We start from the raw sequence: 111,968 nt of genomic DNA on the forward strand, positions 1-111,968 counted from the left end.
GGGTGATCGACAACGTCGCGACGGTGCCGGTCCTCAAGGGTGAGTCGCGGCGGACAGCCCGCAAGGCGGCCTACGAGGTTCTGGAGCGAGTGGGCCTGGATCCCAAACTGGGGGACCGCTATCCGGCGCAATTGTCCGGCGGTCAGCAGCAACGCGTCGGTGTCGCCCGCGCGTTGGCCGCCGATCCACCTGTGCTGCTGATGGACGAGCCGTTCTCGGCGGTCGATCCGGTGGTGCGCGATGAGCTGCAAGCCGAAATCCTGCGTCTGCAAGGCGAATTGCACAAGACCATCGTCTTCGTCACCCACGACATCGACGAAGCGATCAAACTCGGTGACCGGGTCGCGGTGTTCGGCCCCGGCGGCACCCTGCAGCAGTACGACGCCCCGGCACGGTTGTTGTCCAATCCCGCCAACGAATTCGTGTCGGGTTTTATCGGCGCTGACCGCGGTTACCGCGGCCTGCAGTTCCGGCAGGCAGAAGGGTTGCCGCTACACGATATTCAGACGGTCAAAGAGGGCGAGATCGACGCGCTGACGCTGGCACCCGGCGACTGGCGGCTGGTGACCCGCGACGACGGCCGCCCGTACGCGTGGCTCAATGCCGAGGGCGTCGAGCTGCATCGGGGCGGTAAATCGTTGTACGACAGCACCATCGCGGGCGGATCGCTGTTCGAGCCGGGCGGCACGCTGCGGCTCGCTCTCGATGCGGCGCTGTCCTCGCCGGCCGGCTTCGGGGTGGCCGTCGACGACGCGGGTCAGGTGATCGGCGGGGTGCGGGCCGACGATGTGGTGGAAGCGCTGGAAAAGCAGCGGGACCCGGCGGGGCAGGAGCGAAGCGACTCGGGGGGTGGCTGAGCATGAATTATCTGCTGACCCATCTCGACAAAGCGTGGGCGCTGACCCTCATCCACCTTCGGCTGTCGCTGGTTCCGGTGGTCATTGGTTTGGTGATCGCGGTGCCGCTGGGTGCCTACGTCTGGCGGACCACCGCGCTGCGCCGGCTGACCACCGTGACGGCGAGCATCATCTTCACCATCCCGTCGCTGGCGCTGTTCGTGGTGCTACCGCTGATCATCCCGACCCGCATCCTCGACGAGACCAACGTCATCGTCGCACTCACGCTCTACACGACCGCGCTGCTGGTGCGGGCCGTGCCCGAGGCGCTCGACGCGGTACCCGCCCAGGTGCGTGATGCCGCCACCGCCGTCGGCTACACAAAACTGACCAGGATGCTGAAAGTCGATCTGCCACTGTCGATTCCGGTTCTCATCGCCGGGCTGCGGGTGGTTGCAGTGACGAACATATCGATGGTGTCGGTGGGCTCGGTCATCGGGATCGGCGGCCTGGGAACCTGGTTCACCGAGGGTTATCAGGCCGACAAGAGCGACCAGATCGTCGCCGGCATCATCGCGATCTTCCTGTTGGCGATCGTCGTCGACGTGCTGATCCTGCTGACCGGCCGGCTCATCACGCCCTGGGCGCGGGTCAAGGTGTCGTCATGAACTTCCTGCACCAGGCGCTCGCCTACATCTTCACCTCCGCCAACTGGGAGGGGAAAGCCGGTCTCGGGGTGCGCATCCTCGAGCACCTGCAGTACACCGCGGTGGCCGTCGTCTTCTCCGCGCTGATCGCCATCCCGATCGGGATGCTGATCGGCCACACCGGGCGCGGCACCTTTCTGGTTGTGACCGGGGTCAACGCGCTGCGCGCACTGCCCACCCTCGGTGTGCTGCTGCTCGGCGTGCTGCTGTGGGGGTTGGGTCTGCTGCCTCCGACCGTCGCGCTCATGCTGCTGGGCATCCCGCCGCTACTGGCGGGCACCTATGCCGGGATCGCCAACGTCGACCCGGCGGTCATCGACGCCGCCCGGTCGATGGGGATGACCGAGACTCGGGTTTTGCTGCGCGTCGAAGTGCCCAATGCGCTGCCGCTCATTTTGGGTGGGCTGCGCACCGCGACCCTGCAGGTGGTTGCCACGGCGACGGTGGCCGCCTACGCCAGCCTGGGCGGGCTCGGACGCTATCTGATCGACGGGATCAAGGTCCGCCAGTTCTATCTGGCCTTGGTGGGTGCGCTGCTGGTGACGGTGTTGGCGCTGGTGCTCGACGGGCTGCTGGCGCTGGCGGTGTGGTCCTCGGTGCCCGGCACCGGGCGATTCCGGCGGATGCCGCAACCACTGCTTGACGACGAGGTGAGTTTCGATGCGCAAGGACCTGCGTCACGGAAGGGCCGCAGTTCGCGACCTGGTTACGAACGGAGCGGCCCGTCGCATACGGTAGACGGGTGAGTGCAGCCAACGACGCGACAGAAAGCGCCTGGCCGGCCATCCTGACCTGGCGCGCGCACGACGATTCGCGGATGGAATCGGCCCGAGTCCAGCTATCGGGCAATCGGATCAAGGCCTACGGCCGCATCGTGGCCTCCGCCGCGGCAACCAATCCCGCCTTCAGCGCGTCCTACGACCTGGTGACCGACGAATCCGGCGCGACCAAGCGGCTGTCGCTGAGCGTGACCCTCGCCGAGCGGGATCGCCAGCTGTCGATCGCCCGCGACGAGGAAAACATGTGGCTCATCACCGACCACCAGGGCCAGACGCGGGCCTCCTACGAAGGCGCCCTCGACGTCGACGTCGTGTTCAGCCCGTTCTTCAACGCGCTGCCGATCCGGCGCACTGGTCTGTACCGGCGAACCGATTCGGTGACCTTGCCCGTGGTGTACGTGAGTTTGCCCGACCTGACCGTCAAGCAGGCCGCGATCAGCTACAACAGCCTTGGCCCGGACAGCGGGGAAGGCATCAAGCTGCACTCGCCGGTCGCAGAGACCACCATCACCGTCGACAACGACGGATTCATCCTCGACTACCCAGGACTGGCAGCGCGGATCTGATCACCCCGCCGGCACGACCGGCGGCGGCCAGTTCTTCACGCCAGTTCTCCTCGCCGATGGCGATGGTCACGATCTGCGGGCGCGAGAAGCTGTCGTAGCGGATGCGGGCGGCGTGGCCGGCCTCGACCAGCTCGGCCACCGAACTCTTGGAAGCCAACGATTCACGGGCCTGATTGAGCAGCTCCAGCGCGCGATCCAGAGCCGGCAGCAGTTGGTCGGTGTTGGCTTCGCACATCGCGCGCACCAGGTCGGGGGCGGTGGCCGCGACCCGGGTGCCGTCGCGGAACGAGCCGGCCGCCAGGGCAAAGGCCAGCGGTACTTCGGCGGCCGTGATGGCGAGTGCTTCGGCAAGCAGGTGCGGCAGGTGCGAAATGCTCGCCGCCGCCGCATCGTGCTCGTCGGATTTGGCGGGGACGACGACGGCGTGGCAATCCAAGGCCACCTCCATCACCTGCGCCCACACCCGTGCGTCGACGTGCTCGTCGACGCTGAGAACCCATGGCGCACCGGCGAACAACCGCGCGTCGCCGGCGGTCCAGCCCGAGTGTGCGGTGCCTGCCATCGGGTGGCCGCCGACGTAGCGGTCCAGCAGACCGGCCTTGCGCACCTCGGCGAGAACGGCGCCTTTGACGCTGATGACGTCGGTCAGCGGGCAGTCTCCGGCGACGTCCTTGACGTGGCCGAGCAGCAGCGACACCGCCGGCATCGGGACGGCGAGCACGATCAGTGCGTCACGGTCGGCGGCCCAGTGCAGGGCCTCGGTGAGGTCGGTGGTGGCGGCGAAGCCGTCGAACCGGGCGCCCTGGGCACCCTCGACGGATCGGTTGTAGCCGAACGTCTCACGGCCGGCGGCCACCGCCGCGCGCACGAGCGACCCGCCGATCAGCCCGAGGCCGAGGACGCACACGGGTGTCTTCGTCACCTGTCCAGGTTGGCACATCAACGCGCCACGACCGATGGGTACCTGGTCAAAAGGCCTGATCAGCGACTACCGTATGCGCCCATGGAGGCACAGCGAGCGCAGAACAGCCCGGGGTCGGACACCCCGGATGGCTTCGCGATAGCTGTAGTTCGCGAGGACGGCAAGTGGCGTTGCTCGCTGATGAGTCCGACGGTGCTGACCAGCCTGAGTGCCGCGGAGACGGAGTTGCGAGAATTGCGCAGCGCCGGCGCGGTGTTCGGGCTGTTGGACATCGATGACGAGTTTTTTCTGATCGTGCGGCCCGCTCCGTCGGGCACTCGGCTGCTGCTGTCGGACGCGACGGCAGCCCTCGATTACGACATTGCCGCCGAGGCGCTGGAGACGTTGGACGCCGATATTTCAGCCGAAGACCTCGAGGATGCCGACCCCTTCGAAGAGGGCGACGTGGGCCTACTGGCCGACATCGGGCTGCCCGAGCCGGTGCTGAGCGTGATCCTCGATGAGACCGATCTCTACGCCGACGAACAGCTCGGCCGGATCGCGCGCGAGATGGGTTTCGCCGACGAGCTGGCAGCAGTGCTCGACCGCCTCGATCGGTGAGTCACTCGCAGGATGAGCGCTTCGTTCGCTTGGCGATCGATGCTGCCGGTCTAGCCGGACCCGAGGACGTGCCGATCGGTGCGGTGGTCTTCGGGCCAGACGGCACCGAGCTGGCCCGTGCGGCCAATGCCCGCGAACAGCTGGGCGACCCGACTGCCCACGCCGAGATTCTGGCGCTACGGGCGGCGGCCCAGGTCTACGGCGACGGGTGGCGGCTGGAAGGGGCGACGCTGGCGGTGACCGTCGAGCCGTGCACCATGTGCGCGGGCGCACTGGTGATGGCGCGGGTAGCGCGGGTGGTGTTCGGGGCGTGGGAGCCCAAAACCGGTGCGGCAGGCTCACTTTGGGATGTGGTGCGAGACCGGCGGCTGACGCATCGGCCCGAGGTGCGCGGCGGCGTGCTGGCCGACGAATGCGCGACGCTGCTCGAGGGGTTTTTCGCTCGTCATCGCGATTTGGGTTAGCCCGGCCGCGGCACGTAAGCTCGTCGGCGGTGGCGTGTCCGAGCGGCCTAAGGAGCACGCCTCGAAAGCGTGTGACGGGTAACCCCCGTCCGAGGGTTCAAATCCCTCCGCCACCGCCATAGCCCTCCAGAGCATCTGCGCTGGTAGGTGCGTCCCTTCAGATAACTCTGGGACCAGGCTTTCAAGCTTGGCTGTTGGACCCAACAAGTGACCCGGGCACCCGCCGGAAGATACGCACCGATCGGCGCGTGCGAAGAACGTAGTGCTTGCGATCAACGCGGCGGTTATTCGCGAATCAATGCGCCGAGCCCCCTCCGAGTCTCTAACGTGAGATTCGAGGTCGATCTGTCAGGTTTCGGGGGAAGCTTTGTCGTCCATACGCGCAGATGTCATTGTTCTAGGAGCGGGAGTCAGCGGCCTAACGGCGGCTCATGACTTGATTGAATCAGGATACGGCGTTCTTCTGATAGATGACTACGCCGATCCAGGGGGAAATCACATATCGCGCGACTATGGTCCCTATACCTTCGACATCGGATCAATCTTTTTCTGGACGAATAGCCTCCTTCCAGCCATGTTTGAAGGCATCGCCCATGGATGGGTGCCGGCGAAGTTCGACGCGTGTCGCATTACTCCTACGGGACGTGTATTGCGTTACCCGTTCGATGTGAAGGAAGAATTACTCACGCAGTCGCCTATGTTTATTGCGAAAGCGCTTCTAGACATCCTGCGAGCACGCATTTTTGAACGAAAAAGGCGCTCCGCACTAGACTTCTCGAGACATTATCTCGGGGATTCCCTGCTGCAAACCAGTGGTCTGGCAAACTATATGCGCCGTTTCTATGGAATTCCCCTTGAAGAGATCAGTTACGAATTTGCACGGCGACGGATGGGTTGGATTGCAAGCAACGGCAGCCTGCGTGGTCAACTCAAAAAGGGCCTGCCAGGCCTGAAGCGTCGCCGTGCTTCGGAGCAGGCGGAAATTAGCTGCCATGTCCGGCCCCGCAAAGGCTTCGCACCTATGTATCGCACGGCGGTGGATCAATTAAGGGCAGCTGGTCTCATCGTGCGCTTGGACGCGGGTCTTACGAGCATTGTGAAGGACGGGCCGGGGTTCCGCGTAGCTGCCGGGGATGAGGTGTTTCTTGCTCCCCGGCTGGTCAACACCATGCCACTTTCAAAAATTGCTGCGCTGCTGGATTGCTCCACAGACGACCCGCCGGAATCCAGTGCCTTGGTCACCCTCTGTTGCCGCTTCCGTGGTGAGCGACGGTTCGAGGGGAATGTCCTCTACAACTTCCGCGACGACGGACGGTGGAAGCGGCTGACGATGCACTCCGACCACTACGGGATCGTCGACGGCTGGCAGTTTTTCGCCGTAGAGGTGATCACGCGGCGGGCCCGCGAATGCGCGGCCGAATTGTTCTCCGATTTCCGGCGTTCCACCGCGAAGGTAGGGCTGTTCGCTGGCGACCTGGATCTTGTCGGCGATTTCCGGACGGAGTTCGCCTACCCGGTCTTCGACCACGAAGCCGCGGCAAAGAAGGCGAACGTGATGCGGAGGGTCAAGAAACTGGGCGTCGAATCAATAGGCCGGCAGGGCGACTTCGACTACATCCCCAGCGCAAACGAAGCGATCGCCCTCGCGCGCAATAAAGTCGCCGCGGGCGGCCGTTCCGCGGCGACTGGCAGGGACTAGGTAGCGATTGTGCCGATGCCGGTCGTCTAGTCCTGAGCCTCAAGCAGATTGGCCAGCCCCCGATCCTGCGATACCGCTGTGAATCATCGGCGATGCAGCGCGGTTCCCAGCAACCTGACCTACCCTGGCGATTTGGAGACGTGGCCCGCAGGCAGACGTCATAGCGAAACCGCTTGGGGGTTTGTGATCATGACGACCGCTTCAACCAGTACTCGACGGTTGCTTTATGCCGCAATCGGATTGGTGATCGCGGCGGCCCCGGCGGCCGCCGCCTTCGCCGGCGTCGGAACCCCTGCCCCGCGGATGGCCGCGCAGTGCCAGGACACCGACACCGAGGACAGCTTCTCGGAGAACTGCGCCCCGACGGTCATCCCCGATACCAGCGACCAGCTCACCGAGGCCGAAGTGGCCGAGCCCGGCTTCAACTCCCATCCCGGCGGTGGCGGCGGTGGTGGGGGCGGCGGCGGCCACCGCTGATCCCTACTGTCGCGCGGATTGGTCCGCGACGGTCCACGCTGTGTGGTGAGCCGGTGTAATGGGCACCCGGGGTGAAACCAACGCGGAGGTCCTCAATGGAGCTGATTTCGCCGACTGATTCGATGTTCTTGCTGGCCGAGTCGCGCGAACACCCCATGCACGTCGGCGGCTTGCAAGTGTTCGAGCCACCCGAAGGTGCCGGCCCGGATTTCCTGGCCGACATCTACGCCGAGATGCTCGCCCAGGACGACGTGCAGCCGACGTTCCGCAAGCATCCCGGTGAGCTATTCGGCGGCATCGCGAACCTCACCTGGTCCTTCGACCGGGACATCGACCTCGAATACCACCTGCGCCGCTCGGCCCTTCCCTCACCCGGGCGGGTCCGAGAACTGCTCGAGCTCACCTCGCGGCTACACGGCAGCCTCCTGGACCGGCACCGCCCGCTGTGGGAGACCCACCTTGTCGAGGGGCTCAACGACGGGCGGGTCGGGGTCTATACCAAGGTCCACCACTCGCTGCTCGACGGTGTGTCGGCGATGAAGCTGATGCGCCGCTCGCTCTCGACGGATCCGCAAGACACCGAGGTGCGGGCGCCGTACAGCCTCGCCCCGCGGCAGCGCACCAAAGAGAAGCGCGGATCATCGCCGCTTGGCGAGCTGAAGAAGTTGGCCGGATCGGTCGCCGGCCTGGGCCCCTCGGCATTGACCGTGACCCGTGCCGCCCTGCTGGAACAGCAGCTGACGTTGCCGTTCGGGGCGCCCAAGACGATGTTCAACGTGGCCATCGGCGGGGCCCGCCGGGTGGCGGCGCAGTCGTGGCCGATCAAACGCATTGTCGCCATCAAGGACGCTGCCGGCGTCACCGTCAACGACGTGATCCTGGCGATGTGCGCCGGCGCGCTACGGGCCTACCTGATCGAGCACGACGCGCTGCCCGACAAGCCGCTGATCGCGATGGTCCCGGTCAACCTGCGCTCCGAGAACGACCACTCCAGCGGCGGCAATCAGGTCGGCAGCATCCTGTGCAGCCTGGCCACCGACCTCAGCGATCCTGAGCAACGTCTGGCCACCATCCATGCGTCGATCAGCGGCAACAAGGAAGTGTTCTCGCAGCTGCCCAGGATGCAGCAGCTGGCCCTTTCGGCGTTCAACGTCGCACCGTTGGCGCTGACCCTGCTGCCGGCGCTGGCGGCCGCGACCCAGCCGCCGTTCAACATCGTGATCTCCAATGTGCCGGGTGCCCGCGAGCCGTTGTACTGGCGCGGAGCGCGGCTCGACGGGAACTACCCGCTATCGATCGCGCTGGACGGTCAGGCGCTCAACATCACGCTGTCCAACAACGCCGACAACCTCGACTTCGGGCTGGTCGGCTGCCGGCGCAGCATCCCGCACCTGCAGCGGCTGCTGGGTCATCTCGAGGACTCGCTGGCCGGGCTCGAAGAGGCCGTCGGGGTGTAGCAAAACGAAGAAGCGGCGGTGACCCCTCAGGGCACCGCCGCTCCGTCTGGCCCCCCGCTACGGGCAGGTGACCTGGATTTCGAAGGGCTTGGTCACCGGCTGCATCGGGTTGGCCATGTCCACACCCGTCGCAGTTCCGCTGATCTTGTACGTGTTGCCGTCCTTGGTGGCGGTCGCGCTGGCCCCACCGGGCACACCGGCCGTGTAGCCGAGCGTCACGCCGTTGACGTTGCCGAGCCCGACAGACGTCACGCTGGAGCCGTCCGCGGACAGCACCGCCGCGATACCCGTCATCGCCTCGCCGATCGCGATGTTCATATTGCCGCCTGCTGCCGCGCAGACGACCGAACCCTGGATGTTCTGCGCCTGGCCGTCGATCGTGACCTTGGTGCTGCCGGCACCGGCGGTCGCGGTTGCCGTCCCCGCCGCGCTCGATGAGGCCGCTGCCGACGTCGTAACTTTCGCGGTCGTCGTCGACGTTGATTTGTTGTCGCTCTTGGAACACCCGGCCAGACCCGCCACCACGATTGCGGCGCCGGCTACGGTCACCACTAATCCACGCTTCACCGATGTCTCCTTAAGTAGGCGTGATCCGTCGCCATTGGCGGATCATCGAGTGAAGTATGTGTCGCGAATTCCCGCTGGTGGCAGGAATGAACGAAATATTTGCCTGACAGCCGACTCGCAGAAAATGTCTCGCGTATCGGGCAAATCCGCAACGGCGCAAGAAAAGTCGGTATCTTCACCGCCATGCAGACGTTGCGCACACCTGACGAGCGATTTGCTGAAATCCCCAATTTCCCTTATTCGCCACGCTATTCGGAGCTCGACGACGACGAAGGCGGTCGCGTCAGGGTGGCCTGGATCGAGGACGGACCAGCTGAAGCCGACCCGATCCTGCTGTTGCATGGCGAACCGTCGTGGTCGTTTCTGTACCGCACGATGATTCCGGTTCTGGTCGCCGCCGGACATCGCGTTGTCTGCCCGGATCTGGTCGGCTTCGGCCGTTCTGACAAACCCACCCGCCGTGACGATCACACCTACGCCCGGCACGTCGAGTGGATGCGCGCGCTGGCGTTCGACGTCCTCGATCTGCAGCGGGTGACGCTGTTCGGTCAGGACTGGGGCGGGCTGATCGGGCTTCGGCTGGCGGCCGAGAATCCGGACCGGTTTGCCCGCATCGTCGTCGCCAACACCGGGCTGCCGACCGGCGACTTCAACATGCCCGAGGTGTGGTGGCGATTCCGCGAGGCCATCCAGACCTCCCCGAGCATCGACGTGGGTCGGTTCGTCGAGTCGGGCTGCCAGCGGCCGATGGCCGACGACGTGCGCGAGGCCTATAACGCGCCGTTCCCCGACGACAGCTTCTGCGCGGGCCCGCGGGCCATGCCGGGGCTGGTGCCGACCACCCCGGACGATCCCGCGTCCGAGGCCAACCGGAGTGCGTGGGCCGCCTTGTCCGCGGGGTCGACCCCGATGCTGGTGGCATTCAGCGACGGCGACCCCATCACCGGCGCGATGGCCCCGATCTTCCAGCAGATGCGAGGGGCCCAGGGCGGCGAGCACCCGACGATTCACGGCGCCGGGCACTTCCTCCAGGAGGATGCTGGCGAGGAGCTCGCGGGCCACATCGTGCGGGTCCTCGGGCGGGGCGCTGGTTAGATACCCCCGTGCCGTTTTTCACCGTCGACGCCGAGCTGCCCGGCCGTCGTGGGCGCACCGGCGTGATCCACACGCCGCACGGCGATATCCACACCCCGGCGTTCATCGCGGTGGGCACCAAGGCCACGGTCAAGGCGGTGCTGCCCGAAACGATGCGTGAGCTCGGTGCGCAGGCCGTGCTCGCCAACGCCTACCACCTCTACCTGCAGCCCGGCTCCGACATCGTCGACGAGGCGGGCGGCCTGGGCGCGTTCATGAACTGGCCGGGGCCGACGTTCACCGACAGCGGCGGCTTCCAGGTGCTCTCACTCGGCGCGGGGTTCCGCAAGGTGCTGTCGATGGATGCCAACCGGGTGCAGGCCGACGACGTGATCGCCGAGGGCAAGCAGCGCCTGGCCCGTGTCGACGACGACGGGGTGACGTTCATCTCGCACCTCGACGGCTCGACGCATCGGTTCACCCCCGAGGTGTCAATGCAGATTCAGCACAAGATTGGCGCCGACATCATCTTCGCGTTCGATGAGCTGACGACGTTGGTGAATACCCGTGGCTACCAAGAGGAATCGGTGGCCCGCACGCAAGCGTGGGCGGTGCGCTGCCTGACCGAACACCGCCGGCTCACCGCCGCGCGTCCGGAGCGACCCAGTCAGGCGCTGTTCGGTGTGGTGCAGGGCGCGCAGTACGAGGACCTTCGCCGCCAGGCGTCCCGGGATCTGGCGGGCATCGTCGACGCCGAGGGGCGCGGCTTCGACGGGTACGGCATCGGGGGAGCGCTGGAGAAGCAGAACCTGGCCACGATCGTCGGGTGGTGCATCGACGAGCTGCCCGACGACAAGCCACGGCACCTGCTCGGGATCAGTGAGCCCGACGATCTGTTCGCCGCGGTCGCCGCCGGCGCCGACACCTTCGACTGTGTGTCGCCGTCGCGGGTGGCGCGCAATGCGGCGATCTACTCGCCGACGGGCCGGTTCAACATCACCGGCGCGCGCTACCGCCGCGATTTCACCCCGATCGACGCCGACTGCGACTGCTACACCTGCGCCCACTACACCCGGGCCTACCTGCACCATCTGTTCAAGGCCAAGGAGATCCTGTCCGCGACCCTGTGCACGATCCACAATGAGCGGTTCATCATCCGGCTCGTTGATCGGATTCGGGCCGCGATCGTCGCGGGCGAGTTCGATGAACTGCGCGATCACGTTCTCGGGCAGTACTACGGACATTCAACGCGTGCACAATAGGTAGATGACTGCACCCGCCGAGCCACAAGCGCTGCTGATCAAACTGCTCGACCCGGCGATCCGCGCCGACCCGTACCCGGTGTACCGCGAGATCCTCGACGGCGGCCCGATGCAGATGCCCGAGTCCACGCTGCACGTCTTGTCCAGCTTCGCCGACTGCGACCAGGTGTTGCGGCACCCGGACTCGTGCAGCGACCGGATGAAGTCCACCGCCGCACAGCAGGCCGCCGCCGCGGGCGAAACGGTCCGGCCGTTCGGCACCCCCGGATTCCTGTTCCTCGACCCGCCGGACCACACCCGGCTGCGCAAACTGGTCAGCAAGGCGTTCTCGCCCAAGGTGGTCAAGGGGCTGGAGTCCGATATAACCGGACTGGTCGACGACCTGCTCGACAAGGTCGACGGGACAGGTCAATTCGACGTCATCGACAGCTTGGCCCACCCGCTTCCGGTGGCGGTGATCTGCCGGCTGCTGGGCGTGCCGATCGAAGACGAGCCGCAATTCAGCTCGGCCTCAACGCTTCTGGCCCAGGGGCTGGACCCGTTCGTCACCTTCTCTGGCGAGACGCAGGGTCTCGAGGAACGGATGCAGGCCGGGCTGTGGTTGCGCGGCTACCTGCGCGAGCTGCTCGAGCGACGGCGCTCGCAGCCGGCCAACGATCTAATGTCGGCGCTGATCTCCGTCGAGGAATCCGGCGATCAGCTGACCGAGGACGAGATCGTCGCCACCTGCAACCTGCTGCTGATCGCGGGTCACGAGACGACGGTGAACCTGATCGCCAACGGGATCCTGGCAATGCTGCGCAACCGGGAGTACTGGACGGCGTTGAGTGCCGACTCCGACCGGGCCTCCGCCATCATCGAGGAGACGCTGCGCTTTGACCCGCCGGTGCAGTTGGCCAGCCGGGTCGCGGGTGCCGACATGGAGATCGGGGATATCGCAGTTCCCAAGGGGGACATCATGATGGTGCTGCTGGCCGCGGCACATCGCGATCCCGCGGTCTTTGAACGCCCCGACGAGTTCAACCCGAACCGCAGCTCAATTCGCCATCTGGCGTTCGGGCATGGCCCGCACTTCTGCCTCGGCGCCCCGCTGGCGCGGATGGAGGCCGCGGTGGCGCTGTCCGCGGTGACACGGCGTTTCCCGGATGCGCGGCTGACCGGCGAACCGGACTACAAGCCGCACGTCACACTGCGTGGCATGGCCCGCCTCGACGTCGCTGTGGGCTAGCCGAACAGCTGGGCCAGCCGGTTGCGGTCGACGGATCCCTTGGCGGTCACCGGCAGTTCATCCACCGGCGAAATCTGTTCCGGCACTTCGAACCGCGCCAGCCGCGACGCGCAAAACGCCTGCAGCGCCTCATCGTCGACCGTTGCTTCGGCCCTCAAGACCACCACCGCGGCCACCTGCTCGCCGTACTTGTCGTTGGGCACCGGGAACACCGCCGCCTGCACAACGTCGGGATGGGCCAGCAGCACATCCTCGACCCGCTCGGGTGAGATCTTCTCCCCACCCCGGTTGATGATGTTCTTGATGCGCCCCTGAAGTGTCAGCACGCCAACATCATTCACCGATCCAAGGTCACCGGTGCGCAGCCAGCCGTCGGCGAACGTGGCTGCGGTGGCCGCCGCGTCGTTGAGGTAGCCGCGCGCGACGGCGGGCCCGCGCAACCAGACCTCACCGGTATCGGCGATGCGGAGTTCGGCGCCCACGGGCGCCCCGACCGTCTGCAGGCGGGTGTCGGTGTCGGCGGTCGCGGGCACCGCGCAGGCCTGGTGAGTTGCCTCCGTCATTCCGTAGGCCGGCAGCACCGGTGCCCCGAACGCCGTCTCCAGCCGCCCGGCCACCGCGGGAGGTAGTGGGGCGCTGCAACTGCGCAGAAACCGCAACTGCGCACCCGCCGCAGCACCGGCGGGTGCGACATCCAGTAGGACCTGGTAGATCGTCGGCACCGCGGTGACCCACGTAGCTCGCGTGGTGGCCAGCTCGTCGAAGAACGTGTGGGGCGAAAAGCGCGCCTTCTCAGGCAGTCCCAGCGTTCCGCCGCTGGACAAGGTCGCCAGGAGTCCGGCCACCAGCCCATGACCGTGGAACATCGGCATCACCGCGACGGTGGCGTCCTCGGCGCGGAGCCCGTAAGCGGAGACGACGTTGTTCATCGCCGCCGCGAGCGCGTCATGGGTCCACGGCACCATTTTCGGCTTGCCGGTGGTGCCCGAGGTGAACATCACCATGGCGTCGTCGGCAGTGAGGCCGATCGCCGACGGATCGCCACCGGCGGCCGGGGCGCCGCTGATGGTGCACTGCGATCCGTCGATGCCGACGGCGATTTCGGGCGCGCCGTCCAGTGCGGCGGCCGGGGTGTCGGTCAGCACGGCACGCGCGCCCAGCCGTTGCATGCGGTCCTGCTGCTCGGCGGGTGGCAGTGCCGGGTCCAGCGGAGCGATCACCAGCCCGGCGCGGGCGGCACCGAGCAGTCCAACGATGTAGGCGACGGTGTTCGCCGCGCGCAGCCCGACGACATCACCGCCGGCCAACCCGATGCCCGCCAGTGCGTTTGCGGCCTGCTCGATCAGATCGGCCAGCTCCGGGTAGGTGATGGAACGGTTCTCGGCGGTGATGACCAGCGCAACCGCTCCCGGGGTGGTCGCGGCGGTACGCGCGACCAGGTCACCCAGCTTCATAATCGTTCTCCCGTCAGATGACGCGTGCGGTTTTCAGGTTCTCGATCTGGTCTGCGGTGTAGCCGAGGTCGCTGAGCACATCGATTGTGTGCTCTCCCAGCAGTGGCGCGCCGGTGATTTCCGGGGTGAAGTCGGAGAACTTCACCGGGCTGCCGACGGTCAGGTACTTGCCGCGGCCCTCCTGCTCGACTTCGACCACGGTGCCGCTGGCCCGCAATGCCGGGTCGTAGGCGATCTCCTTCATGCTCAGCACCGGTGCGCACGGCACGTCGTACTTGCGCAGGATGTCGACGGCCTCGTACTTCGTCTTGTCGGCAAGCCACTTCTCGATGTCGGCGAAGATGTCGAAGACGTGCGGCTGACGGGCCTCGGCGGTGCTGTACGCAGGGTCATCCACCCATTCCGGCTTGCCGAGCGCTTCGCAGGTCTTCGCCCAGTTCTGCTCCTGGATGGTGAAGTAGATGTAGGCATTGGGATCGTCTTGCCAGCCTTTGCATTTGAGCACCCAGCCGGGCTGGCCGCCACCGCCGGCGTTGCCACCGCGCGGCACCGTGTCACCGAACGGGGTGTTGGGGTACTGGGGGTACTCCTCCAGATAGCCGACCGCCTCGAGGCGTTCCTGGTCGCGCAGCTTCACCCGGCACAGGTTGAGCACCGCGTCCTGCATGGACACCGAGACCTTCTGTCCCACACCGGTCTTCTCACGGGCCAACAGCGCGGTGAGGATCCCGATCAGCAGGTGCATGCCGGTGTTGCTGTCACCGAGCGCCGCGGAGCTCACGGTCGGCGGACCGTCCCAGAACCCGGTGGTCGACAGCGCACCGCCCGCGGCCTGCGCCACGTTCTCGTAGACCTTGAGGTCCTTCCACGGTGACTCCTCGTTGAAGCCCTTCACCGAGCCGAAGATCAGCTTCGGGTTCAGTTCGTGGATGTGCTCCCAGGACAAGCCCATTCGGTCGAGAGCACCAGGGGCGAAGTTCTCCACCAGCACGTCGGCCTCACGGATCAGCTTCTCCATCACCGCCAACCCCTCCGGGGTTTTGGTGTTGATGGCCAGCGAGCGCTTGTTGCTGTTGAGCATGGTGAAGTACAGGGCGTCGTGATTGGGGATGTCGCGCAGCTGGTGGCGGGTGACGTCACCGCCGTCGAGGCGCTCGACCTTCAGGACGTCGGCGCCGAACCACGCCATCATCTGGGTGCAGGCTGGCCCGGCTTGGACGCCGGTGAAGTCGATCACCTTGACGCCGGAAAGAGGTTGTGGTGCTGGAGTATTCATCGGTCGTCCGTTTCGGTCAGGCTTGAGTGGGCTGCAGTGCGCTACGCGGATTGAGGTTGGTCAGGTGGCCGCTCTCGGTGCCGGCCGACGGATCCAGCTCGCAGTCGATGAGTGCGGGCCGCCGTGACGCGACCGCGGCGGCCAGGGCGGCGGCCAGGGCATCGGGAGTGTCGACGTGGTAGCCCGCGCCGCCGAACGCTTCGATCAGCCGTTCGTGATGGGCGCGCGGTGCCAGCACCGTGGGCTCCGGGTCGGTGCCGTAGGGGTCGATACCGTCACCGCGGTAGACCCCGCCGTTGTTGAGGATGACGACGGTGATGGGAAGGCCGTAGCGGCAGATGGTTTCGATTTCCATCCCGCTGAACCCGAAGGCGCTGTCGCCTTCGATGGCGATGACGGGCTGGCCGGTCTCGACGGCAGCCGCGATGGCGTAGCCCATGCCGATGCCCATGACGCCCCAGGTGCCGCAGTCCAGACGGTGCCGCGGCACCTGCATGTCGACGACGTTGCGGGTGATGTCCAGTGCGTTGGCGCCTTCGTTGACCAGATACACCTCGGGGTGGTCGCGGACGAAGTCCCGGATCGGGCGCAGCGCGTTGTAGAAACGCATCGGCTGAGGGTCTTCGGCCAGCCGGCCGGCCATGGCGGCGGCGTTGTGCGCGCGCTTCTCGGCGAGTTCGGCCGGCCACTGGTCCGGGCACGTCACCGGGTGGTGTTGCAGCCCCGCGTTGAGCGCGGTGATGACCGATGTGATGTCGCCGGCTAACGGGACCGTCGTCGGTTGATTGCTGTCGAACTCGGTCGGGTCGATGTCGATCTGGATGAACTTGGTGTCGGCGGACCAGTGCGGGGCCTCACCGTGTTGCAGCAGCCAGTTCAGCCGTGCGCCGACGAGCACCACGACGTCGGCGCGTGCCATCGCCAGTGACCGTGCGGCCGCGGCTGAGAGCTCGTGGTCGTCGGGAATCAGGCCCTTCGCCATCGACATCGGCAGGAACGGAATGCCGGTGGTTTCGACGAACGAGCGGATCTGCTCGTCGGCCTGGGCGTAGGCGGCGCCCTTGCCCAGCACGATCAGCGGGCGCTGCGCGCCGGCCAACAACTCCAACGCCCGCACCACCGCGTCGTGCGAGGGGGATTGGCCGGGAGCGGGATCGGCGATCTTCCACAGGGTCGCCGCGCCGGCGGACGCGTCGATGGTCTGGGCCAGAACGTCACCAGGGATGTCGAGGTACACCCCGCCAGGCCGGCCCGACACCGCGGTGCGGAACGCCCGGGCGATGCCGCGCCCGATGTCCTCCACGCGGTCGATGCGATAGCTGGCCTTGGCAAGGGGTTTGGCGATGGCCATCTGATCGAGTTCTTCGTAATCGCCGCGCTGCAGGTCGACAATGGCTCGGGTGCTCGATCCGGCGATGTGGACCATGGGGAAGCAGTTCACCGTCGCGTTGGCCAGCGCCACCATTCCATTGAGGAACCCGGGGCCCGAAACCGTCAGGCAGACACCCGGTTTGCCGGTCAGGAAGCCGGCCGCGGCGGCGGCGTGGCCGGCGTCGGACTCGTGCCGGAAGCCGATGTAGCGGATGCCTGAGGCCTGCGCGAGACGGGCGAGGTCGGTGATCGGGATGCCGACCACGCCATAGATGGTGGCAACGTCGTTGAGTTTGAGCGCGTCGACCACGAGGTGGAACCCGTCGGTCAGTGGACCGTTCTGCACGTCAGGCGAAGTCATGGTTGAAGTGTGCTCGGCACGGGCGGCCGGGGCTAGAGCGCTAGCCGGACATTTGGCGGTAGGGCTAGCCCCCAGTGGGCAGCGGGATCGTCACGCTGATCGTCGTGCCTGCGCCGTCCTCGCTCACGATGCCGAGGCGGCCGGACAGCGCCTCGACGCGGTCCTTGAGGCCGATCAAGCCCGACCCGTCGCCGGCACCGGCGCCGCCGATGCCGTCGTCGGCGATGCGCAGCGTCAGCTCAGCCTTGGCCGCGCGCGCCCACACGGTGACTTCGTCGGCCTTGGCGTGTTTGGCGGCGTTGGTGAGCGCCTCGGCGACCACGTAGTAGGCGGCCACCTCCACGGATTCGGGCAGCCGCCGGTCGACGTCGAGGTCCAGGCTGACCGGGACCGCGGAGCGCCGGGCCAGGGTCTTGATCGCCGGCCCCAGCCCGCCCCTGGACAGGATCGCCGGGTGAATGCCCCGCGACAGCTCCTGCAGGTCGGTGTGCAGCTCGCCCAGTCCGTCGATGATCGCGGCGAGCTGCTCGCGGATCTCGGTCGACTCCTCGGGTACGGACGCCTCGAGCGCGCGCAGTTCCAGCCCCAGCGACACGATGCGCTGCTGGGCGCCGTCGTGCAGGTCGCGCTCGAATCCGCGGCGGGCCTGATCGGCGGCGGTGACGATGCGCGCCCGCGACGCCTGCAGCTCGAGGCTGATCCGGATGGCTTCGGCCGCACGTAGCCGGGCCTGGCCGACGAGGACGTTGGTCAGCAGCGCCAAGGTCAGGAACACCACGACCGCGGGCACCAGGCTGCCGCTGCCCTCGTTGACGTGGAACCACACGTAGGCCATGGCACTGGCCAGCGAGGTGGCCACTGCCAGACCGAAGCCCCAGCCGGCCGAGACCACCAGCACGCCCAGCAGGAAAATCGCCCCGAAGGCGTTGTCGGGGGCCACGCGTTTGAGCACGTGCACGATCGCCGTCTCCGCGGCGATGAACGAGAGCGCGGTGAGCACACCCCACACCAGTGCAGGCGGGGTGGGTCGGATCAGCAACGCCAGCAGGCGATCACGCAGCGGCGCGGCGGGGCGGGTATCTGCAGCTGAGGAGGGTGTCATGGTTTGGAAACGATGGTAAGGGGCACACGCCGATCAGGTACCTGCAAGGCGAGGTTTACCGCTAGCAGCAATGCCAAGTCCCGACCGGTTCTGCCATCCTCGAGATATGTTCGGCTTCGGAGGTTCGTGATGCGCTGCTTGATCGTCGATGACAGCGCTCAGTTCCGGACCACCGCCAGCACGATTCTGCAGCGCGGCGGGATCGCTGTGGTCGGCATGGCGACGAACACCGCTGATGCCCTGCGGCGTTACCAGGAACTGCGGCCCGACGTGACCCTCGTTGACGTCGACCTCGGTGTCGAAAGCGGATTCGACGTCGTCCGAGCACTCCACGAGGTCGGGGCGCCGGCGTCCGGGATGATCCTGATCTCCACGCATGCCGAATCCGACCTCACCGACCTGATCGCCGTCAGCCCGGTATCGGGGTTCCTGCAGAAGTTCGCGTTTTCCACGGCCGCGGTGCGGGAGCTAGTCGGCGACGGGTAACTGACTGCCGCTCAGAGTGATTCGAGATAGACGATCACCGCGCGCACCCGGCGATGGTCGTGATTGGTCTCTGGCAGGTCCAGTTTCGTCAGGATGCTGCGGACGTGTTTTTCCACGGTGCCTTCGGTGACGAAGATCCGCCGGCCGATACCGCCGTTGGACAGCCCTTCGGCCATCAGCGCCAGTACTTCTCGTTCGCGACTGCTCAGCGCTTCCAGCGGGTCGTTACGCCGGCGGGCCGAGACCAGTTCGGTCACCAGTGCCGGGTCGATCACCGACGCACCGTTGACGACGCGGCCGACGGTGTCGAGGAAATCGTTGACGTCGGTGACACGGCTCTTCAACAGGTAGCCGATCGCGTGGCCGCCCGACAACAACTCCAGGGCATGGTCGACGTCGACGTGAGCCGACAACACCAGGATCGCGGTCTTCGGTGCTTCTTCACGAATCAGCCGGGCCGCGTCGAGACCTTCGGTGCTGTGCGTGGGTGGCATCCGGATATCGGTGACCACCAGGTCAGGGTGCTCCCTGCGCACCACGTCGAGCAGCTCCGTGCCGTCGCCGGCCTGCCCGACGACCTCCAGACCCGAGCGACTGAGCAGGCTGGCCAGCCCCTCTCTCAGCAGCACATCGTCATCGGCCACGACCACGCGTGTGCCTGCCATTCGCCCTCCCGACCCGTAATTGGCCTTCAGTGTCTCATCCGCGGACCACGGGCATTACCGCTAGCCGGTAGGTCGAAATGGCGGTCAGCGTTGACGACATCGACGTGTCGATTCGACAAAGTAACCCTAGGCATAGCGCTTCATGAGCCAAGGAGACCGGCAATGCACATCTCGGGCAACACCATCTTCATCCCCGGATCCACCAGCGGCATCGGACTGGCGCTGGCCCTGGCGCTTGCGGCCAAGGGCAACACCGTCATCGTGGGTGGCCGCCGCACCGACCAACTGGATGCGATCACCGCGCAACACCCGGAGTTGGGTGCCGTGCATATCGATGTCGCCGACCCGGCCAGCATCAAGAAAGCAGCCGATCGAGTGCTCGCCGACTATCCCGCGCTCAATGTGGTGATCGCGATGGCCGGCATCATGAAGATCGAGGACTGGCATCAGCCGGCGTCCTTCCTCGACTCGGCGGAGGCCACCGTCACCACCAACGTGCTCGGGCCGATCCGGTTGATCGCGGCGTTCATCGAACATCTTCAGCAGCAACCGGATTCGACGATCATGACCGTGTCGTCGGGGCTGGGGTTCGCGCCACTGCGAGTGACGCCCAGCTACAACGCCGCCAAAGCCGCGATCCACATGCTCAGCGAGTCGGTGCGACTGCAGCTCGCAGACACCAGCGTCAAGGTCGTCGAACTGGTTCCGCCCGCGGTGCGGACGGGGTTGCTACCCGGCCAAGAGGACAGCGAGTTCGCAATGCCGCTCCAGGAGTTCGTCGACGGGGTCATCGAACTGCTGGAAACTCAGCCCGACGCGCACGAGATTCTCGTCGAGCGGGTGAAGTTCCTGCGGTACGGGGAAGCACGCGGCGACTACGACCAGGTGGTGGCGACGTTGAACGCGTCTGACCCGCACGGGAATTGATGCCCACTCACCCGGCCAGTTCGCCGATCACCGCCCGGGCCGCCCGCTCGCCGGCGTCGACGGCACCCTCCATGTAGGCGCTCCAGTAGGTCGCGGTATCGGTTGACGCCCAATGGATCACGCCGATGGGCGCGCTCAGGGCGGGGCCGTATGAGGTCCACACATGGGGACCGAGGTTGGCGTTATAGCAGCCGCGCGTCCACTGCCGATCCGACCACTCACCGTCGACATAGAACTCCGGCTTCGCGGCCTTGCTGCCGTAGTGGCGCACCAGTTCCGCGATCAGTGCGGCTCGGCGCTCGTCTTCGGGCAGGCGTCCGAAAGTGCGGGCCTGTTCGCCTTCGAGGAACATCAGGATCACCCCGTGGCCATCGCCGGGGACGCAGGTGTCGTTGGACATCCGGGCCGGCCCGGCGTCGGAGATCAGCTGGCCGTTCAAACCATCAGCGCGCCAAAAGGGTTCGTCGTAGCCGACGAATGCCTTCATCGACGAGCCGTTGGGCAGCCGTTGGGTGAGCTGGTCACGAACACCGGAAAGCGGTGGGTCGTACATGATCCGGCCGGCAAGCGTCGGCGAGATGGCGACGATCACCCGGCGGCCACGGGCGACCAACCCGCCGCGGCAGTGGACGGTGACGCTGGTGGTGGAGTGCTCGATCAGTTGAACCGGAACATTGAGCACGATGCGGTCGCCGATCAGGGCGGCCAGCCGGTTCGGGATCTCGCTGGTGCCACCGACGAATCGGGTGGTCTGGGCGCCGCCCTCGGATTCGGCGAACAGCTCCGAGGTCACCCCGCAGGTCTGGATGGTGAACAACAGATGCAGGAAGGACACCTCGGCGGTGGGCACCGCGAGGATCCCGACCGTGCAGATCTCCAACAGGGTGCGCGCGACCGTCGACAGTCCCTGCGCGTCGTACCAGGCGCCCGCCGTGATGGCGTCCCATTCCGCGGCACGTGGTGCCAGCCACGGCGCTTCGACCGGAACCTCGGTGGCCAGCCCGTCCAGGCGGCGCAGCACGCGCTCGAGTTCGGCCAGCTCGTCGGCGAAGCGGGTGTGAAACTCGTTCTCCCGCAGCACACCGGTGTCGCCGAACTCGTAGGACGTCTCGCCGTCCTCGAACTGCGAATAGGTCTCGACTCCGAGCTCGGCCGCCAGCCGGAACATCCGCTCGTGGGTGTCGCCGATCCACTGGGCGCCCAGTTCGACCGGCAGTCCGGGCAGGACTTCCTCGGTGAGGATGCGGCCGCCGACGCGTTCGTCGGCCTCGAGCACTACCGGCGTCAGTCCGGCCTCCAGAAGCTTGCGTGCGGCGATCATCCCCGAAAGTCCGGCGCCCACAATCACGACGTCGGCGTCGATGTCCTTCTGCTTCGGCATGGTGGACACTGTGACACAGGGCTGCTCCGGCTACAGCGGATTGAGGACCCGATCCAGGAACTGCCGGGTGCGCTCCTCTTTCGGATTCCCGATCACCTCGGCCGGTGGTCCCTTCTCCAGGATGACGCCGCCATCGGTGAACAGCACCTGGCTGGAAACCTGCCTGGCGAACTGGATTTCGTGGGTGACGATCACCAGCGTCCAGCCTTCGACCGCCAGGTCTTTGATCACCGAGAGCACTTCGCCGACCAGTTCGGGATCCAGTGCTGAGGTCGGTTCGTCGAACAGGACCAGCTTGGGCTTGAGCGCCAGCGCCCTGGCGATACCGACCCGCTGCTGTTGTCCGCCGGACAGTTGATACGGATACTGGTCCTTCTTGGCGGCCAGCCCGACCTGATCGAGGAGTTCGATGGCTTCGGCGACCGCTTCCTCCTTGGGCCGCTTCTGCACGATCACCGGTCCCTCGATGATGTTCTGCAGCACCGTCTTATGTGGAAACAGGTTGTGCCCCTGGAACACGAAGCCGCTGCGCGATTGGAACCTGCGCACCTCGGGTTTGGGTGTCGGCGTGGCGAAGTCGATCTCGATGTCGTCGACCCGGATCACCCCGGCATCAGCGCGGTCGAGCGCGTTGAGCGTGCGCAGCAGTGTCGTCTTACCCGAGCCGGACGGACCGATGATCGCGGTCGCCGTGCCCCGCTCCACGGTGAACGAGACCCCTTTGAGCACCTTGTTGTCGCCGAACGCCTTCTGCACGTTGTCGGCGACGACACGGTATTCGACGTCGCCGTTGGTGGTGTCGGTCATCGCGCCACGTACCTTTCCAGTCGGCGTTCAAGGCGGCTCTGGCCGAACGAGAGCACCAGGCAGATGATCCAGTAGTACACAGCCGCGGTGCCGTACAGCGCGAAGAATTCGAAGGTGGGCGCGGCGGCCACCTGTGCGGTGCGCAGCAATTCGGTCACCAGGATCGTCGACGCCAGCGACGTATCTTTGACCAGCGAGATCAGTGTGTTCGACAGCGGCGGCACCGCCACCCGGGCCGCCTGCGGGAGGATGATCCGCCGCAGCGCACCGGTGTAGTGGTAACCGATGGTTTCGGCGGCCTCCCATTGACCCTTGGGAATGCTCTGGATCGCCGAGCGGATGATCTCAGCCGCGTAGCCGCCGACGTTGAGGCTGAACGCGATCACCGCGGCGAGGAACGGTTCGAGTTTGATCCCGATCTGCGGCAGGGCGAAGAAGATGATGAACAACTGCACCAGCAATGGGGTGCCGCGAATGATCGATATGTAGAACCGCGAGATGTTCGACAGCACCGCATTCCTGGACAACCGGCCCAGGGCCACCACGAGCGCGATCACCAGGCCGATGATGAAGCTGATGACGGTCAGCGGAATGGTCACGGTGATGGCGGCCTTGGCCAGCGGCCACAGGTTGTCTCCGATCAGCTGCCATACCGAGCGGTGCGCAGCGTCGGCCCCGTCGGCGGCAGGTGCTCCGGTGGCGTTGGCCTTCAGGTATTTCTCCGAGATCGCGGCCAGCGTGCCGTCGGCCCTCAGCTCATCGATGGCCTTGTTCAGCTCCGGCAGCAGGCCGCTGTTCTTTCTGGCCGCGAAGCCCTGCTCGCTCTTCTCCCCGATCGTGGCGCCGATCTTGACCGACTGGTTGTTGGTCTCGGCTTGGTAGGCGTGGAAGGCGATGCTGTCGTTGACGACGGCGTCCACTCGGCCCTGGTTGAGCAGGGTGATCGCCTGGGTGAAGCCCTCTACCGGGGCCACCGTCGCCCCGGCGTCGCGGGAGACCTGGGCCCAGTTGCTGGTGATGCTCGCGCCAACGGTCTTGCCCTTGAGATCATTCAGCGACTTGATCGAGTCGTCGTTCGCACGGGTGATGATGACGCCTTCACCCACCGAATAAGGCTCGGACAGGTCGTATTTGCTCTGCCGCTCGGGAGTGATCGTGACTTCGTTGGCCACCACGTCGAATCGGTTGGCCTCCAGCGCGGCGAAGATCGAATCCCACGGCGTCTGGACGAATTCGACCTTCTTGCCGAGCTTTTGGCCAACCGCGTTGGCGACGTCGACGTCGTAGCCGGCGAGTTGTCCGGTCGCGGGATCCTGGAAACTGAACGGCGCGTACGTGCCCTCGGTGCCGACCCGCAGCACACCGGAGGACAGCGGGCCGCCACTATCGGACTTGGATCCGCAGCCGCCGAGCAGCACGGCGGCGATCATCGCGACGGCCAGTAGCGCAGCGCGTGGGAGGTACCGCATTGGGCGAACAGTAATGCGGCCAGGAATGCCCGCCAAGGGTTGCGATCAAACGGGTTGATATACCCAGGGCGCGCGGGGGAGCCCGGCTGGGTCGAAGCTTTTCAGCAGATCGGCCATATCGGCGGCCGGCCAGCCCAGGGATTCGGTGATCAACCCGAACGCCCGCGGCACGCCGAGTTCAGCCAAGGTCACCGCGCCGTCGCGCTTGGCCAGCCGTTTGCCTTCGGCGTTGACGACCAGCGGCACATGGGCGTAGACCGGCGCCGGATATCCCAGCAGCCGCGCCAGGTACGCCTGCCGGGGCGACGACGACAACAGGTCGTCACCGCGCACCACCTGATCGATGCCGGATTGCGCATCGTCGACCACGACGGCGAGGTTGTAGGCCGCGACGCCGTCACCGCGACGCAGCACGAAATCGTCGACGACGCCGGTGTAGCTGCCGTGCAGCAGATCGGAGACGGTGTACTGGCCTGTATCGGCGCGTAGCCGCAGCGCGGGCGGCCGGCCGGTCCCGCGCTTGGTGGCGCGTTCGGCGTCAGTCAACTCGCGACAGGTACCGGGGTAAGCCCCTTCGGGTGCGTGGGGTGCACGCGGCGCGCTGAGGATATCTTTTCTGCTGCAATAGCATTCGTAGGCCAGACCCCGACCGGCCAGCTCGTCGATCATCGTGTCGTAGCGGTCCCGTTGCCGGGATTGCCACTGCGGCTCATCATCCCAGGAGACACCGATGGCGGCCAGGTCGGCCAGCTGTTGGTGCGCCACATCGTCGTGGGTGCGGTCGTCGAGATCCTCGATGCGCATCAGGAAGCGCCGGCCCGTCGAGCGGGCGAACAGCCACGCCAGCACCGCGGTGCGCAGGTTGCCGATGTGCAGGTCGGCCGACGGGCTGGGGGCGAACCGGCCCGCGCCCGGAGTTGGGCCGGTCACGCCCGCAATCTAACTCAGTTGTGCACCGGAACCGAAGTCTCGGGCTCGGCTTTCGTGGCACGGGCGGGCCGCGTTCGGACGTTGATCGGCCACCAGAACCACCGACCCAGCAGCGCGGCGATGGCCGGGGTCATGAAGGACCGCACCACGAGGGTGTCGAGCAGCAGCCCGAGGCCGATCGTGGTGCCGATCTGGCCGATGATGCGCAAGTCGCTGACGACCATCGAGGACATGGTGGCGGCGAATACCAGGCCGGCCACCGTGACCACGCTGCCGGTGCCACCCATCGCGCGGATGATGCCGGTCTTGATGCCGGCCGGTAGCTCCTCCTTGAACCGGGACACCAGCAGAAGGTTGTAGTCCGAGCCGACCGCGAGCAGAGCGATCACGACCATGGCCTGCACCAGCCAATGTAGCTCGATGCCAAGGATGTACTGCCAGAGGATGATTGACAGCCCGAAGGCCGCACCCAACGACACCAGGACCGTTCCGACGATCACCAGTGCCGCGACCAGGCTCCGTGTCATCACCACCATGATCATGAAGATCAGGCACAGCGCCGCGATTCCCGCGATCAGCAGGTCGTATTTCGAACCGTCGTCCATGTCCTTGAACGTGGCCGCCGTACCCGCCAGCGAGATTGTGGCATCTTCCAGCGGGGTGGCCTTGACCGCTTCGATCGCCGCGACCTTGATCGGTTCGACGTGTGAAATGCCTTCGGGCGAGGCGGCATCACCGCGATGCGAGATGATGAACCGTATTGACTTACCGTCCGGTGACACGAAACTCTTCATCCCACGCTGGAAGTCAGGGTTGTCGAACACATCCGGTGGAAGATAGAACGAGTCATCGTTTTTGGCGTCGTCGAACGCCTTGCCCATGGCCGTCGAGTTCTGGCTCAGCTCTTCGAGCTGGTTCCACATGCCTGACATCGTGCTGGACGTCGTCAGCATCATCTGCTGCATGTTCTGCATTGTGGTGATCATCGGCGGGATCGTGGTGAGCATCTCCGGCAAGAGGCGGTCCAATTCGCCCATGCTGACGATGAGCTTGTCCGTGGTGGCGGTCATGGTGTCGACGCCGTCCATGGTGTCGAATATCGAACGGGTGGACCAACACAGTGGGATGTTGTAGCAGTGCGGTTCCCAGTACAGGTAGTTGCGGATCGGACGGTAGAAATCATCGAAATCGGCTAGCCGGTCTCGTAATTCGTGGATCGTTACCTGGAGTTCGGTGGTCTGGCCGACCATATCGTGCGTCACGCCGGTCATCCTGGCCATCAGGTCGTACATGCGCTTCATCGTCGCGACGGTGGTGCCCATCTCGTCGGCCTGATGCTTCATGTCGGCCATCCGGTCCTTCATCAACTTCATGTTCTGGACCATGCCGACGTTCTGCATGCTGACCAGGAATGGGAGCGATGTGTGGGCGATCGGCATCCCGTCGGGGCGGGTGATCGTCTGGACCCGCGCGATACCGGGAACCCGGAAGACGGCCTTGGCGATCTTGTCGATCACCAGGAAATCAGCCGGGTTTCGTAGATCGTGGTCAGCCTGAATCAACAGGATCTCGGGGGTCATCCGAGCCTGACTGAAGTGGCGGTCGGCGGCCTGGAAACCTTCGTTGGCGGGGATGTCGTTGGGGATGTATCGAGTGTCGTTATAGCTGGTGCGGTATCCGGGCAAGGCGGCGAGCCCGAGCAGGACGATGGCCAGCGAGGCGGCGAGGATCGGGCCGGGCCATCGGACGGTTGCCGCGCCGATCTTGCGCCACATCCGGATCCGCATGGTGCGCTTGGGTTCCAGCAGCCCGAACCGGCTGCCGACCGTCACGACGGCGGGGCCCAGTGTCAGCGCGACGGCGACACCGGCCACGATGCCGGCGGCGCACGGTGGACCCAGTGACTGGAAGAAGGGCAGGCGGGTGAAGCTCAGGCAGAACGAGGCACCGGCAATGGTGAGGCCGGATCCCAGCACGACAGGGGCCGTGCCGTTGAACATCTCGTAGTATGCCGCGTCGCGGTCGGCGCCGGCCTGGCGCGCTTCCTGGTACCGGCCGACGAGGAAGATCGCGTAGTCGGTGCCCGCCGCGATCGCCAGTGAGACAAGAAGATTGACGGCGAATGTCGACAATCCGATGACGTGGTAATAGGCCAGTGCAGCCACGATCCCGCGTGCCGCCGCCACCTGGACCAGCACCGTCGCGATCAGCAGCACCACCGTCATGATCGAGCGGTAGAAGAACAAGAGGATCATGATGATCACGGCGAAGCTGACCAGCGCGATCTTGGCCATACTGTGTCCGCCGGCAGCCTCGATATCCGCCTGCAGCGCAGCAGGTCCGGTGACATAGGTCTTGATTCCGGCAGGCAGCGGCGTGTCGGCCACCGCCTTACGTACCGCGGCCACCGACTCATTGGATTGGGTCGTACCCATATTGCCGGCGAGGTTCAGCTGAACGTAGACCGCCTTGCCGTCGGCGCTCTGCGCCGCCGCCTCGGTCAGCGGATCGCTCCAGAAGTCCTGGACGTTCGTGACGTGAGAGGTATCGGCCCGAAGCTTCGCAATGATGTTGTCGTAGTGGTGGTGCGCGTCCGGCCCCAGCGGTTGATCGCCTTCCAGCACGATCATCACGACGCTGTCCGACTCGGACTCGCCGAAGGCCCGGCCCATCTGCGTCATCGCTTGTGCCGACGGCGCATCCGGTGTGCTCATCGGCACCGCCCGCATCTTCGCCACGGTTTCCAGCGGCGGTATGGCGATGCTGGACACGACGACGACGCCCAGCCAGGCAAGGATGATCGGGATGGCCAGTCGCCGAATCCAGCGGGGCAGCGGCCGGGGATCCCTTAGCGATGACGGCGGTGTCATGCCGACTTCACAAAGCAATAGATGTAGGCGCTCACCGCGTCCGCGGTCCGTTCCATCTTGACCTCTCCATCGGCGGTGATGCGGCACCCGATCGAGTCGCTGTTACCCTGCGCGAGAACATTTCCCGCCATCGCGGGCGCGTTCGTGACGATCTCCACCGACCACGGCAGCGTTGCCCCGTTGACCTGGTGTGGGGTTCCGCTGTCATCGAGATAGTTGATATCGGCCACCGCCCCTGGCGGCCCGAAGACTTGGTAAACAACGCGTTTGGGGTCCGACTTCCGCTTTTCGTCGGACATGCTGCCGGCGTAGGTCGGAAGCTGATGGGAGCCGAAGATCCCGCGCACTCGTGACACCGCGAAAACGCCGACCGCGAGTACCACGACGAGCAGCAGCGGAATCCACGCTCGCCGCACAATAGCAAGAATCCTCATACCCGGCCGGAAGCCTCCGCAGCGATCTGCCAGCCGGCGCTGGTCTCCTGCTGACGCCAGAACTCGGCGAATCGTCCACCGCGCGCGTGGAGTTCGTCGATGCTGCCCTGCTCGACGATCACGCCGTCGTCGACGAACAGGACCTGGTCGGCGTTGCGGATGGCGTCGAGCCGGTGCGCGATGATGACCCGGGTGCGCTGATGCGGATCATCGCTGATCGCCTGGGTGATCGATGCCTCGTTCTCGGTGTCCAGCGCGCTGGTCGCCTCGTCGATCAGAAGCACCCCGGCCGGTTTGACCAGGGCGCGCGCGATGCTGACGCGCTGACGTTCACCGCCGGAGAGCGCGGTGCCCGCCTCGCCGACCTTGGTCAGCGCGCCGTCGGGCAGCCGCTCGACGATGTCGTCGACACGAGCCAGCGCCATGGCGCGGTGGACACTGTCGTCGCCGGCCTCTGGATGCCCGACCCGGATGTTGTCGGCGATCGTTCCGTCGAACAGGTACGGGTGCTGAAACACCACACTGACCAACGCCCGCCGGGCCTCAGGATCGATGTCGGTGACGTCGGTGCCGTCGACGAGGATCTGGCCGCGCACGGGCGTGTGCAGCCCTGCGATCAGGGACAGGATGGTGCTCTTGCCCGACCCGGACGGCCCGACGATGGCGGTGGTGCTGGCCGGCTCAAGGGTGAAGGTGACGTCCTTGAGCACCTCGGAGCCTTGGTAGCCGAAGCCCACCGACCGGAATTCGATTCGGGGCGGGCGGGATTCACCGGACGGGAGCGGGCCGCGCTGCGGCTGCTCGTCGAGCGGTGCCGTGGTGACGGTGTTCAGGCGCTCCAGCAGGCCGCGCGACGACTCCATGGCGCTGGACAGATCGGCCAGCACCGTGAAGGGCTCGAGGAAACGCACCATCACGATCGCCAGTGCCACCGCCGCGGGGGCGTCGAGGTCGCCCCGCAACGTCAGCGTCGTGATCGTGCCTGCCAGCAGGATCAGCGCTATCTGGCTGGCCACGCTGAACAGAAGCTGACCGGGGATCTGGAACAGCAACAGCCGCAGGGTCGCACCCCGCACGGCGGTGATGGCCTCACCGGTCTGGCTACGCGCTGCCGTGACGCGGCGGCTGGCGCGCAACGCCTGCTGGGTACGGGCGAACTCGACGAGACGTTCGGTCAGGGCACTGTGCGCGCTGGTGTCGGCGGCGTCGGCGGCGCGGACCAGCCGCTGACTGGCGGCAAGCGCGCCGATCATGAACGGCAGCGCGATCGCGGCGGCCACCCCGACCTGCCAGGAGACGAAGAACAGCCCGATGGTGATCGCGGCGGGCAGTAGCAGCGCACCGATGAACGGGCTGAGCAGGTTGGCGACGAAGCCGACGAGTTCGGGAGCGCTGGCGGCGATGGCCTGGCGGGCCACGGCGGTGTTGTCGGCGGTGAACCAGCGCAGGGGAGTGTCGGTGAGCCGGTTGGCCATTGCGTGCTGGGTGGTGTCCGCCAGCGTGAAGCCGATGCCGTAGCCGATCCGTGCCAGGGTCATGTCGACCACCCACCCGCCGACGGTGACCGCGGTGAGGGTGCCGACCCAGGGCCAGGCGTCGGCCGGCTGTGAGCCGAACAGCGCGACGAGCAGTGGCACGAGCAGCAGCGCGCTCGCCGCGCGCAGGATGACCGAAATCAGCGACAGCACAACGTAGATGCCGAGCTGCCCGCGAAGATGCGTCGGGATCAACCGGATCAGAGAGCGGATCATCGGGCGGCCTCACTGGTCAGTGCACCGCTGGGGGCCGCGGTGCGGGCCAGCCGGCTGTCCCACAGGCGGCGGTAGCGACCGTCGGCGGCCAGCAGCCCGGTGTGGGTGCCGATCTCGGCGATGCGGCCGTGGTCGAGGACGACGATCTGGTCGGCGCCGGTGATGGTGTGCAGCCGGTGTGCGATCACCAGCACTGTGCGGTTCTCGATCAGCGAGCTCAGTGCTTGTTGCACAAGGTATTCCGACTCGGGGTCAGCGAACGCGGTGGCCTCGTCGAGGATGAGGATCGGGGTGTCGGCGAGCAGGGCACGGGCGATGGTGAGGCGTTGCTTCTCGCCGCCGGACAGCTGGCTGTCGGCCCCGAGGACCGTGTCGTATCCGCTCGGTAGCCGCAGGATTCGTTCGTGAATCTGTGCGCTGCGTGCCGCATTCTCGATCTCCACCGCGCTGGCATCCGGGCGGGCAAGGGCGATGTTGTCGCGGACGGTACCGGCCACGAGCTGCACATCCTGGAAGACGAATCCAACTCCTCTGTAGAGCTCGTCGGGTGTCAGTGACCGGATGTCGCGGCCGTCGATGCGGATCGCGCCCGCGTCCACGTCGTGGAACCGTGCCAGCAGCGCCGCCAGGGTCGACTTGCCCGAACCGGACGGACCCACAAGAGCGGTCACCGTGCCGGGATTCAGTGCCAGGGTCACATCGTGGATCACCGGCACGCCGGGGCGGTAACCGAAGCTGATGCCGTCGAACGCCACTCCGGGGGCGGTCGAGGACGACGGCGCATCCTGCTGCGTGCTCAATTCGGTCGCGTCGAGCGTCACCGCGATGCGCTTGGCGGCCTGGGTGCCCTCCCTGATGCCACCCAAGCCGTACGCGATGCCCAGCAGGCGGCTGCCAAACGTGGTGCCCAGCACCAGGAATGGCAGAAGCGTCGCCGGGGTGGTCCAACCGGCGACGACGAACCCGGTGCCCGCTGTGACGATCAGCCACAGGAAGGTACTGGGCCGGGTGACCAGATCCATGAAGGTCTTCTTGCCGATGAACGGCCGCTGCCACTCGTTGAGGAAGGCGATGTAGTCGTCCAGGCGCAGGCGGAATGACGATGCCGCCGCACCGCCGAAGACCCGGATCACGGGCTGGCCCTCCAGGAAAGCCGCCGACTCGCCGTTCATTCGCTCGGCCCACTGGGAGGCCTCGGTGATCTTCGGTCCGCTCTGGTACACCATCGTCGCGGTGGTCACGATGTAGACGAGGATCGGCAGGAACAGGATCAGCGCCATTCGCCAGTCGACGGAGAACAGGTAGATCAGCACCGCGATCGGTGCGACGACGGCGGCGACCGCATCGCATACGGCGTGGGTCACCAGGTAGTGCAGCGACAGGGTGTCGTCCTGGATGAGTTTCTTGACCGAGCCGGAGCCCCGATCGGTGAACCAGCCCAACGGCATTCGGGCGAGCTTGTCCAGCAGGCGCCGCCGCACTTGGGCGCTGAACCGCATGTCGACCACGTGCAGCCACAGCACGAGCACCGCGCCCAGCGTGGTGCCGGTGGTCAGCAGCACCACGAAGACCGTCACGGTGTTCCATACCCGGGAGTGGTCTGCGCCGCTGAGCAACAGCTGAGCCAGCTCGACCAGCACCACGAACGGGGCCAGCTGCACCAACGTGAGCAGCGCCTGGAGCACGCCCGCGACGATCAACTGCGATTTCACCGGTGCCAGTAGGTCTTTGCCCGCTTGCGAACGCCACGTGCCCTTGGCGGCGGCGACGGGCTGGGCTGCCGCCGGCGCGACGGCGGGGGCTTCTGCTGGGGGCGTCGCCGCGTCGTCGTCGCGACTGCTGCCCATCTCGCGGCCCTGCGTCCAATACGCCTGGGCCTTGAGCTCGGTCTTGGGGAACCCGAAAGTGTCCTTCAGTCGCTTGCGCAGATGCTTGAGCGCGCCGGCCTCGGGGCCCGCCCACGCCGACCAGTTCGACCAGTCCCTGTCCTCGATGGCCGCGGCCAGCGCTGTGTCATCAGTTCTGGGCACCCAGTGCAGCCGGCGGCGCGGATGCTCGGTGAGCGGGATGAGCTCGTCGTCGTCGCAGTGACGTTCGAGATACACCTCGATGTCGACGTCGGGGGGCAACGCGGCGAGGATCGAGTTGATCGCTGGGATCGATGCCGAGTCGCCGATGAGCAGGAAGCCCGCAGGCAGCTCCTCGGGGACTTCGAACCGGGTTGACCCGAGGGACACCACCGGGATGGTCATGCCCGGCTCGGCCTTGGACGCCCAGGCGCAGGCCGGCCCGGCCGGCTCGTGCAGCACGACGTCGACGGCGAACCGGCCGGCGTCGGGATCGGCCCAGACGAGCGTGTAGGCGCGTTGGAACTCGGTCTTTCCGCCTGCCGGATCGGGGAACCAGAACCGCAGCCATGCCGTCGGCCCCACGCTGACATCGGCGAACACGGTCGGTGACGACATGGTGATCCGGATGCAGTGCGGGGCGATGTGGGCGGTTTCCTCGACGGTCGCGACGTGATCGCGTCCCCCGAAGCCGCGCAGCATCGCGCCTCCGATGCCTCGTCCCATACCGGTGTCCTCTGCTAGCAGCGTGAAGTGGTTAGCCTAACCTAACCGACCTGCGTCGAGGACTGCACGGGCCTTGCCGTTCGGCGAAATCCCAGCGGAATTGGCTTACCCGTCGCGTGTGCAATTTGGGAGCCGAAATCATTTTCAGCCGGCCGCTTATTTCGGCAATTAACTAAGGCGAGACTAACCAAATTCGGTCGAAGTCAGCCTAGCCTTAACTTATTTGCCGCAGAGGGGTGAATGTGCCAATCTTCAAGCAAGACAACCCGTTCTGACCACGATAAGCGGCGCGCAGCCGGCGCATCTGTATTAGGTTCATCGAATACGGTATTGATTGCGGTCCGGAAAGATTTGACAGGAGAAAGTCATGCAAGGCGACAGCGAGATTCTCACTCTCCTCAATCAACAGCTGACGAGCGAACTGACGGCGATCAACCAGTACTTCCTGCACTCCAAGATGCAGGACAACTGGGGGTTCACCGAGCTGGCCAAGCACACCCGCGACGAATCGTTCGACGAGATGCGCCACGCCGAGCGCGTCACCGACCGCATCCTGATTCTCGACGGGCTGCCCAACTACCAGCGCATCGGCACGCTGAACATCGGCCAGACGATCCGCGAACAGTTCGAGAGCGACCTGGCCCTCGAATACGAGGTGGTCAACCGGCTGAAGCCGGCCATCGTGCTCTGCCGGGAGAAGCAGGATTCCACCACGGCCAACCTGTTCGAGTCGATTGTGTCCGACGAGGAAAACCACATCGACTACCTCGAGACGCAGCTCGAGCTGATGAACAAGCTGGGCGTGGAGCTGTACTCGGCGCAGTGCGTCTCGCGGCCTCCGGGCGCGCTCGGCTAGCGGGGCTCCAGTCCCGGAATGATCTCGCCGAGACTGAATGTCAGCGGGCGCTCGAGCTGCTCGTAGGTGCATGAGCGCGGGTCGCGGTCGGTCCGCCAGCGATTGAACTGCGCGGTGTGCCGGAACCGCTCGCCCTCCATGTGGTCATAGCGCACCTCGACCACCCGCTCGGGTCGCAGCGGCACGAACGACAGATCTTTCCCGGCGTTCCATCGGGACCCGGCATTCTTCTGGGGCGTGCGTTCGCCCCTTTCGTGCGCGGCCCAGTTCCACGGGTGGCCATCGAATTCGGTTACCAGAGACTGCAATTCGGTGAATAGCCGACGGCGCTCGGCCATCGGAAACGCGCCGATGACACCCACCGACGCCAGCGTGCCGTCGTCCTTGTAAAGCCCGAGGAGCAGCGAACCGATCGCATCCTCGCTCGACTTGTGCACCCGGTAGCCCGCGACCACACAGTCGGCGGTCCGCTGGTGTTTGACCTTGAACATCACCCGCTTATCGGGTTGGTAGGTGACCGTGAGCGGCTTGGCGATCACGCCGTCGAGGCCCGCTCCCTCGAATTCGGAGAACCATCGCTGCGCGGTCGGCAGGTCCGTGGTGGCCGGCGTGACGTGGAACGTCGGCCCGGCGTCGGCCAGCGCCTGCACCAGTGCGGCGCGCCGCTCACTGAACGGCCGGCCGGTGTAGTCGTCATCGCCGAGCGCGAGCAGATCGAAGGCGACGAACGATGCCGGGGTCTTTTCGGCGAGCATGCGTACCCGGGAGTCGGCGGGATGGATCCGCTGCTGCAGGGCATCGAAGTCCAGGCCCGTCCCGGTGGCGATGACGATCTCGCCGTCGATCACGCATCGCTGCGGCAGCTCGGCCAGCGCGGCACTGACCAGTTCCGGGAAATAGCGCGTCATCGGCTTTTCGTTGCGGCTACCCAGGACCACGTCGTCGCCGTCGCGAAAGCACACCGACCGGAAGCCGTCCCATTTCGGTTCGTACGAGGCGTCCGGCGGGATGGCGGGCACCGACTTGGCGAGCATCGGCGACACCGGGGGATTGACGGGCAGCTGCATCGGTTCATTCTCGTCTCGTGCGGTGGCTTCGCGCCGGTAAGTTGAAAAGGGTGAGCGGACCCCAATTCAACCCGTCGCGCTGATGGCGGCCAAGGCCGAAGAGATCGACGTCGACGGTGTCGCCGTCCGGCTGACCAATCCGGACAAGGTGTACTTCCCCAAGCTCGGGTCGAACGGCACCAAGGGCAAGCTGGTCGAGTACTACCGGACTGTAGGGGCCGGCCCGCTGCTGACCGCACTGAGGGACCGGCCGACGCATCTGCAACGCTTCCCGGACGGCATCGAGGGCGAAGAGATCTACCAGAAGCGCGTCCCGGAGAAGCATCCCGAATACCTGCAGACCTGCCGGGTGACGTTCCCGTCCGGGCGCACCGCCGACGCGCTGAAGGTGACCCACCCGTCGGCGATCGTCTGGGCCGCGCAGATGGGCACAATCACGTTGCACCCGTGGCAGGTTCGCTGCCCGGACACCGACCACCCCGACGAGCTGCGGGTGGACCTCGATCCCCAGCCAGGGACCGGCTTCGCCGAGGCTCGCACCATCGCCGTCGACATCCTCAAGCCGGTGCTCGACGAGCTCGGGTTGGTCGGCTACCCGAAAACCTCCGGAGGGCGTGGGGTACACGTGTTCGTGCGTATCCGGCCGGACTGGGACTTCGTCGCGGTGCGCCGCGCCGGGATCGCCCTAGCACGCGAAATGGAAAGGTGGGCACCAGATCTGGTGACCACCTCGTGGTGGAAAGAGGAACGCGGCAAGCGGGTGTTCGTCGACTACAACCAGAACACCCGCGACCGAACGTTCGCCAGCGCGTACTCGGTGCGGGCGACGGCGATCGCGACCGTGTCAACGCCGCTGACGTGGGAGGAATTGTCCAGCGCCAACCCGGACGACTTCACCATCACCACGGTGCCTGCGCTGATCGCCGAACGTGGCGACCCCATGGAAGGCCTGGATTCGGTTGCCCAGTCGATCGATTCACTGCTGGCGATGGTGGCCGCCGACGAGGAGCGCGGTCTGGGTGACCTGCCGTACCCGCCGAACTATCCCAAGATGCCGGGCGAACCACCGCGCGTGCCGCCGAGCAAGAAGGTCGCGGCGAACTGGGATGACGACGGAAATCCGGTCTAGTGGTGCGGATCGCCATCAGTGGCGCTCACAGTATGGGCAAGTCCACGCTCGTCCGGGACTTTCACCTTCAGCACCCCGAATTCGTGATCGAAGACGAACCCTATCGCTATCTTGCGGCTCACGGTGAGCGTATTCACTTCGCGGAGAGGGCAAGTCAGCGCTGCAACACTCTGATGACGCAGCACGCGATTGATCGCATCAACAGTGCGCGGGACACGCGGGCCGACGGTGATGTCATCTGCGATCGCAGCTGTCTCGACTTCATTCCCTACTCGGAGTACGCGCGGGCAATGGGCGGCCAGGAAGGCGTTCCTGAAAACGAAAGGCGCGCAACGGTTGAAGTCCGCGCTGACATGCAGGGGAAGAATAATCTGAAATTCACTTCAGACATCACAGCCGCCTACATCGAGGAGCTTTGGACCACCGTTCTCAACAGTAGTGCGCTGCAGAGCTACGACCTGATCGCCTTTCTCCCCCTCACCGGCGACCCACGGATTGATCCGTCCATGGAAGACGACGGGATTCGCTCGGTGGAATCCTTCTACCGCAATTGGATTGATACCGCCTTCAAGAAGTTGTATCGCGAGGAGCTGCCCCGGCGCGGCCCGCTGCCTTGCCGATTTGAGGAACTAACCGGGGACAGAAAAGAACGGGTGAGCGCGCTGGAGCGAATCATCGATGAGATGCGCGGCTCGGAGTAGGGCGAGTCCAGCGACGACTCATCTATCGGTAGTAGATGTCAAGCCGCTCGATCAGCCCGTCCTGGATCTTGAAGACGTCAGCGGCATGGACGTAGTGGCCCGGTGTGCCGAGTGGGCTGGATGCCCTGATCTGCAGGATTTCGGCGTCGCCGTCGGTGAACTTGGCTTGGATCTCGGTGGTTGCTTGTCCAGCGAAGACGACGGACTCGTAGAAGTTCCGGATCGCGTCGATGTCGGTGAAGAGACCCGCCGGGTGAAACAGCGACGCGGTCGGTGAGAAGAGGCTCATGAGTCGTTCGATGTCGGCCTGGTTGACCGCCTCAATGTACTGCTCGGAAATGGCTCCAGGAGCCTTGTCACGTGGGGCCACACACGTGAGTATCGAGGGTCTTGTCGACCTATTCGCCGATTCCGAAAGATCCAGCTCGTCTCGTCGTTAGGGTTGAGCTGCGTCTTGGGGGAGGGGCAGTGATGGCTACGACAGCGTATGCGGGACGGGTTGGCGGACTTGCGGTTGCGGCCGGGCTGGGTCTGGCCATAGCGACCGTCAGCCTCGGGGTGGCGTCGGCGGCCCCGTCGGATTCATCGGCGTCCTCGGGCCGAAATGAGTCACCCGGACACTCGAATAAGGCTGCGGATAAGAAACCCGTTGCCAATCAACGACTTTCGGCTTCCCCTCGACCGAGGGCTGTAACGCGCGGCGTCCCGCGGCCAGCTACGCCTTCGCCCGACTCGCCCCTGTCGTGGACAGTGCTGGCGGTCACGCGACGACCCGAGGCGGCCGCTGCCGCCGTCAACGCGGCCCCGGTGATCCAGAGCGTCGCGCTGAGTGCGCCGACACCGGCAACCGGAGCGCTGACCGGAACGGTCACCGCCAGCGACCCGAACGGCGACAAGATCACCTACCGGGCCAGCACGTCGGGCAGGGGCAAGGTGACGATCACCACCGCGGGCGTCTTCACCTACACGCCGACCGCGGTGGCTCGCCACAACGCGGCACTCAGCAACGCCGACGCCCTGCTGACCGCCGACACGGTGAACGTCGTCGTCACCGACCCGGCCGGATTGACGGCCACCAATGCGGTCGTTGTGCCCATCGTGCCGAAGAACGCCGCGCCCACCGCCAAGACCACCGTCAACGCCCCCAACCCCAACGCCGGGGTGGTCTACGGCAAGGTCACCGGTACCGACGCCGACAAAGACCGCCTGCTGTACACCGTCAGCCCGATCACCGCCAAGGGCGGCACTGTCACCATCAACGGCGGTGGCGCGTTCACCTACACACCCACTCCAGAGGCCCGGCATATCGCCGCGGCCGGGACCGACAAGACCGACACCTTCACCGTCACGGTCGACGACGGCCATGGCGGAATCCTCGCGGTCCCGGTCACCGTGGCGATCAGCCCGAAGAACACCGCGCCGACCGGCAAGGCCGCGATCGGGCCGCGCGACGTGAACACCGGTGTGGTCACCGGCGCGTTGGTCGGCGGCGACGCCGACGGCGACGGGATCACGTTCGTGGGGTCGGTCACGACGACCAAGGGCTCGGTCGTCGTCAACGCCGACGGCACCTTCACCTACACGCCGACCGCTGCGGCGCGTGCCAAGGCCGCGGTGTTCACCGGGCCGACCGCCGACAAGATCGACACGTTCTCGGTGACCCTCGCCGACGGGCACGGCGGCACCACCAAAGTCGCGGTCACGATCACCGTCAGCCCCAGCAACACGATCGCCGGCAACGGTCTCACCACGTTCTGTGGCTGCACCCTGATGCCCGCCGACACGATCTTCCACGCCGACATCAGCGGCCTTCCGGTGCAAGCGAAATCCGCCACCTGGCTCGACGTGCTGGGCGCCGGCCGAGGTGCCACGCTCGGTGCCGGCTGGGGCAACATGTGGATGAAGAGCACCGGCGGCATGCCGGTCAACGTGGTGGGCGCGACGCACCCCAAAGAGTCCGTGGTCTTCAACCGCGGCTACTCGACGAGCGGCCCCAGCATCGACAGCAGGCCGTACGCGATTCCGAATCGGCCGATCGTCGAGGGCATGCCGTCGCTGCCGGCCTGGGACCGCCACCTCCTGGTATTTCAAGAGGGCACCTGCATCTCGCAGGAGCTCTACAACGTGGCCAACGGCGTCGAGATGCCGGCCAACAGCCCGCTCGACGGTTTAGGCAATGCCCTGTACCGCGCTCGCTACGGGTCGAAGTGGATCGCCGAGGCGGGGGTGCATTACGACATGAGCTCGTCGCTGTACCCGGCCACCGGGTGGGCCAACGCCTCGCGCCTGCCCTACCTGCCGCTGATCCTGCGCCCCGACGATTTGGCCCGCGGCAGCATCGACCACATGCTCGGCATCGTCATCGCCAAGGACAAGGGCACCGGCTACACCTGGCCGGCAGGGGCGGGCGACGGTACCGGCGTCAACCCGGACGGCGTGCCGATGGGCAGCGTGCTGCGGCTGCGCGCCGACTTCGACATGTCGGGATACTCGGCCACCACCCAGGTTGTCCTGCGGGCGCTGCAGGAACACGGCGCCGTCGTCTATGACTCGACCACGCCGGGTCGGGATGGTGCAGGGCTGCTCGCGATGAGCAACGGTTGGGCCGGCACCGAGCACCTCACCGCTCAGGCCGAACTGGACACCGTGCCGATGAGCGCCTTCGAGGTCGTCGATATGTCCGGCATCCTGGTCGATCCGGCCACCGGCTGGCAGATTCACACGTGACCGTCGGGCGGGTTGGCTATTGCCGCGGCAACCTCCTGTGGTAGACACTCAGCAAACTAGCGACTGTGCAATCGGCTGTCGCCGCCTTGGGTGCACTTGGGGGAAAGCGATGAGGCACGATGTCAGCAGGCGGACCCGCCAGCCGTACGCGTGGCTGGGCGCCGGCGCGGTAACCCTGGGCATCGGCGCCGCCCTGGCCAGCGGATCCGCGGTCGCCTACGCCGACTCCGGCGCAGGGGCGGGCGCGGGTAAGGCATCCTCGTCAGCCAGTGACTCGACGGGCGCGAAGAAGGCCACCGCCCATTCGGCGCGCAGCAGTGAAGCCACCTCGTCGCGCGGATCCACCAGCACGCGCAAGGCGTCGAAGGCCGCGGTGAGCAACGCCCCCGCGGCCGCTAAGCGCGTGCAGGCGACGGCCGCTACGAGTCCCGCGGCCGTCCCCGCCGCCGCCAACGCGACTCCCAGCAGCACCTCCTGGCTGCCGTCGACGCCGCCGGTCGTGGCGAATGTCGCGGTGGGTCTGGCCCTGCAGCAGATCGCGGACGCACGGTCGTTGTTGCAGCAACAGACTTGGGGCAGTGGCAATTTCGCTGCAGGCGTGGTGTCAGTCGCCCCGCAGATCCTGCTCACACAAGCCGCGTTGGCGCTGAACACCTGGCAGGCCACAATCACGCCGGCCCAGTCGCTCTACGCCAGGACGTCCGGCGTCCCGATCGTTCACGAGCTGGCCGGCGTCAGCCTGTTGGGCGCGCTGCTGCTTCCGACGCTTGCCACCACCGCACTGAGCAGTGCCGGTCTGTTCCTGCCGCTGGTCGGCGCCTTCGAGGGAACGGGCGGCATCACGCCGGTGCAGAACCTGGTCAGCACGGCCGCCCTGAACGGCCGGGTCTACGCCGTGGTCCCGGTCACCATGCGATCCACCACCGAGCCGATCGTCTACATCTCGGTCAACGGCGGACCCAGCACGCCGGTCCTCGTCGACTCCGGTTCGTCGGGCCTGGTTCTCACCGCCGCTTCAGTGGGCGACGCCGTCCCCCTCGGCGCACCGACCGGTACCGGCACGAGCGGCTACAGCGGCGGGCTGTCCTACAGCTACACGACCTACACCACGACGGTGAACTTCGGCAACGGCATCGTCTCCGGGCCCACCAACGTCAACATCGTCGATGCCGACGACGCGGCGGCGGCCCTGTCCTTCTTCCATCAGCTCGGCGGTGCCTCCGGCGTGCTCGGAATCGGCGCCAACGCAGCGGGCCCCGGGCCGGTCGGTATCCCGACCACCGCGCTGCCCGGTGACCTCAGCCAAGGCGTGTTCCTTTATCAGGGCTTGTTGCTCGGCGTCGCCGGTGTGATGGTGTTCGGCCCCAACCCGCTGCCGACCCGGACCTCGGTATCCGGCGCGCCCGATGCGTATCTGAACGTCAAGATCAACAACGGGACGCCGACGACCGTCGGGGCGATCATCGATTCCGGTGGCGTGTACGGCACCATCCTGTCCTCGATGGTTGGCGGTGGCAGCGTGCCGGTGGGAACCAGGATCTCGGTCTACACCCCGGACGGGGTGCTGCTGTACTCCTACATCGTCACTTCGCAGAACCGGCCGACGGTGATCACGAGCGGACTGATCAACACCGGGTACGCGCCGTTCCAGCACGGTCCGGTCTACCTCGACTACACCACGCCCGACGGCATGGGTTCGACGCATTTCGACTACGCCTGATTCTTTGGCGCTCAACGCGAATCGGTTGAATCCGCAAAGTCAGCAAACTGATAACTGACAGTTTCGGCAATTCCCGGCCCCGTGCCGCTCGACGGGTTTACCCTCCGCAAAGGCGCTGTCGCCGTTGGTCGGGAGGTAGACAATTATGGGTGCTTCACGCTTTGTTGGGCGGGTTGGCGGATTGGCGGTGGCTCTCGGAGTCGGTGCCGCACTGTTCTCCACGGGATACGGGGTCGCATGGGCTGACAACCCGGCGGGATCGTCGGCGGGAGGCGGGAATTCCTCGACATCCGGCTCCTCGAGTGCGGGGGCCAAGGGCTCGTCCCACGCCACTGCATCGTCGAAGCGATCCGGGACGGCCGGATCGAGTCAGACCGGAAGTACCGGTGGCGCCAAGAGCAGTGCGAAGCAGTCGAACTCCGGGGCAGGCCAAGGCCAGACGGTCACGGCAGCGTCGTCGGGCGGAGCCGGTTCAGCTGAGCTGACGGCAAACTCGCCAAGTGCGACCGCGCAGTCGGTGTCGGCCACGCCTATTGCCACCCGCCTGACCAAGGCGGTGCACACTGCGGCCGATCAGTTGTCCGGCGGACTGCCGACGGTGCCCGCTGATTCGCCACTGGCCCTTGCCTTTGCGGCGCTCCAGCGCCGGGAGACCGCCGCGGCCCACAGCATGACGTCGGCGTTGGCCACGGCGTCGCTGACGCTCAGCAACCCCATCAGCATCAACCAGTCGCTGGGCATCATCGACGGTATTTACAACGGCAGCACCGGAGCGACGACAACGTCGACCAACCCGCTCACCTACACCCTGATCAGTGGTCCGAGTGCGGGTGGCAAGCTCACGTTCTCGAACGTGAACGACACCAACTACGTACTCGGCAACTTCACCTATCTGCCCAACCAATCGATCCTCACCACGGGTAGTGAGCAGTTCAAGATCCTGGTGGCCGAGAAGACCCAGTTCGACAAGATCATCGAAAGCATCCCGATCCTGGGCGGCCTCGCCGGACAGGTGATTGTCGTCCTGCACCGGACCCCGATCCTCGGTGAGCTCCTGGCTCCCGTGATCGGGTATTCCCAGATGGTCACGTTCGTGCCGAATCCCGGGCTTGATAACCCGCTCGGCGATCCGCTGGCGTTCACCTACAAGATGCCGTCCTTCGACGGCACACTGATCAGTCTCAACTGGTTCCCGGCCTCGACGCTGGGACCCGACGGAGTCCCGGCCGGAGACCTGGCACCGACCGTCCTCAACGGCCCCGGCCTGGCGACCGCCGGCCAGACGGATCCCTATACGCCATACGGGATCAGCGGGCTCACCCCCGGCGTGCAATCGTTGCGCAACGACGGTTACAACGTCGTCTCCTGGGATCCCCGCGGGGAATTCGCCTCCGGCGGTATCCTGCAGCTCGACAGCCCCGCGTTCGAGGGCCGCGATGTCAAAGCGATGATCAATTGGATTGCGACGCAACCCACCTCGGATCTCAACGCGCCCAACGATCCCAAGGTGGGCATGGTCGGCGGCTCCTACGGCGGTGGCATCCAGCTGGCCTCGGCGGGCACCGATTCCCGCATCGACGCCATCGTGCCGGGCATCGCGTGGAACTCGCTGAACGAGGCGCTCTACCCCGACGGCGCCTTCAAGACCGCCTATTCCTCACTGCTTTTACTGTCGCTGGTGTTGAGCAATGCGCGGATCAACAACCAGATCTATCTGGGCGTCATCAGCGGCATCCTGACGGGCTTCATCAGCAATACCGCGCAGGCCGTATTGTCCAGCAGCGGGCCCGATTTCGTGGTCGGCAACATCACCGCGCCCACGCTGTTCGAGCAGGGCACGATCGACGTCTTGTTCACCCTGCAGCAGGCCATCCAGAACGCGCAGGCGCTGCAGCCGGGCGTGCCCGCCAAGATGATCTGGTCCTGCACCGGCCACGGGGTCTGCCTGACGAAGCCCGACACCACCGGCACCCGCAACCTGGACGCGGCGCTGAATTGGCTGGACGAGTACGTCAAGGGCGATGTGGTGTTGGCGTCGCCGAACTTCCAGTACACCGACCAGAACGGGAACTGGTTCCAGTCCACCTACCTGCCGACCGCAGGAAGCCAGTTCTTCGGCTCGAATTTCACCGCGGCCACCGGGGCTTCCGGCGGCACATTGGGCCTCGTGCCGATCGTCGGTGGTTCGGGGCCGGCGCCGAAGGCCTCGATTCCCTATTCGCTGGGGTTGGCGTCCAAGGCCCGCAATGCCATCAACGTCAATCTCGACCTCACCGGGCTGGATCAGACGGTCGGCGCGCCGACGTTGACGTTCGACTACCAGGGTCTCGGCAACAGCCGCTTCGTCTACGCCCAGCTGGTGGACAACAACACCGGCTTGGTGGTGGGCAACCTCGTCACGCCGGTGGCGGTGACGCTGGATGGGCGCAGCCGCAGCGTGAGCGTCGACATGGAGAACATCGTCTATACCTCGGATGACCCGGTCACCCCGGGAGATCTGACGCTGCAGATCACCAGCTCGGCGACTGCGTACGAGAACTTCACCGCGTTCGGTGTCATCAACATCTCCAATATCGGCCTGACTCTGCAGACGCCGGCGGTCATCACCCCGGAGCCGTAGCAATAATCGGTGCGGCCCGATGGCAAACTTTCGTGTGGCTGACGCCTCCGTAAGTTGTTGGTGCGTGCAGGAATTCGACTAAAGTGCCCCTTGTTGCTAAACGTGCGACGGGGTCGGGGCGCCTCAAGTCGTAAAGGATCAGCACGATGACACTGACGAAAATCGCAGCAGCAGCGGCACTCTCCGGAGCGCTGGGTTTGGCCGGCCTTGGCTTTGGCGCCGGCTTTGCCTCCGCGGACCCGGGCCACGGCCACGGGCACGACGACTGGCGAGACGACGATCGCGGACCCCATGACTGGCGTGGCCCGTTTTACTTCGGGCAACCGTCGGCCTGCGTGCAGGCCACCGGCCCGTTCGGTTATCTGAGTGGCGGCCTTTGCGTCTAGCTTGACGGCACGACGCCGCGGGCCTTGGGCAGGTTGAGGTCGTTATAGGTCGCGATTCCCGGCGGAGCCGCGACGACAGCGGCGATGGCATGGATCGGCGGCATCGCGGTCATGATGTGGCCGAGCACGAAGAAATCCTCGAGCGTCTTGGCGTTCTCGATCATGTCGGGCGGCGGCAGGAACCCGACCTGCATATTGACGGTCGGGCGTCCCTCGATGGTGATCTTCCAGCCATCACCGTCGAGCTGCCAATCGGGCTCGAGGGTCTGGCCCTTCTTCCACCGCACGTTGATGTCGATGACGGTCTTGCCGTTGGCGATACCCTGCCAGCTGGCGTAGACACCGGCCACGTGGCCGGCCTTGATGGTCCACGACGCCATCGGCAGATCCTCAGTGGTCTGCGCGTATTCGGACACGCATTTGATCTCGTCCAGCTCGACACCGAGCGAGTCGGCAACCAATTGCACGGCCTCGGCGAACACCGCGGTGCCCTTGGCGGCCATCGGCTGCAGTGCGGGATCGTCGATCGCCATATCGAATCCGACAGGGCGCTCTGTCTCGGGGGAGTCGTACAGGGTGGTGTCGGCTGTTTCTTGGATGATGACCTTGTCGACGCGATCGCACGCGGTGGCGGCGACGATCGCCAGCAGCTCGGCGAAGCCGGGGCTCACGCCTGAACCAAACATCGTCGACCCACCGCTTTTGCATGCCTCTTCGATGCGGGCGCGGCCCGCGCCGAGGTTCTGACCGGTGATGAACGACGCCGAGGCGACCACGTTGACGCCGGCCGACAGGATCCGGACCAGCTCATCGACATCGATCCACATCGGGTTGTAGATCACGCAGTCCGGCTTCAGCGCCAGCAGGGCGTCGATGTCATTGGTCGCGGTGACTCCCAGCGGTTCGATGCCGACCAGTTCCCCGACGTCGCGGCCAGACTTCGCGTCTGACCAGGCATAACAGCCGACGAGTTCGAGGGTGGGATTGGCAGTGATCGCCTGGACGGAGCTTTTGCCGACATTGCCGGTCGTCCACTGGACGACCCGATAGGGGGAGGTGTTGTGCACTCGCTCAGCATAGGGGGCGCGCCCACCGCCCAAACCAACGATTGGGCGGAGAAGTTCGAGAGAATTGCGCCAAAACGTCGATCTCGACGCGGGGCCGGTTACTCCGACTCGTCGACCGCGACGGTGCCTTGATTGCGCCGACGCAGCCGATGATTCGTCTTTCCGGTCGGACGCTTGTTGCGCAGGCCGCCGGCGGAGTCGGCGTCTGCCTCTGCCTCTGTCACTGTCTCGGCGGCCGACACCTCGGCCGGCTCGTCCTCGGTTGCCGTCTCTTCGATCGCGGTGGTCTCTTCGATCTCTTCGGCTGCAGCGGGCTGGTCGGCCGATTCGCCGTCGGACGCGTCAGCCTCGGCCGTCTTGCCGCGCTTCTTCTTCTCTTTCTTGGGCTTTGGCGCCTTGGCCGGCAGCTCGGCGGTGCGTGCCAGGTAGAACGCCAGCAACGCCAGGATCGCGATCGCGGCGGCCGCGCCATACACCCCGAACAACCATGGTCCGCCCTTGTCCAGGCTGACCCAGATCTCGGCGACCGCTGCCCCGACGATCAATACGCCGGCCAGCACGTACAGGATCATCGACCACACCCGCAGCCGCAGCCCCAGCTGGGGCGTACCGAGCTCAGGCTGGCGGGTTCGCAGCAGGGTGAGCAGGACGGGCAGGGCGGCCAGCGCGATCAGCACGCCGGTGACGATGCGGAGCACGGTGCCCAGCGTGTGGGACGTGTCGCCCATCAACTCCCACCACCGCGGCAGGACGAACAGGAAGTACAGGACGCCGGACAGTACCCACAACGCGATGTGCGCTGCTGTCGCGACGACGCGCATACCCCTCCTCAGGCGAAAATCCGAGGTGCGACCAGGCGCTTTGATCCCCCGATCGCACCTCGGACAGGTGCGGAGGATAGGGGATTTGAACCCCTGAGGGCTATTAACCCAACCCGCGTTCCAGGCGAGCGCCATAGGCCACTAGGCGAATCCTCCGTCGGCAATGGTAGCCGACTGAGGAAGGCTCTCGCCCCGGCTGCCTGACGGGCCGGCACCCGGCGGGTATTACACTCGCGATGGACCCCGCGCGGCGTCTATCCTGTGAACTCCCCCAGGGCCGGAAGGCAGCAAGGGTCAATGGGCTCTGGCGGGTGCGCGGGGTCCCCCTCTTGAAAGGCGCACGGTGTCGTTTTTGTCCCTGGGCCCCGACGAATTGCAAGCCCAGCATGAATTGCAGCGGCAGAACTACGCCGACCTGCAGGCCAAGAAGCTGTCCCTGGACCTCACCCGCGGCAAGCCGTCGGCACAGCAGCTCGACCTGTCCAACGCGCTGCTGAGCCTGCCCGCCGAGCAGTACCGCGACGAGGACGGCACCGACACCCGCAACTACGGCGGCCTGCACGGACTGCCCGGGCTGCGAACAGTGTTCAGCGAGCTGCTCGGCATCCCGGTGCCCAACCTGATTGCCGGCAACAACGCCAGCCTGGAGCTGATGCACGACATCATCGTGTTCTCGTTGCTGCACGGCGGCGTGGACTCGCCGCGGCCGTGGATCGAGGAGCCGGTCGTCAAGTTCTTGTGCCCGGCACCGGGATACGACCGCCACTTCGCGATCACCGAGAGCTTCGGCATCGAGATGATCAGTGTTCCGATGCTCGAGGACGGCCCCGACGTCGACCTCATCGAGGAGCTCGTCGCCGCCGACCCGGCGATCAAGGGCATGTGGTGCGTACCGATGTTCTCGAACCCGACCGGAACCACCTACTCCTGGGAAGTGGTCCGCAGGCTGGTGCAAATGCAGACTGCCGCACCGGATTTCCGGCTGTTCTGGGACAACGCCTACGCGGTGCACATTCTGACTCTGGATTTCCCCCGGCAGGTCGACATCCTCGGACTGGCGGAGGCGGCCGGTCACCCGAACCGGCCCTACGTGTTCGCCTCGACGTCGAAGATCACCTTCGCCGGGGCCGGCGTGAGCTTCTTCGGTGGCTCGCTGGGCAACATCGCCTGGTATCTGCAGTACGCCGGTAAGAAGTCGATCGGCCCTGACAAGATCAACCAGCTGCGGCACCTGTTGTTCTTCTCCGACGCCGACGGGGTGCGCCTGCACATGCTGCGCCATCAGCAGCTGCTGGCGCCGAAGTTTGCGCTGGCTCTCGACATCCTCGACAAGCGGCTGTCCGAGTCCAAGGTCGCCTCCTGGACCGAGCCCAAGGGCGGCTACTTCATCAGCCTCGACGTGTTGCCAGGGACGGCCAAGCGCACCGTCGCACTGGCCAAGGACGCCGGCATTGCGGTCACCGAGGCGGGCGCGTCGTTCCCGTACCGAAAAGATCCGGACGACAAGAACATTCGCATTGCGCCGACGTTCCCGCCGGTGTCGGATCTCACCGACGCGATCGACGGGCTGGCCACCTGTGCGCTGCTGGCCGCCACCGAGTCCCTGCTGGGCGCCACCGCTGTCACCCAAGGTCGGTAACCTTCACCCGTGGCGCTCTACCGCAAGTACCGGCCGGCAACCTTTGCCGAGGTGGTGGGCCAGGAGCACGTCACCGAACCACTGTCCACCGCGCTGTCAGCGCATCGGATCAACCACGCGTACCTGTTCTCCGGTCCGCGCGGCTGCGGAAAGACGTCGTCGGCGCGCATCCTCGCTCGCTCGCTGAACTGTGAGCAGGGCCCGACGCCGACGCCGTGCGGGGTGTGCGACTCGTGCGTGGCGCTGGCCCCCAACGGCGGCGGCAGCGTCGACGTCACCGAACTCGACGCCGCCAGCCACGGCGGTGTGGACGACACCCGCGAGCTGCGGGACCGGGCGTTCTACGCGCCGGCACAGTCGCGCTACCGCATCTTCATCATCGACGAAGCGCACATGGTCACCACCGCTGGTTTCAACGCGCTGCTCAAGATCGTCGAGGAGCCGCCCGAGCATCTGATCTTCGTGTTCGCCACCACCGAACCGGAGAAGGTGCTGCCGACGATCCGATCGCGCACCCACCACTACCCGTTCCGGCTGCTGGCACCCCGCACGATGCGCTCGCTGATCGAGAAGATCTGTGCGTCCGAGGACGTCAAGATCGACGATGCGGTGTTCCCGCTGGTGATCCGCGCCGGTGGCGGCTCGCCCCGCGACACGTTGAGCGTGCTTGACCAGCTGCTCGCCGGTGCCCAGGACAACCACGTGCACTATCAGCGGGCGCTGGCGCTGCTGGGCGCCACCGACGTAGCGCTGATCGACGATGCGGTGGACGCGCTGGCCGCCGGCGATGCCGCTGCGCTGTTCAGCGCGGTGGAGTCGGTGATCGACGCCGGTCACGATCCGCGCCGGTTCGCCACCGACCTGCTCGAACGGTTCCGGGATTTGATTGTGCTGCAAGCGGTTCCGGATGCGGCCAGCCGAGGTGTCGTCGATGCGCCCGATGACATCCTGGACCGGATGCGTGACCAGGCCACTCGCGTCGGCCCCGCCACGCTGACGCGGTACGCCGAGGTGGTGCACGCCGGACTGGGGGAGATGCGCGGCGCGACGGCCCCGCGACTGCTTCTGGAGGTGGTCTGTGCGCGGTTGTTGCTGCCGTCGGCCAGTGACACCGAGGCGGCACTGCTGCAGCGCATCGAGCGCATCGAGACCAGGATGGACATTTCGATACCCGCGGGCGAGGCCGCGATGAGCAATGGCGCACCGGCCGCCGCGCCGGCCAAGCAGTTCGTGCGTAAGACGCAGGCGCCACCGCCCGCTGCCGAGCCGACGCCGACGCCGACGCCTACGCCCGAGCCAGCCGCCAGGCCCGAGCCAGCCGCCAAGGTGGAACCGGTCGCCAAGGTGGAACCAGCCGTGCGGCCCGAACCGGTCGTCGAGCCCGTCCGGCCGGAACCGGTTGCCACGCCAGAGCCCGTCGCCACGCCAGAGCCGGTCGCGCCCCAGCCCGTCGCGAGGCCTGAGCCCGTTGCGCCCCAGCCCGTCGCGAGGCCTGAGCCCGTCGCGACGCCTGAACCGGTGGCCGAACCGACCGTGCCACCGCCGCCCGCTACCGAGCCCGCCGCGCCACCCGCGGCTGCCGCCGCCGGTGAGCCTGGTGCCGCGGCCGTGCGCAGCATGTGGCCGACGGTGCGCGAGAAGGTCCGTGACCGCAGTAAGCCGGTCTACGCCATGCTGGATGCCGCGATCGTTCGGGCCGTCGATGGTGACACCTTGGTGCTGGGACACCCGTCGGCGCCACTGGCCAAGCGGCTGAGTGAACAACGCAACGCCGACGTCATCCGCGATGCCCTCAAGGACGCGCTCGGCGTGGACTGGCGGGTGCGCTGTGAGGTCGGCCTCGGCCAGCCGGTGCAGGATGCCGAGCCGCTGCCGCCGGAGCCTGAGTCCGACCCGGTCGAAGCGCAACTGGCTGAAGAGAACAGCATGATCGCCGAGGTCGGTCGCGACGACGACGCCGCCCCGCGGCGCGATCCCGAGGAAGTGGCCCTCGAGCTGTTGCAGAGCGAGTTGGGCGCCCGCAAGATCGACGGCTGACGATCCGCGTGCCCAGCTTCCTGATCGACGACAACCTGGGGCTGCACCCCGACGAGAAGCCGTGGAGTGAGTTCCTGCCCCGGGTGGGCATCACCACGTCCACCACCACGGACCTGCCAGAGCTGGACCGTAGTGTGGCCGCTCACGAGCCCGACATCGTGTTCATGCCGATCGCGGATTTCCACCGAGTGTGGGCGGCCGGCGATCGGTACTACCGCGGCTTTGCGATCGTCACGTCGAAATTCACCGGGGGAACGGCACTTCCGAGCGTTGTGGTGGTGCGCAAGGACGATCCCGCCACCGGCATTGCCGACCTCGCCGGAGCGTCATTCGGGTACATCAACCGGTCGTGCAGCTCGAGCTACTTCGCGCTGGCAATTCTGTTGCAGCGCATCGGATGTTCACTCGACGACGTCGGCACCCTGCGGCCAACCCCGCCCTGGCAGGGACAGATCGACGCCGTCGTCTCCGGCGACGTGCGCGCCACAATCGTGCTCGAAGACGTCTGGAAGTCCACGCCGGCCAACGCCGACACGACGAAGATCATCGGCCGCTACGACAACGCCACCGGTGCTGTGATCGTGGTGCGCGATGGCCTCGACGAGAGTGTTCTGCACACCCTGCTCGACGCTCTCGTCGCGTGGCAGCCGAAGCCCGAGGCCATCTTTGGCGGATTCAAGCCGTTCGCCGATTCCGATGTGGCGGGCTTCTTTGCCGATCTGGATCAGCTGCCCGCGACGCTCTGACGGGAGCGGCTCACGCCGGGGGGATTCGTCGTGACGGAAGCGGACTGGAATAGACGACGCTCGTGGTGATGCTCCCCAGCGTGGCGAGCTTGCCGGTGATCCGTTCGAGGTCGGTCATCGACCGGGCGAGAACCTTCATGATGAAGCAGTCGTTTCCGGTGACGTGATGGGCCTCAACGACTTCCGGGAGTACTGCGAGGAGGTCGTGGACGGGCTTGTAGTTGCCGGAAGGAAAGGCCAAGCGCACGAACGCGGTGATCGCGTACCCCAGGGCCTGGGCGTCGACGGTGGCGGTGTATCCCGTGATGATTCCCGCGTCGACCAGCCGCCGCACGCGATCGGCCGCCGAGCTGGGGGACAACGAGACGGCCCTGGCGAGATCGGCCATGCTGATGCGGCCATCGGTCTGCAGTGAAACGAGAATCAACTCGTCGGTGTGATCGAGAGTCATCCGCTGATTATTCGGCACACGCGCCATGATCCCATCGGTTCGCCGGTACATCGGCTCGATTTCCGTCGATCACCCGTTCCGGCTGGACGCCCGGCGATGTTCGATCGTAGGTATGACTGTGACTGCCCGAGAGTTCTTCGCCGCCAAACTCGCGTTCGAGACCGACCCTGCCGACCTCGCCGCAGCGCGCCAGGCAGGGGTATCGCCGGTCGTGGTGGACACCCGGTCGCTGGCCGCATGGGACCAGGGCCACATCCCGGGTGCCAGGCACATCGCTGGCGACGAACTGCGCCAGCGTGCCCGCCTCGAGCTGCCGGATTTAAGTGCGGACATCGTCGTGTACTGCTGGGGGCCGGGGTGCAATGGCTCGACCCGCGCCGCCCTCACTCTCACCGAATTGGGTTACACCCGGGTGCGCGAACTCATCGGAGGATTCGAGTATTGGGCGCGGGAAGGCCTCGCCATCCAGAATCGGCACGGACGCACGCGACGCGCTGTGGATCCGCTGACCGCCCCTGAAGTGACGCCGGGGCTTGGCGATTCGGTGTGCACCCTGTGAACCTGCCCGACGGGTTCTGTGTCTTTCCTGTGCTGCGGAGCGCGCCTGCGCGCAGGCCCCTACCGTCGACGCATGAGCATCGAGACTCGTCGACTAATGGCTACGCTCGCCGGATGCGGCGCGATCGCTGTCGCCATGTTCGGCCAAAGTCCTTCTGCGGCAGCAGATCCTGATGTGCCACCGCCGCCGCCGAACTGCACGGCCGCCGATATGGAAGGTGTGCGGATGGGTGTGCAGGCCGCGACCTCGGCCTACCTGTTCACTCATCCTGACGTCAATGCCTTCTTCACCAGCATGGCCGGAGTTCCTCGGGCCCAGGTGCTCGACCGGGTAAAGGCCTACATGGCCGCCAACCCGCAAACGGCAACCGACATCACCAGCATCCGACAACCGTTGGTAGACATCAAGAATCGCTGCGGCGGCCAGCTGCCCGGGTCGGCCGTTTAACTCCCAACCAGAAGGTCAGGAGGTCCACCACGGGCGCAGCGGCAGCCCGCCGTCGCCGCCCCGTTCGTCAAGCTTGACCGCCAGCACCTGGTGCAGCTGAACCACATTCGTTTCGAAGCCAACCCGCGACCCGGCCATGTAGAGGCCCCACACCTTGGCGGTGGCCAGGCCGACTTCCTCGACGGCCTCGTCCCAGTGCTCGACGAGGTTGCGGCACCAGTCGCGCAGCGTCATCGCGTAGTGGTGACGCAGGTTCTCCTCGTGAACCACTTCCAGACCCACGTCCTGGGCTTCGGAGATGATGCGCCCGGAGCCGGTCAGCTCCCCGTCGGGGAAGACGTAGCGGTCGATAAAACCACCGGCGCTGGGGCCAGTCTTGTTGTCCGGGCGGGTGATGCAGTGGTTGAGCAGGAGGCCGCCGGTGCGCAGCTTGGTGTGCAGGAACTCGAAGTACGCCGGGTAGTTGGCCACGCCGATGTGCTCGGTCAGGCCGATCGAGGACACCGCGTCGAAACCGCTCTCCACCACATCGCGGTAGTCACTGTGGCGTACCTCGGCCAGATCGGCCAGCCCCTGTTCGGCGATTGCCTTCTGCGCCCAGACGGCCTGCTCTCGAGACAGCGTGACGCCGATGGCTTTCACCCCTTGCCGCGCCGCGTAGCGAACCATGCCACCCCAGCCGCAGCCGACGTCGAGTAGCCGGTCGCCCGGCTGCAGGCGCAGCTTCTCGAACACCAAGCGGTACTTGTTCTCCTGCGCTTCCTCCAGCGTCGCGTCCAGGCTGGGATAGCAGGCGCAGGTGTAGGTCATCGCCGGGCCGAGCACCCACTCGTAGAACGTGTTGGACACGTCGTAGTGGTGGTGGATGGCGTCGGCGTCGCGCCTCTTGCTGTGGCGCAGGCCCTCGGCGAAGCGGCGCCACCGCGGCAGCGCCTCCTGAGGCGGCGGGGCGATCGGCTTGAGGTGCTCGATGCCGATGGAGCGCACGATATCGACCAGCACCCGCGGCGGCGGCAGCTTGAAGTCGAGGTTCTGGGCGAGCGCCCGGAGCAGCTCGTAGGGGTCCCCGGAGTGCACGCCGTGCATCTCCAGGTCACCGGCGACGTAGGCCCGGGCCAAGCCCAAATCACCCGGGGCGGTGGCCAGGTAGGTGGTGCCGCGCGGCGTGAGCAGGTCCAGGCCCAGCTCGGCATCGGCAGGGCCGGCGGTGCTGCCGTCGTACGCGGTGAACTTCAGCGGCAGCTCGCCGCCGGCGGCGAGGATCTCCAGGATTTCGGACAGGCTGAACCTGCCTGGCACATGGGCTGCGTTGTCACGGTCGGTCGTCATTGTCGTTGCACCGCCTTTGCGTAGAGGTCGAGCAGCCGCGAATCGGGGTCGTAGGTCTTTTTTACTGTCTTGTAGGTTTCGCCACCGTAGAGGTCGTCAAACTCCTCACGGGTGTAAAAAGCGTCGGAATACAGCGACTTGTGGCCGTGGAGCCTGCTGATCTTCTCTTCGATGAGCCGATTGGTGTGGCCAGGGCTCGGTCCCGCGGGCACCGATGACCAGAATCCGATATTCACATAGGTGTGACCCGCCCGCAGTGGGTACAGCGGCCAGCCTCCCGTGTCGTGCAGTCGCAGCGGGCACAGCCAGAGCGGTTCGATCGGAACGTCGGTCAAGAACCACTCCAGGAACTCTTCGGTCCGTTCGATCGGCACCTCGACGTCCTGGACCACGCGTTCCAGGGGCGGGCGGCCGTTGCGGGCCTCGATCCGGTCGGCGATGTTGAACTTCTGGTCGTAGCCGATGAGCTTCCAATAGAAGCTGCTGCGCCGGTAGCGCCGTGGCCAGAACCGGCGAAGCTTCGGGTTCTGCGCCCCGAACGCGCGCGAGCACCAGAACCAGTCGGTGTCCCAACGCCACAGGTAGTCGTGGATGGTCAGGCGGTCGTCCTTCACACCGTCGGAGTGCTGAATGGACCGGTAGTAGATGTCCTGGCCGGTGTAGTCGCTGACGCCGCCGGCGGTGGCGGTCTGCATGCCCAGGCACAGGTAGCTCTCGTCGGCGCTGAACACCACGCCGTCGAGGTAGTCGACGCGCGTGCCCTGGTATCCGCCGGTCTCGATGATGCGGTCCATCGCCGCGACCAGGTCGGCCAGCGTGTGAAACCTCAGGTGCTTGAGCGCCACGAACGGCTTGACCGGTTCCAGCTCGATCCGCAGTCGCACCGAATAGCCAAGGGTGCCATAGGAATTGGGGAAGCTTCGAAACAGGTCGGGGTGATGCTCGCGGCTGGCGGTGATCACTTCACCGGAGCCGGTGAGGATGTCCATTTCGATGACCGACTCGTGCGGCAATCCGTTGCGGAACGACGCCGACTCGATGCCGAGCCCGGTCACCGCACCGCCGAGGGTGATCGTCTTGAGCTGCGGGACCACCAGCGGGCACAGACCGTAGGGCAGGGTCGCGGCCACCAGGTCTTCGTAGGTGCACATTCCGGCGACGTCGGCGGTCTTGGCGGCCTGGTCGACGGAGATCACGCCGGTGAGTCCGGAGGTGTCCAGTCCGGGGGCGTTGCGTTTGGCGCGTGCGCGGAACAGGTTGGACGTGGGTTTGGCCAGGCGTATCGAAGCGTTCGTAGGGATGGCGTGGTAGCTGGCCAGCAGCCGGTCCACACCCTTGGCGTGAGCTGTCAGTGCTGCGGAAACAGGCACATGACTACGCTAGTCCGCAGCCACAGCCGATGCGACCGCATGGCTGGTGGATCACACCGAACCACCTTCACTCGAGGAGTATTACCTGATGGGACAGGTCAGCGCCGCCAGCACGATCTTGATCGACGCCGAACCAGCGACCGTGCTCGCCGCGATCGCCGACTACCAGGGCGTCCGCCCGAAGATCCTGTCACCGCAGTACAGCGAGTACCAGGTGCTGCAGGGTGGTCAGGGCCCGGGCACCGTCGCGAAGTGGAAGCTGCAGGCCACCAAGTCGCGGGTGCGTGAGGTGCAGGTCGCCGTCGACGTCGCCGGTCACACCGTCATCGAGAAGGACGCGAACTCGTCGATGGTGATCAACTGGACCGTCGCACCGTCCGGCCCGGGCTCCAGCGTCACCGTCAAGACCACGTGGACCGGCGCGGGCGGCATCGGGGGCTTCTTCGAGAAGACCTTCGCACCACTGGGCCTGCGCCGGATTCAGGACGAGGTGCTGGCCAACCTGAAGAAGACTGTCGAGAGCTAGCTGGCGCGGGCCGCCTAACTGGTCCTGGCAGGTTGGGTGGCCAGGAACGCGGTGATGCCCTGGACCACAGCCGCCGCGATCTTCTGACGGCCCTCCGGGCTTTCCATCAGTGCCGAGTCGGCGGGGTTTTTCATGTTGCCGCATTCGACCAGCACCGAGGGGTATTCGGCCAGGTTCAGCCCGGTGAGGTCGGAGCGGCCGTAGAGGCCGTCGGAGCCGATGTAGTTGGCGGCAGGCAGCCCGGAGGCCACCATCTGGTCGCGCATGATCCTGGCGAGCTGAACCGACGGGCCGGACTGCGCCTGGTTCAGCGGCGGGTTGGAGTAGTTGACGTGGAAGCCGCGGCCGGTCGTCGGGCCACCGTCGGCGTGGATGGAGACGACGGCGTTGGGCGCCAGGGCGTTGGCCATCGCGGCGCGTTCGTCGACGCAGGCCGCGACCTGGTTGTCGTTACCGCGCGACATCGCCGTGCGGACACCGAGCTGGGTCAGCATCTGGCGGATCAGCAGCACGGTGTCCCAGTTGAAGGTGTGCTCGGGGAACCCGTCGTTGGTGCTGGTGCCCGACGTCTGGCAATCCTTGGTGCCACCGCGGCCGGTGGGCACCTGCTTGGTCAGCGATGCGTCGTTGGCGCCGTTGTGGCCGGGGTCGAGGAAGACGATCATCCCGGCGATGTTGGGTGCGGCGTGGGCGAGGGGGCTGGTCACCGTCGACGCGACCAGCAACATGGTGGTGCATGCTGCGGCGACGACACGCGTACGGGTGGACATAAGCACGCGCGTCACCGTAACTCTTTGCCGTCTACGCTTGAAGTCGCTGACCGCCCTAATCCGCAGGCGCAACCAAGTCGAGACCCAGACGCAAGGAGACTGTCATGCAACCCGGTGAGATACCCAACCTGGAGGGATTTCGCGAGCGGGCGGAGGAGATGCGTGACCAGCTGATGCCGGGTCTGCAGGCCGCGCTGGCGCAGGCTCAGGAAATGCAGCAGAAGCTGATGGAAGCCCAGGCGGCGCTGGCCGCCGCGGAGGTGCACGGCCAGGCCGGCGGTGGGCTGGTGCAGGTGACCATGAAGGGCAGCGGGGAAGTCGCCGCGGTGCAGATCGACCCGAAGGTCGTCGACCCCCAGGACGTCGAAACGCTGCAGGATTTGATTGTCGGCGCGATCGCCGACGCGGCACGTCAGTTCGCGATCCTGGCGCAGACCCATCTCGGTCCGCTGGCCGGTCAGGTCGCACCCGGTCTGCCGGAGGCCTGACTTCTTTGTTTGAAGGCCCCGTCCAGGATCTGATCGACGAACTCGGCAAGCTGCCGGGCGTCGGTCCCAAGAGTGCGCAGCGGATCGCCTTCCACCTGCTGTCGGTGGAGCCGCCGGATATCGACCGGCTGACCGCGGCGCTGGGCAGGGTCCGCGACGGGGTGCAGTTCTGCGAGGTGTGCGGCAACGTCTCCGACGCCGAACGCTGCCGGATCTGTGGCGACGCCCGCCGCGACGGGACGCAGGTCTGTGTGGTCGAGGAGCCCAAGGACGTCCAGGCCGTCGAACGCACCCGTGAGTTCCGCGGGCGCTACCACGTGCTGGGCGGTGCGCTGGACCCGTTGTCCGGTATCGGACCAGATCAATTGCGAATTCGTCAGCTGCTCAACAGAATTGGCGAACGCGTCGACGGGGTCGACATCACCGAGGTGATCATCGCGACCGATCCCAACACCGAGGGTGAGGCGACTGCCACCTATCTGGTGCGGATCCTGCGTGACATTCCCGGGCTCACCATCTCACGCATCGCGTCGGGCCTGCCGATGGGCGGTGACCTGGAGTTCGCCGACGAGCTGACGCTGGGCCGTGCCCTTTCCGGCCGCCGCGTAATGGCCTAGTTCTTTCGCGAGATTGAAGCCACGCAGAGGCTTACTCGCACTCTCTCTGTGTGAGTTCAATCTCGGCGAGATGTCAGTGGCCGCGCCGATGATGACGCGATGGGCGAGGTGTTCATCGGCAGCGAAGCCCTGGCGAGCGGTGCCCTGACACGCCACGCGCTGCAGCGGTTCCACGACAGGCTCTTGCCCGACGTTTACCACGCTCGCGGACAGCCTGTCTCACTGCGGGATCGCACGATTGCGGCCTGGCTGTGGTCGCGGAGGCGGGCCACCATTGCGGGCGCTGCGGCCGCCGCTATGCACGGGGCGGAGTGGATCAACCCTGCTGAACCCATCGAGCTGATCTGGGACAACGGCCGGCCGCCGCGCGGCTTGATCGTGCGCAACGATGCTCTGGTCGATGACGAGGTCACCCGGATCGCCGGTCTTCCCGTCACTACCTTGGCTCGCACCGCTTTCGACCTCGGGCGGTATCTCCCCAGGGCATTGGCCATCGCAAGGTTGGACGCGCTGATGCGAGCGGATTCGTTCTCCGCCGAGGACATCCTGTTGTTGGCCAAGCGGTACCCGGGTGCCCGCGGGGTCAGCCGACTCCGTGAAATCGTTCCGCTCGTTGACCGCGGGGCGGCATCTCCGAAAGAGACGTGGTTGCGCATATTGCTGATCGACGCCGGCTTACCCGTGCCCACAACGCAGATCCCGCTCTACGACGAACGGGGCTTGGTCGCCCTGCTCGATATGGGCTGGGAGGAGTTCAAGGTGGCCGCCGAGTATGACGGGGACCAACACCGCACCGACCGCGGCCGGTACGCGTGGGATCAGAAGCGATCACGGCTGGTCGCCGGCATGGGATGGGAGGCCGTGCGGGTGATCAAGGAGGACCGCCCGGATGAGGTGATCGCCCGAGTACGTGATGCGTTGATATCGAGGGGTTGGTGGCCATGACCGTCCGCGAGATTGAAGCCACGCAGACGGTTACTCGCACTTCTTCTGCGTGAGTGCAATCTCGGCGAAACGAGGGAGATCAGGCGCGGCGGGGGGCGGCGAGTCGCTCGCGGCGGAGCTGCTCGACCTCGGTCAGCTCCAGCGGCGCCAGCGGCCCGACGACCCGCGACAGCAGCAAGTCCGCCAGCTCGGGATTGCGCGCCAGGCACGGGCCGTGCAGATACGTCGCAATCACGTTGCCCTGCACCGCGCCGTCGTAGCCGTCGCCCGCGCGATTGCCGGCACCTTTGACCACCGCCGCAAGCGGCCGCGCATCCGGCCCTAAAACCGTTCCACCGCGGTGGTTTTCGAAACCGGTCAGCGGTTTGGTCATACCGTCGAGCAGCGGGTTGGATACCACTTCGCCGATGGTACGGCTGGCCTGTGGCGACGTCGTCACATCCAGCAGGCCGACGCCCTCGACCCGCTCACCGGCCGACGTCTCGTACCAGTGACCCAGCACCTGGATCGCCGCGCAGATCGCCAGCACCGGAGCGCCGCGGGCCGCGGCGCGCTGCAAACCCTGATGTGTCAGAAGGTGTTTGGTGGCCAGCCGCTGTGCGTAGTCCTCCGCGCCGCCGAGGGTGTAGAGGTCTAGCGAGTCGGGCACCGGGTCGGCCAGCGTGATCTCGACGATCTCGGCGGCAATCCCGCGCAGCCGCAACCGCTGTCGCAGCACGACGGCGTTGCCGCCGTCACCGTAAGTGCCCATCACGTCGGGCAGCACCAGCCCGATTCGTACCGTTGAATCAGCCATGCATGCGCCCCAACGTCCGACTCAGTTGCAGGAATGCGGTGTAGTTCGCCACCACCTCGACGTGCCCCTTGGGGCATGAGGCGATCGCATCAATGGTGTTGTGCACCAACGTATGCGGCACGCCCGCATAGCCCAGCCGCACCGCCAGGTCGGTTCCGCGCTCGCCGGCCGCGACGACGGGCACACCCTCGAAGTGCTCGAAGTTGACGTCCCACAGCCAGGACAGGTCTTCACCGTCGGGCACCTGGCCGTTGACCGAAATCACCACTCCCTCAGCGGCTGTGTCGACCATCGACAGCGCCTCCTGCCACCCGGCCGGGTTCTTGGCCAGCAGGATGCGCGCGGTGTGCTCGCCCATCGGCACGGTCCGGTAGCGACCGGCGACTTCGTCGACCGTCGAGACGGCGGCCACCGCCGCTGCAGGATCCGCGCCCAACGCGACTGCGGCAGCCACCGCCTGAGTGGCGTTGCCCCGGTTGACTTTTCCCGGCAGCGACAGCCGCATCGGCAGCTCCAGGCCGTTGGGCCCGTAGATTTTCGCCTCGTCGTACCACCACTGCGGACTGGGCCTCTTGAAATCTGTTCCGGTGGAGTACCAATGGGAGTGGTCGCGCACGATCACCTCGCCGCTGCGCGGGCAGCTGACCGAGTCATTGGCCCAGCCGGCGCCGGCAGCCACCCACACCACGTGAGGGCAGTCGTAGGCCGCCGAAGTCATCAGCACGTCGTCACAATTCGCGACGACGATCGCATCGGGGTGACGGGCCAGCCCGGCGCGCAGGGTCCGCTCGATGTGGTTGATCTCACCCACCCGGTCCAGCTGATCGCGCGACAGATTCAGCAACACGATCACCGCGGGGTCCACCGCGTCGGCGACGTGCGGGACGTGCATCTCGTCGACCTCGAGTGCGGCCAGCGACGCGTCCCGGGAGCCGGCCAGCGCGGCTACTAACCCGGCGTCCATGTTGGCGCCCTCGGCATTGGTGGCGACCGGCCCCAGAGTGGCCAGTGCGGCCGCCGTCATCCGGGTGGTGGTGGACTTGCCGTTGGTGCCGGTCACGACGACGGTCCGACGGCCGGTCCCGAGTTGACCGAGGATCGAGCGATCCAGGGTCATCGCGACCAGGCCACCGATCATGGCGCCGGCGCCGCGGCCGGTCGCCCGGGAGGCCCAGCGCGCGGCGGAACCAGCGGCCAGCGCAGCGCGGCCCCGCAGTGTCATCGTCGGCTTAGGCATTGGGACGCAAGTTTATGCGGAGTGGACGCGGTCGGCCGACACGGATTCGATGTCCCCGGCACTGTCGGACCTGCGTGCCATCCTGACTGTGTGAGCCACACCTGGGGTCGACCCGCCCGCGAGCAGGGCGATGGTTGGGTCGTGGTCGACGTCGAGACCACGGGTTTTCGGCCTGGCCACGCCCGCATCATCAGCCTGGCCGCCCTGGCGCTGGACCCCGAGGGGCGCGTCGAACATTCCGTCGTCAGCCTGCTCAACCCCGGCGTGGATCCCGGCCCCACCCACATCCACGGCCTGACCGCCGAGATGCTGGAGGACCAGCCGACGTTCGCCGATATCGCCCCCGACGTCATCGAGCTGCTGCACGGGCGCACCCTGGTCGCCCACAACGTGGCGTTCGACTACGCATTCCTGTCCAGTGAGGCCGAGCTCGCCGAGACCGCCCTGCCGGTCGACACCGTCATGTGCACCGTCGAGCTGGCCCGCCGCTTGGACCTCGGACTGGAGAACCTCCGGCTGGAGACCCTGGCCCGGCACTGGGCCGTGCCGCAGACCCGCGCGCACGACGCTTTCGACGACGCCCTGGTGTTGTCCCGGATACTCGCCCCGGCTCTGCAGCGAGCCCGCGAACGCGAGGTCTGGTTGCCGGTGCGGCCCGCGACGCGCCGCCGCTGGCCCAACGGTCGGGTCACCCATGACGAACTTCGGCCGCTGAAGATGCTGGCCTCCCGGATGCCCTGCCCCTACCTGAACCCCGGGCCGTACCGGCGGGGCGGCCCGCTGGTCCAGGGCATGCGCGTCGCATTGTCAGCCGAGGTGAGCCGCACACACGAGGAACTCGTCGAGCGGATCATTCACGCCGGGCTGGCCTACGCCGACGCCGTCGACCCGCAGACCTCGTTGGTGATTTGCAACGAGCGGACACCCGAGCAGGGCAAGGGGTATCTGGCGCGCGAGCTCGGGGTACCGGTGGTGTCCGACCGGCAGTTCATGGACTCGGTCGCGTCGGTGGCCAACGGCACCGGGATCGACGACTTCGCCCCCTCGGTCGACCAGGGTCAGCAGTTCGCGCTGTTCTGAGGGCTCGCTTCGCTAGCATCGCCATCGGGGTGGTGATGTAGGTGGACGATCGAAGGGGCATGCCGCGATCGGCTTTGCCCATCCTGTCCTCGGCGATCAGCTGTCTTCTGCTCGCCCTGGGGTTCGCCTTCAACTGGGGTGGCGACAGCACCGTTCGTATCGTCGACGCGCTGGCTTTTGCTGCCTTCGGTCTCTACGCGGCCGTGTGTTCGACGCTTGCGGCCCGCGCCGCCCACGGACGAAACCGCACGGCCTGGACCACCATGGCGATCGCGCTGTATGCGTGGGCGGTGGGGGAGCTCACCAGGGCGCTGTACACCCTCGTCTTGAAACCGGTGTTTCCGTCGCCGGCGGAGTTCCTCTACCTGGTATTCGTCGTGCTGATCTGTGCCGCGTTCGTGCTGTTCCCGGCCGAACCGACACAGGGCTCGCGCACGCGGGTGCTCTTCGACGCGCTGATCGTCGCCATGTCGTCGTTCATCGTGTTGTGGGTGGTTGTGCTCGGCAACGTGTACCAGTCCACTCGGGTGGACAGCGTCATGCAGGGGCGCGCGCTGCTGTACCCGCTGTTCATCCTGTTCATGTTCGTGGCCGCGGTGGTATTCGTCGCCAGATCCGGGTCCGGCAACAGGGTGGTGATGTGGCTACTCTTCGGCGCCGTCACCCTGATGGCGTTCTCTGGGGTCACTTTCGCATTCCTGCAAGGGGCCAACCGCTATCACCCCGGGCATCTCACGAGTATTGGCTGGGTGCTTGGGATGTCGTGCTTCGGTGCGGCCGCGCTGCTGAGCCGCCGACCGCGGGTACTCGCGCCACCAACAAGCGCACCGCAATCCTCGATCGCCCTGTGGTTGCCCTATGTGCCGCTGTTACTCGCCGGCACCATCGGGCCGGCAATCGTTATGACTGGTGTCCTGCGGATCGGGGTCCCGGTGCTGATGGCGTTCCTCTGCATCCGGCAGGTGCTCTCTGGCTGGGAGAACCGCCGATTACTCACGGCCGCAGCCGATCAGGCGTTGCGCGATCCGTTGACCGGGCTGGCCAACCGCACTCTGTTCCAGGACCGGCTGGCGCACGCGATGGCATTGCGGCGCCGCGACGACCGTGTGGTGGCAGTGGTCTCGCTTGACCTCGATGACTTCAAGCTGATCAACGACAGCATGGGACATCCTGCCGCAGACAGTCTTCTGATTCGCGTGGGCGAGCGCATCGCCAGTTGCGTGCGGCCCGGCGACACCGTGGCGCGGCTCGGCGGCGACGAATTCGCGCTGCTCCTCGAGGGTGGGGCCGACGAGGCGCACCTGGTGTGCGAGCAGGTGATCGCGGCATTCGACACCCCATTCGTCATCGACGGTCACGAAGTGCTGATGCGGCTCAGTGCCGGTATGGCAGTCACGTTGCTAGCTGAAACAGAGCTCGCGCCAGAGGAATTGGTGAAGCGCGCTGATATCGCGATGTACTTCGCCAAACGCTCACGCAATTCGACGGTACACACATTCAGCTCGGACATGACGTTGCTCGATCCGGGCATCGAGGAAGTGACGAACACCGGCGAGAACCATTCCATCGGAACCGGCGCGGCGCAGGTGCGGTTACTCGGCGAACTGCGGCGCACCATCGATCGCGGCGGACTCGAGATGGTCTATCAACCCAAGCTTGACTTGAACACCGGCCGTGTCGCCGGGGTGGAAGCGCTGCTGCGCTGGCCCCACCCGCGGCTGAAAGTGCTTCGGCCGGCAGCGTTTATGCCGCTGATACTGCGGCACGGTTTGATGCGTCCGGTCACCGATCTGGTCTTCAAGAAAGTGCTCGATGATGCCGCGCGATGGGTGTCGATGGGGTTGGAGGTCCCTGTCGCGGTGAACCTGTTCGCGCCACTGCTGCGCGACCTGCAACTGCCTGAGGCGGTGAGTGCCGTTCTGCGAGAACGTGAGCTCCCGGCCCGGTTGCTGACCATCGAGATCACCGAGGACTTGGTTCTCGACGAGGTGGGCCGGGTCACCGGTGTGCTGCAACGACTGCGTGACGACGGGGTCCGGATTGCCATCGACGACTTCGGCAGCGGCTATTCAGCTTTGAGCTATCTGCGCGATCTGCCGATCGATGAAGTCAAGTTCGACCGCCATTTCATCGCGTCAGTGGCCACCGACGCGAGGGCCGCCGCGGTGGTCAGCGCGGTGATCGACCTGAACCACAACCTCGGGATCACCGTGGTAGCCGAAGGGGTCGAGGACGCTGAGACCGCGGACTGGTTGCGCGCGCATCACTGTGACATCGGGCAGGGCTATTTCTTCGGCAGGCCTGTCCCCGCCGCTGAGGTCCCAGGCCTGGTAGCCCAGTACGCGCACCGGCCTCCAGGCTGACCTCATAGCCTCCTGTGTGTCTGGACCGAACACCCTGAGGTTTGCGTGAAATCGAAATATGTTGGCGTAGCTTGAAGTTGGGCCCAATGACAATTTGTTTTTGACAGAAGGCAGCTTCGACATGAAAAAAGTACTCGCCGCCACCATTGGGGCGGCGGCAATCGCGCTGCTGGCGATATTCGCCGTCACAGCCACCATCGACGGCTCCACCTTCAGCCGAACCTCTGCTGATTCCGGGCAGGAGTCGAAATTCCCGACACCCACACCGCCGGCTCCGGCCGAGGTTTCGGGGGCCGTGACCACGACGGCGCGGTCGATCCACTGAGCCAACCGCTCCGTAGTCGACACCCTTGACCCACTACGGTCGTAGTAGTACTGTCACACCCCATGGCATCTACTACGACCGTAGTGAACCCGCGATCGGCGTTCGCCGAGCACGGCTACTACTTCAAGCCGGCAGCGATACTGACCATCGCGCTGGGGTTCTCCTTGCACCTGTACCGGATCATCTTCGGTGATGAGATGACCCTGCGGTACGTGCTGAATCCGACTACCGATGCGCTGCTGCTCATCCCGATGACCTACGCCGCGGTGACCGGCATCATGATCTGGCGGCGGGTCGACTTTGTGAACACGCCGCACAAGGTGTTCTTCACCTGGTCGCTGGCCTACTTCACCCTCAGCGTGCCGTTGCACGTCTACTGCGCCTTGATCAAGGGTGATGTCAGCTTCTATGTGAGGTTCTTCGATGTGTGGCTCAGCTACCTGCTGCTGCCGTTTTACGTCGCGCTGCTGACGATGTTCTGGCGGCTACGCTTGCGTCCCTGATGCCGCCAAATCCCGAACGCCGCACCGCCATCCTCGATACCGCGACTGACATCGTGGTCGATGTCGGTATCGGCGGCCTCACCCACCGCCAGGTCGACGAGCGTGCCGCCCTGCCTGCGGGGACCACATCGAACTATTTCCGAACCCGGCTGGCGCTGCTGGAAGCCACCGCCGCGCACGTCGTCGACCTGCACTGGCGGCACGTCGAAACGCTGCAGTCCGCGCTACCCGCACCGATGAACCGGGCGGGTGTGGCCGCGCTGATGACGCGGATGGTGGCCGATCCCGACGAAGCAGCGAAGCGACGGACCCTGGCCCGGTTCGAATTCTTCATCGAGGCGACGCGGCGGCCCGAATTGCAGCCCTTCATCTACGAGCTGCAACACGCCGCCATGAAAACGGCCGGACTGATTTTGGCGTCGGCCGGCATCGATGCTTCACCCGAGCAAATCGACCAACTGACCCGGCTTCTCAACGGGTTGGTGTTCAGCAATCTCACGATCGACCAGGCTGGCGGGCATGACCCGGCCAGGCTGATCGATCGTGTGCTCAGTGCGGTGTTTAGGACCTAGCTGAGCGCCTTGGCCTTCAGGGAGTCGAACTCCTGCTGGGAGATGGTCCCGGCATCCAGGAGTTGTTTGGCGTGCTCGATTTCCTGCGCCGGCGAACGTCCGGCGGCATCCCGGATGTAGTCGTCGGTCTCCTTTTTGACGGACAGCGCCGCATCCCGAGCGCGTTGGGCCATGCCCTGACCGCGCGCGACCAGGTAGACCAGCGCGGTCAGCCACGGGAACACGATCAGGAAGATCACCCAGACGGCCTTGATCCAGCCGGACGTCGTGTGATCACGCCAGAACAGGTCCACCAGGATTTGGAACAACACCAGCAGGTAGGCGATCCAGGCGAAGATGATCAGGAAGTGCCAGAGGAAATCCCATGTTGAACCCCAGTCCACGGCCCGCTCCTTAACTTGTTGGGATGACGCCGATTCGCGCAGCGCGGTTCACGGCCGAGACGACGGCCCGCAATGACGCCGTGGTGATTGACGTCGCAATGCCGACGCCCCATACGGTTCGTCCACCGATCGACGCCTCGACATAGGCCGCGGCCGCGGCCTCCTCGCCGGCCGACATCGCATGCTCGGAATAGTCCAGCACGCTCACGTCGAAGCCGACCGTGCCCAGCGCGTCGACGAACGCGGCCAGCGGCCCGTTGCCCTGACCGCTGATCTCGGTCTCCACGCCGCCGATCTTCACGACGGCCTCGATGACGTCCGTGCCGCCGTCGACTTCGGCGCCGACTACCTTCTGGCGGATACGTTCCAAAGGCCGGATCGGCGACAGGTATTCGTCGGCGAACGCATCCCACATCTCCTTGGGCGACACCTCGCCGCCCTCGCCGTCGGTGATCTGCTGAATCGCTTGGGAGAACTCGATCTGCAGCCGTCGCGGCAGCACCAGGCCGTGATCGGCCTTCATGATGTAGGCCACCCCGCCCTTACCGGACTGGGAGTTGACCCGGATCACGGCCTCGTAGGTGCGGCCGACGTCCTTGGGGTCGATCGGCAGATATGGCACCTGCCACAGCATGTCGTCGACGTCCGAATCTGCTTCATCGGCAGCGACCTTCATCGCATCCAGGCCCTTGTTGATGGCATCCTGGTGGCTACCCGAGAACGCGGTGTACACCAGATCGCCACCGTAGGGGTGCCGTTCGTGCACGGGCAGCTGGTTGCAGTACTCAACGGTGCGGCGGATTTCATCGATGTTGGAGAAGTCGATCTGCGGATCGACACCGCGGGAGAACTGGTTCAGCCCCAGTGTCACCAGGCACACGTTGCCGGTGCGCTCCCCATTGCCGAACAGGCAGCCTTCGATGCGGTCGGCGCCGGCTTGATAGCCCAATTCGGCTGCCGCGACGGCGGTTCCGCGATCGTTGTGCGGGTGCAGGCTCAAGATGATCGAGTCACGTGGGGTCAGGTGCCGGTGCATCCACTCGATCGAGTCGGCGTACACATTGGGAGTGGCCATCTCGACGGTGGCGGGCAGGTTGACGATCAACGGCACGTCAGGGGTCGGCTTTACGATGTCGGCGACGGCGTTGCACACCTCGACGGCGTATTCCAGTTCGGTGCCGGTGTAGGACTCGGGGGAGTACTCGAAGCGCCACTGGGTGCCGGGATACTTCGCCGCCTCCTGGACGCACATGCGCGCGCCATCGGTGGCGATCTTCTTGACTTCCTCACGGCCGGCACGGAATACGACCCTCCGCTGCAGGATCGAGGTCGAGTTATAGAAGTGCACGATCGCGCGCGGCGCTCCGGAACACGCCTCGAAGGTGCGGGTGATCAACTCGGGGCGGCACTGCGTCAGCACCTGGATGGTGACGTCGTCGGGAATGGCGCCCTGCTCGATGATTTCGCGGACGAAGTCGTAGTCGGTCTGGCTTGCCGACGGGAAGCCGACCTCAATCTCCTTGTAGCCCATGGTGACCAGCAGGTCGAACATACGGCGCTTGCGGGCCGGGCTCATCGGGTCGATCAGCGCCTGATTGCCGTCGCGCAGATCGACCGCGCACCACATCGGTGCACGCTCGATGACCTTGTCCGGCCAGGTGCGGTCCGGCAGAGTGATCGGCTCGATTTCAGCGGCGAACGATCGGTATCGATCGACCGGCATCGACGACGTGCGCTGGGTGTTCCAGGACGGCTGGTCGTCACGGCGCGGGCCGGCAGGGGTTTTGATGGTGCGGGCAGATACGTAGGCGTCCACAGATTCGATGGACGGTTTCTTGATGGTCACGATTGGGCTCCGGGGGTCTTGTTGTGGACTTCAGACCGGCGCATCGCGAAAACCCGCGACGGGAAGCCAGTCTGGATCAGACCCCGTCGCGGCGTCCGAGGAGGAGCACCCGCTGCACAGTTGAGTACTGTACTCCCGCCCTGCCAGCTGGCCAAAGTGCAATCGATGACTTTGTGTATGCAGCACCCGCTGAGCGCGTTCGTTCCGCACCCTAGCGTTCGCTGCCAAGGTAAATTGGCCACATCGTAAGCCGTGATCGGGGGTTATTCGTGCAACTGAGCGTTCGCTCCATGCTCGCGACCGGGGTTTCGGTGACGGCTGCCGCCGCCATCGTCCTGGCGCCGTTACCCACCGATCCGCCGACGTCGACGCACACCGCGTCCGTCGCCCTCACCGGCGCGTGGCAGGACCTGCAGGCGAATGTCACCGAGGATCTGGCCAACCTGAACGCCTTGCTCGCCGGCTCCGCCGGCACGCCGATCCTGTCGCAGATCGCGTCGAACTTCACCACCTATGGGCGGTGGATGGCCGGGCAGGACGGTGGCAGCCCCGCAAAGGTCGTGACGACGATCGGTGATCACATTGTCACCGTCGGTACCACTCTGGCCACTCTCGCGATTCTGGCGCCGCTCAGCTTTGTCGGCCCGTTTATCGCCCCCGGCGTCATGCTCATTCAGTTGGTCGCCGACACGGCCAAGTACCCGTCCACTCCGCAGACCGTGCTGCAGGCGGTTATCGACGCACCGGCCGTGTTACTCAACACTGCGTTCAACTGCTGCTCCACCCCGCTTTTCCAACTGGCGTTCGGGCTGCTGAACCCCGGCCCCCTCGGCTATCTACTGGGGTTGCGGTCGGCGATCGCAATGGCGCTACAGATCACGACGCCGTCGCCACCTCTGCCGTCCGCCAAGGCAACACGGGTGACCGACGACCCGGTTGAGCCGGCAGCGGCCGCACAGTCATCGCCGGCGCCTGCGCTTGGTCAGAGCCGTAAGGCGCAGTCGGACACCACTGCTCAACGGACTGCACGAACTGCCAAGCGACCCCATGCGCCGCGCAAGGCGGATGCCAGCGCGGGGCAGACATCGTCGCCGGGCAAGGGACAGGCGGCGCGTGCCGCTAGATCTGGGAATCCGGGAACGCGATAACCGACAGAAACCTGATCGGCACTTGGATCAGGTCCGCGGGACCGTGTGCGCCCTCGCCGTCGATCTGCAGCGAATCGCCAGGATGCAGCCGGTACACCGAGCGGCTGTGGGCGTAGTCCATAACGCCTTCGAGCACGTAGATGAATTCGGTGCCGGGATGCTGGAACAGCGGATAGGTCTTGCTCTTCTCCGACAGTGTGACCAGCAGGCATTCCAGCCGTTTGTGCTCGCCGCGCAGCGAGCCCAACAGTTCGTACTCGTGGCCCTCCCGGGTGCCGGTCCGCACGATCCGCGCACCGGTGCCGGACTTCACGAACGCCGCGGGACGCTCGACGTCGGCACCGCGGAACAGCGTGGTGACCGGGACGTCGAAACCCTTGGCCAACAAAGCCAGTGTGGACAGACTCGGCGAGGTCTGGGCGTTCTCGATCTTGCTCATCATCGCCTTGGAGATGCCGACCCGGAGCGCCATGTCGGCCACCGACAAACCCAGTTGCTGACGCAGCTGACGCACGTTGTGCGCGATCGCGGCCTCGAATTCCAGCTCGGCGACCGGCTCGTGCGGTTCGCGATCGCGGGCAGTACCCGACTGGTTGCGCAGCAGATCGGTCACAAGCCCGTCTCTATCGCATCTGCCCGGCGCCGACATAGGGATACGGGCTCTTCAACAGCTGACCGGCAGCGAAGCGAGACAACCGGAAGTCGGACTCCGGTATCCGCGGATCGTTGCTGCGGCCGTCGACGACCAGGTCAGCGACCAGCCGACCGACGGCCGGCGCGATTTTGAACCCGTGACCGCTGAAGCCGGCGGCGATGAACAGGCCGTCGCGCCCGCTAGCCGAGATCACCGGATTCCAGTCCGGTGTGACGTCGTAGCAGCCGGCGTAGCTGGTGGTGATCGCAGCGCCGGTGAAGCCGGGGAAGCGGGTGCCCACCTTCTCGACGGTGAGGTCGATGAAGTCCTCGGTGGCGCGGTTCAGATAGTCATCGGGATCGGCGGTCGCGACATCGGATAGATCGCTGTTGCCGAACAGCACATCACCGCCGACCTCGGGCCGAACATATTGCAGCGACACCAGATCGGAGAACACCGGCACCGGTCCCAGCTCGACGCCGGGGGAGATCATGACGATCTGCTCACGGACCACCCGAATCGGCACGTCGATTCCGTAGGACGCCAGGAAGGGCCGGGTCCACACCCCGGTTGCGACGACGACGCAGCCCGCGCTGATCCGGGTTCCGTCGGCCAGCCGCACCCCGGTGACGGCGTCACCGTCGGAATATAGGCCGGTTACCGTGGCGCCCTGGCAGATTCGCACACCGGCCGCACGGGCGGCAACGGCGAACGCCTGGGCGGTTTGGTAGGCGTCCCCATAGCCACCGCGAGACTCCCAGCCGAACGCGGCGAACGGCGACAGGTCGGCGAATGGCCACAGCTGGGCCACCTCGTCGGCGTCGATCTCCTCGGTCTGCACGCCGACGGCACGCTGCGCGGCCATGCTTTTACGCAACGAGTCGACATTGGGTTCACCGACGCCGACAACGTATCCGGTCTGTCGGAAACCGATATCGTCGCCGAAGATCTCCTCGGCCTTCTCGAACACCTCGAGGCCGACGGTGGCCATCGCGGCCAGTGAGCTCACCCCGTAGTGACACCGCACAATGCCGCTGGACTTGCCGGTCATTCCGGATCCCACAGTATTGCGTTCGACGACAACCACATTGGTGACGCCGCGTTGGCTCAATGCCCAAGCGGCAGCGCATCCCTCGATCCCACCGCCGACGATGACGACATCGGCCGTCTCGGTCACAGACCCGCCCCGGGAATCCAGGAGGTGCCGGCCAACGGAACCCGGGCCATCGCTGCCGCCTCGATCGTCACCGCGACGAGGTCCTCGGGCTCAAGGTGCAACAGATGAGCCTTGCCGCAGGCCCGCGCGATGGTCTGGGCCTCCATGGTGAGCACGCGCAGATAGTTGGCCAGCCGCCGGCCGGCGTCCACCGGATCGAGCCGGGCCGCCAGCTCCGGGTCTTGGGTACTGATACCGGCCGGGTCGCGGCCGTCCTGGAAGTCGTCGTAGAAACCGGCTGCGCTGCCCAGCTTTTCGTACTCGGCGGCATACTTGGGATTGTTGTCGCCCAGGGCGATCAGCGCGGCGGTGCCGATCGCCACGGCGTCGGCGCCCAGCGCCATGGCCTTGGCGACGTCCGCCCCGGTGCGAATACCACCGGACACGATCAGTTGAACTTTTCTATGCACCCCCAGCTCGGAGAGTGCCTGCACCGCTTGGGGAACCGCGGCCAGCGTCGGGATGCCGACGTGTTCGATGAAGACGTCCTGGGTGGCGGCGGTACCGCCCTGCATCCCGTCGACGACGACAACGTCGGCACCGGCGGCCACCGCCAGCTTCACGTCGTAGTAGGTGCGGGTGGCACCGACTTTGACGTAGATCGGCTTTTCCCAGTCGGTGAGCTCACGCAGCTCGTTGATTTTGATGGTCAGGTCGTCGGGGCCGGTCCAGTCGGGGTGGCGGCATGCTGACCGTTGATCAATTCCTTCGGGGAGGGTCCGCATCGCGGCTACCCGTTCGGAGATCTTCTGCCCCAGCAGCATTCCGCCGCCACCGGGCTTGGCGCCCTGCCCGAGAACGACCTCGATGGCATCGGCCTTGCGCAGATCATCGGGATTCATTCCGTAGCGCGACGGAAGATATTGGTAGACAAGATATTTGGACTGCCCGCGTTCCTCCGGCGTCATACCCCCGTCGCCGGTGGTGGTCGACGTACCGACCTCGCTGGCGCCGCGGCCCAGCGCCTCCTTGGCCGGGCCGGACAGCGCGCCGAACGACATGCCGGCAATGGTGACCGGGATCTCCAGATGCAGAGGATGTTTGGCGTGCCGGTCGCCGAGGATGACGTCGGTGCCGCAACGCTCGCGATAACCCTCGAGCGGGTAGCGCGACATCGACGCGCCCAGGAACAGCAGGTCGTCGAAATGGGGGAGTAAGCGTTTGGCGCCCCAGCCGCGGATGTCATAGATGCCGGTTTCGGCGGCACGCTGGATACCGGCGATGGTGGCGCGGTCGAAGGTGGCTGATTCGCGCAGGCCGAGGCGGGCTCGCTCGTCTTGGGTGTAAGTCATCAGTAAACCGAGGTGTTGTCGACGTGGAAGTGGTACAGCTGGCGGGCGGAGCCGTAGCGGGTGTAGGTGCTGGTGTCGTCGTCGTCGAACCCGGCGGCCTTGAGCAGACGGCCGAGCTCCTCGTGGTGTTCGGCGCGCATCTCCTTGGCGATGCAGTCGGCGCCGAGTGAGGCCACCTCACCGCGCACATACAGCCGCGCCTCGTAGATCGAATCACCCAGTGCCTCACCGGCATCGCCGCGAATCACCAGCCGACCGGCCTGAGCCATGAACGCGCTCATATGCCCAACACTGCCGCCCACAACGATGTCGACTCCCTTCATCGATATCCCGCAGCGTGCTGCCGCGTTGCCTTCGATGACGAGCAGGCCGCCGTGCGCGGTGGCGCCGGCCGACTGGGAGGCGTTGCCCTTGACCCAGACGGTGCCGCTCATCATGTTTTCACCCACGCCGGTGCCGGCGTTGCCGTCGACGATGACCTCGGCCTGCTTGTTCATCCCGGCGGCGTAATAGCCGACGTGCCCGTCGATTCCGATGCGTACCGGGGCGTCCACGCCCACCGCCACGTTATGGGCACCGGCGGGATTGGTGATCCGGAACTCGCCGGAGAGGCCGGGGGTGTGCAGGGCGGCGTTGACGTCCCGCAACGGGGTGGTGCTCAGATCGAAGGTCGTCATCGTGTCCACGCGTACACCACCTCGGGCTCGGGCTCCCAGATGACCGCCTTCTCGACACCGGGAAGGCCTGCCAGCGCGCGGTATTCGCTGCCCATCGCCACCCAGTCGTCAGTCTCGGCGATCACCGCGGGCTTGCAGGCGATCGCGTCGCGGACGACGGCGAACGAGTCGTGGTTGGACACCAGCAGCGTGTAGAAGCCGTCGAACGTGGCGCACAGTTCCTTCAATGCCGATTCCACGTCGCGGCCCTGAGCCAGCTGGTCGGCCACGAAGCGCGCGCCGACCTCAGTGTCGTTCTCGCTGTCGAATACGACACCCTGGGCCCGAAGGTCGCGGCGGATGGTGGCGTGGTTGGCGAACGAACCGTTGTGCACCAGGCACTGATCCGGGCCCACCGCGTACGGGTGCGCGCCGGCCGGGATGACCGCCGACTCGGTGGCCATCCTGGTGTGGCCCACCCCCTGCCAGCCCTGGGCATGGACCAGCCCCCACGCCTCGGTGAGCGCCTTCGGATGACCGACACCCTTGAGCACGGCCACGTTTCGGCCGAATCCGGCGACCAACGCGTGCGGGTAGTGCGCCGTGATCGCGGCGTGCAGCGCCTCCGGCGCGACATCGGCGGATACCAGGAGCGTCTCGTCGACGCGGTGCGCCGACACCTCGCCGAACGCGCCGTGCAGGGCCGCCGCGACCTGCTCGAGACTGTCGTCGACGTCGAGCACCGATACGGTGCCCTTCCCTGGCGGTGACCAGTGTGGATCGCCGTAGACGGCGACGCCGGCGGAATCGCTTCCCCGGTTGGACATTTCGCAGAGCATTCCGGTCAGAAGTTCACCGAGCCGGGGGTAGAGCTCCGGGTTGCGCAGGTGCAGACCCACGATCCCGCACATAGTGTTCCTTCCTCGCCGTCAGAAAGCGGTCAGGTACTGGTCGACCTCCCACGGGCTGACCGTGCTGTGGTAGGCGAAGAATTCGTCACGTTTGATCCCGGCGAAGTAGGCGGCCACCCCGTCCCCGACGGCGTCGAGCACACCGGTGATCACCGCGTCGCCCTCGAACTCGTCGACGGCGTGCAGCAGGGTGGGCGGCAAGGCGGTGCGGCCGTCGGTGCCGCCGATCGCGCCGGGGTCGAGGCTGCGCTTGATGCCGTCGATGCCCGCGCCGAGCGCCGCGGCGATGGCCAGGTAGGGGTTGGCCGACCCGTCGCCGCCACGCAGTTCGACCCGCTGGGAGTCCGGCACGCGGATGTAGTGGGTGCGATCGTTGCCGCCGTAGGTCGGCAGCTTGGGTGCCCAGGACGCTCCCGATGCTGTCGTGAGAGCGCCGGTTCGCTTGTAGGAGTTGACGGTTGGCCCCACGACTGCCTGAAGCGCGCAGGCATGGTCGAGGATGCCGCCGATGAACGCATAGGCGCACGCCGACAGGCCCAGTCCACGGTCGTCGGAGTCCTCGGGGAACACCGGGGTGCCGCCGCTGGTCAGCGACAGGTGCAGGTGCAGACCGCTGCCGGTGCGGTCGGCGAACGGCTTGGGCATGAAGGTGGCGACCATGCCGCGTTCGGCGGCGATCATCGACAGCAGATAGCGCAGGGTGATCACCCGGTCGGCGGTGGTCAGCGCGTCGGCGAACTGAAAGTTCTGCTCGAATTGACCGTTGCCGTCCTCGTGATCATTGGCGTAGTTGGACCAGCCTAGGGCGTTCATCGCCGTCGAGATGGCGGTGAGATGGTCGTACATCCGGGTGACGCCGCGGGCGTCGTAACAGGGCTGGGCGGCGGTGTCGGCGGTGTCGGCGGTGGCCAGGCTGCCGTCGGCGGCGCGAGTCAGCAAGAAGTACTCGACCTCGGCACCCACCCAGGGTTCGAAGCCGGCGTCGGCGGCCCGCTGGATCAGCGACTTGAGGATGATCCGCGGCGCGTACGGCCAGGGCTGGCCCTCGACATGCGGATCGCAGTGCACGATCGCCAGGCCCTCTTTGATGAACGGGACCGGGGTGAACGACGCGGGGTCGGGGATCGCCATCAGGTCCGGGTCTTTGGGCTCCTGACCGATCGCCCCGACAGCGTAGCCGGCGAAGCCGACTCCCTCCGTGGCCAACAGGTCGACGGCTTCGACGGGAACCAGTTTGGCGCAGGGCTTTCCGCGCAGATCGACGAACAACGCAAGAATGAATTTGGTCGCGGACTTCTCAGCCAGCTCGGCGAGGGTGGCAGACATGTTCTCTAACAGACTCTTTCGTGGTGGCGACGAGAAGACGATGGGTCGAGCCGGGCGTGGGAAGGAGTTCCACGCCCGGCTCGGGTCCCGTCAGGCGAACTCGAGCTCGTACGCCAAGTCGCGGTGCACGTGGGCGTCGATACCCTTCTCCTCTTCCTCGGGAGAGATCCGGATGCCCATCGTCTTCTTGATGCCCCAGGCGATAGCGAAGGCAATCGTGAACGAATAGACCATCACCGCACCCGCGGCGACCGCCTGTCGCCACAGCTGGTCAAAGCCGCCACCGTAGAAAACGCCGTTGACCTTGTTCGGCATGGTGTCGCTGGCGAGGAAGCCGATCAGCAGGGTGCCGATGACGCCACCGACGAGGTGCACACCGACGACGTCGAGCGAATCGTCATAGCCGAACTTCGACTTGAGTCCCACGGCGTAGGGGCAGATGGCGCCCGCGACCAGGCCGAGGATGATGGCGCCGACCGGCGTCACCGAACCACAGGCCGGGGTGATCGCGACCAGGCCCGTGATGGCGCCTGCGGCCGCACCGACACCGGTGACGTGGCCGTCCTTGATCTTCTCCACTGCCAGCCACGCCAGGGTGGCAGCGCAGGTGGCGACGAACGTGGTGACCATGACGATGGCTGCCGAATTGCCTGCGGCCAGTGCCGAACCGCCGTTGAACGCATACCAGCCGGCCCACAGCAGGCCTGCGCCGAGCAGGGTCAGTGGGACGTTGTGCGGCTTGCGCAGCTTGCCCCAGCTGGCGCCCTTTCCGAGCACGATGGCCACCGCCAGTGCGGCTGCACCGGCGTTGATGTGCACTGCGGTACCACCAGCGAAGTCAATTGCCTTGAGGTTGTTGGCAATCCAGCCACCGACCGAGTCCGGGGTGACAACGCCGTTGAAGGCGAACACCCAGTGCGCGACGGGGAAGTAGACCAGAACCGCCCACAGGGTGGCGAACACCATCCAGGCCGCGAACTTCATCCGGTCGGCCGCGGCGCCGGAAATCAGCGCCACGGTGATCGCGGCGAACAGCGCCTGGAACAACGCGAACAAACTGACCGGTAGACCCGAGATCGTGGTCTGCGACTCCATCAGGTTCTTCATCCCGGCGAATTCGGTGAAACTGCCCACGAACCCGCCGTAGGAAGTGCCGAACGTCATCGAGAACCCGAACAGGATCCACAGCACGCCGACGATGGCAACTGCGCCGAACGTCATCATCATCATGTTGGTCGAGCTCTTGACCGAGACCATGCCGCCGTAGAACAGCGCGAGGCCCGGGATCATCATCGTCAGTCCGATGATGCAACACAGCATGAAAGCTGTGGTCCCTGTATCCATCTAATCTCCTGCGGGTGGGCGGCCCTAGACGGTTGGGCCGTTCACCGGCAGTGAACGATGTTTCTGTTACGTGGACAGCTGCTGGGTGTTGCCGCCGCGTTAAACGTTGGCGCGCACGGCTACGCTGGCTGACCATGCACCGACGACCGCGCTGGGTCCTCACCATCACCGTGGTGGTCATTGCGATTGGTGTCGCCGTGTGGTCGAAATTTTTCGACGGGCCGCCCGAGAACTGCAAGCCGGTGATCGACCTGTTGGACTTCAGCCGGTCGCAAGCGGCCAAGATCGACTCCAAAGGCAATGAAGGTGTTCCGACGGTTGCCGAGGATGCCAACTACAAGGATTGGGCGGACGGGCTGGCCGAGCGGGCCCAGAAGGTGACCGATCCCGGGCTGGCGGCGCAGGCCACCGAGGTGGCTCAGCTGGCCAACCAGTTCGTCTCCGGATTGCCGACCCTGCGCGCCCAAACCCAAGCCCGGGCCCCCGGTGCGCCGGCCCCGCCGCAGGTTTACGAGATGTCGCTACTCAACGACAGGATCGTCGCCAAGCTCGGGGATCTGCGCAAAACCTGCTCCTGACGACGGCCATGCTGCTGACCAGTTGAGCACGATCTGATCCAGCGGCAGTCGCTCCCGCGGCCGGCTATCGCGTTCGGCGATCTCCGGGGCTAGGCGCGCGTAGTCGCCCTGGGATCCGACGGCTACCACTGCCAGTGGGCGTACTCCGTCGGGCAGGTCGAACGCCGCGCGGGCACCGTCGACGTCGAAGCCCGCCATCGGATGCACGATCAGGCCCCGGGCCACCGCCTCGACAGACAGGCTCGCGATCGCCGCACCCGCGTCCACCGCCGAATAGAGGGCGGTGCGATCGTCTTCGCCCTGGTCAGCGCATACCAGGATCAGCGCGCCCGCGGCGTGGGCGTAGCTGTTCCCGCGGCGCAACAGGGCGGCCACCGTGCTGAAGGTCTCGGTGTCCCGCAGCCCGACGACGAACCGCACCGGCTGCCGATGCCCCCAGGTCGCCGCCCAGCGAGCCGCCTCGAGTAGGGCGATCAGCTGCTCGGAGGTGACCACCGCGTCGGGGTCGAAGGCGCGCGGACTCCACCTGGCGGCGATCGGCGGGTGGATCGGCACCCGGGTCCGGGCGCGGCGATCGGCGGGCTGGTCTGTCACGGGCGCGACGTTACCGCCGATCGGGCCGGGAAAAGCAGGTGCTTCGACCCCTTATCCTTAGAGCCGATATCCCACACTTTCGAAAGGGCAGACAGTGGCGCTCGTCGTGCAGAAGTACGGCGGATCCTCGGTCTCCGACGCGGACCGGATCCGGCGCGTCGCCGAGCGCATCGTCGAAACCAAGAAGGCCGGCAACGACGTGGTCGTCGTGGTCTCCGCGATGGGGGACACCACCGACGAGCTGCTGGATCTTGCCAAGCAGGTCTGCCCGGCGCCGCCCGCCCGTGAGCTGGACATGCTGCTGACCGCGGGCGAGCGGATCTCCAACGCGCTGGTCGCAATGGCCATCGAGTCGCTGGGCGCCGAGGCCCGCAGCTTCACCGGCTCGCAGGCCGGCGTCGTCACCACCGGTACCCACGGCAACGCCAAGATCATCGACGTCACGCCCACCCGGCTGCGCGCGGCGCTCGACGAGGGCAAGATTGTGCTGGTCGCCGGCTTCCAGGGCGTCAGCCAGGACACCAAGGACGTCACCACCCTGGGCCGCGGCGGCTCGGATACCACCGCCGTCGCGCTGGCCGCCGCCCTGCACGCCGACGTCTGCGAGATCTATACCGACGTTGACGGCATCTTCACCGCCGACCCCCGCATCGTGCCCAACGCGCACCGCCTGGACACCGTCAGCTTCGAGGAGATGCTCGAGATGGCGGCCTGCGGCGCCAAGGTGCTCATGCTTCGCTGTGTGGAATACGCCCGCCGCTACAACGTTCCGATTCACGTCCGGTCTTCGTACACCGACAAGCCCGGCACGATCGTCACTGGATCTATCGAGGACATCCCTATGGAAGACGCCATCCTGACCGGAGTTGCCCACGACCGCAGCGAGGCCAAGGTCACCGTTGTCGGTCTGCCCGACGTACCCGGCTACGCGGCACGGGTGTTCCGCGCGGTCGCCGACGCCGACATCAACATCGACATGGTGCTGCAGAACATCTCGAAGGTCGAGGACGGCAAGACCGACATCACCTTCACCTGTCCGCGCGACATCGGCCCCACGGCGGTCGAGAAGCTCGCCGCGCTGCAGGACGAGATCGGCTTCACCAAGGTGCTCTACGACGACCACATCGGCAAGGTGTCGCTGGTGGGCGCGGGCATGCGTAGCCACCCCGGCGTGACCGCGACGTTCTGCGAGACGTTGGCCCGCGTCGGCGTGAACATCGAACTGATCTCGACCTCCGAGATCCGAATTTCGGTGCTGGTCAAGGACACTGAGTTGGACAAGGCGGTCGCCGCGCTGCATGAGGCGTTCGGCCTCGGCGGCGAGGAAGAGGCCGTCGTCTACGCCGGAACGGGGCGGTAGCCATGGTGAACATCGGAGTGGTCGGAGCCACCGGCCAGGTCGGGCAGGTCATGCGCACCCTGCTGGAGGAGCGCGACTTCCCGGTCACCAGCGTGCGGTTCTTCGCCTCGGCGCGTTCGGCGGGCAAGAAGCTGCCGTTCCGCGGGCAGGAGATCGAGGTCGAGGACGCCGCGACGGCCGATCCCTCGGGCCTGGACATCGCGTTGTTCTCGGCGGGCGCGACGATGTCGCGGGTGCAGGCGCCGCGGTTCGCCGCCGCCGGTGTGGTTGTCATCGACAACTCGTCGGCCTGGCGCAAGGACCCCGAGGTTCCGCTGGTGGTGTCAGAGGTCAACTTCGCGCGCGACGGCCGTAGTCGTCCTAAAGGCATTATCGCCAACCCGAACTGCACCACGATGGCCGCGATGCCGGTGCTCAAGGTGCTGCACGACGAGGCGCAGCTGGTGCGGATGATCGCCTCGACGTATCAGGCGGTTTCGGGCAGCGGCCTGGCCGGGGTCGACGAGCTGGCCACCCAGGCGCGCGCGGTGATCTCTTGCGTCGAGGAGCTGGTGCACGACGGCTCCGCACTGAACTTCCCCGCACCGGCGAAATACGTTGCACCCATTGCGTTCAACGTCATTCCGCTGGCCGGTTCACTGGTCGACGACGGCTCGGGGGAGACCGACGAAGACCAGAAGCTGCGCAACGAAAGCCGCAAGATCCTCGGCATCCCCGATTTGGCGGTGTCCGGGACCTGTGTGCGGGTACCGGTGTTCACCGGACACTCGCTGTCGATCAATGCTGAATTCGCCCAACCGATTTCGCCTGCGCGCGCCGCTGAGCTACTTGCCGGTGCGCCGGGGGTGAAGCTGGTTGACGTGCCAACGCCGCTGGCCGCCGCCGGGGTGGACGAGACCCTCGTCGGGCGGATCCGCCAAGATCCCGGCGTGCCGGACGGTCGCGGGCTTGCGTTGTTCCTCTCGGGAGACAACTTGCGAAAAGGTGCCGCACTCAACACCATTCAGATCGCCGAGCTGCTGGCCGCCGAGCTCTGAGGGGCTGATTCCCGTTGCGCCGAAACCCACGTTTGGGCGTGAAACTGCGAGTGGTCTGCGCCATTTCGTCGATCTCGGCGCTGGTGCTGGCCCCGACCGCGGCCGCTGACCCGCCCAATCCGGCGCCCGATCCGATCCTGGCGCCGCTGTCACCGGGCCAGGTGGTGCGCATCGGGCCGATCGCGGGCACCGGCACCCCGACCCGCGACTACGGAATCGGTGCCACCGATCTGTGTGAGTTCATGGAATTCCCAACCGAATTGCTGCAGATCTGTGGTGACAGCTTTGCCGGTCAGGGCGTCGGATTCGGCGGCTGGTTCTCGCCGGTCGCCCTGCGCGTCTCCGGCGACTCGGTCGACGATCCCGAAGGGGTGCGCTACACCGGGGTCACCGGCGTGGACAAGCCGCTCCTGGCTGAGCCGACCCCGGCGGGCTCCTCGCAGCTACCAGCCGGTGTGGTGACGATCAACCGGCAGAACTACCTGTTGGTGACCACCACCAAGGACCTGGTGCCGCAGACCTCGCGACTGGTGAAAGCTCAAGCTGGACAGGGTGGTTGGCAGACCGTCGCCGGTTCGCAGCGGCCCGCGGCCTACGCGGGTGGGCGCCAGACACAGATCAGCGGCTACTACGACCCCATCCCTACGCCCGATTCACAGACCGGCTGGGTGTACATCGTGGCCAACAATTTCGACCGGTCCGGCCCGGTGGTGCTCTACCGCGCCACCCCGGAGACGTTCACCGATCGCTCCCGATGGCAGGGCTGGGCGGCCGGTCCCGGTGGCGGCTGGAACAAGACGCCGACGCCGCTGTGGCCGGACATGATCGGCGAGATGAGCATGCGCGAGGTCGACGGCAAACCGGTGCTGTCCTATTTCAATGCCAGCACCGGCAACATGGAGATGCGGGTGGCGTATGACCCGACGGGTTTGGGCTCGGCCCCGGTGACGACGGTCGTGCAGGCGGGTGACTGGCCCGATCCGGTCGAGAGCCTGCCGTCACCGGATGACAATCAGCTCGCGCAGCCGTACGGCGGCTACATCTCGCCGGGTTCGACGCTCGACGAGGTGAGGGTTTTCATCAGCCAGTGGAATACGACGCCGCGGGACCGTGCGCCTTACCGAGTTCTGCAGTTCGCGGTGAACCCGTTCAAACCGTGGTGAGCGGGTTCATCAACTTCGCCCGTATTCGCACTACCTGAATTTGAGCAACTCCCAAGAGCAACACCGGCCATAGCAACCCTGACGCGACGACGAGTGGGACGCGAACACGGTCGCGTACGGTCTCACCTGCGTGAGAGGCTTCGGAGAACACCCATGCCAGGAAAGTGAACAAGGGCATGCCGGTGAGATAGAGATAGAACAGCACCGTGCACGCTCCTTGAAAGCAACCCCCGGGCAATAGTCGCAAAGTTCGCTGGCGCTGTCCAGTCGCCCGCCCGCACGGTCCACCCGGCGGGCCCTGCGATCGGGGCCGGTCATTCATAGCCAACTCAAAGGTCCGACCTAGCCCGCGCTGGGTAGCGGGCTCGCATGATCAATCCATGACCGAAACACCCGAGCGGGCCGACGAGCCCGCCACCAGTCCCGTCGCCACTCTCGAACCGCCGCCCGCGTACGCCGCGCCCGTCCCTGTTGCCACCCGGCCCAATCGGCTCTACCAGGCCGTCGCGTGGGTGGCCATCGTCGCCGGAACTATTTTCATCGTCGGCGCTGTTTTCTTTACAGGATTCGCTCTCGGACGCCACAGCGGCGGCGGAGGCGGTTGGCATCACCACCACGGCGGCGGCAATTCAAAGGAGTTCCACCACCGCGGCGGACCCGGGATGGGTCCGGGCATGGGGCCTTGGGGTCAGATGGGCCCTGGCGGGCCCGCTGGACCGGGCGGCCCTGGTGGGCCCAACGCCGGTCCCGGGTTCGCACCCGGCGGACCGGGTAGCACCGGCCCCGGCGCTACCGCCACCGCCACTCCGCGTCCCTGACGTTTCCACCGAGCTGCCCAGCGCCCTCACCCCCCGGAGGGCGCTGGGCTTTCGGCTGTGATGGGACGGCTCATCGCGGGTACCCGCTCCTCGAAAGGCCCACAGCCTGAGAGAGGGGCACGAGAAATGACAGAGAAGTACCTGACGACCGATGCCGGTGCGCCGGCGCCGAGTGTCGAACATTCCCTGACCGTCGGCCCGGACGGCCCGATTCTGCTGCAGGACCACTACCTGATCGAGCAGATGGCGAACTTCAACCGCGAGCGCATCCCGGAGCGGCAGCCGCACGCGAAGGGCGGCGGAGCCTTCGGTGAGTTCGAGGTGACCCAGGACCTCAGCCAGTACACCAAGGCCGCGGTATTCCAGCCAGGAACCAAGACCGAGATGCTGGCCAGGTTCTCGACGGTCGCCGGTGAGCGCGGCAGCCCAGACACCTGGCGTGACCCGCGGGGTTTCGCGCTGAAGTTCTACACCAGCGAAGGCAACTTCGACATGGTCGGCAACAACACCCCGGTGTTTTTCGTCCGTGATCCGATGAAGTTCCAGAACTTCATCCGGTCCCAGAAACGCATGGCCGCCAACAACCTTCGCGACCACAACATGCAGTGGGACTTCTGGACGCTCTCACCGGAGTCCGCGCATCAGGTCGCCTATCTGATGGGCGACCGCGGCATCCCCAAGACTTGGCGCCACATGAACGGCTACTCCAGCCACACCTACAGCTGGCTCAACGCAGCCGGTGAACTGTTCTGGGTGAAGTACCACTTCAAGACCGACCAGGGCATCGACTTCCTGAGCCAGGAGGACGCCGATCGGATCGCCGGCGAGGACGGCGACTACCACCAGCGCGACTTGTTCACCTCGATCGAGAACGGCGACTTCCCGAGCTGGACGCTGTCCGTGCAGATCATGCCCTTCGAGGACGCCAAGACCTACCGGTACAACCCCTTCGACCTGACCAAGATCTGGTCGCACGCGGATTACCCGCTGCATGAGGTCGGCAGGATGACGCTGAACCGGAATGTCGAGGACTACCACGCTCAGATGGAGCAGGCGTCGTTCGAACCCAACAACGTCGTGCCCGGAACTGGCCTCAGCCCGGACAAGATGCTGCTGGCTCGCGGCTTCTCGTACTCCGATGCGCACCGCGCCCGGCTCGGCGTGAACTACAAGCAGATCCCGGTGAACGAGCCCAAGGTCGAGGTACGGGCGTATTCCAAGGATGGGGCGATGCGCATCCGCAATGCAGGCGATCCGGTGTATGCACCGAATTCGATGGGAGGTCCGGAGGCCGACCCGAAACGGGCGGCTGAGGTGCACTGGGCATCGGACGGCGACATGGTTCGCACGGCGTATGTCCTTCGCCCCGATGACGACGACTGGGGCCAGGCCGGCACGTTGGTCCGCGAGGTGCTGGACGACGAGGCGCGAGACCGGTTGGCGCAGAACGTCATCGGGCACGTGTCCGACGGCGTGAAGGAGCCGGTGCTGTCCAGGGTGTTCGAGTACTGGCGCAACATCGACCCTGACCTTGGCAAGAAGATCGAGGAAGGTGTGCGCGCCGAACTGGCATGATCGACTCCATGAGTATCGATGTCATCTACACCGCGGAGTCGACGGCCAGCGGCGGGGGACGCGAAGGGCATGTGAAGTCTTCGGACAATCGGATCGATCTGGACACCAGGCCGCCGAAGGAGGCGGGTGGCAGCGGCGAGGGCACCAATCCCGAGCAGCTGTTCTCGGCTGGCTACGCGGCCTGTTTCCTGGGCGCTGTGCAGCTGGTGGCCCGCACGGAGAAGATCACACTCGACAGCGCATCGGGCGTCACCGCGCAGGTCGGCTTCGGCAAGGACGGCGACGGTGGGTACGGCATCAACGCCCATCTCATCGGTTACCTTCCGGGCCTGGAGCAGGGGCAGGCCGAGGAGCTGATGAACAAGGCACACCAGGTGTGCCCGTATTCCAAGGCCACCCGCGGCAATATCGACGTCACGCTGACCGCCAAGGTCTGAGTCGATGCGCACTACTGCCACGGCGGCCGCCGTGCTGCTCGCCGGTGTCTGCCTGGCAGCCCCGGCGATGGCTCGTCCGTCGGATCCGGGAGTGGTGTCTTACGCCGTGCTGGGCAAGGGTTCCGTCGGCAACATCGTCGGCGCCCCGATGACCTGGGAAGCGGTCAGCACCGACCCGGTGCAGGCGTACTGGGTCGACCTGCCGGTCTGCAATAACTGGGCCGACGTGGGGCTGCCGGAGGTGTTCTTCGATCCCGACCTCGCGTCGTTCAACAGCGCGGTGACCCAGACGTCGGCGACCGACCAGAACCATCTGGTCAAGCAGGCCATCGGGGTGTTCGCCACCGCCGACGCCGCCAACCGGGCGTTCCACCGCGTGACCGATCGCACCGTCGGCTGCGCCGGCCAGACCACGGCCATGCACCTGGATGACGGCACCACACAGGTGTGGTCGTTCGGCGGTGTCGCGCCAACCGCGACCGACGCGGTCTGGGTCAAACAAGAGGTTGGTACCGATCGGCGGTGCTTCACCCAGACCCGATTGCGGGAGAATGTGCTGCTCCAGGCCAAGGTCTGTCAGCCCGGCAACGGCGGCCCGGCGGTCAATGTGTTGGCCGGTGCGATGCAGAACACACTGGGTCAATAGCAAGGTCACAGAAGTGTCAGGGCGGGATCGAGGAAATTTGTCGGTGCGATCTGGAAGATGGATGTCATGACGTTTGTCGTCACGTCTGAGCCGGGTCGAGCACGCAGCGGCCCGGCCGCCGGCGAGCGCGTTCTGACCAGCGCATCCTCGGCCGCATTGCACATCGCCGGCGCTTCTTTGGAGCACGGCCCGATCGGCCGGGTCGGGCTGGAACTCGAGGCGCACTGCTTCGACCTCACCGATCCGCGTCGTCGGCCGGGTTGGTCGCAGCTCAACGACGTGATCGCGACGGTCGGGCCGCTGCCCGGCGGCAGTGCGGTCACGGTCGAGCCCGGCGGCGCCGTGGAATTGTCCGGTCCACCGGCGGACGGGCCGGTGGCCGCGATCGCTGGGCTGGTCGCCGACCGGGCGGCCTTGCGGGCAACGTTCGCCGAGGCCGGCCTCGGGCTGGCGCTGCTGGGCGCCGACCCGCTGCGCCGCCCGCACCGGGTCAACCCCGGCCCCCGCTATGAAGCCATGGAACGGTTCTTCACCGCCTCGCGCACCGGACGTGCGGGCGCGGCGATGATGACGTCGACCGCCTCGATCCAGGTCAACCTCGACGCCGGTCCCCGCGACGGGTGGGCGGACCGGGTGCGGCTGGCTCATGCGCTGGGCCCGACGATGATCGCGATCGCCGCCAACTCGCCGCTGCTCGCCCGCCGATTCACCGGCTGGGTCTCCAGCCGCCAACGGGTGTGGAGCCAGCTGGACTCCGCACGCTGCGGCCCGATCCTCGGTGCCAGCGGTGACGACCCGTGCACCGACTGGGCCCGCTACGCGCTCAAAGCGCCGGTGATGCTGGTGCACACCCCGGATGCGGTGGCGGTCACCGAGCATGTCCCGTTCGCCGACTGGGCCGACGGGCTGGTGCTCTTGGGTGGCCGCCGACCCACGATCGCCGACCTCGATTACCACCTGACCACGCTGTTCCCGCCGGTGCGCCCGCGGCGCTGGCTGGAGATCCGCTACCTCGATAGCGTGCCCGACGAGCTGTTGCCGGCGGTGGTGTTCCTGATGGTGACGCTGCTCGACGATCCGGTCGCCGCCGGGCTGGCCGCCGAGGCCGTCGAACCGGTCGCGACGGCGTGGGATCTGGCTGCCCGGGTGGGCCTGGCGGACAACCGGATTTTCGAGGCCGCCAACCGCTGTGTGGCTGTGGCCGCCGAGCGCGCGCCCGCGGAATTATCCGAGTCGATGCAGCGGTTGGTGCAGAACGTGGAGAGTGGCCGCTGCCCGGCAGACGATTTCGCCGACCGCGCCGTCAGCAACGGCATCGAGGGCGCCGTGCTGCAAATGGCCAAGGCGACACCGTGATCGGGCGGGAGACCCTGGCCCGCGATCTCGACCGGGCCCGCCAGCGCACCCTGGTACTGACCGACTTCGACGACGCTGAGTTGCATCGCCAGTACAACCCGCTGATGAGTCCGCTGGTGTGGGACCTCGCTCATATCGGGCAGCAGGAGGAGCTGTGGCTGCTGCGCGACGGTGACCCGCACCGGCCCGGCATGCTGCCCGCCAACATCGAAGGCCTCTACGACGCTTTCGTGCACACCCGGGCCAGCCGCGTCGACCTGCCACTGCTGTCACCCGCGGAATCACGGGCCTACTGCCGCCGGGTGCGCGCCGCCGCCCTGGAGGTGCTGGACGCCTTGCCGGACCGCGATGACGACGCTGAGATCGCGTTCCGGTTCGGCCTGGTGATCAGCCACGAGAATCAGCACGACGAGACCATGCTGCAGGCGCTCAACCTGCGCAGCGGCGCCCCGATCCTGGCGCAGCGGACCGCTCTGCCCGGCGGGCGGCCCGGCGTGGCCGGCACCTCAGTGCTGGTGGCCGGCGGCCCGTTCGTCCTCGGTGTCGATGTGCAGGACGAACCGCTGTCGTTGGACAACGAGCGCCCCGCCCATGTGGTCGACGTGCCGGCCTTCCGGATCGGCCGGGTGCCCGTCACCAATGCGGAGTGGCGGCAGTTCATCGACGACGGCGGCTACACCGAGCAGCGCTGGTGGTCGCCGCGCGGCTGGGAGCATCGGATCCAGGCCGACCTGAGCGCCCCCGAATTCTGGAATCGCGACGGAAGTCGGACCCGGTTCGGCCACGTCGAGGAGATCCCCGGCGACGAACCCGTGCAACACGTCAGCTTCTTCGAAGCCGAGGCCTACGCCGCGTGGGCGGGCGCCCGTCTGCCCACCGAGGTGGAGTGGGAGAAGGCCGCCGCCTGGGATCCCGGTGTCGGCGCGCGGCGGCGCTATCCGTGGGGTTTCGACGAGCCGAACCAGCGACTGGCCAACCTCGGCGGCGAGGCGCTACGGCCCGCGCCCGTCGGCGGCTATCCTGCGGCGGCGTCGGCCTATGGCGCCGAGCAGATGCTGGGCGATGTGTGGGAGTGGACCACCTCGCCCTTGCGTCCGTGGCCCGGCTTCACCCCGATGATCTATCAGCGGTATTCGGAGCCGTTCTTCGACGGGGATTACAAGGTGCTGCGCGGCGGTTCGTGGGCGGTCGCGGCCGACACGCTGCGGCCGAGCTTCCGCAACTGGGATCACCCGATCCGGCGGCAGATCTTCTCCGGTGTGCGCCTGGCGTGGGACGTCTGATGTGCCGGCATCTCGGGTGGTTGGGTGAGCCGGTGTCGATCGCCTCCCTGGTCCTCGATCCGCCGAGCGGTCTGCGGGTGCAGTCCTATGCCCCGCGCCGGCAGAAGCATGGACTGATCAACGCCGACGGCTGGGGCGTGGGTTTTGTTGATGACGAGGTGCGCCGGTGGCGCAGCGCGTCACCGCTGTGGGGGGACGTGTCGTTCGCCTCGGTGGCGCCCGCGTTGCGCAGCGGCTGTGTGATCGCCGCAGTGCGCTCCGCGACGGTGGGCATGCCCATCGAGGCCAGCGCGTCGGCACCGTTCAGCGACGGCAGCTGGCTGCTGTCGCACAACGGTGTCGTCGACCGCGGGGTGCTGCCGGTCAGCCGCGTCGCCGAATCGACGGTCGACAGCGCGGTACTGGCCGCGCTGATTTTCGACCGCGGTCTGGAGAACCTCGCCGACACCATCGTCGAGGTCGGCACATCGGATCCAGGCGCGCGGCTGAACATCTTGGCGGCCAACGGATCTCGGCTTGTCGCCACGACATGGGGCGATACCCTGTCGGTGTTGCGCCGCGAGGACGGGGTGGTGCTGGCCAGTGAACCCTATGACGACCATCCCGATTGGCAGGACATTCCCGACCGGCACCTGGTCGAGGTGAGCGGGGGACAGGTGTCGCTGACGCCGCTGAAAGGATCTTCGTGACGTTCACGCTGTCGAACTATCTGGCCGCCGACGCCGCTGCCCAGGCATTGCGCAACGATGTGCTCAACGGGCTGGCGCAGCAGCCGAAGTCATTGCCGCCCAAGTGGTTCTACGACGCAGTCGGCAGTGATCTGTTCGACCAGATCACCCGACTGCCCGAGTACTATCCGACCCGCGCCGAGGCGCAGATACTGCGCGCTCAGTCGCCGGCGATCGCCGCGGCAAGTGGCGCCGACACTCTGGTCGAGCTCGGCAGCGGCACCTCGGAGAAGACCAGGCAGCTGCTGACCGCCCTGCGCGACAACGGATCACTGCGACGCTTCGTGCCCTTCGATGTCGACTCGAGTGTGCTGGAATTGGCGGGCGAGGCATTGGCAACCGAGTACCCCGATCTCGAAATAGATGCCGTTTGCGGCGATTTCGAGGAACACCTGGCGAAGATCCCGACCGGTGGTCGGCGGCTGTTCGTCTTTCTCGGGTCCACCATCGGCAACCTCACGCCCGGCCCGCGCAAGCAGTTCCTGGCCGCGCTGGCCGATGTGCTCGATCCCGGCGACAGCTTGCTGCTGGGCACCGATCTGGTCAAGGACACCGGCCGGCTGGTCCGCGCCTACGACGACAGCGCCGGTGTCACCGCTCGGTTCAACCTCAACGTGCTGGCGGTGGTCAACCGCGAGTTGGACGCCAACTTCGACCTCGAGGCGTTCGAACACGTCGCCCGCTGGAATCCTGACGAGCAGCGCATCGAAATGTGGCTGCGGGCAACGACTCCGCAGCAGGTCAGCGTCGGCGGCCTCGGTTTGCGAGTCGACTTCACGGCCGGTGAGGAGATGCTCACCGAGGTGTCGTGCAAGTTCTGTCCGGATACCGTGACACAGGAACTGGCTGAGGCCGGGCTGCGACGCACCCACTGGTGGACTGATCCGGCAGGCGATTTCGGCTTGTCGCTGGCGGTGAAGTGAGCACACCCGACACGGTGGCGCAGGGCTGGCGCGATGCGCGGCTGCCCCCCGCCGGCGTGCATCTGGACAGTGCCGCGTGTTCGCGCCAGAGCCTGGCGGCGATCGACGCGGCCGCCGCCCACGCCCGTCACGAGTCCGAGGTCGGCGGCTACGTCGCCGCGCAGGCGGCCGCTTCAGTGCTCGACGCGGGCCGCGCCGGTGTCGCGGCGCTGACCGGGATGTCGCCCGACGACGTGGTTTTCACCACCGGATCGGGAAACGCGCTGCAGCTGCTGCTCGGCGTGTGGCCGATGGAGCGCACGGTGGCGGGCCTACCCGGCGAGTACGGGCCCAATCTCGCAGAGTTCGCCTCCCGTGGTTTCACTTGGCGGGCACTGCCGGTCGATGACCTCGGCCGCGTCGATCCCGATGCGGCACGAACGATGCTGGCCGACGATCCGCCGGCGATGGTCCACCTGACCGCGGTCGCCAGCCACCGCGGTGTGGTCCAACCCGTGGCCGCGGTCGCAGCGGTGTGCCGGGAGATCGGCGTGCCGCTGGTCGTGGACGCCGCCCAGGCGTTGGCACACATCGACTGCGTAGCCGACGCCGACGCCGTGTACTCGTCATCGCGCAAGTGGTTGGCCGGCCCGCGCGGAGTCGGCGTGTTGGCTGTGCGTCCGGCGTTGGCCGATCTGCTGCAGTCTCCGGAGTGGGCGGGGTCGCTGTCTGCCCTGCAGTGTCTGGAATTCGGCGAGGCCAATATAGCTGCACGGGTGGGCTTTTCGGTAGCCGTAGGTCTGCATGTGGCGGCCGGTCCGGAGGCGGTGCGGCATCGCTTGGCTGATCTCGGGCGGCTCGTCCGCACACTCCTTGCCGACGTTCCCGGCTGGCGGGTGGTGGAACCCGTCGACGAACCGACCGCAATCACCACGTTGGCGCCCACTGACGGCGCGGACCCCGCGCAGGCGCGGGCCCGGCTGATCGCGGAGCACGGCATCGTGACGACCGCAGCCGGCATTGAGCGGGCACCGCTGGAGATGACGACGCCGGTCCTGCGGGTCGCGCCGCACATCGACGCCTACACCGAGGACATCGAGGCGTTCGTCACCGCGCTGCGCGCCGTAACCTGAGGCGGCTCAGCGGATGAACTCCGCCAGCGCCGTACGCACCGACTGCATCGCGGATCCGGCTCCGAGTTCGATCAGTGCCGCCTCGGCGGTCATCGCAGCCAGTAATTGCGCGCTCTCCAAGGGATGCTGGCGGCCCAGGGCGTCGAAGTCTGGTTTGAATTTCCGGGCGAAATCAGCATTGCGTCGGGTGATCTCCTGCGCCACAGCGGGTTCCGCACGTGCCTCGAGCAACAACGCTCGGATGCCGCGTTGCTGCAGGCACATGTCGAGGTAGGCGTGAGCCCCGGTTATCAGTCGTTCGCGGCCCGGTGGCAGATCGACCAGCGCCTGCTCGATCTGCTCGGCGATGCGATCGTGAAACTCGCGGTGCAGGGCCAGTAAGTAGCTCGCTCGATCGCCGAAATGGTGGAAGAAGCTGCCCTTCGACACACCGGCTTCATCGACCAGGAGGTTCACGCTCAGCCCGGTGAGCCCCGTGCGCTCGGCAAGGCGAAGCCCCGACTCGATCAACTTGGTCCGGGTCGCCGCGGCGGCGGCCTTGCGGCTGACTGCCTGTTGTGGTGACACAGATCTGAGGATAGCATTTGTTGACCGACCGGTCGGTCAATGAAAGGACGAATGATGCCTACAGTCGAAACCCGGGTCGGCCCGGTGGCTTACTCCGATGAGGGCACCGGACCCGTTGTGGTCTTGCTGCATGCCGTGCTGCACGACCGCCACGACTTCGATGCGATCACGCCCGACCTGGTCCGCCGCTATCGGGTGATCGCCGTCGACTGGCCAGGACACGGTGAATCACCGACTCCTTCGGGCACTCCGAGTGCGGCCCTCTATGCCGATGTCCTCGAAGACCTGGTGGCCGCGCTGGATCTCCCGCCGGCGGTGTTCGTCGGAAGCTCGGTGGGTGGTTATTGCGCGTCGCGGCTGGCCATCACGGATCCCGCGCGGGTTGCCGGTCTGGTGCTGGTCGACACCGGCGGATTCCTCGGGGGACCGCTAGCCAACGCGTACTGCCGACTACTCGGGACGCCGGCGGTGATGCGCAGGGTCCTTCCCCGTTTCGTTCGCAGCTACCTGCGGGCGCAGAGCGACAACGATGACGCCGTCCTGCGCCGCGTCACCGCCCGCGCCCGCACTTCCGAGGGAGTCGCGCTCACTGCCGCGGTGTGGCGCAGCTTCGCCGCCCCGGACGCCGATCTGCGTGGCCGCGCGGAGCGCATCAGCGCGCCCACCCTGATCGTCTGGGGGGCACACGACACCGCGATCCCGCTGCGACTCGGCCGGGCCACCCAGCGCGCTATTGCCGGCTCGCGTCTGGAAGTGCAAGCCAGCGGCCATCTACCGTTCTCGTCACAACCCCGGGAATTCCTTGCGGTGCTCGCACCGTTCCTGCGTGAGATTCAGCCGTGCAGTTCCCGGTAGGCGGCGATGGCGCCGGAATGCAGTGGAATGAAGCCGGTTTGGACCATTGAGGGGGTGTCGAGGTATTGCAGCCCACGGACATAGGGCGGCACCAGACGCTCTGCGTCACTGGCCAGGGTGACCACCATCGCGCTGACCAGTTCGGTGGGAATGGTCTGGCGGCACAGCAATAGGTTCGCCACACCAATCGAGCGAATACCCGGTGGTACGTAGTTGCATGTCGGAACGGGGCGAAGCACGTACGGATAGCCGGACAGATCGCTCATCCGCCGCGCCAATCCGCTGATGTCGATGATCCGCAACGGTCGCACGCTATCCAGCTCGGCGATCGCCGGGGTGGGAACCCCACCCGACCACACCAGTGCGGCGATATTGTTCTCGGCCAGGTGGGCCAACGCATCCCTGAGACGGTAGGCCAACAGCTCCACCCTGCCGTCGAGTTCGGCCGCCGCGATGAGCACTCGGCTGGTCGCGGAGGCGCCGGAGCCATCCGGCCCGATGGAGATACGGGCGCCCTTCAGATCTGAAACATGCTGTACGGCAGCAGAATCAGGGACGATGACTTGGAGGTAGTTTTCGTAGACGCGGGCCACCGCCGACGGCGCTGTTGCCGTGGGCCCGGTGGCGCGATCACGTTCGGCGACATCGGCGAGCGCGAGGCCCATGTCCGCCTTGCCGGATCGGAGCAGGGCCAGGTTTTCCACGCTGCCCTCGGTAGGGACGACTTCGACGTCGATACTGGGATATCGGCGGTGGATCTGTTCGGCGAGGATCTCGGAGAACGCCAGATATAACCCGCCCGGACCACCGGCGGCCAAGCGGATATGGCCACTGGGTTCGCTTTTGAGGCAGCCGTTGGCGACCGCCGCCGCCCCGAGAATGAAGGTGCGACGGGTCAGGGTCGGGATGTTCACGCGGCCTCGTCCCCCCCGGCCAGGCGGAAGCGCACCAGAAGGCCACCTTCGGGCGCCTTCCCCAACGCGATGGTGCCGCCATGACCCGCGGTGATCTCCGCCGCAATGGCAAGTCCGAGACCCGTTCCGGCGATGTCCTTTTGGCCCCGTGGCCAGCGCGGCGTCCACTCGTGCCATCCGGCGGTCGTGCCGCCTAGCCACCGCAGCCTCCACAACCCCCGCAGCCGCCACACCCAGAGTGGTTGCTGCCGTTGCTGTTTGCGTTCAACTCGGCGTAGACGGCCTCGACCGCCTGATGCACCCCAACAATCGGGACCACCGCCGCCAGTGCGAGCTCATGCAGCTTTTCGCGGCTCTCCGTGGTTTCCTCTTTGCTCAGCAGCGGCAGTTCGCCCAGGGCGGCGAGCAGGCCGAGCGTCAGTGCGCGTGGCTCGGCGGGCCGGCCTGCGGCCGCATCGCGTACGGCCTGGATCGCGCGGTCCGCGAGACTGGCGGCCGCATTCTCGTCCGCCACGCCGAAGCGAAGGGTCGGGATGACGCCCAGCCGGTGACGTCGCTGTGGGCCAACCCAGCCGTACTGCTCCAACTGTTGGCGCACAAGCGCGTAGGTGTCCTGCTGGTCGATCACAACCAGCAGGGACCAGGACCTCGGGTCGTCATCGTCGATAGTTTCGAGGGCGGTCCGCAACACCGGATCGGCAGGCAGGCGACCCGTGTGCTGGGCCATCCCGTCGGCGTCTCGCAGATGACCACAGAGCAAGAGTTCGGTCAGTATGGCGCCGCGCAACGCGTAGCCGAGCAGCCACAACTTGCCGAAGTCGAAACGGTGCCGCCTACGGTCGTAGGCCAGCAGGTAAAGCTGTCCGTAGAGGGTGCGCGGTAGGTCCATGGCCGATCATGCGAACAACCCCGTCGGCCGCGGAAGTGCAACGAGCAGGATTGCGCTATTCCCTAGCGCAATCCACAGATTCAGGCCTCGTTGTGTGCGCTGAGCAGGAAGGCAGGCAGCTTCGTCCGGCCCTTGTCGTCGAGGCCGAATGGTGCGGCGGCCGCAGGAACATCGGGTATCTCGGGCTGGTACGCGTGGATGTACGCCGGCCGGATGTCGTCGATCACGAAGTGCTTGGACACCGCGGACCGCAGCTCGTCTTCGTCGACCTCGTTGGGCGTGGCCTCAAGGTGCGGTGGGAAGGCGCCCTTGGCAAAGACCAGCACGTACAGCTTTGCGCCCGGTGCGGCCGCACGGTGGATCGAAGACAGATAGGCGTCCCGTGCCTCGACCGGCAACGAATGGAACAGTGTGCTGTCGACGATGGTGTCGAAGCGGCCGTCGTAGCCGGTGAACGAGGTGATATCGGCGCACAGATACGTCGCGCTGCTCAGGCCGCGTTCTTCTGCGGCTTTGGCCGCTGCGGCGATGGCTGTCGGTGAGAGGTCGATGCCGACGACGGTGCTGCCTGCAGCGGCGAGCGTCAAGGACAACTCGGCGTGCCCGCACCCGGCGTCGAGCACGACGCCGGTGAGCTTGCCGTCCCGGATCAGTGCTGCCAACTCGGGTTGCGGCTCGCCGATGTTCCACGGCGGAGGGCCGGGGAAGCCGCCTTCCTCCCGGTAGATGCTGTCCCAGTCCATCAGTTCAGAATCCATGCCCGCCAACCTACTCCGCGATCACGTCCCAGGTGTGGACAGGTTCGTTGCTGTGCATCAGCTCGCAGTACCTGCGCAGCATCTCGGCCAGCGCCTGCGGGCGCGCCATACCGTCGCGCTGCAGCGCCTGCACCGTCGCGACCTGCCAAGCCGATCCGTTGCGGCCGGTCTTGGCCCGGCCCTCGATCACCCCGAGATAGCGGTCGCGCACCTCGGTGGCCACCCCCCAGCGCCGCAGGCCCTCATCGGCCATCGGCAGCAGCGTGCGCAGCACGAGTTCGTCGGGGGTGATCTCACCCAGGCCGGGCCAGTACAGCCGGGCATCCATCCCGTGCCGGGCGGACTCGATGAAATTGTCATGTGCTGCAGTGAAACTCATCTTCGTCCATACCGGGCGGTCCTCTTCGGACAGCACCCGCAACGCGCCGTAGTAGAACGCCGAATTGGCCATCATGTCGACGACCGTCGGGCCGGCGGGCAACACCCGGTTCTCCACCCGCAGATGTGGCCGGCCGTCCACGACGTCGTAGACCGGCCGGTTCCAGCGGTACACCGTCCCGTTGTGCAGGCGGAGTTCGGGCAGCTGCGGGGTGCGGCCGGCGGCCAGCTCGGCGACCGGGTCCTCGTCGGACAGCTCGGGTAGCAGGGAGGGGAAGTAGCGGACGTTCTCTTCGAACAGGTCGAAGATCGACGTGATCCAGCGCTCCCCGAACCACACTCGCGGCCGTACCCCCTGGGACTTGAGCTCGTCGGGGCGGGTGTCGGTGGCCTGCGCGAACAGCTCGATGCGCGTCTCGGCCCACAACTGGTGGCCGAAGAAATACGGTGAGTTCGCGCCGAGCGCCAATTGCGGGCCGGCCAGCACCTGGGCCGCGTTCCAGTTGGCGGCGAAGTCGGCCGGCGAGACCTGCAGATGCAATTGCATACTGGTGCAGGCGGATTCGGGGGCGATATCCTCCGCATGCAGGCTCAGCCGCTCGGGCCCGGTGATGTCGATGAGGATGTCCTCGCCGCGGGCGGTGAAGATCGAGTCGTTGAGCGCCTGGTAGCGCAGGGACGGGCTCATCCAGCTGCCGACCAGATGCTGCGGCATCAGCGTCGGCAGGATGCCGATCATCACGATGTGCGCATCATCGGTGTTGGCCTTGGTCTCGGCGGCGTTCAGACTGGCGCGCACCTCGTTCTCCAGTTCCAGCGCGGTGCGGCCGGGTAGCGGGCGCGGCGGAACGTTGAATTCGATGTTGTAGGCGCCCAATTCGGTCTGGTACGCCGGATCCGCGATGGCCGCCAGCACTTCCTGGTTGGACATCGCCGGCTGGTAGTCACCGGTGACCAGGTTGCACTCGATCTCCATGCCGGTCAGCGGGCGGTCGAACTCGAAACTGGACTGCGCCAGCATGGTTTCGAACACGTCGAGGCACAACTGCACCTTGCGCCGGTACTGCTGCCGATGCGCCCGGTTGAAGCTGGTGTGCTTGACCTCTTCCCCCACCGGGTCGATGCAACCCGTTCAGCGCGTGCTGCGCAAGCGAATCGGCCAGATCAGGCGCCCCGCCGGGCCACCAGCACCTGGCGGTCGAACGGGTTGGTGCTGACGTCGACGTCGAGACCGGCGTGTGCAGCAAGCGCGCGCAGCGCCGAAGGGCTGTAGGAACGCAGCGAGCTGATCAGCCCATCGTGGGCAAAGGGCCACCACACCAACGGCGCCATCACCGTCAGCTTGGCGATGTGCAGCAGCGACGGCATCCGGGGCAGGTCGATGACCAGCATCTTGCGGGCCACCCGGGTGCCCTCGGCGAGGACCTGCTTGGCCTGCGTGGGCGCAAGGTGATGAAACGACAGTGCGAAGACGGCGAGGTCGAACGCGCCGTCGGCGGCGTCGATCGCACGCGCGTCGATCAGGCCGACGGCTGCGCGAGGGTGGTCACCGAGATCGGAAGCTGCCATTGCCGCTACTGACTCGGGGTTGACGTCGGAGACGGTGACGTGGGCGGTGGGATGTTGTTCGAGCACTGTGCGCGACAGCGCGCCGTGGCCCGCACCGAGTTCGAGGATCGTGGGATCGGCGATGTCGGCGACTTCGCGCAGTACCAGCTCGGCGTTGCGGTCATGCTCGCGAAACAGGGTGCCGACCCGGTCCAGTGCCGTCACGATGCCGCGCTTGACGTCGTCGTCGATGTCGTCGCGGTCGAGGTATTCCGGACAGTCGGTCTCCAGCAGGCGATCCAGCCAGGAGGCGTCCGGGCCGCCGCGGGGCATGTCGGCGATGTCGGTGATCTCGGATGCCATGTAGGCCATCATGGACGAAAGGGCCGCTGCATCGGCAGCGCAGCACGTCAGAGGAGCACCGTTGGCCGACTTTGTCGCCTCGATTGACCAGGGCACCACCAGTACCCGCTGCATGATCTTCGATCACAACGGCGCCGAGGTCGGCAGGCACCAGCTCGAACACGAGCAGATTCTGCCGCAGTCCGGGTGGGTCGAGCACAACCCGGTGGAGATCTGGGAGCGCACCCAGACGGTGGTGAAGTCGGCGCTGAACACCACGAAGCTGACCGCCGGTGACCTTGCGGCATTGGGCATCACCAATCAGCGGGAGACCACGCTGGTCTGGAACCGGAAAACGGGCAGGCCGTACTACAACGCGATCGTCTGGCAGGACACCCGCACCGACCGCATCGCGGCCGCGCTGGATCGTGACGGTCGCGGGGACATCATCCGGCGCAAGGCCGGGCTGCCCCCGGCGACCTACTTCTCCGGCGGCAAGCTGCAGTGGATCCTGGACAACGTCGACGGGGTGCGCGCCGACGCCGAACGCGGTGATGCATTGTTCGGCACGCCCGACACCTGGGTGCTGTGGAACCTGACCGGGGGAACGAAGGGTGGCGTGCACATCACCGACGTGACCAACGCCAGCCGCACCATGCTGATGAATCTGGAGACCCTGGACTGGGACGACGAACTGTTGGGGCTCTTCGGGATTCCGCGTGCGATGCTGCCCGAGATCCGGCCGTCGTCGTCGCCCGAACCCTACGGAACGACGCTGGCGGGCGGCCCGGTCGGTGGCGAGGTGCCGCTGACGGCCAGCCTCGGCGATCAGCAGGCCGCGATGGTGGGCCAGGTATGTCTGGCTCCCGGGGAGGCCAAGAACACCTACGGCACCGGCAACTTCTTGCTGCTCAACACCGGCGAGAAGATCGTGCGAAGCGAGAACGGGCTGCTGACCACGGTGTGCTACCAGTTCGGAGATGCCAAACCCGTTTACGCCCTTGAGGGTTCGATCGCAGTCACCGGCTCGGCCGTGCAGTGGTTGCGCGATCAGCTGGGCATCATCAGCGGCGCCTCGCAGAGCGAGACGCTGGCTGCGCAGGTCGAGGACAACGGCGGGGTCTACTTCGTGCCGGCGTTCTCCGGATTGTTTGCGCCGTATTGGCGCTCGGATGCGCGCGGGGCGATCGTCGGACTGTCCCGCTACAACTCCAATGCCCATGTGGCTCGGGCGACGTTGGAGGCGATCTGCTACCAGAGCCGCGATGTCGTCGATGCGATGGAAGCGGATTCCGGTGTGCACCTTGAGGTTCTGAAGGTCGACGGCGGTGTCACCCAAAACGAATTGTGCATGCAGATCCAGGCCGATGTGCTCGGGGTGGACGTGGTGCGTCCGGTGGTCGCCGAGACGACGGCACTGGGGGCGGCTTACGCTGCGGGGCTGGCGGTCGGCTTCTGGGCGGATCCCGATGACCTGCGGGCGAATTGGCAGGAGGACCGCCGGTGGTCACCGGCGTGGAACGACGAACAGCGCCAGACCGGCTATGCCGGCTGGCGCAAGGCCGTCCAGCGCACGCTGGACTGGGTCGAGGTCTAGGTCAGGCGTTGCGGCCCAATCGGTACATGAAGCCGGCCAGCCCGACGGCGCACAATGCGCCAGCGGCGCAGATGACGATGGCGTACAGCGGGCCACCGGTTGTCGCCCAGTAGATTACGTAGGCGACAAGGAGAACGGCGCAGATAATGTTGCCTATGATTCCGGCGCGCCGCTGGCCGGGATTGACTCCCTGGCCACGCCGCGCCGCGAGAGCGACGGTGATGCAGATGATGATTGCGGCGAGTACGACGGCGGCAATCTGGGGTAACCCGGTCACGCGGTCAGACTAAGACTTGGGCGCGGTTTCGTGCGCTGTACGCCCGAAACCGCGCCCAAGCCAGAGCGTTTACTCTGATTCGCCGAGGATCTGATAGATCTCGCGACGCGCATTGTTGACGATGTCGATGATGCGCTGCTGCTGCTCGGCATTGGCAGCGAAAGCGGCTTGCCGTACGGCGCCGAACAACTGTCCGACGGCGGCACGGATGTTGACTTGCCCGGGGTCAGCGCCTTCAGTGATCTCGTCCCACGGAGCGGTCTCGATCTTGTCGGCGGCGGCACGGCCTTCGTCGGTCAGCTCGAAAAGTTTCTTGCTGCCTTCGGATTCCGTTGCCACCAGCAGACCTTCGTCAACCAGGAGCTGCAGGGTCGGGTAGATCGAGCCGGGGCTCGGCTTCCACAGATCCTGGGTGCGCTCGGCGATCTCCTGGATCATCTCGTAGCCGTGCATGGGCCGTTCGGCCAGCAGTTTGAGGATCGCGGCTCGCACGTCGCCGCGCTTACCGCGGCTGCGGCTGTGTCCGCGGCGACCGCCGCGTCCACCGGGACCGAAGCCACCGGGACCGAAGCCGCCGGGGCCGAAACCTGGGCCGAAGCCCGGACCGAATCCGCCACGCGGGCCGAAGGGGGGACCGTCGTGGTGCTCGCCGTGCTCGCGGAGCTGCTCGCGCAACTGGTCGCGGTGCTCACGCAACTGGTCGCGACGACCGCGGCGGTGACCGCGACCCGCGGGGGCAAAGCCGAAGCCGGGACCGAAGCCGGGGCCGAAGCCTGGGCGACCCATGTCAGGGCCGCCGAACTGGGGAAATGGGGTGTTCATGAAAGTTCTCGTTTCTGGTCTGGAAACGCCGAATGCGTTTCCGATACGTTGACGATATATCGGAAACTATCGGGATGCAACGGTCAATCTGACTTTTTTTCGATTTCCCTGATCAGCCAGCGGGCCCAGTCGGCCTCCATTGCTTCGGCGCGCAGCCCGAACTCCAGGGCCGCGCGCCCGTAGAAACCGGCGGGGTTGTCATCCCAGTCGATGGCGTCGCGCAGCTGCTCGTAGCGGTTGAGCTCGGTTTCGGCATGCTCGGCCACCGCCAGGACATAGGCCCTGGCCTGCTCGGTTGTCATCTCGCTGAGCAGGAACACGCGCAGCAGTTCGGCGCTGCGGTAGGGCGGGTCGTTCTGTGGGTTGGTCATCCAGCGCAGCAGGTCTTGGCGGCCGGCATCGGTGACGCGATACTCCTTACGACCGCGCGGACCGAGGTCGCTGACCTCGATCAGGCCCGCGTTGGCCAGCTTGTTGAGCTCGCCGTAGAGCTGGCTCTGGGTCGCGGGCCAGACGTTGGCCATCGAAATTTCGAACCGTTTGAGCAGGTCGTACCCGCTGCCGGGCTGTTGGGCCAAAAGGCCCAGCGCCGCGTACCGAAGACTCACCCGCTCATCGTAGGGCTCGACATGTCAGTTGTGGAGTATCTGACGGTTCACTATTGACATGTCATCAGTGGACTGTCAGAGTGGTCGACATGACGGAGATCACTACCGATTCAGCCAACTTGCCCACCGAGGGGCAGTTCTTCCAGCGCGGCAACTACGCGCCGGTGCCGGACGAACTCGCCGAAAACGACCTGCCCGTCGAGGGCACCATCCCGCCCGAGCTCGACGGCTGGTACCTGCGCAACGGGCCGAACCCGCGCGAGGCCACCGGCCACTGGTTCACCGGCGACGGGATGATCCACGGCGTTCGCATCGAGGGCGGCGCGGCCAAGTGGTACCGCAACCGCTGGGTGCGCACCGACAGCTTCATCGACCCGTTCCCGCTCTACCGCGAGGACGGAACACGTGATTTGCGGGCCGCGGTGGCCAACACCCACGTCGTCAACCACGCCGGCAAGACGTTGGCGCTGGTCGAGTCGTCACTGCCGTACGAGATCACCAATGAGCTGGAAACGGTCGGCTGCTACGACTTCGGCGGCAAGCTGGTCGACTCGATGACCGCTCACCCCAAGATCTGCCCGACCACCGGCGAGCTGCATTTCTTCGGCTACGGCAGCATCTTCGCCCCGCACGTCACCTATCACCGCGCCGATGCCAACGGCGAGCTGATCATCAATCGTCCGGTTGACGTCAAGGCGCTGACGATGATGCACGACTTCGCCCTGACCGCGCAGCACGTCATCTTCATGGACCTGCCGATCGTGTTCAACCTCGACGTCGCTATCAAGGGCGAGGGCGATATGCCCTACCGGTGGGACGACAACTACGGCGCCCGGCTGGGTGTGCTTCGGCGTGACGACCCGTTCGGCGAGATCCGCTGGTTCGAGATCGACCCGTGCTACGTCTTCCACGTCGCCAATGCTCACGAAACACCTGACGGTAAATCCATTGTGCTGCAAGCAGTTCGGTATGCCGAGTTGTGGCGCGACAACGGCGGCTTCGACGCCAACGCGGTGTTGTGGAGCTGGACCATCGACCTGCAGAACGGCACCGTCAGCGAGCGCCAGCTCGACGACCGGTCGGTGGAGTTCCCGCGGATCGACGACCGGCTGGCCGGTCTGCCCGCCCGCTACTCGGTCTCGGTCGGCGACGCCAGCCTGGTGCGCCACGACCTGAACACCGGCAGTGCGGTCGAACACCACTTCGCCACGGGCGTGGTGCCGGGTGGGCCGGGGGAGGCGGTCTTCGTGCCGTCCGCGTCGGGACCCGCTGACGAGAGCAACGGCTGGTACATGGCGTACGTGTACGACGCTGCGCGCGACGGCAGCGATCTGGTGATCCTGGACGCCTCCGACTTCGCCGGTAAGCCGGTCGCCCGGATCCAGCTGCCGCGCCGCGTTCCCTACGGCTTCCACGGCAACTGGATTCCCGCCTAGGCAGACGAGCCGCTTTGAGGATCCATTGAGGTCAAAGTTGGAACCTTGTCTCAACGAGCCAACCAGGGCTCAGAGATAGGGAGTCACCAAGACATGAGCATCATCGCCGCCACCAAGAAGATCGCCGCCTCGACCGTCATCGCCGCCTCGCTGGGTTTGGGTGGCCTCGCCCTGGCCAGCGGTATTGCGGCCGCGGCACCGGCAGACCACGCGGGTTCGGAGTCGGGTGCCCCGACGAAGTCCGAAGTCCACGCCCATGTCATCCCCGGGTTTGTGCCGAAGCCGGTCACCGGTGGCGACGACGACGTAGTCCACGCCCATGTCATCCCCGGGTTTGTGCCGAAGCCGGTCACCGGCTCTGAGGATGCGGTGATTCCTGCTCACCTGATCCCCGGGTTTGTGCCGAAGCCGGTCACCGAGGATCCGGTGATTCCTGCTCACCTGATTCCGGGCTTCACACCGGCGCCGATCGAGACCACCACGTCCCGCCCGGCCCTCGGCGGGCGGTGGGACACCCCCGGCTATGACTCCAGCTCCTGCACCGCGAGCCGCGTCGCCTGCCAGGAGTTAATTGATGAATAAAGACATGAACGACTGACGGGCAGTTCGGCCCGCCTCCAGAAACGTGGGGGCGGGCCGAATACGTGTCGGCAACTGGATTCCCGCGTAGCGGTACTTGCGCGTACGCCGGTCCGCCGCTGTTGGGACCATAGAGCCATGGGCGACTTCAGCGCGCTGCCCGGCACCGCGATCGTCGTCGGCGGCACCGGCGGGATCGGGGCGGAGATCGTCGCGATGCTGGTTGCCCGCGGGTCGCAGGTCGGCTTCACCTACTACGGCAACGAAAGCAAGGCAGTCGAACTCGTCACCGATGAAGTCAGCGCGCAGCAGCTGGACATCACCGACGCCGCGGAGGTGCGGCGGGTCGTCGATTCGTTCGCGGCGCAGGCAGGCGGCGTGCACACGGTGATTCACGCCGCCGGTGCCCACGTGCCGATGCGGCACCTCAGCACCGTCGAGACCGGGCGGTTCGACCAGCAGCTCGGCACCGATGCCGGCGGCTTCTTCAACGTCGTCGCCGCGGCTCTGCCGCATCTGCGCCTCTCGCGCGGCAGTCTGGTGGCGGTGACAACCGCAGCGACGCGACGGTTCGCCGTTCGGGACGGGTTGTCGGTCGCTCCGAAAGCCGCTATCGAGGCACTGATCCGGGGTGTCGCCGCTGAGGAGGGCAGATTCGGTGTGCGCGCCAACTGCGTCGGCCCCGGCATGCTGGTCGACGGCAACGCACGACGGCTGATCGCCGACGGCGATCTCGACGAGAAGGCCCTCGACGCCGCACGGCGCAACACCCCGCTGGGACGCTTCGGCGCCGCCACCGACATCGCGGAGGCGGTGTGCTTCCTCGCCTCCCCACGGGCGGGGTTCATTACCGGCCAAAAGCTCGATGTAGACGGAGGTTACGGTGTCTGATCGGCTGGCCGATATCCATGCGATGCGCGACGTGGTCGCCCTGTATTGCCGCGGCGTCGACCGGCTCGACCTCGAACTGGTGCGCCAGGCCTACCACCCCGACGGCATCGACCATCACACCGGTTTCGACGGGACGGTCGACGAGCTCGTACCGTGGCTGGGTAAGAGCCTCGAGTTTCTATCCGGGACAATGCATTTCATCGGGAACCATCACGTCGACTTCGTTAGCGATGACGTCGCGATCAGCGAGACTTATTTGATGGCAACGCATTGGGGCCGCGCTGACCAGGATCAGCGGGCCAATTTCACCACCGGTGCGCGGTACGTCGACCTCATGGAGCGGCGGGATGGCCGGTGGGCAATCGCCGAACGTTGGGCGGTGCGCGAGTGGACCCGTCCTGACGTGTTCGTCGTTCCCGAGCGGCCTGGCCCGCGTGGCCGGCGCGATGCTGACGATCCGCTGTCCGTGCTCCTGAAACGCTTTGGCCTGTAGGCAGTGCGAGTACCCTCAGCACACCATGGCGGTGAAATGGCTGGACGACCCTGAGGGGCACGACTACGACGCGGCGGCGGACTATCTGAGCATGCTCGCCGAGGATGCCACCGTGGCCGCTACCGTGAGCGCGCTGAAATCTGGGAAGCCGGTGTACCGCAAGGCCAAAGATATCCTGCGCGCCGCGCGGCTGGTGCTGCTGCCGCCGGATAATGCGCACGTAAAAGTCGATCTGGCCAAGATCGACGCGGGTAAGAAACTCTCGCCGATCCTGCTGGTGCGCGGCACCGCCGCTGATGCCCTTCAGATCGCCGACGGCTACCACCGTGTCTGCGCAAGCTTCATGACCGACGAGAACACCGATATTCCGTGCCGGCTCGTCTCGTGGGTGCACAAAGCGTGAGTTTCGGCTTCTCCACGCTGGTGCTCGTGGCGGTCGTCGGCATGGCCGGGCCGCTGCTCGCGTCCGTGCCGAGGCTGCGCATCCCGGTCGTCATCGGGGAGCTCGCGGTGGGATTGCTCATCGGCAGAACCGGATTCGGCCTCGTCGACTCCGCCGATCCGACCTTCAGTCTGCTGGCCGACATCGGGTTCGCGTTGGTGATGTTCGTGGTGGGCACCCATGTCCCGATCCGCGATGTCACCCTGCGGTCCTCGATTCCGGGGGCGGTCCTGCGGGCCGTCCTCATCGGGGCGGTGGCGACGGTGTTCGCGGTCGGGCTGGCCACTGTATTCCACACCGGCCATGCCGCGGTGTACGCGGTGTTGATGGCGTCGTCGTCGGCGGCGCTGGCATTGCCGGTCATCCAGGCGCTCGGCATCCAAGGCCCCTCCGTGCAGAGCGTCACCGCTCAGATCGCGATCGCCGATGCGACGTCAATCATCTTGCTGCCCTTGGTGATCAACCCGGAACGTGCACTGACCGCGGCCATTGGGGCGGTGGTGATCGGGCTGGGCGCGGGGGTGCTGTTTGCCGCCATGCAGTTTTTCGACCGCCGCGGGCTGCGCAAGCGGATGCACCGATATTCCCAGCGTCATGGCTTCGCGCTGGAACTTCGGATCAGCCTGATCTCCCTGTTCGCGCTTGCCGCGCTCGCGGTCGCTACGCATGTGTCGATCATGCTGGCGGGCTTCGCACTCGGTCTGGCGGTCAAGGCGGCGGGGGAGCCGCGGCGGCTGGCGCGTCAGCTGTTCGGCATCACCGAAGGACTGTTCGGTCCGCTGTTCTTCGTCTGGCTCGGTGCCTCGCTACAAGTGCGCGAACTCGGCGACCATCCCGCCTACATCCTGCTGGGCATCGGACTGGGGGTGGGTGCGGTGCTGGCGCATTGCGTCGGCCGGCTGACCGGTCAACCCCTGGCGCTGGCCGCACTGGCCGCCGCCCAACTCGGGGTTCCGGTCGCCGCGGCCACCCTGGGCACCCAGAATCACCTGCTCGCGCCGGGTGAATCATCGGCGCTGATGCTCGGTGCGCTGCTGACGATCGGGGTCACCTCGGTGGCCAGCGTGATCGCGGCGCGCCGCCAGCGGGAGCAACCTGCGTAACCGAACGCGTGTGCCGGGTGCCTGCGGCGGGTAGCCGACGTCTATGACCGCATCGAACGCCACCGAAACTCACCCCGATAAGGCACCCCGGGCGCGGCTGTGGACAAACTGGCTGCTCGCGCTGTCGACGATCCTTGGCGCGGCGGCCGTGCAGCTGTTCGCCATGGGCGCGGTGATGAGCACCTCGGCGTGCAGCGCCCCCAACTGTCCGAAACCGAGCGGATTCGTCTACGGCCTACTCACCTATGGTGCACCGGTGGTGGTCGTAGCCACCATCGTGGTGTCGTTCTTCACCGCGGGGCTGCGGCGCGGGTTTGTGGTGCCGCTGGTCGCCTGGCTGCTGTTGATTCTCGACGTCGCGATTCTCACCCTGACGTTCTCCTAGCCCGGTAGGCCGCGGGGCTGACCCCGTTGGCCCGTTTGAAGGCGGTGCTGAGGGCAAAGGGGGTGCTGTAACCCACCTTGCGTGCGACCGCCGCAATCGTGGCTTCTGAGGATTCCAACTGATCGGCGGCCAGTGCCAGGCGCCACGCGGTCAGGAACGCGATCGGTGGCTCGCCGACCAGCGCGGTGAACCGCCTGGCGAATGCGGCCCGTGAGATGCCTGCTGCGGCAGCAAGATTCGCAACAGTCCACGGATGTGCCGGGTGGTTGTACATCAGCCGAAGCGTGGGCCCGATCAGCGCGTCCGACTCGGCGGTCCACCACGGCGGTGCGGCGCCGGGCTGGTCGAACCACGTTCGCAGAAAATCGAGCAGCAGCAGATCGAGCAGCCGATCTAAGAAGGCCTCCTGGCCGGGCCCATCGCGCACCGCCTCGACCGAAAGTGACTGGGGCAGCGAGCTGTCCCACTGGGCGGCACGCAATACGGCGACGTCCGGCAGCGCATCGAGGAGTCGCGCACTGACCGCGCTGTGGCCTTCGTAGGCGCCGACGACAGCGCGCGTCGCGCCGGTTGCGCTGTTGCCCCACGTGCGGACGCCCAGTGCCATCGCGAATTTCAGGTCCTCACCCGACAGCGTGGTGCACCGCTGACCCGGGTGGATGACGACCTGGGGTGTGGTGGTCACGCTGTCGGCGAGGACGTAGTGCCCGGTGCCGCGCGCCAGCGCCACATCACCCGCGTTCAGGTGGATGGGAGCAGTGTCGCCGTCGGGCGACAAGACGGCGGCGCCTTCGGTCACGCAGATGAGGGTCAGCGGCGCCTCGTCCTGGATCCGCATCGACCACGGCGGGTCGAGGATCATCCGCAGGACGAATGCGCCATGTGCGCGGACCCCGTCCAGCAGGCCCACGAGCGCATCCATGTCGGCAGCCTAGTTGAGACGCATGCGTATGCAACAGCGACTATCGACGATGTTGTGTCTCATGTCGGCGGGGTTCACTGACCGGTATGTCGAGCACCCCTGTTGTCTTCCTGACCACCGCCGCGGCCGTCGGCGCCGCCGCCGTCGGCGGTCTGTTCTATGCCTTTTCCACCTTCGTGATGCGCGGCCTGGACCGGACCGGTCCCGCGGATGCGGTCACCGCGATGCGTGGCATCAATGCGGAGGCTCAAGCCAACGCACCCTTCCTGGCGCTGTTCTTCGGGTCGGCGTTGGTCGCCATCGTGGTGGGCATCGCAGCGTTGGGGCAGCTGCGCCTCTCTGGGAGCGGCTGGATCCTGGCCGGCGCACTGCTGGCATTGGTGCCGCTGGTCGTCACCGTCGCCGTCAACGTCCCGCTCAACGACCGGCTCGCCGCGACCGGGGTCACCGCGATCGCCTGGCCGGACTACTTCCGGGTTTGGACGCTCTGGAACCATGTGCGCACCGTCGCGCCACTGCTCGGCTCGGTACTGATGGTGATCGGTGTGCGGTTGCGCTAGCTCGGCGGCACGAACCCATCCGTCTGGGAGACGGGCGCAGGCGCGCCGGGCCGCGGTGGCGGGGCTGTGGGATAGGGCGGCGGACTTGTGGGATACGGCGGCGGTGGGGCCGCATAGGTCGGCGGTGCGGGCGGCGCGGATGGGCGCAGCCGAGCCAGTTCGCGGCGATGTCGTTCGGCGAGCACCGCCGCGAGAACGTAGTGCGGCGGGACGCCGGGCGGCGGCGGTGGTGAGATCCGGGTGGCGATCTCGCCCGCGATGCGATACGCCATATCGTTTCGGACTTCGGGTGCCAATTGCGGTGCCCGCGCGAGGAATTGGCGTGCCAGCTCAGCCTGGTCCGGGGTCAGGCCGGACAGTTCCAGCGAGGACGCCCACCACGTCAGCGCGGGCGGCATCACGGGCGGCGGGGGCAGCTTGGGGCCCCGTTCGCTGATCACGACGGTGCCGGCGAACACATCGCCGATGCGCTTGCCGCGCGGCGAGATGAGGCTGCAGATCACGGCGGGGCCACCCGTCAACATCCAGATCTCCACGAACCCCGCCAGTGCGCGAAACAGGGCCTGCCGGAACCGTTCCGGGCCACCGTCGTCGGACACCACCCGAAGGCCCATGGCCATCTTGCCCAGCGTCCTTCCGCGGGTGGCGGTTTCGAACACGACGGGGTAGCCGACGATCACCAGCACCGTGAAGATGATCAGGACCGCGGCGGACAGCGCCCCGTCGAACTGAGTGATCGTGGTTGCCCACAGCACGACGCCGATGATGTAGCCGATCGTGATCACGGCGATGTCGATCAGCGCACCCACGGCCCGCACCGGCAGCTGGGCGATCTGTACATCGAGGACGACCGCATCCCCGGTCACCACCGTCTCGGGCACCATGCCGACCAACGCTACTAGCATCGGCCGGATGGACGTCGACGCTTTCGTGCTGGCTCACCAGGACACCTGGAAGCGGCTCGAGGTGCTGGTGAAGCGGCGCCGTCGGCTGTCCGGTGCCGAGGTCGACGAACTCGTCGAGCTCTACCAGCGGGTCTCCACCCACCTGTCGATGGTCCGCTCGGCCTCGTCGGACTCGGTTCTGGTGGGACGGCTCTCGAGCCTGGTGGCCCGCGCCCGCGCCGCAGTGACCGGCGCGCACGCCCCGATGTGGCACGAATTCGCCCGATTCTGGACGGTCTCGTTCCCGGTGGTCGCCTACCGGGCGTGGCGGTGGTGGCTGGCCACGGCCGTCGTGTTCTTCGCGGTGGTGGTGATCATCGGAATCTGGGTCGGCGGCAATCACGAGGTGCAGTCGGCGCTGAGCACGCCCGAGGAAATCGAGCAGCTGGTCAACCACGACTTCGCGTCGTACTACAGCGATCACCCGGCCGGGTCTTTCGCGTTGCAGGTGTGGGTGAACAACTCGTGGGTGGCCGCACAATGCATCGCGTACGCGATCCTGCTGGGCATCCCGATCCCGTGGGTGCTGTTCCAGAACGCCGCCAACCTCGGCGTCATCGGCGGGCTGATGGTCGATGCCGGTAAGGCCGACGTGCTGTTCGGACTGCTTGTTCCGCACGGACTGCTCGAGTTGACGGCGGTGTTCCTGTCCGGGGCCGTCGGTATGCGGCTGGGCTGGACGGTGATCTCCCCGGGTGATCGGCCCCGCGGCCAGGTGCTGGCCGAGCAGGGCCGGGCGGTGGTTGCGGCGGCGATCGGGCTGGCGGGCGTGCTGCTGGTATCGGGGTTGATCGAGGCGTTGGTGACGCCCTCGCCGCTGCCGACGTTCGTGCGCATCGGCATCGGGGTGGCTGCCGAGGTCGCGTTTCTGTCCTACGTCGTCTACTTCGGCCGGAAGGCCGTGCGCGCGGGTGAGACCGGGGACGTCGCGGACGCTCCCGACGTCGTCCCCACGGGCTGAGCGCTACAGCCGGCCGGTGGCCTTCATCGCCAGGTAGCGGTCGGCCAAGGCCGGCGCCAGGTCCTCCGGCGGCGCGTCGACCACCTCGACGCCCTTGTGCCGCAGCCTGCTGGCGATGGTCCGGCGATCATTGCGTGCCCGCTCGGCGGCCGCCGCGTCGTAGACCTGGGCAGCGTCGGCACGGCCGGCCGCGAGTTCATCGACGCGCGGATCGGACACTGCCGCCACGATCACCTTGTGTTTGGCCGACAGCTGCGGCAGCACCGGCAGTAGACCTTCGTCGAGAGCCGAGGAGTTGAGGTCGGTCAGCAACACCACCAGCGCCGTGCGGCGCACCCGGCGCTGCACGGCGGCCACCATCGCGGTCGCATCCGATTCGATCAGCGCCGGCTCCAGCGGCGCCATCGCCTCGACCAGCTGGGCGAGCAGCTCGGTCCGTGAGGCGCCGAACACCGCTGCGCGGGTGAGCCGGTCGTGGGCGAGGAAGTCGACGTGGTCGCCGGCCCGCGCGGCCAGCGCGGCCAGCAGCAGCGCGGCGTCCATCGACCAATCCAGCCGCGGCCAACCACTGGGGTCCAGTGAGGTGGGATCCACGCCGACCCGGCCCGCCGAGGTGCGGCCGGTGTCGAGCACGATCACCACCCGCCGGTCACGTTCGGGTCGCCAGGTACGGACCACCACGTCGGCGCGACGCGCGGTGGCTCGCCAGTCGATCGAGCGGACGTCATCGCCCACGACGTATTCACGCAGCGAATCGAATTCGGTGCCCTGGCCGCGGATCAGCACCGGCAGTAACCCGTCGATCTCACGCAACCGGGCCAGCCGGGACGGCAGATGCTTACGCGACAGGAACGGCGGAAGGATGCGCACCTGCCCGGCGACCGGATGTGACCGCTGCCGGCCTGCCAGGCCGAGTGGGCCGATCGAGCGGACGGTCACGCCGTCGGAACGCAGGTCGCCGCGGCGCACCGGTCGCAACTGTGTTGCGATGGTGACGGTTTCAGCGGCCCGAACGGTGAGCTGATGTGCGCGGGGTTCGGCGCAGGCGCTCGGCGGCCACGCATCGCGAAGGGCACCACGGAACCGGCGCGATCCGGCGTTGTGCACATGCAGGACGGCGTCAACGGGTTGACCCAGCCGCGCCGACGAGTCACCGGCCCGGCTCAACCGCAGCGCACGCGGGCTACCCGCCAACGCCACGTCGATGGTCACCACCGTGAGTAACACCAGCAGCACCACGCCGAAAGTCGTCGCGGGCCAGGGTGATAGCGCAATCGGGAGCACACCCAACAAGGCGATGAGCCCGGTGCGCCCGGTGAGCACCATTAGCGTGGCACCGGCACCGCGGCCAGGATGCCGTCGAGCACACCGTCAGGGGTGGCTCCTTCGAGTTCGGCTTCCGGTCGCAGCCCGATCCGGTGGCGCAGTGTCGGCCGGGCCATGGCCTTGACGTCGTCCGGCGTGACGTAGCCGCGGCCCGACAGCCACGCCCACGACCGTGCCGTGGCCAGCAGCGCGGTCGCCCCACGCGGTGACACTCCGAGTTGCAAGGACGGCGAATTCCTTGTCGCGCCAGCGATGTCGACGATGTAGCCGAGAACCTCCTCAGCGACCAGCACCTGCTTCACGGCAGCGCGACCGGCGGCCAGTTCGGCAGGGCCGGCCACCGGGCGGATGGCACTCAGGTCGCGCGGATCAAAGCCGCCGGCATGCCGGGACAGGATCGCGATCTCCTGGTCACGCGGCGGCAGAGGTACGTTCAGCTTCAGCAGGAACCGGTCCAGTTGCGCCTCGGGCAGTTGATAGGTGCCCTCGTATTCGATCGGGTTCTGGGTGGCCGCCACGATGAACGGATCAGGCAGCAGCATGGGCTCACCGTCCACACTGACCTGTCGTTCCTCCATCGCCTCGAGCAGGGCCGCTTGGGTTTTCGGTGGCGTTCGGTTGATCTCGTCGGCCAGCATGAGGTTGGTGAACACCGGCCCGGCACGGAAGGCGAACTCCGCGGTCTTGGCGTCGTAGACGAGAGACCCGGTGATATCGCCGGGCATCAGGTCGGGCGTGAACTGCACCCGCTTGAACTCCAGCTGCAGTGCGGCGGACATCGCCCGCACAAGCAGCGTCTTGGCCACGCCAGGAACACCTTCCAGCAGAACGTGACCGCGGCACAGCAGGGCGATCACCAGCCCGCTGACCACGGCGTCCTGACCGACGACGGCTTTGCCGATTTCACTGCGCAGGGCCAGGAGCGCTGCGCGGGCCGCATCGCTCTCGGCGGTGGAGGGGGGAGGTGGGGCAACGTGCGTCACGACTTCGTGACCTGCCTTTCGATATCGTCTAGTGCCTGGGCCAGGTGGAGCAGGTCAGCATCGGTGGACGGTGGTGGGCCGAACAGTAAGTGGTGCACGGTGTTGGCATCTCCGGCGCAGCGCGCAGCGACCGCGTCGAGCACCGCAGCGGGAGAAGCGTTGGGGCCCAATCCCAGTCGTGGCGCGAGTCGCTGTAATGTCGCGGTGCGCAGCGCTTCGGCCGCTCGATCGCGCGCCCGGCGGGACCGGTAGAGCCGCGCGCGTCCCTCGACGGTCTCCGAGGCACGCACCACCACAGGCAGCTTTTCGGCGACCAACGGACCCAGTCGGCGGCCCTGCCACACGGCCAGGAGCAGGACGACCAGGCACAGCTGCCAAACGATCCAGGTCACCGCGTCGGGCATGAGGTCGGTGAGTGACGTTCCCTCCGCACCGCTTTCACCCTCGGCATGCTGCGGTGCGTACCAGATCAGTCGCGGCCGGCTGCCGGCAAGGTTCATCGCCAGCGCGGCATTGCCCTCCTGCAGTAAGCCACCATTGGTCATGAAGTCCGCGCTGCCGACGACGGTGACCGTGCGGCCGTCGGCGTGATAGCGCACCAGCGCCCCGCCGTAGCACCGGGTCAGCTCGGTATCACCGGCTTTCTCGTAGGTGTCGGTTGAGCCCAGGTCCACCGTTCCGGCCCGATTGGCTTCCGGCAGATCGCAATCGGGTTCCATGGAGAGCACGCTCGCGCCACCGAGCCGGACGTCGGGAGCCAGCGCCTGCCGCGCGCGTGAGGTTGGTTCCAGCAGCAGCCGGTCGCCGGGAACATCGGCCAGCCGGCTCAGCAGATCGCCACCCCGGGTGTAGTAGGTCTCGGCCGCCAGCAGCAGTGTGTCCGGCCGGGCAGCCCGCTCCACGTCGGCCACACTGGCGGCCACGACGACGTCGACACCGCGGTCTCGAAGCAGGGTGACCAGTGCATGTGCGCCGTCAGAGCTCGTCGATTCCGGATCCATCCGGCCACCCGGGCGTGGGGCGGTGAGAAAGGCGCCGATGGCGGCGATGGTCGTTATCGCGATCAGCGCCAAGGCAATCCAGCGCCCGGTGCGCCAACGCTGGCCGATGGTGGCGCTCACCGCAGTGGCGCCCAGTTATCGGGGACAGCATGCGCGGTCGCACCGACGCCGCTCGGGCCGGCGTGCTGGCGCAGTGCCTCGTCGAGATCGGCGACCATGCGGTAGTTGTGTTCGGTGCCGGGCTGCTCGCCGTAGGTGACGTCGTTGAACGCCGTTGCCGCGCGCCGCAACTCGGCGTCGAATTCTCCCAACAGCTCACCTGCGTCGCGGGCGAGCTCGTTGGCGGTGCGGCCAGGAACCGGGTTGAGCATCCCGGTTTCCTCGAGCTGGCGGCCGATCGCCCGAAGCCGGTGGCGGATGGCTGCGGCCCAGTTGCCCTGGTTCGCATAGGCTTCCGCGGTCGCTCGGTGTTCGGCGGCGCTAAGGTCGTGGGTGCCGAACAATCCGGCGTCGCCACCCCGCTTGGTCCGCATCGTGCGCCTGGCGATCCGCACCGCGACGATGAACGCGGCCAGCACCACGATCGCCAGCACCGAGATCGTCAACCAGCCACCCGGAATCGAGGACGCCTCGAGGAGCAGCCGGTACAGCAGCTCCTGGATCCAGTCGCCGAGCCGGTCCATCAACGAGGCCTTGGGATAGATCGGCTTGGCGAGCTCACGCTGGGCCGCCTCGTGGGCGGCTTCACGGTCAATATCGATGATGGGCATGGTATTCGGGCGTCACCGCGAGAGGGGTGAGCCAGAGGTTGTCGGCGGTCACGGTGTCGGCGGGCCCGGCGTTGGCGCCGGTCTGCAGCACCAGATCGAACGCCTCGGCACGGATGCGAATATCGGTATACAGCAACACCACCACACCGGCGGTGAACGGCGCGGTGACGATCTGGCCGATCGCGGCGCCGACGGCGATCAGTGTGGTCGCCAGGACGATGGGTCCCGCGGAGGTCTCCCCCATCAACATCACTTGTCCGGCGATGCTGAACGGAACCGAGACCGCTCCGGCGATCACACCTGCCACCAACGAGGCGAGCAGCCGTATCCCGAGGACACGCCAGAAGTGGTTGCGCACCAAGCCAAACGAGCGGCGGATCGAGGCGATGATGGGCTTCCGCTCCAACACGACGGCCACCGGCGCGAAGGACAGGGCGGTGTACAGGTAGGCCAATGCGACGATCAACCCGAGCACAAGTGGGATGCCGACGATCGCCGCTGCGGTGCCGTTGCCGGCCACGGCAATTCCGGCGATAACCGCTCCGACCACCCCGGCCATCAGTAGCGCGGCCAGGATTTCCAGCGCGCTGAAACCGAGCAGGGCGAGCAGCCGACCGCGCACCCGCTGCCAGGCTTCGCCGACGGTGATTTTGGCGCCGAACACCGCCCGCCCGACCACGACGGTGAGCATGCCGGACAGCAGGATTCCGCCGAGGAAGGTGGCCACCGCACCGGTGAGGCTGGACAGCACGGACCCCACCAGCACGGGTGTGGACATTTCTTCGCCAGATGCGCCGCCCACCTTGCCGCCCATCGAGATGATGGGGCCCAGCTGCAGGATCAGCGCCAGGATCTGGGTGAC

At 66.5% G+C, this 111,968-nt stretch carries 111 protein-coding genes, 2 tRNA genes, 1 other RNA gene and 1 pseudogene (2 of these 115 cut by a window edge); 63 read left to right on the top strand and 52 right to left on the bottom strand.

Translation table 11 applies throughout. From position 1 onward, the window contains the following. The 4 genes in view from SLQ31_RS02405 to SLQ31_RS02420 are tightly spaced (at most 2 nt apart) and all read left to right on the top strand, a layout consistent with a single transcriptional unit that may run on beyond the window. Positions 1-857, top strand: the 3' portion of a protein-coding gene (locus SLQ31_RS02405) for an ABC transporter ATP-binding protein (protein ID WP_319429335.1). 274 nt of this gene lie to the left of the window's left edge; 857 of the gene's 1,131 nt are visible here — the last part of the coding sequence; the start codon falls outside the window, past its left edge; the stop codon is at positions 855-857. 2 nt (positions 858-859) lie between these two features. Then, positions 860-1,504, top strand: coding sequence for an ABC transporter permease (locus tag SLQ31_RS02410; RefSeq protein ID WP_319429337.1), 645 nt, complete (start codon positions 860-862; stop codon positions 1,502-1,504). Further along, entirely contained in the window at positions 1,501-2,289 is a 789-nt protein-coding gene (locus SLQ31_RS02415; RefSeq protein ID WP_319429339.1) for an ABC transporter permease, read from the top strand. The genes SLQ31_RS02410 and SLQ31_RS02415 overlap by 4 nt, the downstream gene beginning before the upstream one ends. Beyond that, positions 2,286-2,888, top strand: coding sequence for a putative glycolipid-binding domain-containing protein (locus tag SLQ31_RS02420; RefSeq protein WP_319429341.1), 603 nt, complete (start codon positions 2,286-2,288; stop codon positions 2,886-2,888). The genes SLQ31_RS02415 and SLQ31_RS02420 overlap by 4 nt, the downstream gene beginning before the upstream one ends. Here SLQ31_RS02420 and SLQ31_RS02425 read toward each other — a convergent pair. After that, on the bottom strand, positions 2,851-3,795 hold the full coding sequence (locus SLQ31_RS02425) for a prephenate dehydrogenase (protein WP_319432773.1): 945 nt from the start codon (positions 3,793-3,795) through the stop codon (positions 2,851-2,853). The two genes, SLQ31_RS02420 and SLQ31_RS02425, sit on opposite strands and share 38 nt — an antisense overlap. Positions 3,796-3,891: 96 nt before the next feature. On the opposite strand from SLQ31_RS02425, the gene SLQ31_RS02430 reads away from it, so the two are divergent. The 7 genes and pseudogenes from SLQ31_RS02430 to SLQ31_RS02455 all read left to right on the top strand — a co-directional run bounded on the left by SLQ31_RS02430 (position 3,892) and on the right by SLQ31_RS02455 (position 8,507). Next, positions 3,892-4,410, top strand: a complete 519-nt coding sequence (locus tag SLQ31_RS02430; RefSeq protein ID WP_319429342.1) for a tRNA adenosine deaminase-associated protein — start codon at positions 3,892-3,894, stop codon at positions 4,408-4,410. After that, positions 4,407-4,874 (top strand): nucleoside deaminase, encoded by a 468-nt coding sequence (locus SLQ31_RS02435; RefSeq protein WP_319429343.1) that lies wholly within the window; start codon positions 4,407-4,409, stop codon positions 4,872-4,874. The genes SLQ31_RS02430 and SLQ31_RS02435 overlap by 4 nt, the downstream gene beginning before the upstream one ends. A gap of 28 nt (positions 4,875-4,902) precedes the next feature. Then, positions 4,903-4,993 (top strand) — tRNA-Ser (locus SLQ31_RS02440). A gap of 248 nt (positions 4,994-5,241) precedes the next feature. After that, positions 5,242-5,424, top strand: a pseudogene (locus tag SLQ31_RS29450) (FAD-dependent oxidoreductase); the annotation flags it as partial. Positions 5,425-5,448: 24 nt separating this feature from the next. Then, positions 5,449-6,573, top strand: a complete 1,125-nt coding sequence (locus tag SLQ31_RS02445) for a hypothetical protein (protein ID WP_319429345.1) — start codon at positions 5,449-5,451, stop codon at positions 6,571-6,573. 189 nt (positions 6,574-6,762) lie between these two features. Beyond that, entirely contained in the window at positions 6,763-7,050 is a 288-nt protein-coding gene (locus SLQ31_RS02450) for a hypothetical protein (RefSeq protein ID WP_319429347.1), read from the top strand. A 95-nt stretch (positions 7,051-7,145) separates the two neighbouring features. Beyond that, the gene (locus tag SLQ31_RS02455; RefSeq protein ID WP_319429348.1) at positions 7,146-8,507 is read left to right on the top strand and encodes a wax ester/triacylglycerol synthase family O-acyltransferase; all 1,362 of its coding nucleotides are present in this window, start codon (positions 7,146-7,148) and stop codon (positions 8,505-8,507) included. Between the two features lie 57 nt (positions 8,508-8,564). Here the strand turns inward: SLQ31_RS02455 and SLQ31_RS02460 are convergent, their stop codons facing one another. Then, positions 8,565-9,074, bottom strand: a complete 510-nt coding sequence (locus SLQ31_RS02460) for a lipoprotein LpqH (protein ID WP_319429349.1) — start codon at positions 9,072-9,074, stop codon at positions 8,565-8,567. Positions 9,075-9,257: 183 nt separating this feature from the next. Between SLQ31_RS02460 and SLQ31_RS02465 the strand changes: the two genes are divergently transcribed. The 3 genes from SLQ31_RS02465 to SLQ31_RS02475 are packed head-to-tail and all read left to right on the top strand — an operon-like array spanning position 9,258 to position 12,638. Next, positions 9,258-10,169, top strand: a complete 912-nt coding sequence (locus tag SLQ31_RS02465; protein ID WP_319429351.1) for a haloalkane dehalogenase — start codon at positions 9,258-9,260, stop codon at positions 10,167-10,169. A gap of 8 nt (positions 10,170-10,177) precedes the next feature. Next, positions 10,178-11,410, top strand: coding sequence for a tRNA guanosine(34) transglycosylase Tgt (tgt, locus tag SLQ31_RS02470; RefSeq protein ID WP_319429353.1), 1,233 nt, complete (start codon positions 10,178-10,180; stop codon positions 11,408-11,410). A 4-nt stretch (positions 11,411-11,414) separates the two neighbouring features. Further along, positions 11,415-12,638: a cytochrome P450 gene (locus SLQ31_RS02475; protein WP_319429355.1), complete on the top strand. Its 1,224-nt coding sequence runs from the start codon at positions 11,415-11,417 to the stop codon at positions 12,636-12,638. On the opposite strand, the gene SLQ31_RS02480 is transcribed toward SLQ31_RS02475, so the two are convergent. From SLQ31_RS02480 to SLQ31_RS02495, 4 genes are all read right to left on the bottom strand, one after another. After that, entirely contained in the window at positions 12,635-14,092 is a 1,458-nt protein-coding gene (locus tag SLQ31_RS02480) for a FadD7 family fatty acid--CoA ligase (protein WP_319429357.1), read from the bottom strand. The genes SLQ31_RS02475 and SLQ31_RS02480 overlap by 4 nt on opposite strands. Positions 14,093-14,105: 13 nt before the next feature. Then, positions 14,106-15,368 carry a formyl-CoA transferase gene (gene frc, locus SLQ31_RS02485; RefSeq protein ID WP_319429359.1) on the bottom strand — a complete coding sequence of 421 codons (1,263 nt, stop codon included), beginning with the start codon at positions 15,366-15,368 and terminating at the stop codon, positions 14,106-14,108. Positions 15,369-15,384: 16 nt separating this feature from the next. After that, positions 15,385-17,100 carry an oxalyl-CoA decarboxylase gene (oxc, locus tag SLQ31_RS02490; RefSeq protein WP_319429361.1) on the bottom strand — a complete coding sequence of 572 codons (1,716 nt, stop codon included), beginning with the start codon at positions 17,098-17,100 and terminating at the stop codon, positions 15,385-15,387. A gap of 64 nt (positions 17,101-17,164) precedes the next feature. Then, complete coding sequence (locus SLQ31_RS02495) at positions 17,165-18,202, bottom strand: ATP-binding protein (RefSeq protein WP_319429363.1); 1,038 nt, start codon at positions 18,200-18,202, stop codon at positions 17,165-17,167. Positions 18,203-18,331: 129 nt separating this feature from the next. On the opposite strand from SLQ31_RS02495, the gene SLQ31_RS02500 reads away from it, so the two are divergent. Then, on the top strand, positions 18,332-18,688 hold the full coding sequence (locus SLQ31_RS02500) for a response regulator (RefSeq protein WP_319429364.1): 357 nt from the start codon (positions 18,332-18,334) through the stop codon (positions 18,686-18,688). An 11-nt stretch (positions 18,689-18,699) separates the two neighbouring features. Here SLQ31_RS02500 and SLQ31_RS02505 read toward each other — a convergent pair whose 3' ends face one another. Further along, positions 18,700-19,353: a response regulator transcription factor gene (locus tag SLQ31_RS02505; RefSeq protein WP_319429367.1), complete on the bottom strand. Its 654-nt coding sequence runs from the start codon at positions 19,351-19,353 to the stop codon at positions 18,700-18,702. Positions 19,354-19,515: 162 nt separating this feature from the next. Here SLQ31_RS02505 and SLQ31_RS02510 point away from each other — a divergent pair, with 162 nt between their 5' ends. After that, positions 19,516-20,280 carry an SDR family oxidoreductase gene (locus SLQ31_RS02510; protein WP_319429369.1) on the top strand — a complete coding sequence of 255 codons (765 nt, stop codon included), beginning with the start codon at positions 19,516-19,518 and terminating at the stop codon, positions 20,278-20,280. Positions 20,281-20,287: 7 nt separating this feature from the next. Here SLQ31_RS02510 and SLQ31_RS02515 read toward each other — a convergent pair whose 3' ends face one another. Genes SLQ31_RS02515 through SLQ31_RS02550 form a run of 8 tightly spaced genes read right to left on the bottom strand, consistent with a single transcriptional unit; the run spans position 20,288 to position 32,495 of the window. After that, positions 20,288-21,661, bottom strand: a complete 1,374-nt coding sequence (locus SLQ31_RS02515; protein ID WP_319429371.1) for a flavin monoamine oxidase family protein — start codon at positions 21,659-21,661, stop codon at positions 20,288-20,290. A 30-nt stretch (positions 21,662-21,691) separates the two neighbouring features. Next, entirely contained in the window at positions 21,692-22,468 is a 777-nt protein-coding gene (locus tag SLQ31_RS02520) for an amino acid ABC transporter ATP-binding protein (RefSeq protein WP_319429373.1), read from the bottom strand. Then, positions 22,465-23,937, bottom strand: a complete 1,473-nt coding sequence (locus SLQ31_RS02525; RefSeq protein WP_319429375.1) for an ABC transporter permease subunit — start codon at positions 23,935-23,937, stop codon at positions 22,465-22,467. The genes SLQ31_RS02520 and SLQ31_RS02525 overlap by 4 nt, the downstream gene beginning before the upstream one ends. A gap of 45 nt (positions 23,938-23,982) precedes the next feature. Further along, positions 23,983-24,867: a tRNA glutamyl-Q(34) synthetase GluQRS gene (gene gluQRS / locus SLQ31_RS02530; RefSeq protein WP_319429377.1), complete on the bottom strand. Its 885-nt coding sequence runs from the start codon at positions 24,865-24,867 to the stop codon at positions 23,983-23,985. 14 nt (positions 24,868-24,881) lie between these two features. Beyond that, positions 24,882-27,737: an RND family transporter gene (locus tag SLQ31_RS02535; protein WP_319429378.1), complete on the bottom strand. Its 2,856-nt coding sequence runs from the start codon at positions 27,735-27,737 to the stop codon at positions 24,882-24,884. Beyond that, entirely contained in the window at positions 27,734-28,156 is a 423-nt protein-coding gene (locus SLQ31_RS02540) for an MmpS family transport accessory protein (protein WP_319432775.1), read from the bottom strand. Before SLQ31_RS02540 ends, SLQ31_RS02535 begins: the two co-directional genes overlap by 4 nt. A gap of 11 nt (positions 28,157-28,167) precedes the next feature. Next, positions 28,168-29,922: an ABC transporter ATP-binding protein gene (locus SLQ31_RS02545; protein ID WP_319429381.1), complete on the bottom strand. Its 1,755-nt coding sequence runs from the start codon at positions 29,920-29,922 to the stop codon at positions 28,168-28,170. After that, on the bottom strand, positions 29,919-32,495 hold the full coding sequence (locus SLQ31_RS02550; RefSeq protein WP_319429383.1) for an ABC transporter ATP-binding protein/permease: 2,577 nt from the start codon (positions 32,493-32,495) through the stop codon (positions 29,919-29,921). Before SLQ31_RS02550 ends, SLQ31_RS02545 begins: the two co-directional genes overlap by 4 nt. A gap of 367 nt (positions 32,496-32,862) precedes the next feature. Here SLQ31_RS02550 and bfr point away from each other — a divergent pair, with 367 nt between their 5' ends. Continuing rightward, positions 32,863-33,351: a bacterioferritin gene (bfr, locus tag SLQ31_RS02555; protein ID WP_319429385.1), complete on the top strand. Its 489-nt coding sequence runs from the start codon at positions 32,863-32,865 to the stop codon at positions 33,349-33,351. On the opposite strand, the gene SLQ31_RS02560 is transcribed toward bfr, so the two are convergent. Beyond that, complete coding sequence (locus tag SLQ31_RS02560; protein ID WP_319429387.1) at positions 33,348-34,418, bottom strand: ATP-dependent DNA ligase; 1,071 nt, start codon at positions 34,416-34,418, stop codon at positions 33,348-33,350. The two genes, bfr and SLQ31_RS02560, sit on opposite strands and share 4 nt — an antisense overlap. A gap of 82 nt (positions 34,419-34,500) precedes the next feature. Between SLQ31_RS02560 and ligD the strand changes: the two genes are divergently transcribed. Both ligD and SLQ31_RS02570 read left to right on the top strand, forming a co-directional pair. Further along, the gene (ligD, locus tag SLQ31_RS02565) at positions 34,501-35,547 is read left to right on the top strand and encodes a non-homologous end-joining DNA ligase (protein ID WP_319429388.1); all 1,047 of its coding nucleotides are present in this window, start codon (positions 34,501-34,503) and stop codon (positions 35,545-35,547) included. A gap of 2 nt (positions 35,548-35,549) precedes the next feature. After that, the gene (locus tag SLQ31_RS02570; protein ID WP_319429390.1) at positions 35,550-36,248 is read left to right on the top strand and encodes an AAA family ATPase; all 699 of its coding nucleotides are present in this window, start codon (positions 35,550-35,552) and stop codon (positions 36,246-36,248) included. Between the two features lie 22 nt (positions 36,249-36,270). On the opposite strand, the gene SLQ31_RS02575 is transcribed toward SLQ31_RS02570, so the two are convergent. Next, positions 36,271-36,618 (bottom strand): nuclear transport factor 2 family protein, encoded by a 348-nt coding sequence (locus SLQ31_RS02575; RefSeq protein WP_319429394.1) that lies wholly within the window; start codon positions 36,616-36,618, stop codon positions 36,271-36,273. Between the two features lie 380 nt (positions 36,619-36,998). Between SLQ31_RS02575 and SLQ31_RS02580 the strand changes: the two genes are divergently transcribed. The 4 genes from SLQ31_RS02580 (at position 36,999) to SLQ31_RS02595 (ending at position 43,701) form a co-directional block, all read left to right on the top strand. Next, positions 36,999-38,975, top strand: a complete 1,977-nt coding sequence (locus SLQ31_RS02580; RefSeq protein WP_319429395.1) for an Ig-like domain-containing protein — start codon at positions 36,999-37,001, stop codon at positions 38,973-38,975. A 109-nt stretch (positions 38,976-39,084) separates the two neighbouring features. Then, on the top strand, positions 39,085-40,695 hold the full coding sequence (locus SLQ31_RS02585) for a PecA family PE domain-processing aspartic protease (RefSeq protein ID WP_319429397.1): 1,611 nt from the start codon (positions 39,085-39,087) through the stop codon (positions 40,693-40,695). A gap of 187 nt (positions 40,696-40,882) precedes the next feature. Beyond that, positions 40,883-43,315, top strand: coding sequence for a CocE/NonD family hydrolase (locus SLQ31_RS02590; RefSeq protein ID WP_319429399.1), 2,433 nt, complete (start codon positions 40,883-40,885; stop codon positions 43,313-43,315). A gap of 146 nt (positions 43,316-43,461) precedes the next feature. Beyond that, complete coding sequence (locus tag SLQ31_RS02595; protein ID WP_319429401.1) at positions 43,462-43,701, top strand: hypothetical protein; 240 nt, start codon at positions 43,462-43,464, stop codon at positions 43,699-43,701. Here SLQ31_RS02595 and SLQ31_RS02600 read toward each other — a convergent pair. From SLQ31_RS02600 to SLQ31_RS02610, 3 genes are all read right to left on the bottom strand, one after another. After that, a complete protein-coding gene (locus tag SLQ31_RS02600; RefSeq protein ID WP_319429403.1) occupies positions 43,698-44,768 on the bottom strand; it encodes a dihydrodipicolinate reductase in 1,071 nt (356 codons plus the stop codon). The two genes, SLQ31_RS02595 and SLQ31_RS02600, sit on opposite strands and share 4 nt — an antisense overlap. 98 nt (positions 44,769-44,866) lie before the next feature. Next, on the bottom strand, positions 44,867-45,589 hold the full coding sequence (locus SLQ31_RS02605) for a hypothetical protein (protein WP_319429405.1): 723 nt from the start codon (positions 45,587-45,589) through the stop codon (positions 44,867-44,869). Between the two features lie 70 nt (positions 45,590-45,659). Then, positions 45,660-45,745: transfer RNA gene (locus SLQ31_RS02610), tRNA-Ser, on the bottom strand. 78 nt (positions 45,746-45,823) lie between these two features. Between SLQ31_RS02610 and ffs the strand changes: the two genes are divergently transcribed. The 4 genes from ffs (at position 45,824) to SLQ31_RS02630 (ending at position 50,011) form a co-directional block, all read left to right on the top strand. Further along, positions 45,824-45,920: signal recognition particle sRNA small type (ffs, locus tag SLQ31_RS02615), an RNA gene on the top strand. Between the two features lie 12 nt (positions 45,921-45,932). After that, positions 45,933-47,228, top strand: coding sequence for an aminotransferase class I/II-fold pyridoxal phosphate-dependent enzyme (locus tag SLQ31_RS02620; RefSeq protein ID WP_319429407.1), 1,296 nt, complete (start codon positions 45,933-45,935; stop codon positions 47,226-47,228). A 9-nt stretch (positions 47,229-47,237) separates the two neighbouring features. Beyond that, positions 47,238-49,265: a DNA polymerase III subunits gamma/tau gene (locus SLQ31_RS02625; RefSeq protein WP_319429409.1), complete on the top strand. Its 2,028-nt coding sequence runs from the start codon at positions 47,238-47,240 to the stop codon at positions 49,263-49,265. 8 nt (positions 49,266-49,273) lie between these two features. Further along, entirely contained in the window at positions 49,274-50,011 is a 738-nt protein-coding gene (locus SLQ31_RS02630) for a phosphate/phosphite/phosphonate ABC transporter substrate-binding protein (RefSeq protein ID WP_319429411.1), read from the top strand. A 10-nt stretch (positions 50,012-50,021) separates the two neighbouring features. Here the strand turns inward: SLQ31_RS02630 and SLQ31_RS02635 are convergent, their stop codons facing one another. Further along, entirely contained in the window at positions 50,022-50,462 is a 441-nt protein-coding gene (locus tag SLQ31_RS02635; protein ID WP_319429412.1) for an Lrp/AsnC family transcriptional regulator, read from the bottom strand. 112 nt (positions 50,463-50,574) lie between these two features. Between SLQ31_RS02635 and SLQ31_RS02640 the strand changes: the two genes are divergently transcribed. Next, the gene (locus SLQ31_RS02640) at positions 50,575-51,021 is read left to right on the top strand and encodes a rhodanese-like domain-containing protein (RefSeq protein WP_319429414.1); all 447 of its coding nucleotides are present in this window, start codon (positions 50,575-50,577) and stop codon (positions 51,019-51,021) included. 72 nt (positions 51,022-51,093) lie between these two features. Beyond that, a complete protein-coding gene (locus tag SLQ31_RS02645) occupies positions 51,094-51,468 on the top strand; it encodes a heme-binding protein (protein ID WP_319429416.1) in 375 nt (124 codons plus the stop codon). Between the two features lie 15 nt (positions 51,469-51,483). Here the strand turns inward: SLQ31_RS02645 and SLQ31_RS02650 are convergent, their stop codons facing one another. Both SLQ31_RS02650 and SLQ31_RS02655 read right to left on the bottom strand, forming a co-directional pair. After that, complete coding sequence (locus SLQ31_RS02650) at positions 51,484-52,797, bottom strand: class I SAM-dependent methyltransferase (protein WP_319429418.1); 1,314 nt, start codon at positions 52,795-52,797, stop codon at positions 51,484-51,486. Continuing rightward, a complete protein-coding gene (locus SLQ31_RS02655) occupies positions 52,794-54,167 on the bottom strand; it encodes an FAD-binding oxidoreductase (protein ID WP_319429420.1) in 1,374 nt (457 codons plus the stop codon). The genes SLQ31_RS02650 and SLQ31_RS02655 overlap by 4 nt, the downstream gene beginning before the upstream one ends. Before the next feature lie 88 nt (positions 54,168-54,255). Here SLQ31_RS02655 and SLQ31_RS02660 point away from each other — a divergent pair, with 88 nt between their 5' ends. Beyond that, on the top strand, positions 54,256-54,693 hold the full coding sequence (locus tag SLQ31_RS02660) for an SRPBCC family protein (protein ID WP_319429421.1): 438 nt from the start codon (positions 54,256-54,258) through the stop codon (positions 54,691-54,693). A 14-nt stretch (positions 54,694-54,707) separates the two neighbouring features. On the opposite strand, the gene SLQ31_RS02665 is transcribed toward SLQ31_RS02660, so the two are convergent. Continuing rightward, positions 54,708-55,463: an Rv3717 family N-acetylmuramoyl-L-alanine amidase gene (locus SLQ31_RS02665; RefSeq protein WP_413641859.1), complete on the bottom strand. Its 756-nt coding sequence runs from the start codon at positions 55,461-55,463 to the stop codon at positions 54,708-54,710. Positions 55,464-55,621: 158 nt separating this feature from the next. Between SLQ31_RS02665 and SLQ31_RS02670 the strand changes: the two genes are divergently transcribed. The 3 genes from SLQ31_RS02670 to SLQ31_RS02680 all read left to right on the top strand — a co-directional run bounded on the left by SLQ31_RS02670 (position 55,622) and on the right by SLQ31_RS02680 (position 57,513). Beyond that, positions 55,622-55,951, top strand: coding sequence for a YbaB/EbfC family nucleoid-associated protein (locus tag SLQ31_RS02670; RefSeq protein WP_319432778.1), 330 nt, complete (start codon positions 55,622-55,624; stop codon positions 55,949-55,951). 5 nt (positions 55,952-55,956) lie between these two features. Continuing rightward, positions 55,957-56,568, top strand: coding sequence for a recombination mediator RecR (recR, locus tag SLQ31_RS02675; protein WP_319429423.1), 612 nt, complete (start codon positions 55,957-55,959; stop codon positions 56,566-56,568). Positions 56,569-56,667: 99 nt separating this feature from the next. Next, positions 56,668-57,513, top strand: coding sequence for a hypothetical protein (locus tag SLQ31_RS02680; protein ID WP_319429425.1), 846 nt, complete (start codon positions 56,668-56,670; stop codon positions 57,511-57,513). 79 nt (positions 57,514-57,592) lie between these two features. On the opposite strand, the gene SLQ31_RS02685 is transcribed toward SLQ31_RS02680, so the two are convergent. Together SLQ31_RS02685 and SLQ31_RS02690 are read right to left on the bottom strand one after the other, a co-directional pair. Further along, complete coding sequence (locus SLQ31_RS02685) at positions 57,593-58,309, bottom strand: type 1 glutamine amidotransferase (protein WP_319429427.1); 717 nt, start codon at positions 58,307-58,309, stop codon at positions 57,593-57,595. Continuing rightward, positions 58,302-59,531, bottom strand: coding sequence for a Mur ligase family protein (locus SLQ31_RS02690; protein WP_319432780.1), 1,230 nt, complete (start codon positions 59,529-59,531; stop codon positions 58,302-58,304). Before SLQ31_RS02690 ends, SLQ31_RS02685 begins: the two co-directional genes overlap by 8 nt. Before the next feature lie 105 nt (positions 59,532-59,636). On the opposite strand from SLQ31_RS02690, the gene SLQ31_RS02695 reads away from it, so the two are divergent. From SLQ31_RS02695 to SLQ31_RS02715, 5 genes are all read left to right on the top strand, one after another. Beyond that, on the top strand, positions 59,637-60,626 hold the full coding sequence (locus SLQ31_RS02695; protein WP_319429429.1) for a DEDDh family exonuclease: 990 nt from the start codon (positions 59,637-59,639) through the stop codon (positions 60,624-60,626). 41 nt (positions 60,627-60,667) lie between these two features. Beyond that, positions 60,668-62,989, top strand: a complete 2,322-nt coding sequence (locus SLQ31_RS02700; protein ID WP_319429430.1) for a bifunctional diguanylate cyclase/phosphodiesterase — start codon at positions 60,668-60,670, stop codon at positions 62,987-62,989. 121 nt (positions 62,990-63,110) lie between these two features. Next, complete coding sequence (locus SLQ31_RS02705) at positions 63,111-63,314, top strand: hypothetical protein (RefSeq protein ID WP_319429433.1); 204 nt, start codon at positions 63,111-63,113, stop codon at positions 63,312-63,314. 62 nt (positions 63,315-63,376) lie between these two features. Next, on the top strand, positions 63,377-63,817 hold the full coding sequence (locus tag SLQ31_RS02710) for a hypothetical protein (RefSeq protein ID WP_319429435.1): 441 nt from the start codon (positions 63,377-63,379) through the stop codon (positions 63,815-63,817). After that, positions 63,817-64,389 carry a hypothetical protein gene (locus SLQ31_RS02715; protein WP_319429436.1) on the top strand — a complete coding sequence of 191 codons (573 nt, stop codon included), beginning with the start codon at positions 63,817-63,819 and terminating at the stop codon, positions 64,387-64,389. Before SLQ31_RS02710 ends, SLQ31_RS02715 begins: the two co-directional genes overlap by 1 nt. On the opposite strand, the gene SLQ31_RS02720 is transcribed toward SLQ31_RS02715, so the two are convergent. Both SLQ31_RS02720 and leuA read right to left on the bottom strand, forming a co-directional pair. Next, entirely contained in the window at positions 64,386-64,772 is a 387-nt protein-coding gene (locus SLQ31_RS02720) for an SHOCT domain-containing protein (RefSeq protein ID WP_319429437.1), read from the bottom strand. The two genes, SLQ31_RS02715 and SLQ31_RS02720, sit on opposite strands and share 4 nt — an antisense overlap. A gap of 10 nt (positions 64,773-64,782) precedes the next feature. Beyond that, positions 64,783-66,597, bottom strand: a complete 1,815-nt coding sequence (leuA, locus tag SLQ31_RS02725; RefSeq protein WP_413641862.1) for a 2-isopropylmalate synthase — start codon at positions 66,595-66,597, stop codon at positions 64,783-64,785. 311 nt (positions 66,598-66,908) lie between these two features. Between leuA and SLQ31_RS02730 the strand changes: the two genes are divergently transcribed. Beyond that, positions 66,909-67,766, top strand: coding sequence for a hypothetical protein (locus tag SLQ31_RS02730; RefSeq protein WP_319429439.1), 858 nt, complete (start codon positions 66,909-66,911; stop codon positions 67,764-67,766). Here the strand turns inward: SLQ31_RS02730 and SLQ31_RS02735 are convergent. The 7 genes from SLQ31_RS02735 to SLQ31_RS02765 all read right to left on the bottom strand — a co-directional run bounded on the left by SLQ31_RS02735 (position 67,738) and on the right by SLQ31_RS02765 (position 75,145). Then, on the bottom strand, positions 67,738-68,415 hold the full coding sequence (locus tag SLQ31_RS02735) for a helix-turn-helix domain-containing protein (protein ID WP_413641498.1): 678 nt from the start codon (positions 68,413-68,415) through the stop codon (positions 67,738-67,740). The two genes, SLQ31_RS02730 and SLQ31_RS02735, sit on opposite strands and share 29 nt — an antisense overlap. Then, on the bottom strand, positions 68,390-69,577 hold the full coding sequence (locus SLQ31_RS02740) for an FAD-binding oxidoreductase (RefSeq protein WP_319429443.1): 1,188 nt from the start codon (positions 69,575-69,577) through the stop codon (positions 68,390-68,392). Before SLQ31_RS02740 ends, SLQ31_RS02735 begins: the two co-directional genes overlap by 26 nt. Continuing rightward, complete coding sequence (locus SLQ31_RS02745) at positions 69,574-70,908, bottom strand: FMN-binding glutamate synthase family protein (protein ID WP_319429445.1); 1,335 nt, start codon at positions 70,906-70,908, stop codon at positions 69,574-69,576. Before SLQ31_RS02745 ends, SLQ31_RS02740 begins: the two co-directional genes overlap by 4 nt. After that, positions 70,908-71,585 (bottom strand): protein glxC, encoded by a 678-nt coding sequence (locus tag SLQ31_RS02750; protein WP_319432784.1) that lies wholly within the window; start codon positions 71,583-71,585, stop codon positions 70,908-70,910. The genes SLQ31_RS02745 and SLQ31_RS02750 overlap by 1 nt, the downstream gene beginning before the upstream one ends. Further along, entirely contained in the window at positions 71,582-72,475 is an 894-nt protein-coding gene (locus SLQ31_RS02755; protein WP_319429446.1) for a glutamine amidotransferase, read from the bottom strand. Before SLQ31_RS02755 ends, SLQ31_RS02750 begins: the two co-directional genes overlap by 4 nt. Before the next feature lie 18 nt (positions 72,476-72,493). Continuing rightward, a complete protein-coding gene (gene glnT / locus SLQ31_RS02760; RefSeq protein ID WP_319429447.1) occupies positions 72,494-73,801 on the bottom strand; it encodes a type III glutamate--ammonia ligase in 1,308 nt (435 codons plus the stop codon). Between the two features lie 90 nt (positions 73,802-73,891). Then, positions 73,892-75,145, bottom strand: a complete 1,254-nt coding sequence (locus tag SLQ31_RS02765; RefSeq protein WP_319429449.1) for an ammonium transporter — start codon at positions 75,143-75,145, stop codon at positions 73,892-73,894. A gap of 134 nt (positions 75,146-75,279) precedes the next feature. Here SLQ31_RS02765 and SLQ31_RS02770 point away from each other — a divergent pair, with 134 nt between their 5' ends. Continuing rightward, complete coding sequence (locus SLQ31_RS02770) at positions 75,280-75,723, top strand: hypothetical protein (protein WP_319429451.1); 444 nt, start codon at positions 75,280-75,282, stop codon at positions 75,721-75,723. Here SLQ31_RS02770 and SLQ31_RS02775 read toward each other — a convergent pair. Continuing rightward, positions 75,667-76,317 (bottom strand): nitroreductase family protein, encoded by a 651-nt coding sequence (locus SLQ31_RS02775; RefSeq protein WP_319429453.1) that lies wholly within the window; start codon positions 76,315-76,317, stop codon positions 75,667-75,669. The genes SLQ31_RS02770 and SLQ31_RS02775 overlap by 57 nt on opposite strands. Before the next feature lie 94 nt (positions 76,318-76,411). Between SLQ31_RS02775 and SLQ31_RS02780 the strand changes: the two genes are divergently transcribed. From SLQ31_RS02780 to egtE, 12 genes are all read left to right on the top strand, one after another. Beyond that, entirely contained in the window at positions 76,412-77,677 is a 1,266-nt protein-coding gene (locus SLQ31_RS02780; RefSeq protein WP_319429455.1) for an aspartate kinase, read from the top strand. Between the two features lie 2 nt (positions 77,678-77,679). Continuing rightward, positions 77,680-78,714 carry an aspartate-semialdehyde dehydrogenase gene (locus tag SLQ31_RS02785; RefSeq protein WP_319429457.1) on the top strand — a complete coding sequence of 345 codons (1,035 nt, stop codon included), beginning with the start codon at positions 77,680-77,682 and terminating at the stop codon, positions 78,712-78,714. A gap of 38 nt (positions 78,715-78,752) precedes the next feature. Beyond that, a complete protein-coding gene (locus SLQ31_RS02790; protein WP_413641499.1) occupies positions 78,753-79,877 on the top strand; it encodes a DUF4185 domain-containing protein in 1,125 nt (374 codons plus the stop codon). A 380-nt stretch (positions 79,878-80,257) separates the two neighbouring features. Continuing rightward, complete coding sequence (locus SLQ31_RS02795) at positions 80,258-80,695, top strand: hypothetical protein (RefSeq protein WP_319429460.1); 438 nt, start codon at positions 80,258-80,260, stop codon at positions 80,693-80,695. Positions 80,696-80,821: 126 nt separating this feature from the next. Beyond that, positions 80,822-82,270 (top strand): catalase, encoded by a 1,449-nt coding sequence (locus SLQ31_RS02800; RefSeq protein ID WP_319429462.1) that lies wholly within the window; start codon positions 80,822-80,824, stop codon positions 82,268-82,270. 8 nt (positions 82,271-82,278) lie between these two features. Beyond that, on the top strand, positions 82,279-82,707 hold the full coding sequence (locus SLQ31_RS02805; protein ID WP_319429463.1) for an organic hydroperoxide resistance protein: 429 nt from the start codon (positions 82,279-82,281) through the stop codon (positions 82,705-82,707). Between the two features lie 4 nt (positions 82,708-82,711). Further along, complete coding sequence (locus SLQ31_RS02810) at positions 82,712-83,353, top strand: sensor domain-containing protein (protein ID WP_319429465.1); 642 nt, start codon at positions 82,712-82,714, stop codon at positions 83,351-83,353. Positions 83,354-83,419: 66 nt separating this feature from the next. Then, positions 83,420-84,709: an ergothioneine biosynthesis glutamate--cysteine ligase EgtA gene (gene egtA / locus SLQ31_RS02815; RefSeq protein ID WP_319429467.1), complete on the top strand. Its 1,290-nt coding sequence runs from the start codon at positions 83,420-83,422 to the stop codon at positions 84,707-84,709. After that, complete coding sequence (egtB, locus tag SLQ31_RS02820) at positions 84,706-85,992, top strand: ergothioneine biosynthesis protein EgtB (protein ID WP_319429469.1); 1,287 nt, start codon at positions 84,706-84,708, stop codon at positions 85,990-85,992. Before egtA ends, egtB begins: the two co-directional genes overlap by 4 nt. Continuing rightward, positions 85,992-86,681: an ergothioneine biosynthesis protein EgtC gene (gene egtC / locus SLQ31_RS02825; RefSeq protein WP_319429471.1), complete on the top strand. Its 690-nt coding sequence runs from the start codon at positions 85,992-85,994 to the stop codon at positions 86,679-86,681. The genes egtB and egtC overlap by 1 nt, the downstream gene beginning before the upstream one ends. Then, positions 86,678-87,643, top strand: coding sequence for an L-histidine N(alpha)-methyltransferase (gene egtD, locus SLQ31_RS02830; protein ID WP_319429473.1), 966 nt, complete (start codon positions 86,678-86,680; stop codon positions 87,641-87,643). Before egtC ends, egtD begins: the two co-directional genes overlap by 4 nt. Beyond that, positions 87,640-88,755 (top strand): ergothioneine biosynthesis PLP-dependent enzyme EgtE, encoded by a 1,116-nt coding sequence (gene egtE, locus SLQ31_RS02835; RefSeq protein ID WP_319429474.1) that lies wholly within the window; start codon positions 87,640-87,642, stop codon positions 88,753-88,755. The genes egtD and egtE overlap by 4 nt, the downstream gene beginning before the upstream one ends. Before the next feature lie 6 nt (positions 88,756-88,761). Here egtE and SLQ31_RS02840 read toward each other — a convergent pair whose 3' ends face one another. Then, positions 88,762-89,322 carry a TetR/AcrR family transcriptional regulator gene (locus SLQ31_RS02840; RefSeq protein WP_319429475.1) on the bottom strand — a complete coding sequence of 187 codons (561 nt, stop codon included), beginning with the start codon at positions 89,320-89,322 and terminating at the stop codon, positions 88,762-88,764. Positions 89,323-89,376: 54 nt separating this feature from the next. Between SLQ31_RS02840 and SLQ31_RS02845 the strand changes: the two genes are divergently transcribed. Continuing rightward, a complete protein-coding gene (locus SLQ31_RS02845; RefSeq protein ID WP_319429476.1) occupies positions 89,377-90,177 on the top strand; it encodes an alpha/beta hydrolase in 801 nt (266 codons plus the stop codon). On the opposite strand, the gene SLQ31_RS02850 is transcribed toward SLQ31_RS02845, so the two are convergent. The 5 genes from SLQ31_RS02850 to SLQ31_RS02870 form a co-directional block, all read right to left on the bottom strand. Beyond that, positions 90,156-91,091: a TAXI family TRAP transporter solute-binding subunit gene (locus SLQ31_RS02850; protein ID WP_319429478.1), complete on the bottom strand. Its 936-nt coding sequence runs from the start codon at positions 91,089-91,091 to the stop codon at positions 90,156-90,158. The two genes, SLQ31_RS02845 and SLQ31_RS02850, sit on opposite strands and share 22 nt — an antisense overlap. A gap of 193 nt (positions 91,092-91,284) precedes the next feature. After that, positions 91,285-91,980 (bottom strand): GOLPH3/VPS74 family protein, encoded by a 696-nt coding sequence (locus SLQ31_RS02855; RefSeq protein WP_319429480.1) that lies wholly within the window; start codon positions 91,978-91,980, stop codon positions 91,285-91,287. Positions 91,981-92,060: 80 nt separating this feature from the next. Further along, a complete protein-coding gene (locus tag SLQ31_RS02860) occupies positions 92,061-92,738 on the bottom strand; it encodes a class I SAM-dependent methyltransferase (protein ID WP_319429482.1) in 678 nt (225 codons plus the stop codon). A gap of 10 nt (positions 92,739-92,748) precedes the next feature. Continuing rightward, positions 92,749-94,230 (bottom strand): glutamate--cysteine ligase, encoded by a 1,482-nt coding sequence (locus SLQ31_RS02865; protein ID WP_319429484.1) that lies wholly within the window; start codon positions 94,228-94,230, stop codon positions 92,749-92,751. Positions 94,231-94,280: 50 nt separating this feature from the next. Then, complete coding sequence (locus SLQ31_RS02870) at positions 94,281-95,036, bottom strand: class I SAM-dependent methyltransferase (protein WP_319429486.1); 756 nt, start codon at positions 95,034-95,036, stop codon at positions 94,281-94,283. Between the two features lies 1 nt (position 95,037). On the opposite strand from SLQ31_RS02870, the gene glpK reads away from it, so the two are divergent. Beyond that, positions 95,038-96,603: a glycerol kinase GlpK gene (gene glpK / locus SLQ31_RS02875; RefSeq protein WP_319429488.1), complete on the top strand. Its 1,566-nt coding sequence runs from the start codon at positions 95,038-95,040 to the stop codon at positions 96,601-96,603. Between the two features lies 1 nt (position 96,604). Here the strand turns inward: glpK and SLQ31_RS02880 are convergent, their stop codons facing one another. From SLQ31_RS02880 to SLQ31_RS02890, 3 genes are all read right to left on the bottom strand, one after another. After that, positions 96,605-96,880 (bottom strand): hypothetical protein, encoded by a 276-nt coding sequence (locus tag SLQ31_RS02880; RefSeq protein ID WP_319429490.1) that lies wholly within the window; start codon positions 96,878-96,880, stop codon positions 96,605-96,607. Positions 96,881-96,949: 69 nt separating this feature from the next. Continuing rightward, on the bottom strand, positions 96,950-97,702 hold the full coding sequence (locus SLQ31_RS02885; RefSeq protein WP_319429492.1) for a PadR family transcriptional regulator: 753 nt from the start codon (positions 97,700-97,702) through the stop codon (positions 96,950-96,952). An 83-nt stretch (positions 97,703-97,785) separates the two neighbouring features. Beyond that, positions 97,786-98,310, bottom strand: coding sequence for a PadR family transcriptional regulator (locus SLQ31_RS02890; protein ID WP_319429494.1), 525 nt, complete (start codon positions 98,308-98,310; stop codon positions 97,786-97,788). An 89-nt stretch (positions 98,311-98,399) separates the two neighbouring features. On the opposite strand from SLQ31_RS02890, the gene SLQ31_RS02895 reads away from it, so the two are divergent. The 7 genes from SLQ31_RS02895 to SLQ31_RS02925 all read left to right on the top strand — a co-directional run bounded on the left by SLQ31_RS02895 (position 98,400) and on the right by SLQ31_RS02925 (position 103,639). Beyond that, entirely contained in the window at positions 98,400-99,746 is a 1,347-nt protein-coding gene (locus tag SLQ31_RS02895) for a carotenoid oxygenase family protein (RefSeq protein WP_319429496.1), read from the top strand. A gap of 93 nt (positions 99,747-99,839) precedes the next feature. Then, positions 99,840-100,328 (top strand): hypothetical protein, encoded by a 489-nt coding sequence (locus SLQ31_RS02900; protein ID WP_319429498.1) that lies wholly within the window; start codon positions 99,840-99,842, stop codon positions 100,326-100,328. A 135-nt stretch (positions 100,329-100,463) separates the two neighbouring features. Then, positions 100,464-101,216 carry an SDR family oxidoreductase gene (locus tag SLQ31_RS02905; protein WP_319429500.1) on the top strand — a complete coding sequence of 251 codons (753 nt, stop codon included), beginning with the start codon at positions 100,464-100,466 and terminating at the stop codon, positions 101,214-101,216. Further along, complete coding sequence (locus SLQ31_RS02910) at positions 101,209-101,709, top strand: nuclear transport factor 2 family protein (protein WP_319429502.1); 501 nt, start codon at positions 101,209-101,211, stop codon at positions 101,707-101,709. Before SLQ31_RS02905 ends, SLQ31_RS02910 begins: the two co-directional genes overlap by 8 nt. 25 nt (positions 101,710-101,734) lie before the next feature. Then, entirely contained in the window at positions 101,735-102,112 is a 378-nt protein-coding gene (locus SLQ31_RS02915; RefSeq protein ID WP_319429504.1) for a hypothetical protein, read from the top strand. A 41-nt stretch (positions 102,113-102,153) separates the two neighbouring features. Beyond that, the gene (locus SLQ31_RS02920) at positions 102,154-103,254 is read left to right on the top strand and encodes a cation:proton antiporter (RefSeq protein ID WP_413641864.1); all 1,101 of its coding nucleotides are present in this window, start codon (positions 102,154-102,156) and stop codon (positions 103,252-103,254) included. Positions 103,255-103,297: 43 nt separating this feature from the next. Next, positions 103,298-103,639: a hypothetical protein gene (locus SLQ31_RS02925; RefSeq protein WP_319429508.1), complete on the top strand. Its 342-nt coding sequence runs from the start codon at positions 103,298-103,300 to the stop codon at positions 103,637-103,639. Here the strand turns inward: SLQ31_RS02925 and SLQ31_RS02930 are convergent. Next, on the bottom strand, positions 103,620-104,561 hold the full coding sequence (locus SLQ31_RS02930) for an AraC family transcriptional regulator (RefSeq protein ID WP_319429510.1): 942 nt from the start codon (positions 104,559-104,561) through the stop codon (positions 103,620-103,622). The genes SLQ31_RS02925 and SLQ31_RS02930 overlap by 20 nt on opposite strands. An 86-nt stretch (positions 104,562-104,647) precedes the next feature. On the opposite strand from SLQ31_RS02930, the gene SLQ31_RS02935 reads away from it, so the two are divergent. Further along, entirely contained in the window at positions 104,648-105,121 is a 474-nt protein-coding gene (locus tag SLQ31_RS02935) for a DUF1772 domain-containing protein (RefSeq protein WP_319429512.1), read from the top strand. On the opposite strand, the gene SLQ31_RS02940 is transcribed toward SLQ31_RS02935, so the two are convergent. Next, complete coding sequence (locus SLQ31_RS02940) at positions 105,118-106,005, bottom strand: RDD family protein (protein ID WP_319429514.1); 888 nt, start codon at positions 106,003-106,005, stop codon at positions 105,118-105,120. The genes SLQ31_RS02935 and SLQ31_RS02940 overlap by 4 nt on opposite strands. Positions 106,006-106,033: 28 nt before the next feature. Between SLQ31_RS02940 and SLQ31_RS02945 the strand changes: the two genes are divergently transcribed. Further along, positions 106,034-107,026 carry a stage II sporulation protein M gene (locus SLQ31_RS02945; RefSeq protein WP_319429516.1) on the top strand — a complete coding sequence of 331 codons (993 nt, stop codon included), beginning with the start codon at positions 106,034-106,036 and terminating at the stop codon, positions 107,024-107,026. Positions 107,027-107,029: 3 nt separating this feature from the next. Here SLQ31_RS02945 and SLQ31_RS02950 read toward each other — a convergent pair whose 3' ends face one another. The 5 genes in view from SLQ31_RS02950 to SLQ31_RS02970 are tightly spaced (each overlapping or abutting the next) and all read right to left on the bottom strand, a layout consistent with a single transcriptional unit that may run on beyond the window. Beyond that, on the bottom strand, positions 107,030-108,352 hold the full coding sequence (locus SLQ31_RS02950) for a DUF58 domain-containing protein (protein ID WP_319429518.1): 1,323 nt from the start codon (positions 108,350-108,352) through the stop codon (positions 107,030-107,032). Then, a complete protein-coding gene (locus SLQ31_RS02955; RefSeq protein ID WP_319429520.1) occupies positions 108,352-109,335 on the bottom strand; it encodes a MoxR family ATPase in 984 nt (327 codons plus the stop codon). Before SLQ31_RS02955 ends, SLQ31_RS02950 begins: the two co-directional genes overlap by 1 nt. After that, the gene (locus tag SLQ31_RS02960; RefSeq protein WP_413641866.1) at positions 109,332-110,471 is read right to left on the bottom strand and encodes a DUF4350 domain-containing protein; all 1,140 of its coding nucleotides are present in this window, start codon (positions 110,469-110,471) and stop codon (positions 109,332-109,334) included. Before SLQ31_RS02960 ends, SLQ31_RS02955 begins: the two co-directional genes overlap by 4 nt. Then, on the bottom strand, positions 110,453-111,106 hold the full coding sequence (locus tag SLQ31_RS02965) for a DUF4129 domain-containing protein (protein ID WP_319429522.1): 654 nt from the start codon (positions 111,104-111,106) through the stop codon (positions 110,453-110,455). The genes SLQ31_RS02960 and SLQ31_RS02965 overlap by 19 nt, the downstream gene beginning before the upstream one ends. Beyond that, a protein-coding gene (locus SLQ31_RS02970) for a hypothetical protein (protein ID WP_413641500.1) crosses the window boundary here: on the bottom strand, positions 111,087-111,968 show its 3' portion. The gene runs 384 nt beyond the window's last position; 882 of the gene's 1,266 nt are visible here — the last part of the coding sequence; its start codon lies beyond the right edge, outside the window — the gene reads right to left on this strand; it ends in the stop codon at positions 111,087-111,089. The genes SLQ31_RS02965 and SLQ31_RS02970 overlap by 20 nt, the downstream gene beginning before the upstream one ends.

This window comes from Mycobacterium sp. RTGN5, assembly GCF_033804465.1.
GTDB lineage: Bacteria > Actinomycetota > Actinomycetes > Mycobacteriales > Mycobacteriaceae > Mycobacterium.

Excerpts from the sequence above, each read along its gene's own strand:
- SLQ31_RS02410 (WP_319429337.1), top strand. The coding sequence starts at position 860 with ATGAATTATCTGCTGACCCATCTCGACAAAGCGTGGGCGCTGACCCTC.
- SLQ31_RS02415 (WP_319429339.1), top strand. The coding sequence starts at position 1,501 with ATGAACTTCCTGCACCAGGCGCTCGCCTACATCTTCACCTCCGCCAAC.
- SLQ31_RS02430 (WP_319429342.1), top strand. The coding sequence starts at position 3,892 with ATGGAGGCACAGCGAGCGCAGAACAGCCCGGGGTCGGACACCCCGGAT.
- SLQ31_RS02445 (WP_319429345.1), top strand. The coding sequence starts at position 5,449 with ATGTTTGAAGGCATCGCCCATGGATGGGTGCCGGCGAAGTTCGACGCG.
- SLQ31_RS02450 (WP_319429347.1), top strand. The coding sequence starts at position 6,763 with ATGACGACCGCTTCAACCAGTACTCGACGGTTGCTTTATGCCGCAATC.
- SLQ31_RS02455 (WP_319429348.1), top strand. The coding sequence starts at position 7,146 with ATGGAGCTGATTTCGCCGACTGATTCGATGTTCTTGCTGGCCGAGTCG.
- SLQ31_RS02465 (WP_319429351.1), top strand. The coding sequence starts at position 9,258 with ATGCAGACGTTGCGCACACCTGACGAGCGATTTGCTGAAATCCCCAAT.
- SLQ31_RS02475 (WP_319429355.1), top strand. The coding sequence starts at position 11,415 with ATGACTGCACCCGCCGAGCCACAAGCGCTGCTGATCAAACTGCTCGAC.
- SLQ31_RS02480 (WP_319429357.1), bottom strand. The coding sequence starts at position 14,092 with ATGAAGCTGGGTGACCTGGTCGCGCGTACCGCCGCGACCACCCCGGGA.
- frc (WP_319429359.1), bottom strand. The coding sequence starts at position 15,368 with ATGAATACTCCAGCACCACAACCTCTTTCCGGCGTCAAGGTGATCGAC.
- oxc (WP_319429361.1), bottom strand. The coding sequence starts at position 17,100 with ATGACTTCGCCTGACGTGCAGAACGGTCCACTGACCGACGGGTTCCAC.
- SLQ31_RS02495 (WP_319429363.1), bottom strand. The coding sequence starts at position 18,202 with ATGACACCCTCCTCAGCTGCAGATACCCGCCCCGCCGCGCCGCTGCGT.
- SLQ31_RS02500 (WP_319429364.1), top strand. The coding sequence starts at position 18,332 with ATGCGCTGCTTGATCGTCGATGACAGCGCTCAGTTCCGGACCACCGCC.
- SLQ31_RS02505 (WP_319429367.1), bottom strand. The coding sequence starts at position 19,353 with ATGGCAGGCACACGCGTGGTCGTGGCCGATGACGATGTGCTGCTGAGA.
- SLQ31_RS02510 (WP_319429369.1), top strand. The coding sequence starts at position 19,516 with ATGCACATCTCGGGCAACACCATCTTCATCCCCGGATCCACCAGCGGC.
- SLQ31_RS02515 (WP_319429371.1), bottom strand. The coding sequence starts at position 21,661 with ATGCCGAAGCAGAAGGACATCGACGCCGACGTCGTGATTGTGGGCGCC.
- SLQ31_RS02520 (WP_319429373.1), bottom strand. The coding sequence starts at position 22,468 with ATGACCGACACCACCAACGGCGACGTCGAATACCGTGTCGTCGCCGAC.
- SLQ31_RS02525 (WP_319429375.1), bottom strand. The coding sequence starts at position 23,937 with ATGCGGTACCTCCCACGCGCTGCGCTACTGGCCGTCGCGATGATCGCC.
- SLQ31_RS02535 (WP_319429378.1), bottom strand. The coding sequence starts at position 27,737 with ATGACACCGCCGTCATCGCTAAGGGATCCCCGGCCGCTGCCCCGCTGG.
- SLQ31_RS02545 (WP_319429381.1), bottom strand. The coding sequence starts at position 29,922 with ATGATCCGCTCTCTGATCCGGTTGATCCCGACGCATCTTCGCGGGCAG.
- SLQ31_RS02550 (WP_319429383.1), bottom strand. The coding sequence starts at position 32,495 with ATGGGACGAGGCATCGGAGGCGCGATGCTGCGCGGCTTCGGGGGACGC.
- bfr (WP_319429385.1), top strand. The coding sequence starts at position 32,863 with ATGCAAGGCGACAGCGAGATTCTCACTCTCCTCAATCAACAGCTGACG.
- SLQ31_RS02560 (WP_319429387.1), bottom strand. The coding sequence starts at position 34,418 with ATGCAGCTGCCCGTCAATCCCCCGGTGTCGCCGATGCTCGCCAAGTCG.
- ligD (WP_319429388.1), top strand. The coding sequence starts at position 34,501 with ATGGCGGCCAAGGCCGAAGAGATCGACGTCGACGGTGTCGCCGTCCGG.
- SLQ31_RS02585 (WP_319429397.1), top strand. The coding sequence starts at position 39,085 with ATGAGGCACGATGTCAGCAGGCGGACCCGCCAGCCGTACGCGTGGCTG.
- SLQ31_RS02595 (WP_319429401.1), top strand. The coding sequence starts at position 43,462 with ATGACACTGACGAAAATCGCAGCAGCAGCGGCACTCTCCGGAGCGCTG.
- SLQ31_RS02605 (WP_319429405.1), bottom strand. The coding sequence starts at position 45,589 with ATGCGCGTCGTCGCGACAGCAGCGCACATCGCGTTGTGGGTACTGTCC.
- SLQ31_RS02635 (WP_319429412.1), bottom strand. The coding sequence starts at position 50,462 with ATGACTCTCGATCACACCGACGAGTTGATTCTCGTTTCACTGCAGACC.
- SLQ31_RS02640 (WP_319429414.1), top strand. The coding sequence starts at position 50,575 with ATGACTGTGACTGCCCGAGAGTTCTTCGCCGCCAAACTCGCGTTCGAG.
- SLQ31_RS02645 (WP_319429416.1), top strand. The coding sequence starts at position 51,094 with ATGAGCATCGAGACTCGTCGACTAATGGCTACGCTCGCCGGATGCGGC.
- SLQ31_RS02650 (WP_319429418.1), bottom strand. The coding sequence starts at position 52,797 with ATGACGACCGACCGTGACAACGCAGCCCATGTGCCAGGCAGGTTCAGC.
- SLQ31_RS02660 (WP_319429421.1), top strand. The coding sequence starts at position 54,256 with ATGGGACAGGTCAGCGCCGCCAGCACGATCTTGATCGACGCCGAACCA.
- SLQ31_RS02665 (WP_413641859.1), bottom strand. The coding sequence starts at position 55,463 with ATGTCCACCCGTACGCGTGTCGTCGCCGCAGCATGCACCACCATGTTG.
- SLQ31_RS02670 (WP_319432778.1), top strand. The coding sequence starts at position 55,622 with ATGCGTGACCAGCTGATGCCGGGTCTGCAGGCCGCGCTGGCGCAGGCT.
- SLQ31_RS02680 (WP_319429425.1), top strand. The coding sequence starts at position 56,668 with ATGGGCGAGGTGTTCATCGGCAGCGAAGCCCTGGCGAGCGGTGCCCTG.
- SLQ31_RS02685 (WP_319429427.1), bottom strand. The coding sequence starts at position 58,309 with ATGGCTGATTCAACGGTACGAATCGGGCTGGTGCTGCCCGACGTGATG.
- SLQ31_RS02690 (WP_319432780.1), bottom strand. The coding sequence starts at position 59,531 with ATGACACTGCGGGGCCGCGCTGCGCTGGCCGCTGGTTCCGCCGCGCGC.
- SLQ31_RS02705 (WP_319429433.1), top strand. The coding sequence starts at position 63,111 with ATGAAAAAAGTACTCGCCGCCACCATTGGGGCGGCGGCAATCGCGCTG.
- SLQ31_RS02710 (WP_319429435.1), top strand. The coding sequence starts at position 63,377 with ATGGCATCTACTACGACCGTAGTGAACCCGCGATCGGCGTTCGCCGAG.
- SLQ31_RS02715 (WP_319429436.1), top strand. The coding sequence starts at position 63,817 with ATGCCGCCAAATCCCGAACGCCGCACCGCCATCCTCGATACCGCGACT.
- SLQ31_RS02730 (WP_319429439.1), top strand. The coding sequence starts at position 66,909 with ATGCTCGCGACCGGGGTTTCGGTGACGGCTGCCGCCGCCATCGTCCTG.
- SLQ31_RS02735 (WP_413641498.1), bottom strand. The coding sequence starts at position 68,415 with ATGTCGGCGCCGGGCAGATGCGATAGAGACGGGCTTGTGACCGATCTG.
- SLQ31_RS02745 (WP_319429445.1), bottom strand. The coding sequence starts at position 70,908 with ATGACTTACACCCAAGACGAGCGAGCCCGCCTCGGCCTGCGCGAATCA.
- SLQ31_RS02750 (WP_319432784.1), bottom strand. The coding sequence starts at position 71,585 with ATGACGACCTTCGATCTGAGCACCACCCCGTTGCGGGACGTCAACGCC.
- SLQ31_RS02755 (WP_319429446.1), bottom strand. The coding sequence starts at position 72,475 with ATGTGCGGGATCGTGGGTCTGCACCTGCGCAACCCGGAGCTCTACCCC.
- glnT (WP_319429447.1), bottom strand. The coding sequence starts at position 73,801 with ATGTCTGCCACCCTCGCCGAGCTGGCTGAGAAGTCCGCGACCAAATTC.
- SLQ31_RS02765 (WP_319429449.1), bottom strand. The coding sequence starts at position 75,145 with ATGGATACAGGGACCACAGCTTTCATGCTGTGTTGCATCATCGGACTG.
- SLQ31_RS02770 (WP_319429451.1), top strand. The coding sequence starts at position 75,280 with ATGCACCGACGACCGCGCTGGGTCCTCACCATCACCGTGGTGGTCATT.
- SLQ31_RS02785 (WP_319429457.1), top strand. The coding sequence starts at position 77,680 with ATGGTGAACATCGGAGTGGTCGGAGCCACCGGCCAGGTCGGGCAGGTC.
- SLQ31_RS02795 (WP_319429460.1), top strand. The coding sequence starts at position 80,258 with ATGACCGAAACACCCGAGCGGGCCGACGAGCCCGCCACCAGTCCCGTC.
- SLQ31_RS02800 (WP_319429462.1), top strand. The coding sequence starts at position 80,822 with ATGACAGAGAAGTACCTGACGACCGATGCCGGTGCGCCGGCGCCGAGT.
- SLQ31_RS02805 (WP_319429463.1), top strand. The coding sequence starts at position 82,279 with ATGAGTATCGATGTCATCTACACCGCGGAGTCGACGGCCAGCGGCGGG.
- SLQ31_RS02810 (WP_319429465.1), top strand. The coding sequence starts at position 82,712 with ATGCGCACTACTGCCACGGCGGCCGCCGTGCTGCTCGCCGGTGTCTGC.
- egtA (WP_319429467.1), top strand. The coding sequence starts at position 83,420 with ATGACGTTTGTCGTCACGTCTGAGCCGGGTCGAGCACGCAGCGGCCCG.
- egtC (WP_319429471.1), top strand. The coding sequence starts at position 85,992 with ATGTGCCGGCATCTCGGGTGGTTGGGTGAGCCGGTGTCGATCGCCTCC.
- SLQ31_RS02845 (WP_319429476.1), top strand. The coding sequence starts at position 89,377 with ATGCCTACAGTCGAAACCCGGGTCGGCCCGGTGGCTTACTCCGATGAG.
- SLQ31_RS02855 (WP_319429480.1), bottom strand. The coding sequence starts at position 91,980 with ATGGACCTACCGCGCACCCTCTACGGACAGCTTTACCTGCTGGCCTAC.
- SLQ31_RS02860 (WP_319429482.1), bottom strand. The coding sequence starts at position 92,738 with ATGGATTCTGAACTGATGGACTGGGACAGCATCTACCGGGAGGAAGGC.
- SLQ31_RS02870 (WP_319429486.1), bottom strand. The coding sequence starts at position 95,036 with ATGGCCTACATGGCATCCGAGATCACCGACATCGCCGACATGCCCCGC.
- glpK (WP_319429488.1), top strand. The coding sequence starts at position 95,038 with ATGGACGAAAGGGCCGCTGCATCGGCAGCGCAGCACGTCAGAGGAGCA.
- SLQ31_RS02885 (WP_319429492.1), bottom strand. The coding sequence starts at position 97,702 with ATGAACACCCCATTTCCCCAGTTCGGCGGCCCTGACATGGGTCGCCCA.
- SLQ31_RS02895 (WP_319429496.1), top strand. The coding sequence starts at position 98,400 with ATGACGGAGATCACTACCGATTCAGCCAACTTGCCCACCGAGGGGCAG.
- SLQ31_RS02900 (WP_319429498.1), top strand. The coding sequence starts at position 99,840 with ATGAGCATCATCGCCGCCACCAAGAAGATCGCCGCCTCGACCGTCATC.
- SLQ31_RS02905 (WP_319429500.1), top strand. The coding sequence starts at position 100,464 with ATGGGCGACTTCAGCGCGCTGCCCGGCACCGCGATCGTCGTCGGCGGC.
- SLQ31_RS02915 (WP_319429504.1), top strand. The coding sequence starts at position 101,735 with ATGGCGGTGAAATGGCTGGACGACCCTGAGGGGCACGACTACGACGCG.
- SLQ31_RS02920 (WP_413641864.1), top strand. The coding sequence starts at position 102,154 with ATGGCCGGGCCGCTGCTCGCGTCCGTGCCGAGGCTGCGCATCCCGGTC.
- SLQ31_RS02925 (WP_319429508.1), top strand. The coding sequence starts at position 103,298 with ATGACCGCATCGAACGCCACCGAAACTCACCCCGATAAGGCACCCCGG.
- SLQ31_RS02930 (WP_319429510.1), bottom strand. The coding sequence starts at position 104,561 with ATGGATGCGCTCGTGGGCCTGCTGGACGGGGTCCGCGCACATGGCGCA.
- SLQ31_RS02935 (WP_319429512.1), top strand. The coding sequence starts at position 104,648 with ATGTCGAGCACCCCTGTTGTCTTCCTGACCACCGCCGCGGCCGTCGGC.
- SLQ31_RS02940 (WP_319429514.1), bottom strand. The coding sequence starts at position 106,005 with ATGGTGCCCGAGACGGTGGTGACCGGGGATGCGGTCGTCCTCGATGTA.
- SLQ31_RS02945 (WP_319429516.1), top strand. The coding sequence starts at position 106,034 with ATGGACGTCGACGCTTTCGTGCTGGCTCACCAGGACACCTGGAAGCGG.
- SLQ31_RS02950 (WP_319429518.1), bottom strand. The coding sequence starts at position 108,352 with ATGGTGCTCACCGGGCGCACCGGGCTCATCGCCTTGTTGGGTGTGCTC.
- SLQ31_RS02965 (WP_319429522.1), bottom strand. The coding sequence starts at position 111,106 with ATGCCCATCATCGATATTGACCGTGAAGCCGCCCACGAGGCGGCCCAG.